This window comes from Natrinema sp. CGMCC1.2065 (assembly GCF_051225675.1).
Taxonomy (GTDB): domain Archaea; phylum Halobacteriota; class Halobacteria; order Halobacteriales; family Natrialbaceae; genus Natrinema; species Natrinema thermotolerans.
On the sequence record NZ_JBPJSJ010000011.1, the window covers coordinates 1 to 115,343 of the forward strand.

The 115,343-nt window shown below is 66.4% G+C and carries 95 protein-coding genes; 47 read left to right on the forward strand and 48 right to left on the reverse strand.

Annotated features, from left to right (window positions below):
* Together ACSBP4_RS12320 and ACSBP4_RS12325 are read left to right on the forward strand one after the other, a co-directional pair.
* Positions 1 to 1,181 (forward strand): bacterio-opsin activator domain-containing protein (locus ACSBP4_RS12320; protein WP_435552371.1); only part of this gene is annotated, 1,181 nt, incomplete at its 5' end.
* Positions 1,182 to 1,526: 345 nt separating this feature from the next.
* Positions 1,527 to 2,261, forward strand: coding sequence for a helix-turn-helix domain-containing protein (locus ACSBP4_RS12325; protein ID WP_049966318.1), 735 nt, complete (start codon positions 1,527 to 1,529; stop codon positions 2,259 to 2,261).
* A gap of 178 nt (positions 2,262 to 2,439) precedes the next feature.
* Here the strand turns inward: ACSBP4_RS12325 and ACSBP4_RS12330 are convergent, their stop codons facing one another.
* The gene (locus ACSBP4_RS12330; RefSeq protein ID WP_006179631.1) at positions 2,440 to 2,625 is read right to left on the reverse strand and encodes a DUF5786 family protein; all 186 of its coding nucleotides are present in this window, start codon (positions 2,623 to 2,625) and stop codon (positions 2,440 to 2,442) included.
* Positions 2,626 to 3,157: 532 nt separating this feature from the next.
* Here ACSBP4_RS12330 and glmS point away from each other — a divergent pair.
* Both glmS and ACSBP4_RS12340 read left to right on the forward strand, forming a co-directional pair.
* Positions 3,158 to 4,969, forward strand: coding sequence for a glutamine--fructose-6-phosphate transaminase (isomerizing) (gene glmS, locus ACSBP4_RS12335; RefSeq protein ID WP_006650331.1), 1,812 nt, complete (start codon positions 3,158 to 3,160; stop codon positions 4,967 to 4,969).
* Positions 4,970 to 5,629: 660 nt separating this feature from the next.
* On the forward strand, positions 5,630 to 5,836 hold the full coding sequence (locus tag ACSBP4_RS12340) for a DUF7563 family protein (RefSeq protein ID WP_006179629.1): 207 nt from the start codon (positions 5,630 to 5,632) through the stop codon (positions 5,834 to 5,836).
* A 90-nt stretch (positions 5,837 to 5,926) separates the two neighbouring features.
* Here the strand turns inward: ACSBP4_RS12340 and glmM are convergent, their stop codons facing one another.
* Positions 5,927 to 7,252 (reverse strand): phosphoglucosamine mutase, encoded by a 1,326-nt coding sequence (gene glmM, locus ACSBP4_RS12345; protein WP_435552372.1) that lies wholly within the window; start codon positions 7,250 to 7,252, stop codon positions 5,927 to 5,929.
* Positions 7,253 to 7,516: 264 nt separating this feature from the next.
* Between glmM and ACSBP4_RS12350 the strand changes: the two genes are divergently transcribed.
* Positions 7,517 to 7,777, forward strand: a complete 261-nt coding sequence (locus ACSBP4_RS12350; protein ID WP_435552373.1) for a MarR family transcriptional regulator — start codon at positions 7,517 to 7,519, stop codon at positions 7,775 to 7,777.
* Between the two features lie 185 nt (positions 7,778 to 7,962).
* Positions 7,963 to 9,390: a sodium-dependent transporter gene (locus tag ACSBP4_RS12355; protein WP_435552374.1), complete on the forward strand. Its 1,428-nt coding sequence runs from the start codon at positions 7,963 to 7,965 to the stop codon at positions 9,388 to 9,390.
* A gap of 68 nt (positions 9,391 to 9,458) precedes the next feature.
* Here the strand turns inward: ACSBP4_RS12355 and ACSBP4_RS12360 are convergent, their stop codons facing one another.
* Together ACSBP4_RS12360 and ACSBP4_RS12365 are read right to left on the reverse strand one after the other, a co-directional pair.
* Positions 9,459 to 10,472, reverse strand: a complete 1,014-nt coding sequence (locus tag ACSBP4_RS12360; protein ID WP_435552375.1) for a lipid II:glycine glycyltransferase FemX — start codon at positions 10,470 to 10,472, stop codon at positions 9,459 to 9,461.
* Positions 10,469 to 12,097: an alkaline phosphatase family protein gene (locus ACSBP4_RS12365; protein WP_435552376.1), complete on the reverse strand. Its 1,629-nt coding sequence runs from the start codon at positions 12,095 to 12,097 to the stop codon at positions 10,469 to 10,471. The genes ACSBP4_RS12360 and ACSBP4_RS12365 overlap by 4 nt, the downstream gene beginning before the upstream one ends.
* 229 nt (positions 12,098 to 12,326) lie before the next feature.
* Between ACSBP4_RS12365 and ACSBP4_RS12370 the strand changes: the two genes are divergently transcribed.
* Complete coding sequence (locus ACSBP4_RS12370; protein WP_435552377.1) at positions 12,327 to 13,442, forward strand: DegT/DnrJ/EryC1/StrS family aminotransferase; 1,116 nt, start codon at positions 12,327 to 12,329, stop codon at positions 13,440 to 13,442.
* A gap of 36 nt (positions 13,443 to 13,478) precedes the next feature.
* Here the strand turns inward: ACSBP4_RS12370 and ACSBP4_RS12375 are convergent, their stop codons facing one another.
* Positions 13,479 to 15,236, reverse strand: coding sequence for a helicase HerA domain-containing protein (locus ACSBP4_RS12375; RefSeq protein WP_435552378.1), 1,758 nt, complete (start codon positions 15,234 to 15,236; stop codon positions 13,479 to 13,481).
* A 114-nt stretch (positions 15,237 to 15,350) separates the two neighbouring features.
* Entirely contained in the window at positions 15,351 to 17,315 is a 1,965-nt protein-coding gene (locus tag ACSBP4_RS12380) for a DEAD/DEAH box helicase family protein (RefSeq protein ID WP_435552379.1), read from the reverse strand.
* Positions 17,316 to 17,450: 135 nt separating this feature from the next.
* Here ACSBP4_RS12380 and ACSBP4_RS12385 point away from each other — a divergent pair, with 135 nt between their 5' ends.
* The gene (locus ACSBP4_RS12385) at positions 17,451 to 17,627 is read left to right on the forward strand and encodes a hypothetical protein (RefSeq protein ID WP_373633338.1); all 177 of its coding nucleotides are present in this window, start codon (positions 17,451 to 17,453) and stop codon (positions 17,625 to 17,627) included.
* Here the strand turns inward: ACSBP4_RS12385 and ACSBP4_RS12390 are convergent.
* Positions 17,620 to 18,579, reverse strand: coding sequence for a transcription initiation factor IIB (locus ACSBP4_RS12390; RefSeq protein ID WP_006179619.1), 960 nt, complete (start codon positions 18,577 to 18,579; stop codon positions 17,620 to 17,622). The two genes, ACSBP4_RS12385 and ACSBP4_RS12390, sit on opposite strands and share 8 nt — an antisense overlap.
* 748 nt (positions 18,580 to 19,327) lie before the next feature.
* Between ACSBP4_RS12390 and ACSBP4_RS12395 the strand changes: the two genes are divergently transcribed.
* Entirely contained in the window at positions 19,328 to 19,921 is a 594-nt protein-coding gene (locus ACSBP4_RS12395) for a DUF7344 domain-containing protein (protein ID WP_006179618.1), read from the forward strand.
* A gap of 407 nt (positions 19,922 to 20,328) precedes the next feature.
* On the opposite strand, the gene ACSBP4_RS12400 is transcribed toward ACSBP4_RS12395, so the two are convergent.
* From ACSBP4_RS12400 to ACSBP4_RS12410, 3 genes are all read right to left on the reverse strand, one after another.
* Positions 20,329 to 22,140 carry a hypothetical protein gene (locus ACSBP4_RS12400; RefSeq protein WP_435552380.1) on the reverse strand — a complete coding sequence of 604 codons (1,812 nt, stop codon included), beginning with the start codon at positions 22,138 to 22,140 and terminating at the stop codon, positions 20,329 to 20,331.
* Positions 22,141 to 22,532: 392 nt separating this feature from the next.
* Positions 22,533 to 23,483, reverse strand: coding sequence for a hypothetical protein (locus tag ACSBP4_RS12405; RefSeq protein ID WP_084158308.1), 951 nt, complete (start codon positions 23,481 to 23,483; stop codon positions 22,533 to 22,535).
* A gap of 513 nt (positions 23,484 to 23,996) precedes the next feature.
* On the reverse strand, positions 23,997 to 25,784 hold the full coding sequence (locus tag ACSBP4_RS12410; protein ID WP_435552381.1) for a hypothetical protein: 1,788 nt from the start codon (positions 25,782 to 25,784) through the stop codon (positions 23,997 to 23,999).
* Between the two features lie 344 nt (positions 25,785 to 26,128).
* Here ACSBP4_RS12410 and ACSBP4_RS12415 point away from each other — a divergent pair, with 344 nt between their 5' ends.
* Entirely contained in the window at positions 26,129 to 27,436 is a 1,308-nt protein-coding gene (locus tag ACSBP4_RS12415; RefSeq protein WP_435552382.1) for a hypothetical protein, read from the forward strand.
* Between the two features lie 19 nt (positions 27,437 to 27,455).
* Here ACSBP4_RS12415 and ACSBP4_RS12420 read toward each other — a convergent pair whose 3' ends face one another.
* Together ACSBP4_RS12420 and ACSBP4_RS12425 are read right to left on the reverse strand one after the other, a co-directional pair.
* Complete coding sequence (locus ACSBP4_RS12420) at positions 27,456 to 29,069, reverse strand: alkaline phosphatase family protein (protein WP_435552383.1); 1,614 nt, start codon at positions 29,067 to 29,069, stop codon at positions 27,456 to 27,458.
* A 165-nt stretch (positions 29,070 to 29,234) separates the two neighbouring features.
* Positions 29,235 to 30,245 (reverse strand): GNAT family N-acetyltransferase, encoded by a 1,011-nt coding sequence (locus ACSBP4_RS12425; protein ID WP_435552384.1) that lies wholly within the window; start codon positions 30,243 to 30,245, stop codon positions 29,235 to 29,237.
* A 288-nt stretch (positions 30,246 to 30,533) separates the two neighbouring features.
* Here ACSBP4_RS12425 and ACSBP4_RS12430 point away from each other — a divergent pair, with 288 nt between their 5' ends.
* From ACSBP4_RS12430 to ACSBP4_RS12440, 3 genes are all read left to right on the forward strand, one after another.
* Positions 30,534 to 31,544, forward strand: coding sequence for a DUF1616 domain-containing protein (locus ACSBP4_RS12430; RefSeq protein WP_435552385.1), 1,011 nt, complete (start codon positions 30,534 to 30,536; stop codon positions 31,542 to 31,544).
* 134 nt (positions 31,545 to 31,678) lie between these two features.
* Entirely contained in the window at positions 31,679 to 33,514 is a 1,836-nt protein-coding gene (locus tag ACSBP4_RS12435; RefSeq protein ID WP_435552386.1) for an MFS transporter, read from the forward strand.
* A 752-nt stretch (positions 33,515 to 34,266) separates the two neighbouring features.
* Positions 34,267 to 36,063 (forward strand): hypothetical protein, encoded by a 1,797-nt coding sequence (locus tag ACSBP4_RS12440; RefSeq protein ID WP_435552387.1) that lies wholly within the window; start codon positions 34,267 to 34,269, stop codon positions 36,061 to 36,063.
* A gap of 65 nt (positions 36,064 to 36,128) precedes the next feature.
* Here ACSBP4_RS12440 and ACSBP4_RS12445 read toward each other — a convergent pair whose 3' ends face one another.
* Positions 36,129 to 37,961, reverse strand: a complete 1,833-nt coding sequence (locus ACSBP4_RS12445; protein WP_435552388.1) for a hypothetical protein — start codon at positions 37,959 to 37,961, stop codon at positions 36,129 to 36,131.
* Positions 37,962 to 38,279: 318 nt separating this feature from the next.
* Here ACSBP4_RS12445 and ACSBP4_RS12450 point away from each other — a divergent pair, with 318 nt between their 5' ends.
* The 3 genes from ACSBP4_RS12450 (at position 38,280) to ACSBP4_RS12460 (ending at position 43,195) form a co-directional block, all read left to right on the forward strand.
* Positions 38,280 to 39,926, forward strand: a complete 1,647-nt coding sequence (locus ACSBP4_RS12450; RefSeq protein ID WP_435552389.1) for an alkaline phosphatase family protein — start codon at positions 38,280 to 38,282, stop codon at positions 39,924 to 39,926.
* Complete coding sequence (locus ACSBP4_RS12455) at positions 39,926 to 41,479, forward strand: flippase (RefSeq protein WP_006650353.1); 1,554 nt, start codon at positions 39,926 to 39,928, stop codon at positions 41,477 to 41,479. The genes ACSBP4_RS12450 and ACSBP4_RS12455 overlap by 1 nt, the downstream gene beginning before the upstream one ends.
* A gap of 126 nt (positions 41,480 to 41,605) precedes the next feature.
* Positions 41,606 to 43,195 (forward strand): alkaline phosphatase family protein, encoded by a 1,590-nt coding sequence (locus ACSBP4_RS12460; RefSeq protein WP_049966340.1) that lies wholly within the window; start codon positions 41,606 to 41,608, stop codon positions 43,193 to 43,195.
* 147 nt (positions 43,196 to 43,342) lie between these two features.
* Here ACSBP4_RS12460 and ACSBP4_RS12465 read toward each other — a convergent pair whose 3' ends face one another.
* From ACSBP4_RS12465 to ACSBP4_RS12475, 3 genes are all read right to left on the reverse strand, one after another.
* The gene (locus ACSBP4_RS12465) at positions 43,343 to 44,359 is read right to left on the reverse strand and encodes a GNAT family N-acetyltransferase (RefSeq protein WP_435552390.1); all 1,017 of its coding nucleotides are present in this window, start codon (positions 44,357 to 44,359) and stop codon (positions 43,343 to 43,345) included.
* 114 nt (positions 44,360 to 44,473) lie between these two features.
* On the reverse strand, positions 44,474 to 45,583 hold the full coding sequence (locus ACSBP4_RS12470) for a glycosyltransferase (protein WP_435552391.1): 1,110 nt from the start codon (positions 45,581 to 45,583) through the stop codon (positions 44,474 to 44,476).
* Between the two features lie 47 nt (positions 45,584 to 45,630).
* Positions 45,631 to 46,992, reverse strand: a complete 1,362-nt coding sequence (locus ACSBP4_RS12475; RefSeq protein ID WP_435552392.1) for an antibiotic ABC transporter permease — start codon at positions 46,990 to 46,992, stop codon at positions 45,631 to 45,633.
* A 170-nt stretch (positions 46,993 to 47,162) separates the two neighbouring features.
* Here ACSBP4_RS12475 and ACSBP4_RS12480 point away from each other — a divergent pair, with 170 nt between their 5' ends.
* On the forward strand, positions 47,163 to 48,281 hold the full coding sequence (locus tag ACSBP4_RS12480) for a hypothetical protein (protein ID WP_435552393.1): 1,119 nt from the start codon (positions 47,163 to 47,165) through the stop codon (positions 48,279 to 48,281).
* A gap of 18 nt (positions 48,282 to 48,299) precedes the next feature.
* On the opposite strand, the gene ACSBP4_RS12485 is transcribed toward ACSBP4_RS12480, so the two are convergent.
* From ACSBP4_RS12485 to wecB, 5 genes are all read right to left on the reverse strand, one after another.
* Positions 48,300 to 49,250, reverse strand: a complete 951-nt coding sequence (locus tag ACSBP4_RS12485) for a lysine exporter LysO family protein (RefSeq protein WP_006650359.1) — start codon at positions 49,248 to 49,250, stop codon at positions 48,300 to 48,302.
* Between the two features lie 66 nt (positions 49,251 to 49,316).
* Entirely contained in the window at positions 49,317 to 50,414 is a 1,098-nt protein-coding gene (gene fni / locus ACSBP4_RS12490) for a type 2 isopentenyl-diphosphate Delta-isomerase (protein WP_006650360.1), read from the reverse strand.
* 274 nt (positions 50,415 to 50,688) lie between these two features.
* Positions 50,689 to 52,020 (reverse strand): hypothetical protein, encoded by a 1,332-nt coding sequence (locus ACSBP4_RS12495; RefSeq protein WP_435552394.1) that lies wholly within the window; start codon positions 52,018 to 52,020, stop codon positions 50,689 to 50,691.
* Positions 52,017 to 53,057: a polysaccharide deacetylase family protein gene (locus tag ACSBP4_RS12500; protein ID WP_435552395.1), complete on the reverse strand. Its 1,041-nt coding sequence runs from the start codon at positions 53,055 to 53,057 to the stop codon at positions 52,017 to 52,019. The genes ACSBP4_RS12495 and ACSBP4_RS12500 overlap by 4 nt, the downstream gene beginning before the upstream one ends.
* Positions 53,050 to 54,114, reverse strand: coding sequence for a non-hydrolyzing UDP-N-acetylglucosamine 2-epimerase (gene wecB / locus ACSBP4_RS12505; RefSeq protein WP_435552397.1), 1,065 nt, complete (start codon positions 54,112 to 54,114; stop codon positions 53,050 to 53,052). The genes ACSBP4_RS12500 and wecB overlap by 8 nt, the downstream gene beginning before the upstream one ends.
* A gap of 816 nt (positions 54,115 to 54,930) precedes the next feature.
* Between wecB and ACSBP4_RS12510 the strand changes: the two genes are divergently transcribed.
* Positions 54,931 to 56,319 carry a PAS domain-containing sensor histidine kinase gene (locus ACSBP4_RS12510; RefSeq protein ID WP_435552398.1) on the forward strand — a complete coding sequence of 463 codons (1,389 nt, stop codon included), beginning with the start codon at positions 54,931 to 54,933 and terminating at the stop codon, positions 56,317 to 56,319.
* A gap of 45 nt (positions 56,320 to 56,364) precedes the next feature.
* Here the strand turns inward: ACSBP4_RS12510 and ACSBP4_RS12515 are convergent, their stop codons facing one another.
* Positions 56,365 to 57,957 (reverse strand): alkaline phosphatase family protein, encoded by a 1,593-nt coding sequence (locus ACSBP4_RS12515; protein ID WP_435552399.1) that lies wholly within the window; start codon positions 57,955 to 57,957, stop codon positions 56,365 to 56,367.
* Between the two features lie 268 nt (positions 57,958 to 58,225).
* On the opposite strand from ACSBP4_RS12515, the gene ACSBP4_RS12520 reads away from it, so the two are divergent.
* From ACSBP4_RS12520 to ACSBP4_RS12535, 4 genes are all read left to right on the forward strand, one after another.
* A complete protein-coding gene (locus tag ACSBP4_RS12520) occupies positions 58,226 to 59,158 on the forward strand; it encodes a polysaccharide deacetylase family protein (protein ID WP_435552400.1) in 933 nt (310 codons plus the stop codon).
* A gap of 85 nt (positions 59,159 to 59,243) precedes the next feature.
* Positions 59,244 to 60,386, forward strand: a complete 1,143-nt coding sequence (locus tag ACSBP4_RS12525; protein ID WP_435552401.1) for a Gfo/Idh/MocA family protein — start codon at positions 59,244 to 59,246, stop codon at positions 60,384 to 60,386.
* Positions 60,383 to 61,315, forward strand: a complete 933-nt coding sequence (locus tag ACSBP4_RS12530; RefSeq protein ID WP_435552402.1) for a DUF362 domain-containing protein — start codon at positions 60,383 to 60,385, stop codon at positions 61,313 to 61,315. Before ACSBP4_RS12525 ends, ACSBP4_RS12530 begins: the two co-directional genes overlap by 4 nt.
* Positions 61,316 to 61,317: 2 nt before the next feature.
* Positions 61,318 to 62,292 (forward strand): NAD-dependent epimerase/dehydratase family protein, encoded by a 975-nt coding sequence (locus ACSBP4_RS12535; protein WP_435552403.1) that lies wholly within the window; start codon positions 61,318 to 61,320, stop codon positions 62,290 to 62,292.
* A 124-nt stretch (positions 62,293 to 62,416) separates the two neighbouring features.
* Here the strand turns inward: ACSBP4_RS12535 and ACSBP4_RS12540 are convergent, their stop codons facing one another.
* Positions 62,417 to 63,397, reverse strand: a complete 981-nt coding sequence (locus tag ACSBP4_RS12540; RefSeq protein WP_435552404.1) for a glycosyltransferase — start codon at positions 63,395 to 63,397, stop codon at positions 62,417 to 62,419.
* A gap of 165 nt (positions 63,398 to 63,562) precedes the next feature.
* On the opposite strand from ACSBP4_RS12540, the gene ACSBP4_RS12545 reads away from it, so the two are divergent.
* Positions 63,563 to 64,663 (forward strand): DUF354 domain-containing protein, encoded by a 1,101-nt coding sequence (locus ACSBP4_RS12545; protein ID WP_049966908.1) that lies wholly within the window; start codon positions 63,563 to 63,565, stop codon positions 64,661 to 64,663.
* 96 nt (positions 64,664 to 64,759) lie between these two features.
* Positions 64,760 to 64,963 (forward strand): hypothetical protein, encoded by a 204-nt coding sequence (locus tag ACSBP4_RS12550; protein WP_006650375.1) that lies wholly within the window; start codon positions 64,760 to 64,762, stop codon positions 64,961 to 64,963.
* Positions 64,964 to 65,055: 92 nt separating this feature from the next.
* On the opposite strand, the gene ACSBP4_RS12555 is transcribed toward ACSBP4_RS12550, so the two are convergent.
* Genes ACSBP4_RS12555 through ACSBP4_RS12575 form a run of 5 tightly spaced genes read right to left on the reverse strand, consistent with a single transcriptional unit; the run spans position 65,056 to position 70,426 of the window.
* Positions 65,056 to 66,135: a glycosyltransferase family 2 protein gene (locus ACSBP4_RS12555; protein ID WP_049905902.1), complete on the reverse strand. Its 1,080-nt coding sequence runs from the start codon at positions 66,133 to 66,135 to the stop codon at positions 65,056 to 65,058.
* Complete coding sequence (locus ACSBP4_RS12560) at positions 66,128 to 67,615, reverse strand: nucleotide sugar dehydrogenase (RefSeq protein ID WP_435552405.1); 1,488 nt, start codon at positions 67,613 to 67,615, stop codon at positions 66,128 to 66,130. The genes ACSBP4_RS12555 and ACSBP4_RS12560 overlap by 8 nt, the downstream gene beginning before the upstream one ends.
* Positions 67,615 to 68,640: a Gfo/Idh/MocA family oxidoreductase gene (locus ACSBP4_RS12565; RefSeq protein ID WP_435552406.1), complete on the reverse strand. Its 1,026-nt coding sequence runs from the start codon at positions 68,638 to 68,640 to the stop codon at positions 67,615 to 67,617. Before ACSBP4_RS12565 ends, ACSBP4_RS12560 begins: the two co-directional genes overlap by 1 nt.
* On the reverse strand, positions 68,637 to 69,839 hold the full coding sequence (locus ACSBP4_RS12570; protein WP_435552407.1) for a DegT/DnrJ/EryC1/StrS family aminotransferase: 1,203 nt from the start codon (positions 69,837 to 69,839) through the stop codon (positions 68,637 to 68,639). Before ACSBP4_RS12570 ends, ACSBP4_RS12565 begins: the two co-directional genes overlap by 4 nt.
* A complete protein-coding gene (locus ACSBP4_RS12575) occupies positions 69,836 to 70,426 on the reverse strand; it encodes an acyltransferase (RefSeq protein ID WP_435552408.1) in 591 nt (196 codons plus the stop codon). Before ACSBP4_RS12575 ends, ACSBP4_RS12570 begins: the two co-directional genes overlap by 4 nt.
* 453 nt (positions 70,427 to 70,879) lie before the next feature.
* Between ACSBP4_RS12575 and ACSBP4_RS12580 the strand changes: the two genes are divergently transcribed.
* Positions 70,880 to 71,416: a DUF7344 domain-containing protein gene (locus ACSBP4_RS12580; protein ID WP_435552409.1), complete on the forward strand. Its 537-nt coding sequence runs from the start codon at positions 70,880 to 70,882 to the stop codon at positions 71,414 to 71,416.
* Positions 71,417 to 71,692: 276 nt separating this feature from the next.
* Here ACSBP4_RS12580 and ACSBP4_RS12585 read toward each other — a convergent pair whose 3' ends face one another.
* From ACSBP4_RS12585 to ACSBP4_RS12595, 3 genes are all read right to left on the reverse strand, one after another.
* Positions 71,693 to 72,679, reverse strand: a complete 987-nt coding sequence (locus ACSBP4_RS12585; protein ID WP_049966365.1) for a DUF1616 domain-containing protein — start codon at positions 72,677 to 72,679, stop codon at positions 71,693 to 71,695.
* A gap of 257 nt (positions 72,680 to 72,936) precedes the next feature.
* Positions 72,937 to 73,212 (reverse strand): PadR family transcriptional regulator, encoded by a 276-nt coding sequence (locus ACSBP4_RS12590; protein ID WP_435552410.1) that lies wholly within the window; start codon positions 73,210 to 73,212, stop codon positions 72,937 to 72,939.
* 197 nt (positions 73,213 to 73,409) lie between these two features.
* Positions 73,410 to 73,763, reverse strand: coding sequence for a winged helix-turn-helix domain-containing protein (locus ACSBP4_RS12595; protein WP_006179576.1), 354 nt, complete (start codon positions 73,761 to 73,763; stop codon positions 73,410 to 73,412).
* A gap of 593 nt (positions 73,764 to 74,356) precedes the next feature.
* On the opposite strand from ACSBP4_RS12595, the gene ACSBP4_RS12600 reads away from it, so the two are divergent.
* The gene (locus ACSBP4_RS12600) at positions 74,357 to 74,518 is read left to right on the forward strand and encodes a DUF7563 family protein (RefSeq protein ID WP_162834899.1); all 162 of its coding nucleotides are present in this window, start codon (positions 74,357 to 74,359) and stop codon (positions 74,516 to 74,518) included.
* Positions 74,519 to 74,778: 260 nt separating this feature from the next.
* Positions 74,779 to 75,282: a DUF7344 domain-containing protein gene (locus ACSBP4_RS12605; RefSeq protein WP_373633828.1), complete on the forward strand. Its 504-nt coding sequence runs from the start codon at positions 74,779 to 74,781 to the stop codon at positions 75,280 to 75,282.
* 117 nt (positions 75,283 to 75,399) lie between these two features.
* Here ACSBP4_RS12605 and ACSBP4_RS12610 read toward each other — a convergent pair whose 3' ends face one another.
* The 3 genes from ACSBP4_RS12610 to ACSBP4_RS12620 all read right to left on the reverse strand — a co-directional run bounded on the left by ACSBP4_RS12610 (position 75,400) and on the right by ACSBP4_RS12620 (position 79,824).
* On the reverse strand, positions 75,400 to 77,721 hold the full coding sequence (locus ACSBP4_RS12610; RefSeq protein ID WP_435552411.1) for a DUF7282 domain-containing protein: 2,322 nt from the start codon (positions 77,719 to 77,721) through the stop codon (positions 75,400 to 75,402).
* Between the two features lie 155 nt (positions 77,722 to 77,876).
* Positions 77,877 to 78,371 carry a helix-turn-helix transcriptional regulator gene (locus tag ACSBP4_RS12615; RefSeq protein ID WP_006650384.1) on the reverse strand — a complete coding sequence of 165 codons (495 nt, stop codon included), beginning with the start codon at positions 78,369 to 78,371 and terminating at the stop codon, positions 77,877 to 77,879.
* 478 nt (positions 78,372 to 78,849) lie between these two features.
* Positions 78,850 to 79,824 (reverse strand): NAD-dependent epimerase/dehydratase family protein, encoded by a 975-nt coding sequence (locus tag ACSBP4_RS12620; protein ID WP_435552412.1) that lies wholly within the window; start codon positions 79,822 to 79,824, stop codon positions 78,850 to 78,852.
* Positions 79,825 to 80,034: 210 nt separating this feature from the next.
* Between ACSBP4_RS12620 and ACSBP4_RS12625 the strand changes: the two genes are divergently transcribed.
* The 3 genes from ACSBP4_RS12625 (at position 80,035) to ACSBP4_RS12635 (ending at position 82,027) form a co-directional block, all read left to right on the forward strand.
* Positions 80,035 to 80,205, forward strand: coding sequence for a hypothetical protein (locus tag ACSBP4_RS12625; protein WP_006650386.1), 171 nt, complete (start codon positions 80,035 to 80,037; stop codon positions 80,203 to 80,205).
* 76 nt (positions 80,206 to 80,281) lie between these two features.
* Positions 80,282 to 81,652: an allantoinase AllB gene (allB, locus tag ACSBP4_RS12630; protein ID WP_435552413.1), complete on the forward strand. Its 1,371-nt coding sequence runs from the start codon at positions 80,282 to 80,284 to the stop codon at positions 81,650 to 81,652.
* A 135-nt stretch (positions 81,653 to 81,787) separates the two neighbouring features.
* The gene (locus ACSBP4_RS12635) at positions 81,788 to 82,027 is read left to right on the forward strand and encodes a hypothetical protein (RefSeq protein WP_006650388.1); all 240 of its coding nucleotides are present in this window, start codon (positions 81,788 to 81,790) and stop codon (positions 82,025 to 82,027) included.
* Between the two features lie 7 nt (positions 82,028 to 82,034).
* Here the strand turns inward: ACSBP4_RS12635 and ACSBP4_RS12640 are convergent, their stop codons facing one another.
* Positions 82,035 to 83,105, reverse strand: coding sequence for a quinone-dependent dihydroorotate dehydrogenase (locus tag ACSBP4_RS12640; RefSeq protein ID WP_435552414.1), 1,071 nt, complete (start codon positions 83,103 to 83,105; stop codon positions 82,035 to 82,037).
* Between the two features lie 75 nt (positions 83,106 to 83,180).
* Positions 83,181 to 84,539 carry an MmgE/PrpD family protein gene (locus tag ACSBP4_RS12645; protein WP_435552415.1) on the reverse strand — a complete coding sequence of 453 codons (1,359 nt, stop codon included), beginning with the start codon at positions 84,537 to 84,539 and terminating at the stop codon, positions 83,181 to 83,183.
* A gap of 163 nt (positions 84,540 to 84,702) precedes the next feature.
* On the opposite strand from ACSBP4_RS12645, the gene ACSBP4_RS12650 reads away from it, so the two are divergent.
* Positions 84,703 to 85,086, forward strand: a complete 384-nt coding sequence (locus ACSBP4_RS12650) for a MaoC/PaaZ C-terminal domain-containing protein (RefSeq protein WP_006650391.1) — start codon at positions 84,703 to 84,705, stop codon at positions 85,084 to 85,086.
* Between the two features lie 3 nt (positions 85,087 to 85,089).
* Here the strand turns inward: ACSBP4_RS12650 and ACSBP4_RS12655 are convergent, their stop codons facing one another.
* From ACSBP4_RS12655 to ACSBP4_RS12685, 7 genes are all read right to left on the reverse strand, one after another.
* Positions 85,090 to 86,268 (reverse strand): CaiB/BaiF CoA transferase family protein, encoded by a 1,179-nt coding sequence (locus ACSBP4_RS12655; protein ID WP_435552416.1) that lies wholly within the window; start codon positions 86,266 to 86,268, stop codon positions 85,090 to 85,092.
* Positions 86,269 to 86,847 carry a MaoC family dehydratase gene (locus tag ACSBP4_RS12660; protein WP_435552417.1) on the reverse strand — a complete coding sequence of 193 codons (579 nt, stop codon included), beginning with the start codon at positions 86,845 to 86,847 and terminating at the stop codon, positions 86,269 to 86,271.
* A gap of 26 nt (positions 86,848 to 86,873) precedes the next feature.
* Positions 86,874 to 88,079, reverse strand: a complete 1,206-nt coding sequence (locus tag ACSBP4_RS12665) for an acyl-CoA dehydrogenase family protein (RefSeq protein WP_435552418.1) — start codon at positions 88,077 to 88,079, stop codon at positions 86,874 to 86,876.
* A 186-nt stretch (positions 88,080 to 88,265) separates the two neighbouring features.
* Positions 88,266 to 89,900, reverse strand: a complete 1,635-nt coding sequence (locus ACSBP4_RS12670; RefSeq protein ID WP_435552419.1) for a class I adenylate-forming enzyme family protein — start codon at positions 89,898 to 89,900, stop codon at positions 88,266 to 88,268.
* Between the two features lie 138 nt (positions 89,901 to 90,038).
* Positions 90,039 to 90,368, reverse strand: coding sequence for a (2Fe-2S) ferredoxin domain-containing protein (locus ACSBP4_RS12675; RefSeq protein WP_006650396.1), 330 nt, complete (start codon positions 90,366 to 90,368; stop codon positions 90,039 to 90,041).
* A complete protein-coding gene (locus ACSBP4_RS12680) occupies positions 90,365 to 91,138 on the reverse strand; it encodes a CbtA family protein (protein ID WP_435552420.1) in 774 nt (257 codons plus the stop codon). The genes ACSBP4_RS12675 and ACSBP4_RS12680 overlap by 4 nt, the downstream gene beginning before the upstream one ends.
* On the reverse strand, positions 91,138 to 91,323 hold the full coding sequence (locus tag ACSBP4_RS12685; protein ID WP_006179558.1) for a CbtB domain-containing protein: 186 nt from the start codon (positions 91,321 to 91,323) through the stop codon (positions 91,138 to 91,140). Before ACSBP4_RS12685 ends, ACSBP4_RS12680 begins: the two co-directional genes overlap by 1 nt.
* A gap of 243 nt (positions 91,324 to 91,566) precedes the next feature.
* On the opposite strand from ACSBP4_RS12685, the gene ACSBP4_RS12690 reads away from it, so the two are divergent.
* From ACSBP4_RS12690 to ACSBP4_RS12730, 9 genes are read left to right on the forward strand one after another with little or no spacing between them, the layout of a single operon-like run.
* Complete coding sequence (locus ACSBP4_RS12690) at positions 91,567 to 92,598, forward strand: monovalent cation/H+ antiporter subunit E (RefSeq protein WP_049966379.1); 1,032 nt, start codon at positions 91,567 to 91,569, stop codon at positions 92,596 to 92,598.
* Complete coding sequence (locus tag ACSBP4_RS12695) at positions 92,595 to 92,876, forward strand: cation:proton antiporter (protein WP_006179556.1); 282 nt, start codon at positions 92,595 to 92,597, stop codon at positions 92,874 to 92,876. Before ACSBP4_RS12690 ends, ACSBP4_RS12695 begins: the two co-directional genes overlap by 4 nt.
* Positions 92,873 to 93,256, forward strand: a complete 384-nt coding sequence (gene mnhG, locus ACSBP4_RS12700) for a monovalent cation/H(+) antiporter subunit G (protein WP_006650399.1) — start codon at positions 92,873 to 92,875, stop codon at positions 93,254 to 93,256. Before ACSBP4_RS12695 ends, mnhG begins: the two co-directional genes overlap by 4 nt.
* Positions 93,253 to 93,792, forward strand: coding sequence for a DUF4040 domain-containing protein (locus ACSBP4_RS12705; protein WP_006650400.1), 540 nt, complete (start codon positions 93,253 to 93,255; stop codon positions 93,790 to 93,792). The genes mnhG and ACSBP4_RS12705 overlap by 4 nt, the downstream gene beginning before the upstream one ends.
* Complete coding sequence (locus ACSBP4_RS12710) at positions 93,793 to 94,320, forward strand: MnhB domain-containing protein (RefSeq protein WP_006650401.1); 528 nt, start codon at positions 93,793 to 93,795, stop codon at positions 94,318 to 94,320.
* Positions 94,313 to 94,690 carry a cation:proton antiporter subunit C gene (locus ACSBP4_RS12715; protein ID WP_435552421.1) on the forward strand — a complete coding sequence of 126 codons (378 nt, stop codon included), beginning with the start codon at positions 94,313 to 94,315 and terminating at the stop codon, positions 94,688 to 94,690. The genes ACSBP4_RS12710 and ACSBP4_RS12715 overlap by 8 nt, the downstream gene beginning before the upstream one ends.
* Complete coding sequence (locus ACSBP4_RS12720; protein ID WP_435552422.1) at positions 94,683 to 96,230, forward strand: monovalent cation/H+ antiporter subunit D family protein; 1,548 nt, start codon at positions 94,683 to 94,685, stop codon at positions 96,228 to 96,230. Before ACSBP4_RS12715 ends, ACSBP4_RS12720 begins: the two co-directional genes overlap by 8 nt.
* Complete coding sequence (locus ACSBP4_RS12725) at positions 96,230 to 98,149, forward strand: proton-conducting transporter transmembrane domain-containing protein (RefSeq protein WP_435552423.1); 1,920 nt, start codon at positions 96,230 to 96,232, stop codon at positions 98,147 to 98,149. Before ACSBP4_RS12720 ends, ACSBP4_RS12725 begins: the two co-directional genes overlap by 1 nt.
* Entirely contained in the window at positions 98,149 to 100,002 is a 1,854-nt protein-coding gene (locus ACSBP4_RS12730; protein WP_435552424.1) for a Na(+)/H(+) antiporter subunit D, read from the forward strand. The genes ACSBP4_RS12725 and ACSBP4_RS12730 overlap by 1 nt, the downstream gene beginning before the upstream one ends.
* 19 nt (positions 100,003 to 100,021) lie before the next feature.
* Here the strand turns inward: ACSBP4_RS12730 and ACSBP4_RS12735 are convergent, their stop codons facing one another.
* The gene (locus ACSBP4_RS12735; protein WP_006650406.1) at positions 100,022 to 101,146 is read right to left on the reverse strand and encodes a tyrosine-type recombinase/integrase; all 1,125 of its coding nucleotides are present in this window, start codon (positions 101,144 to 101,146) and stop codon (positions 100,022 to 100,024) included.
* Between the two features lie 589 nt (positions 101,147 to 101,735).
* On the opposite strand from ACSBP4_RS12735, the gene ACSBP4_RS12740 reads away from it, so the two are divergent.
* Positions 101,736 to 103,103, forward strand: coding sequence for a hypothetical protein (locus tag ACSBP4_RS12740; RefSeq protein WP_435552425.1), 1,368 nt, complete (start codon positions 101,736 to 101,738; stop codon positions 103,101 to 103,103).
* 115 nt (positions 103,104 to 103,218) lie between these two features.
* On the opposite strand, the gene ACSBP4_RS12745 is transcribed toward ACSBP4_RS12740, so the two are convergent.
* Positions 103,219 to 103,575, reverse strand: a complete 357-nt coding sequence (locus ACSBP4_RS12745) for a hypothetical protein (protein WP_233274357.1) — start codon at positions 103,573 to 103,575, stop codon at positions 103,219 to 103,221.
* 688 nt (positions 103,576 to 104,263) lie between these two features.
* Here ACSBP4_RS12745 and ACSBP4_RS12750 point away from each other — a divergent pair.
* Genes ACSBP4_RS12750 through ACSBP4_RS12765 form a run of 4 tightly spaced genes read left to right on the forward strand, consistent with a single transcriptional unit; the run spans position 104,264 to position 109,779 of the window.
* Positions 104,264 to 105,802 (forward strand): ABC transporter substrate-binding protein, encoded by a 1,539-nt coding sequence (locus ACSBP4_RS12750; protein WP_435552426.1) that lies wholly within the window; start codon positions 104,264 to 104,266, stop codon positions 105,800 to 105,802.
* Between the two features lie 2 nt (positions 105,803 to 105,804).
* Positions 105,805 to 106,755 (forward strand): nickel ABC transporter permease, encoded by a 951-nt coding sequence (gene nikB / locus ACSBP4_RS12755; protein ID WP_049966386.1) that lies wholly within the window; start codon positions 105,805 to 105,807, stop codon positions 106,753 to 106,755.
* Entirely contained in the window at positions 106,752 to 107,660 is a 909-nt protein-coding gene (gene nikC / locus ACSBP4_RS12760; RefSeq protein ID WP_435552427.1) for a nickel transporter permease, read from the forward strand. Before nikB ends, nikC begins: the two co-directional genes overlap by 4 nt.
* Positions 107,661 to 107,667: 7 nt before the next feature.
* A complete protein-coding gene (locus ACSBP4_RS12765; RefSeq protein ID WP_435552428.1) occupies positions 107,668 to 109,779 on the forward strand; it encodes a dipeptide ABC transporter ATP-binding protein in 2,112 nt (703 codons plus the stop codon).
* Positions 109,780 to 109,888: 109 nt separating this feature from the next.
* Here ACSBP4_RS12765 and ACSBP4_RS12770 read toward each other — a convergent pair whose 3' ends face one another.
* A complete protein-coding gene (locus tag ACSBP4_RS12770; protein ID WP_162834900.1) occupies positions 109,889 to 110,053 on the reverse strand; it encodes a hypothetical protein in 165 nt (54 codons plus the stop codon).
* Positions 110,054 to 110,179: 126 nt separating this feature from the next.
* On the opposite strand from ACSBP4_RS12770, the gene ACSBP4_RS12775 reads away from it, so the two are divergent.
* Together ACSBP4_RS12775 and ACSBP4_RS12780 are read left to right on the forward strand one after the other, a co-directional pair.
* Positions 110,180 to 110,926 (forward strand): alpha/beta hydrolase family protein, encoded by a 747-nt coding sequence (locus tag ACSBP4_RS12775; protein WP_435552429.1) that lies wholly within the window; start codon positions 110,180 to 110,182, stop codon positions 110,924 to 110,926.
* 308 nt (positions 110,927 to 111,234) lie between these two features.
* Positions 111,235 to 112,485: an RNA-guided endonuclease InsQ/TnpB family protein gene (locus ACSBP4_RS12780; protein ID WP_435552430.1), complete on the forward strand. Its 1,251-nt coding sequence runs from the start codon at positions 111,235 to 111,237 to the stop codon at positions 112,483 to 112,485.
* Between the two features lie 161 nt (positions 112,486 to 112,646).
* Here ACSBP4_RS12780 and ACSBP4_RS12785 read toward each other — a convergent pair whose 3' ends face one another.
* Both ACSBP4_RS12785 and ACSBP4_RS12790 read right to left on the reverse strand, forming a co-directional pair.
* Entirely contained in the window at positions 112,647 to 113,453 is an 807-nt protein-coding gene (locus tag ACSBP4_RS12785) for a UbiA family prenyltransferase (protein ID WP_233274358.1), read from the reverse strand.
* Between the two features lie 96 nt (positions 113,454 to 113,549).
* Entirely contained in the window at positions 113,550 to 115,202 is a 1,653-nt protein-coding gene (locus tag ACSBP4_RS12790; protein ID WP_435552431.1) for a histidine kinase N-terminal 7TM domain-containing protein, read from the reverse strand.
* Between the last annotated feature and the right edge of the window lie 141 nt (positions 115,203 to 115,343).

Sequence of the window (115,343 nt, forward strand, 5' to 3'; positions counted from 1 at the left end):
TGGCGGCGGAGACCCGCGAGGCCGTCGAGGAACGGCTCTGCGAGGGAGTGGCCTCGCTCCCGCTTCCGGCCGCGGCCGACGGCGTCGCGCTCGCCTGGGTCGGCCGCGCGGACGACGGCCGCGAACGGCTCGTCCCGACGGCGTGGGCCGGTCGCGACGCCGGGTTCCTCGAGTCGGCGACGGTGGCATTAGACGGGAGCGAGGAGACGCCGGCTCACGCCGCGGCGACGACACGCGAGGCGGTCGTGATCGACGATCTCGCCGCGGATCCCGAGGCCGAACCCGTCGACCGCGCCGGCGGGGACTCGTGGCGGCGACGCCTGCGCGACCGCGGGTTCCGATCGGCGCTGAGCGTCCCCCTCACCGCCGACGAGTTCCGCTTCGGGACGCTGACCGCGTACGCGACGCGGCCGGGGGCCTTCGACGAGCGGACCCGCCGGGCCTGTGCCCACCTCGGGACGATCGCGGGCGCTGCGATCGGCGCGCTCGAGACGAAAGCGGCGCTGCTCGCCGACCGGGTAACCGAACTCGAGGTCGTCTGCCGGGACGAGACCGAGCCGTTGTCGTCGCTCGCCGCCCGGCTCGGGCGGGCGATCGACATCCGGGCCGTGATCCCGCGGTCGACGGACGGTTCGACGGTGTACTGTTCGATCTCGGACGGCGATTCGGACGCGATCCGGGACCGAGCCGCGGCCGCGCCGGCGGTCGAATCGGTTACGGTCGTCGGCGACGGCGACGACCGGACGGTCCTCAAGATCGTCTTTGCCGCGCCCACCGTCGCCGGGACGATCGCGGCCCACGGCGGCGTCCTCCGGGCGCTCGAGCCGGTCGACGACCGGACCCGGCTCACGATCGAACTCGGCGAGCCCGTCGATGTCCGCGCGTTCGTCCGCGCTCTCGAGCGGCGACATTCGGGGACGGAGCTGATCGCTCGCCGAACGCGGGAGCGACCGCCCCGGGCAGCGGGTGCGATCGACGAACTCGCCGGGCGCCTCTCGGAGCGACAGCGGCGGACGCTCGAGGCGGCCTACCACGGGGGATTCTTCGAATGGCCCCGCGACCACACCGGCGAGGAGATCGCGGCCACCCTCGGAATCTCCCAGCCGACGTTCAGTCGCCACCTCCGGCTGGCCCAGCGGAAACTGTTCGCGTTGCTGTTCGACGACGCCGGCGAGGCGTGATCGCTCGCCGGCGACCGAACCGGCGGACTCGCTCGCACCCCTCCGAGCAGCGGTGACCGGTCCGACCCAACCGGCATCGGTCACCGGTCCGACCCGGACAGCGTCGGTGACTGTCCGGACGTATGACGGTCTTACCGTACCGATCCGTCGGGTAACAAACTCTTTCCGGCTCGAGACGAACCGGACAGCGAGCTGACGGATGAATACGTATTGATGTCGGCACCCCGTCCGCTTCCGTGTATAGCGTCCACGACCATGTACTCGGCTCCTAATGAGCCATTCAATGAGTGCGTTCGAGGTAAGAACTGATTACAGCGGCCGTCCGGGCGGGCGGGGGATGGTCCTGTGAGCATCGAGATCGCCGACGGCGAGGACCGACCGGAGCCGGGAGCCGACGCCGACGGAACCGCTGCCGACGCGAGCGGCGTTCGATCGACGGCCGACGGCGGTATCGTCGCCCAGCTCCGGCTCGATCACTCGCGGCTGTTTCTGGCCCCCTCGCTCCGGCGGGCCCCGGACGTCACCCTCGAGCCCGACTACTGGACCGAGCCCGAACCCGGCCGGACCGTCGTGTTCGTCACGGCCCACGGAACCGACCTCGAGGCGTTCGAGGCCGGGCTCGAGACCGATCCTACCGTCGCCGATCCCGTCCTCGTCGACCGCTATCCGGACAGGCGAGTCTACCGGGTGGCCCTTACCGACCGCGCAGTCACGTTCACCGCCGCGACTGCCGCCGTCGGCGGTCGTCTCCTCGATTGCTCGAGCTGCCGGGCCGGCTGGCAGCTCCAGTTGCGGTTCCCCGACCGGGACCGACTCGTCGCGTTCAACGACTACTGCCGCGAGCGCGACGTGTCGATCACCGTCGATCACCTCCGGGTGTCCGACGAGGAAGACGACGGCGTCGTCGCCCTGACCGACAAACAACAGGAGTTGCTCGCCGTCGCCTACGAGGAAGGCTATTTCGAGGTCCCTCGCGGCATCTCCCAGGACGAACTCGCACAACGACTCGGCGTCTCGAAGTCGGCCGTCTCCCAGCGACTGCGACGGGCGATCGGCGAACTCTGCGCACAGACGCTCTGACCGAGCCCCAGGGCCGCCCATTCCTCCAGCGGTGTCTCGCCGTTGCAGTTCGTCCCGACGCTCTCCGATCGAGCGACGACAGTCGTACGTCCGCGCGAGAAAACCGAGATGTAAGCAGTTCGACGACCCTGCGGGCCGTCGCAAGCGATTCCGGGCGCTCCGGTCGCCTACCGACGCGTTACTCGTCGTCTTCGTCGTCTTTCATCGCGCCGAGCTGGTCGACCAGCTCGTCCGTCGATACGTCGGATTCGAACGACATCTCGCCATGATGGTCGTTTTCGTGGACGTTGACGGCTTCGACGTCCTCGTCGTCGTCGGCAGTCTGCTCTTTTTGTTCGGATTCGTCGTAGCTACCAAAACCCATACGTACACGTTCGCCGCCACTGCAAAAGGTGTGCCGGTTTTTGCCCTTTTCTGTCAACGTGGCTGCACCCCTTCGAAACCGGGTCGACCGGTCCCGTGTCCGCCCCCTACCGATCGTTTTGCCGTCCGTACTAGAGCGGCAATCCCCTGTTCGTTTGCCGTACTTTTCACCGCCGGCCGACGCCTTCGGCAAAACCGCTCGAGAGCGCGGCCGGGACCGACGGTTCGGTCGTGATAGCGACTCGATACGGCGACCCGTCCCCCGCATTCGAAACGGCCGAACCGCGACTCAGGCCTCGAGTACCCGGAGACTACGGCGTTCAGTAGTCCGTCTATAGTAATGGGTTCGGGAGGGTTGCCTTGGCTCATGGTCGCGTACCGGTTGTCATCTCGAACACTCGATTCGGATCACTGTGCTGTCAGATCGCGTCGGCCCTCGTCGTCGGGGGCGAGCCGGGCCGTCGCTGCACACGCAACTACCGTGAGCGGGCCACACGACCGTCACTACCGGCCCGACGGGGGGTGAGCCACCGATGTGTGGCATCATCGGCCGCGTCGGCGACGGCAACGCTCTCGAACCGCTGCTGACGGGCCTGGAAAACCTCGAGTATCGCGGCTACGATTCCGCGGGCGTCGCCGTCCAGAACGGCTCCGGCATCAACGTCGAGAAACGCTCCGGGAAGGTCGAGGAACTGAAATCGTCGATCGGCGAGCCGCTCCAGGGGGAGGTCGGGATCGGTCACACCCGCTGGAGTACGCACGGGCCCCCGACCGACGCCAACGCCCACCCGCATACCGACGAGAGCGAGGACGTCGCCGTCGTCCACAACGGTATCATCGAGAACTACACCGAACTCAGAGAGCGGCTCGCGGCCAACGGCTACGAGTTCACCAGCGACACCGACACCGAAGTCATCCCGCATCTCGTCCAGTACTACCTCGACGCCGGCTACGACAGCGAGCCGGCCTTCCGACAGGCCATCGACGAACTCGAGGGCAGCTACGCCGTCACCGCGATGGTCTCGGGCGAACACGTCCTCTACGCGGCCCGCCGCGGGTCGCCGCTGGTCGTCGGCATGGAGGACGGCGAGTACTTCCTCGCCAGCGACGTCCCCGCCTTCCTCGAGTACACGGACAGCGTCATCTACCTCGAGGACGGCGACGTCGTCGTCGTCGACGAGGACGGCGTCGAGTTCACCGACCTCGAGGGGGACCCGGTCGTGCGCGAACCCGAAACAGTCGAGTGGGACCCCGAACAGGCCGGCAAGGGTACGTACGACCACTTCATGCTCAAGGAGATCCACGAACAGCCCACGTCGCTGTCACAGGCGATCGAGGGCCGGATCGATCCGGCCGGTGGCCGGATCGCGCTGGCCGACTTCGAACCCGGAACCTTCGCCGACGTCGACAGCGTCCAGTTCGTCGCCTGTGGGACCTCGTATCACGCCGCGCTCTACGGCTCGCTGGCGCTGAATCAGGCGGGCGTCCAGTCGACCGCCCTGCTGGCCAACGAGTACAGCGTCTCGGCCCCGCCGATCGACGACGACACGCTGGTGATCGCGGTCACCCAGAGCGGGGAGACGGCCGATACGCTCACTGCGCTTCGGCGGGCCGCCCGCGAGGGTGCCGCTACGCTCACCCTGACGAACGTCGTCGGATCGACGGCCGCCCGCGAGGCCGACGACGCGCTGTTTATCCGGGCCGGCCCGGAGATCGGCGTCGCCGCGACGAAGACCTTCTCCTCGCAGGCGGTCATGCTCACGCTGCTGGCCCAGCGGATCGCCGCCGACCTGCGGGGCGAGCCGCCGGCCGACCTCGAGGCGCTCCTACCGGAACTGGAATCGATGCCGGCGGCCATCGACGACGTTCTCGCAGGGTCGGCCGCAAAGACCGTCGCCAGACGCTACAGCGACAGCGAGGCGTACTTCTTCATCGGTCGCGGGCTCGGCTACCCCGTCGCGCTCGAGGGGGCGCTGAAGTTCAAGGAGATCACCTACGAACACGCCGAGGGCTTCGCCTCGGGCGAACTCAAACACGGGCCGCTGGCGCTGGTGACGCCGGAGACGCCGGTGTTCGCGATCTTCACCGGACAGGAAGACGAGAAGACGTTGAAAAACGCCGAGGAGGCACAGACCCGCGGCGCGCCGGTGATCGCGGTCTGTCCCGACGACCACCCGGCCGTTGAGGTCGCCGACGACCACCTCCCGATCCCCGACACCGAGCCCGATCTGGCAGGCCTGCTCGCGAATGTTCAGCTCCAGCTCGTGTCGTATCACGCCGCCGATCTCCTCGGCCGTCCCATCGACAAACCGCGGAACCTGGCGAAAAGCGTCACCGTCGAGTAAGCGGTCCCCGGCGACCCGATTCCTCGGGTCCGCGTTCCCACTGCTGTCGTACTCTCGTTTTCGACCCGCCCGCTGCCGCTCTGGACGCTTTTCTGTCACCCCGAAAAGCCCGATCGGTCGGTTTCGAGCAGGGGTCACCGAGGCCGCAGGACCCGAGGCCACCCCCGTAGCCCGGTCCGCACGGCGTCGTCGATCGCGACCCGTACTCGAACGACATCGGAATCGAACGTGGAGGGTCACGCTGGCGATCGAGGTCGCCGGTGGCGCCCACCGGAACCTGGGTATCGATCGATACCCTCCGGTTAGCCTAGGTGTTTGCCGCTCGTATAAATGGCACACCTGATAGCTACGGCCGTCGCTTCGTCGGTCGCGATCCGCCGGGTCGCGACGAGTTGGGTGTCGGTCTCGTGACGACGGTTCACGCCTTCCTATCGAGGCCCGTCTCTCGGTTGGGTTCGTGCGAGTTCGAACGGACTTGGGCGGCGATAAAGACGTTGTTACTCGCGTTTAATATCGTATTTCCCGCGGCTCCGTGTCTCACACTCCCGATCCTCGAACAGTCTTCCGACTCGAGCCGTTCCGGGATCGCGTTGCAATCCCCTGCTGCGACCGGTATTATGCGGTCTATAGTAAATACCGTTCTGTCGCTACGGACTGTTGATGTCGACGGACCCATCCGCCAACTGGACGCCCATGACGGCCGGCCAGCAAACGACAGCCCCCCGATGTGTCAACTGTGGGAATCAGGTGACCCGCCAGTTCGCTCGCGTGTTCGGCGACAACCGCGACGTCGTCCACGCCTGTCCGGACTGTGCGACCTACCGCGAGATGAAGACTTCCGATTTCATCCCGAAAGAAGCCAGATAACCGACGTTTTCGACCGGATCGTAGTCGTCGTCGCACCGTTGTTCCGCTCACACCTCGAGTCGCACCGTTCTCCCGTCGTACTGTCGCCGCCTACGCCGACGAAGGGATGGCCTCGGCGAGCAGCGACTGGGCGGTGTCGAACAGATCGTCGGCGTCGGCCGGCGATCGTGCCTCCGCGGTGACCCGGATCAGCGGCTGGGTCCCGCTCGCACGAAGCAGGAACCAGCCCGCCTCGGTCTCGACTCTGGCGCCGTCGAGCGTATCGACCTCGTCGTATCGCTCGTCGACCCGCCGTCGAACGGCGGCCATCGCGGCCGCCTTGTCCGCGACTTCGACCGACGTTCGCCGGATCGGATACCGCTCGATTTCTCCGACGAGGTCCGACAGCGATCCCCGATCCGCGACCAGTTCGACCAATGTACAGGCCGCGAGCGGCCCGTCCGGACACCGGGTTTCTGTCGGCCAGATCCACGCGCCGCTCGGTTCGCCGCCGAAGACTACGTCCGGCTCGGTCGTCCGCTCGGCGACGTAGACGTCCCCGACCCGCGTCCGGGTCACCGATGCACCGACCGCCACGAGCGCGTCGTCGACCGCGAGGCTGGTATCGACCGGTGCGGCGACGCGGTCGCCCTCGCCGGCCGCGTCCCGGGCGAACAGTGCAAGGAGGACGTCTTTCGGAACGAACGCCCCGGTTTCGTCGACCGCCAGCATCCGATCCGCGTCGCCGTCGTGGGCCAGTCCGATCTCCGCGTCCGTTTCCGCGACCAGCGTCGACAGCGTCTCGAGGGTCTCGGCGGTCGGCTCGCTCGGTCGGCCGGGAAACGAGCCGTCCCGCTGCCCGTTGAGCGTCCGCACCTGACAGCCCAGTTCGTCGAGGACCGATGCCGTCACCCCGCCGGTACCGTTGCCGATATCGACGACAACGCTTGGCGTCCGCTCGAGGTCGACCGCCTCGCTGAGCGCGTCGGCGTGGTATTCGCGAGCGCCCTCGCGACGAACCCGGTCGCCGATTCCCTCCCAATCGGCCAGGTCGTAGTCGTCCTCGCGGACCCGCCGCTCGATCGCCTCGCGCTGGTCGGGACCGAAGGCCTTCCCCGACGGCGTCCAGAGCTTGATCCCGTTGTCCGTCGCCGGGTTGTGCGACGCCGTGATCACGACGCCAGCGTCGGCCTCGAGATGATCGATCGCGCGGGCGACCGTCGGCGTCGCCTCGACGCCCACCGTCACGACATTGGCGCCACACTCACACAGCCCCGCCGCGACGGCGTCGACGAGCATCGCCCCGCTCTCGCGAACGTCCCGTCCGACGACGACGCGGTCGTACCCCTCGGACGCGACCGCGCGACCGACCTCGAGGGCGGTCGCCGCCGTCACCTCGTCACCGACCCGGCCACGAATACCGCTCGTTCCAAACATACGATTCTCTGCGTGGGGCGAGTGCCTTACTATGTGTGGATTAACCAGCCGACGAGTGGGGTAGCACCGGCTAGGATCGCCGTTTTCGACGGGGGTCGTGGGGTGGCGTCGGCCGTCCGTGTCCGGTCGTCTGTCACGTCGATACGACCGGTTAGCATCCGCCTGTCTGGCTGAACTGTCTGGGCCGTATATATGACCGACGCGGGTAGGATCGAACAGCATGGGACCGACACAGCCAGCGGCCGTCCGATCGAGTCGAACCGTATGAGCGCGACCGAGTCCGACACCCACGGTGACGATCCCGGAACCGACGTCTCGCTCGACGACCTCCCGCCCAGTGCGAAACTCGTCTACAAGGTCCTCGAGTACGAGGAACCGCTCACACAGGAGGGCATCGCAGCCGAGTCGCGGCTCTGTCCTCGGACCGTTCGCTACGCCCTTGGGAAACTCGAGGAGCAAGAACTGGTCGCCAGTCGCGTCTGTCTCGAGGACGCGCGCCAGTCGACCTACCGGATCCGCGAGTAGTCTCGGTGCCCCCGTTTCGCCGGCGTTGCCGCGTTCCCATCGTAGCCACTGCAAGTCGGTACTGACGGGCAAGAACTGACCCGGGTACGCGTCGTATCGGAGTCCCCGCTCCCATGTCACTGCGAATGGGGGTATGGCACTGATAAACAATTCTTATGCTCGCCGAGTCGATTTCCTGAGACAGAATGGTACGTGAGAGTTGGACGAGCCGGGCCGGATTCATTTTGGCCGCGGTCGGAAGCGCGATCGGACTGGGGAACATCTGGCGATTTCCCTGGATGACCGCGGAGAACGGCGGGAGTGCCTTTCTGCTGTTGTATCTGCTCATCGTTCTCCTCGTCGGGGTACCGGGATTACTGGCCGCGTTCGTGATCGGCCGCCGGTCGAACCGGAACCCAGTGGGGGCGTTCAAATCGCTCTCCGGATCTCGCTTCTGGACGGTGTTGGGCGTCCTCTGTGTCGCCACCTCGATCATGCTGATGTCGTTCTACAGCGTCGTCGGCGGGTGGATCCTCCGGTACTTCCTCGAGAGCGCGACGGGTGCCTATTTCGCGGCCCCCGAAACCCACTTCGCGGCGATCAGCTACGGTGCCGAAGCGTTCGGCTACCAACTCGCCGTCCTCGCGGCCACGTCGCTGATCGTCGCCGCAGGGATCAGACGCGGCATCGAGGCGTCGACGAGGGTGATGATCCCCGGCGTCGTCGTGTTGCTCGTCGGACTCGCGATCTGGGCGGCCCGCCAACCCGGCGCTGCGCAGGGATACGAGTTCTACCTCGCGTTCGACGGGGCGTACCTCGCGGCGAACTTCCTCTCGGTACTGGGCGCAGCCGCCGGCCAGGCGCTGTTTACCCTCTCGATCGGCAGCGGGACGATGATCACCTACGCCTCCTACATCGACGACGACCGCTCGCTTCCACTCGACGCCTCGGCTATCGCCGTGTTCAATCTCGGTATCGGCATCCTGGCCGGACTCGTGGTGTTCCCGTTGTTGTTCTCGTTCGCGCCAGGGCCGACTGCTGGCGGCCCCGGTGCCCTGTTCATCGGGATCGCCGGCGCGTTCGCGAGCCTGCCCGGCGGGCGGCTCCTCGGCGCAGTCTTCTTCCTCGTCGTTCTCCTCGCGGCCCTGACGAGTCTGATCAGCATGCTCGAGATTCCGGTCTCGTTTCTGGTCGACGAGTTCGACCTCGAGCGGTCGACGGCGACCCGGGGACTGTTCGCGCTGGTCGTCGTCACCGGCGGCGTCAACGCGTTCAGCCCCGCGGTGTTTACGCTGTTTGCGGACCAGCTCGTCAACCTCCTCCTGATACTCGGCCTGACCGGGTTCATGACCTACACTGCCTGGGTTCTCGGCCCGGCCGCGATCGAGGAGTATCTCGCGGGTGCGGGACGGTTCTCACGCCCGCTGGTGGTCCCGTGGCGATACGCGATCGGGACCATCTTTCCGGCGTTTCTCCTCTTTACGTTCTACGCCGACGTCACGGCGCTCGTCGGACTCTCGGCGGGAACGGGACCGTTGTTAGTCGCAGCGGTGCTGACGCTGCTGGCGCTCGTCTTCGTGGCCCGCCGGTCCGTCTCCGAAAACCGACCGCAACCGAGCGAGCGCGCGGACTGACTGCGACGCGTCGCTCAGTGCGAACCGAACGGTTGCGCTGTGATCGCGGCGGCGTCACGCCCTCGGCGTTACCGGTGTTTCTGATACTGATCGACGAGGAGATCGATCCCGAACGCGCCCCGCGTGATCTCGTAGTGGGTCTCGAGGCGGGGGTTGAACTTGGCCTTGTAGCGGTTGATACTGGGGACGCCGGCCCCGACGAGGTCGTATTCGTCGATCCCCTCGCGGAGCCCGTCGCGCATGACGTGCCAGTCCAGGAGGTCGTTGATCGCGATATCGACGTCGACGTCGGGCTTGACGCCGCCTTGCCACCGGTAGCGGGTGCGGTCGGACTCGACGACGAGGATGCCGCCGAGGAACTCGCCGTTGACCCGACAGGCGTAGGGCCGGATCGCGCCCTCGGGCAGCGTCTCGTACAGCGACCGCGCGAAGCCGGGCCGCAACCGGAACGGCTGATCCTGGCTCTCGTAGCGCTGCCGGACCTTCTCGACGATGCGTTCGACGTCGTCGCCGTCGCCCTCCTCGATGACGTACGCGTCGTCGTCGGCGTTGCGGACGTTGCTGCGAGCGTCACTGCTGAACCGCTTCAACAGCTCCTCCTCGCTGCCCTCGAGGTCGACGATGTAGGTGTGACCGGGGACGACGTCGTACTCGTTCCAGCGGAACGGCCGGATGTCGTCGAACGCGGCACCGGTGACGAACTTGCTGTACAGCGGCGAGATCGTCCCCTCGATCCACTCGAGACAGCCCTCGAGGAAGCGCTTGATCCGGCGGTCGGCCTTGCGGCGTTTGAGTTTCTCGACGTTCAACAGGGCGGGCCCGAGGTAGGACGTCCACGAGTGCGGGGCCGGCGAGAACGCGCCGGTGATCGGCCCCTTCGCGTACTCGAAGACGGGAAAGACCCCGACGGGTTCCTGTCCCTTGAACCCGGCGAGGAGATGGGGTGTCGTGTCGGTTTCCTCGCCTTGCAACGCCAGTGCTTCCGCCCGGAAGAACGGGTTCGTCCCGTCGGATCGCTCGACGTAGCGGTTCCACTCGTCGGCGTCGGTTCGCGGATCGAACTGCCGTATCTCGATGCTCATAGATATCCGAGGTCCGAGAGTCGGTCTTCGACGGTTCCGTCGTCGGTCGCGGTGATCGGGTCCGGATCGTAGGCCGGATACGCTCGCCGACGACCGCCGTCGACGGCCGACAGCGGCCCGCCGTCCATGTCGTCGTCGACCGGGACGTCGAACAGCGAACAGATCGTCGGCGCGATATCGAAGATCGTCGCCCCCTCGAGGTCGGCGGCCGCGTCGAAGGCCGGGCCGGCGGCCGCGACGACGCCGGTCCGCTTGTGGTTCCACGGCTCCATCGGCTCGCCGAACCGCTCCCTGCCGAGATCGGCGGCGATGGCGTTGTCGAACCCCGCGGGGATCGTCATCACGTCCGGGGCCCGCTCGACGTGTGGTCCTTCGAAGTAGGTCTCGCGGGGTTCGACCGCCTCGAACATCGGCTCGCCATCGGGGGTTCGGACGGCCGACAGCGACGCGATGAGCTCTTCCCGAACGGTCTCGTACGCCTCGGGCGGGACCGTGCCGTCGGGCTCCCGTCCCTCGAGGTTGATGCGGACGCCGAGTTCGCTCTTCGAGCGGACGTACGCCCTCGAGTCGGGGAAATCGACCTGCTCGCTCGCCGCCCGGATGGCGTCGTTGGGAACCCGCTTGCCGATCGGTTCCTTCAGGCCGACCCGATCGAGCGCGCTCGCGATCCGCTGGGTCGTGAGTCCGACCGTCGCGGCGGCGTTGAGCGCCCGTTCGATGGCGCTCGGTTCCCGGTCGCCGGCTTCGGAACCGTAGAGGAGGTCGTTCTCCCAGGTCTTCGACCAATCGGGCATCCCCTCGCCGCCGCTGCGGGCGCTGACGTAGCCCTCGTCACGGAGGTACTCGTTGAGTCGGAACTCGTCGCCGGTCACTTTCCCCATCCCGTGGTCGCTGACGACCAGCACGTTCGCCGGCTCGGTCCGCTCGATGGTTTCGGCCACCTGTCGATCTACCTCCCGATACACGGCCTCGATCGCCCGCTTGTCGCCCGGCCGTTCGTGAAACACCGAGTCCGTCTGCTGGAACTGCAGAAAGCCGAAGTCGGGGTCGAACCGCCGGGCGAGGTAGCGAAACGCCTTCCCCCGGAGTTCGATCGTCCGCTCGTAGCCCTCGATCGATCGGTCCGGCACCGGCCCGCTCTGGGGGTAGATCCAGTATTCGCCCCCGCATGCGAGCTTGACGTCCTCGAGGATCCCCTCGGGGTGACAGGCCGGTTCCTCGGGGGCGGTCAGCCCCGGTATCAGTGCGCCGTCGAACTCCCGTGCCGGATGGGTCACGGGGACGTTGACGACGACGCTCGAGCGGCCGTGATCGCTCAGCAGTTCCCAGATCGGTCGCGCCCGGACGTGGGTCGCGTTGACAACGTCCCAGTCGTAGCCGTCGAAGGTAAGGAAGTCGTAGACGCCGTGTTTGCCCGGGTTCTTGCCGGTGTACAGCGACGGCCAGGCGCTCGCGGTCCACGGCGGGATCTGCGACTCGAGCGGTCCCGCCGTCCCCTCCGCGAACAACCCCCGTAGCGTCGGCAGCTCGCCCGACTCGAACAGCGGCTCGAGTATCGGCAGACAGCCGGCGTCGAGCCCGACGACGAGCAGCCGAAGGTCGTCTCCATCCGTCGAACCTGCCATGGTGGCGTTGTGCCGGCGGCCGGGCTTTGTTATGCAAGTACTGGGACGCTGTAAGCCGATGCTGGCAGCGACCGTCCCGGAACGCGAGCGAACTGCGCGACCGACAGCGCGGCTGTAAGTCCCGGTTTCTCACTGGCGCTAACTCTGTACCCTCCGCATCACTAAGGGCACGGACGAACCGTCTCTCGCTGATGACCCTCTCTCCTACTGACCGCCCGCGACCGCAGGCATGATCAGTGCGACCCCGTCGGTGTTCGACGCCTCGCTCTCCCGGTCTGCCGGCGAGGGGATCGACGCCTACGTCGAGCGCCACGCTCCCGGCGTCGGCTACTCCTACTACGGTGCCGGCAAGGTCGCGCTTCGGGACGGCCTCGACGGCCTCGTCGAACCCGGTGGCAACGTCCTCGTTCCCGCCTACCTCTCGCCGGCCGTCGTCGAACCGTTCCGCGAACTCGGGCTCGAGCCCCGGTTCTACGCCCTCGAGCCGTCGCTCGCACCCGATTTCGACGACCTCGAGTCCCGACTGGACGAGGACACCGTCGCCGTCACCTCGGTCAACTACTTCGGGTTCTCCCAGCCCGGTCTCGAACGGATCGCCGACCTGACCGACGAGTACGACTGCTATCACGTCGACGACAACGCCCACGGGCCGCTCAGCGTCGCGGACGGCCGGCTGCTTGGTACCCACGGCGACCTCGGGTTCACGACGCTGCGGAAGTTGCTGCCGGTCCCCGACGGTGCCGTCCTCTACCGGGCCAGCGACGAGGTGGAAGCGGCGTTCGAGCCGTCGTCGCTGGCCGGCAGGGCGGACCGGTTCGGTGCCGATGACTATCGATATCTCGCCACGTCGGTCGCCGAAACCGCACTCGACCCGCTCTATCGATCGATCGAGTCGTTCCTCGACGACGACGATGTCTCGAGCGTCGATCCGATCGCCAGATACGAGGCCGCGAAGGCACCGATGTCGAAGCTCTCGGCGGCCGTCACCGATGCCGCCGATCCGGACGCGATCCGGACCGCCCGCCGCGAGAACTTCCGGGCGTGGGACCGCGTGCTGGCCGACCGCGACGACCTCGCCCCGCTGTACGAGGAGCTACCGACCGGCATCAGCCCCTACGAATATCCCGTGTTAGCGGACGACTCGTCGTCGTTTCTCGCCGAACTCGAGGACGCTGGCGTCGCCGGTGCCCACGGCTGGCCGATCCTCCGGGAGTCGGTGCGGGGCGACGACGCCTACGAGACGGCGAACCGCTACGCCGAGTCGGTCGTCGCCCTGCCGGTCCACCAGGGAATCGAGCCGAGCGCGATCGAAACCGTCGGCGATCGACTCCGGGGCCGACGGTGACGTTCCGACGGCGATGAGATAGCGGGTCGGAGCCGATCACTCGCTGGGGGTCGCACTCCGCAACTCAGCCCGGACGTCCTCGTGTAGCGCGTAGGTCCGCTCGCCCGCCCGCTCGAGGACGCCCTCGGTTCGCAGCTCCGAGACGAGACTCTGGACCGCGACCCGCGACCGATCGACCCGGGCGGCGACGGTTTCGGTCCGGAGCGGGCCCGTCCGCGCGAACAGTTCGACGATCGCTTCGGCCGTCTCGACCGAACACTGCGACCCCTCACAGGCGCGGGCGAGTCGGTCCTCGAGGTCCGTCTCGAGTATCTCTCCGATGCGACGGTCCTCGTCCGCGATGACGACTCCCTCGTCCGACCCGGACGAATCGGTATCGGTTCCGCCGCTCGAGTCTCTCTCCCTATCGTCGTCGGACATGTACCCGAACTCGACGGCGTCGCCGCCGGCTTGGACGATTTCGGACTCGTCCCCGCCGGCCGACTCCGCCCCGGCGTTTTCGGCTCCGCGCCCGTCGCCACCCGAGTCCTCCTCGCGTCTCGCCGCGCGCTCGCGGACGACCTCCCGCAACTGCTCGTTCTCCCCGCGGAGCCGCTCGAGTTCCGCGGTCCGGTCCTCGAGGTCGGCCTCGAGCGCCGCGACGCGCTCGTCGCGGTCCGCGAGCCGCGCGCGTAACTCGTCGCGTTCGTCCTCGAGATCGGCGATCTCCTCGTGGAGTCGGCGCAGGTCCCCGCCGCCCTCCGGCAGCTGAGATTGGACCGTCTCGGTGTTTTGCAAGGCGTCGGCCATCTGTCTGGCCGCGCTCGAGACGTCCCGCGCCGAGGAAAGTTCGTCCTCTAAGGTCTCGATCTGCGTTTCCTTCTTTTCGAGTTCGGTCTCGAGTTCCTGAATCCGGTCCTGTTCGCGGTCCTTGCGCTCGGAGATCTGCTGGAGGTCCCCGACCAGCGCGTCGGAGACGGACTTGAGTTCGGGCCGCTCGACGTCCTCGAGGCCGGGGGTCGCGCCGGCGTCGAAGGTCCGCTTGCGCCGGAACTGGACCTTCCGGACGTCGGTCTCGGTCCAGTCAGTCTGGACGAACGCCTGGCCGTCGTCGAGGTCGGAGACGAGATCCGAGTACTCGGTGTCGATGATCCGGCCGACGACCTTGGTGTCGTTGTCCCAGGTCAGCCGGTGCCAGACCAGCCAGTTGGCCTGCGTGATGAAGTCCTTCTTGACGTCGGCGGGCCGCTGGCTGATCCCCAGAATGCCGAGTCCGTGTTTCCGGCCGCGCTTGCTGATCTTGATCAGCAGGTTGCCCGTCTCGCCGACGCCGCCGCCCTCGGGGATGTACTCGTGGACCTCCTCGACGACGAGCAGGAAGGGCTTTTTGAGCTTCTTCTCCTTGACGAACAGCTGTCGGGCGACCTCCCGGAGCAACTCGTCGGCCACGTCCGAATCGAGATACCCCGAGACGTCGAGGATGACGGGGACGTTCTCCTCGAGCGCGATCGTCGCCATCTGCTCGGCGTGTTCCGGTCCGATCTGGATGTCACACTCCTCGTCGGCCCCCGCGTGCAGCATCTCGTACTCCTCTTTCAGGCCGTAGTACTCGCCGTCGGTGTCGACGATGAGCAGCGGGTAGCCGGCCTCGAGCAGTTCCTCGGCGATGACCGACGCGGTGTTTGACTTTCCGGAGCCGCTCTTCCCGGTCGCGAACCCGCGGCCGGTGAGGACCTCGATCACGGGCAGTTTGAGCGGCGCTCCATCGGCCGTCTCGCCGACGCGGATCTGGCGCTGCTGGGTGTCGTCGCTCACCGACGACCCACCCCGGCCACGCGCGAGTCAGTCATATCAGTACGGTTCGAACACGGCACCTTGAAGATTGGCCTCGGCTCGAGCCGCGAGGCCGCGGCGGCGAGGCTACTGCGGTCAGTCCTCGTCCGCGCCCGCACCCGAACCGTCCTCGTCCGCACTCGAACCGTCTTCGACCCGCTGCTCGCGGACCGTGATCCCCTTGCGGCCCAGGTGCTGGAGCTGTTTCCGGGCGAAGTCCTCCTCGCGGCTGCCCCGCGTCGCGAGGACGTAGACGAGCGCGCCGCCGGCGGGCCGCATCGTCCGGCCGGCCCGCTGGGTCCCCTGCCGGCGCGAGCCGCCCAGTCCGGAGGCGACGATGGCCAGATCGGCCGTCGGCAGGTCGATCCCCTCGTCGCCGACCCGCGAGATCAGCAACAGATCGCGCTCGTCGCGTCGGAACTCCTCGAGCAGCCGCCGGCGCTCGTGATGGGGCGTCTCCCCGCTGAGGAAGGGGACGTCAAGCGCCGCGGAGAGTTCCCGGCCCTGCTCAAGGTAGTCGACGAAGACGATCGCCTTCGCCTCGGGATGGGCCGACAGCAGGTACCGCACCTCGTCGATCTTGCCCCGATTGCGGGCGGCGATGCGGTACTTCTCCTGACCCTCGGCCGACGCGTAGGCGTTTTGCTGTTCGTCGTCGCCCCACGGCACGTAGCGGATCTCGAGTTCGGGTTCGGCCACGAAGCCGGCGTCGAACAGCGCCTCCCAGTCGGTGCCGATCGGCGGGCCGACCAGCGTGAAGATCTCGGTCTGGCGGTCGTCCTCCCGAATCGGCGACGCCGACAGGCCCAGCCGGTGTTTGGACTGCAGGTGCGTACTCCGCCGGTAGACGTCCGAGGGGACGTGCTGGCACTCGTCGAAGATCACCAGCCCCCACTCGCGGTCGTCGAACAGCGAGCGGTGGCGGTCCATTCCCGCGATCTGGTAGGTCGCGATCGTCACCGGACGGACGTTCTTCTGCCCGCCGTGGTACTGGCCGATCTGATGGGGCTCGAGCGAGGTGTACTCGACGATCGTGTCGGCCCACTGCTGGGCGAGGTCGCGGCTCGGGACGAGGACGAGGGTCTCGCCCTCGACGTGGGCCATCGCGCCCATCGCCGCGACGGTCTTCCCGCTGCCGGGCGGGCCGACGAAGACGCCTTCGCCGGCCTCGGCGAAGCGGTCGACCCACGTCCGCTGGTAGTCCCGCAGCGACACCTGCAGGTCGATCGCTAGCTCCTCGCCGGACTCGAGGTCGCGGTGGTCCTGGACCGGGTAGCCGGCTTCATAGAGGATTCGCTTGATCGCCGCTTCCGCGCCCTCCCGGACCCAGTCTTCCGTCTCGGAGATCGGCGCGTGGACGTGTTCCTCGTCGAGTTTCTGGCGGGCGACGTTGCCCATGATCTCGGGGGTCTGGGCCTCGAGGACGGTGTAGCCGTCCTCGTGGGTGGTCAGCCGGAACTGGTGGGCCCGATCCCACTGGCTGTGGACCCAGTCCTCTAAGTCCTCGGAGCGCTGGCCGAGCGCCTGTCGCATCGTCCGGGCGAGGTCGTCGAAGCTGTCGTGGGGCGTACTCCAGACGTCCTCGGGCCGGACGACGTAGCGGTATCCCTGGTCGCCGTTGGCGTCGGCCAGGTGGGCGAACTGGGCCAATTGTGCGCGCGTGAACTGGTCCGGCCGGTCGACGACGATTTCCCGGCGCTTCGGAAAGACGACCACGCGTTCGCGGTCCGTGAGGTCCTCGAGTTCCGTCGGATACCAGACCACGGGGTCGGTCGACACCGAGAGCCGCTCTATGTCGCCTCCCTCGGCCAGCGCCGCGAGCCGGTCGCTGGCGTCCTCGTGGGGAATCTCGAGCGCGCGGGCGACCGCCGCGGCGGTCAGGACGGGCCGCCCCTCACGCTGGCTAGCGTCGTGGAAGTCGGCGATGGTGAACTCCTCGGAATCGGTCGCCCCCGCGTCGGCGTCGGTCGCCTCGCCGCCGGCAGTCGACCCGCTGCCGGCCGACTCGTCGGGGTCGCTTCGCTGCTCGTCGGAGGGCGTCGCAGAACGTTCGTCGGTCACTGCCCGATTTAACGGCGGTGCGGATAAACCGATTTCGTTCGCGGGTACCGGTCGCTCGAGGCCGGCGGCTCCGTCCGAGGGAACCCGGCCACGTGCCCGGATAGCTATATCTGACTGGGCACTGTCGAATGGAGCATGTACCGCGCGATCCTCCCCGAGGGACAGATCGAGTGCGACCGGTACGACCACACGGAGACGGGCGTCGAACTCTACAACGACGACGAGCAGTTCATCGCGTTCGTTCCCTACGACAACCTGCACGCGCTGGTCGACGAGGCGTTCTACGGCGAGAACGACCGCTCGGTTATGTAGCCGGCTGCTGATCGATCGCCTCGAGTTGCTCCCGGTACCGGTTCCGGACCGTGACGACGGTCGTCTGGGCGGTGTCGGCGACGGCCCGCTGCGGGATGGTCTCGTCACAGAGCAGGCCAGCGGCGTAGATGGCCGCGGCCGCGAACCCGGTCGGCGACTTCCCCGAGTGCAGGCCCTGCTCGGTCGTCCGGTCGATGATCTCGACGGCCTTGGTCTCGACGTCCGTGCCGACGTCGAGTTCCGAACAGAACCGCGGGACGAACTGGCGGGGGTTCGTCGGCTCCAAGTTGATGCCCAGTTCGTCCGCGATGTACCGGTAGGTCCGACCGATCTCCCGTTGCTCGACGCGTGACACGGCGGTTACCTCCTCGAGGCTCCGGGGGATGTCCTCCTTCCGACAGGCGGTGTACAGCGAGGCGGTCGCGACGCCCTCGATCGAGCGCCCACGAATGAGGTCCTGCTCGAGCGCCTGCCGGTAGATGACACTCGCCGTCTCCTTGACCGGCTTGGGGACGCCCAGCGCGCTGACCATTCGATCGATCTCCGAGAGGGCGTACTTGAGGTTGCGTTCCCCGGCGTTTTTCGTTCGGATCCGTTCCTGCCAGACCCGCAGTCGATGGAGCTGGCCGTGTTTGTCCGCGGACATCGAGTGCCCGTTGGCGTCCTTGTTTCGCCAGTCGATGGTCGTCGTCAGCCCCCGATCGTGCATCGACTGGGTCAAGGGCGCGCCGACCCGGGAGAGTTCGTCGTGTTCCTGTGCGTTGAACGCCCGCCATTCGGGCCCGTAATCGATGGGATCTGCGTTCAGGACGAGCCCACATTCCTCACAGACACGCTCTCCCCGATCGGGATCGTGTACGATCGTGTCGGTCTCACAGTCGGGACACAGACCAGCCTCGACCTGCTCGGATTGTGATTCGTCGCTGGCGTGATCGATGATAGACCGCGTCATCAGTAGTCGATCGAAACCGTGCCGGCACTGTAAGGGGTTCACATGGTTTCGACGGAAACACCGACTTACCGTTCCCACCCGGAGATTCGAAGCGAAAAGCAAAGAGAAAGGACCCGACCATCGACTGTCCGCGAGCGAACAGCCCCGATGGTCGAGTCGAAACCGTGTCCCATCGGTCGTGTCCGGGCGAAACGACCGACTGTCGGTCGTTTCGACCCACTATGACCAATGATCACATGTAACAAGAAACGCCCCGATCGTTTCGGCGAGTCGCCGACGTAAATCACCCCTTCATTCCGTAAACTGCTCTTTCGTGTGTGAACTGTCGCTCGATTTTATATCGGTCCCAGCGGACGTTCGGTACCAGTGCCGTGTCCCGCTCTACCCCATCACCGCACGGTCGTCGTTCCTTCCACCCCTTACTCGCCCGTACGTCGTCGATATATGCACGCAATCGCCGGATACGGTCCGGACTCGACAGCCGTCGTCGTTGCTCGTCTCGCCCTCGAGGAACCGCCGCTATCGGTCGGTCGAGAAGTCGATCCGTACCTCCTTTGCAGACGGTGCGAAACGTAGTCGTGTTTAAGAGTATCTCTGTTGGTGTTCAACCTGGTGTGTCAAACGTGATTTCGACCCGCCGTTCGAACGTACAGCGGTCGTCGTCGAGTCGATACGCCGGTGATCCGGCGTTCCGGAGTCAGGGGGCTACAAGCTCGAATGGGGCCGATACGGCTGGGGGGAGTCGGTGATGTCCTCGATCGATACGTCGTTGCCCGACGAGATCGCATCGGTCGCCGACGACGAGGGCGAACGCCTCTCGAAGGACGTCATTTTCGAACTATTAAAGAACCGCAGACGGCGGGAAGTCCTCACGTACTTGCTGGAAGCCGACGAAACGGTCACCCTCGGCGAACTCGCCGAGCAGATCGCGGCCTGGGAGAACGACACCGATATCAACGCGCTCAGCTCCGATCAGCGAAAACGGGTCTACGTCGCCCTCTATCAGACCCACCTGCCGAAGATGGACGACGCTGGCATCGTCGAGTACGATCAGGACCGCGGGTTGATCTCGCTGTCGGACAATGCCGACCTGCTGATGATGTATCTCGATACCGAGACTCATCGACAGGACCGCTGGGACCGGTGGTACGCCGCCCTCAGTGTGGTCGGTGTTGCCGTCCTCGCTGCGGCGTCTCTCGGCCTTCCCGTGCTTGCTGCCGTCCCGATGACCGCGCTCGCCGCCGTCGTCGTCGCCGCGTTCTGTTGTCTCTCCGGTGCCCACCTCGTCCGGAATCGCCATCAGGAGCGCAACGTCGACGGCAAACTCTCCCGGATCGAGTGATCCTCGATCCGCCGGTCTCGGTTCGTCAGTTTCGCCGCCCGTCACTGCGGACGTTTTCCGACCGCTTTCGCCCACCGAGCGGTGGGTCCTCGCTCCAGCGGCCGGTCCCGATCCGCGAGCGCTCCGTCGCGGTCCGATCGCCGCGCCGTCGACCGATCGTCGCCGACCGCTGAGAAGCTTTTTGGTACCGGGTCCCGTAGCCACGGCTGGCTCCCGACGACCGTCATCCAGTACCGGAGCAGTCGCGTGCCAGCAGCTGTTCCAGGCGCGGGAGCCTTCTCGATACGACGACGATCCGTACAGTTCTCACGCCGTCTCGAGAGACGGGGCCGGCCACCGCTCGCGTCCGCCGTCGCCGCGTTCTGTGGCGGATCGCGCGCTCGCGACCAGTAAGAAAACACTCGAAATTATTGGTCGCGTGCGTTGTACTGCAGGTCGACCGCTGCGTCGCCGCGCAGTCGGAAATCGTCGAGATCGCCGTCAAACCAGTAGGCGTCGAGCCAGTTGCCGACCGCGCCGCGGACGGTTCCGTTCTCGACGACGTCCTCGTCGTCGATCGAGGCGTCGCGATAGTCCGATCTGACGACCGCGCCGTCGACCTCGAACGCGTAGGTCGTCGGCCCGTCGGCGTCGGTGCCGTCGATGACCAGCGCGTGGGGAAGCATCTCGTGATCGCCGTACTCGCTGGGGTCGATCGGTTCGCCGTCGACCGTGATCGTCGCAGCCCCGTCCGAGAACGTCACGTCGGTTACCGCACCCGAGAACCGGAACGTCTGGGTGCCGTCCGTGATCGAACTCTGGACGGTCGAACCCGAGACGGTCGTGGCCTCCGCGGCCGGCTCGTCGTCGGCGACGAGTTCGATCGTCCCGTCGACGGTGATCTCGTAGCTCGTCGCCGTCCCGTCGCCGCTGACCTCGAGAACGTGGGGAAGATCCGAACCGTAGTCGTCGGGGTCGACCTGCTCGCCGTTGACCAGCACGGAGCCGGGACCGTCGACGGTCAGTTCGGTGAGATCGCCGGCAAAACGGAAGGCGTCTTTCCAGTCGGCGACGCTGCCCTGGACCGCCGAGCCGTCGATTCGGTCCTCGTCGTCGATCGACGCGCCCTCGGCGGTCGAGCGCTCGAGTTCGCCGTCGACGGTGAACTCGTAGCGCGTCGCGTCCGCCGGACTGCCGTCGACCAGCAGGAGGTTCGGTAGCCCGTCGCTGTCCGTCTCGCCGGCCGAACCGGCGGTCGGATCACTCGAGCCATCGCTATCGCCCGTCGCGGCTTCCTCGGGCGTCGTCGGGACGCCGTCGGGGACCGAGAGGTCGGGGTCGCTCGAGACGGCGCTGGCGACGTCGACCGTCGAGCCGCTGGCGCGTTGAATCTCGCCGCGGACGCCGCCGCTTTGGAAGTCGACGCTGCCGGGCGACCCGTTCGCACCGGCTACGAGCGCGTAGGGGTAGGGGCCGGCCGCGAAGTGGGAATCGCGGATCGTCACGGTCCCGCCGTTCCAGACCCAGACGGGGCGGCCGCTGGTTTCGCCGTAGCCGCCGTAACCGGGGCCGTAGTCGGTGTCGTCGTTGTACGCGACGCAGTCGACGATCTCGTCGTCGGCGCTGCCACACCGGAACGTGGTGACGCCATTGTTCTTGCCGAAACAGCGCTCGAAGCGGACGCTGCCGCCGTAGGGCGTATTCGAACAGTAAAAGCCGTTGTTCGGGAACCCCTGAACGTTGCAGTGCCGGAACGTCACGTCGGCGTCGTTTTCCGGATGCATGAAGACGCCACCGGGGCCGTGAACGAAACTCGAGCCCTCCTTGGTCGCGCCGTCGCCGAGGTAGACGTTCTCGACGAGAATGTCGCCGACACCGGCCTTGATCGAGATCATAAAGGAATCGCCCCGGTACAGTCCCTCGAACCCGACGTTTCGGATCGTCGCGTTCGCGCCCTCGACGTAGAGCAGGAAGCCTTCGCCGGTGGTCAGGTCGATCAGTTTGTTCTCGAAGGTTTCACCGCGTCCGATCCTGATCGTCTGTCCGCGGGCCTCGATGGTCTCGTACTCGTCGCCGGCGGCGGCCGCCGCTCCCGTCAGCGTCGCCGCCGCCGTCGTCGCACCGGCCAGCTTCATGTACGATCGCCGGTGTAGTAATCCGTTCTTACCGCCGTCGTCGCTCGCCTCCCCGTCCGGGGAAGGGGACGACTCGCCGTCCGATACCGAAGGGTCGCGTGCCATGCAATCGGGTAATACGAGACTACCTGTATAAACTTTCCCCATTCCTGAGCGTAAAATTAACAGACTGTAACTACATACAGCACGATTCGTAGAAGATTCGGTGATATTCCGTGTCGTATTTTACGAAGTTCGAAATTCGACGTACGAGTTCGGTAAGTAGCTATTACCGAGACGGGCAGCCGACTCCGGGCCCGCTCGAGAACAGTCTCGGTCAGTAATAGCGGATTACTCGAGTTCCAGCGGCGGAACGTGGATGGGAGGACCGAATTCGGTGTGGTAGAAACAGCGGGGACGGCGGTGGAGGTGGGGGAGAAAGCGTCAGCGGGGCGGTAATGGGGAGGGTCGGAAAGCGTCAGCGGGGCCGAGATGTGGAGACGAGAGGCGTCGGCGGCTCAGTCCGAACCGCCCGACGCGGCTTCCTCGGGCGAGGTCGGAACGCCGCTGGGAATGACTGGCTCGGGATCAGTCCCTACGCTGTCACCGAGTTTGACCGTCGAGCCGGCGTGTTCGGCGATGCCGGCCCCGTCGTCGTACTCGGAGTCCGTAACGACGACCTCGGTCGGATTGCCGTTTGCACCCGCGTCGATGGCGGTGTTCTGTCCGTTCATCTCGATCTGGCAGTCCTCGACCTCGACCGTGCCGGGTGCCCACGCCCAGATCCCGCGGCCGACGTAGCCCTCGTTGGTGTCGACGTAGACGCTCGAGTTGGTGACCTTGCTGCCCTCCGTCCCGAGCCGGAAATGCGAGACGTAACAGTTGGCGGCGAAACTGCTGTCGATGTGGATCGTGCCGCCGCCCTTGTTGCCGGGCGCGGAGCCGTAGATCGCGTTGTCCGAGAAGTTCTGGATGTTGACGTTCTCGAAGTCGATGTGACCGTTGTGGTCCGGGGCGACCCAGAAGGCCGTCTGGCCGTGGCCGTTCGGGTTGGTGTTGCCCGTACTCGCGCCATCACCGAGGTAGACGTTCTCGACGGTGCTGGTGCCGTTGCCCGTATCTGAAATCCCGAACGTGGCGGAGCCGGTGCCGGAGGTGTTCTCGCCTTTGAAGCCGACGTTCCGGATCGTCCAGTCGCTGCTGTGGGCCGTGACGACGATGTCCTGGCCGGTCGTCATGTCGATGAGTTTGTTCTCCCAGGTCTCGCCCTCCTCGAGGGAGATCGTCTGTCCCTGGGCTTCGATGACCTCGTAGTCGTCCTCGGCCGCGGCCGCGCCGACACCACCGAGTGCGGTCGTCGCGGTCGCCACCGCAGCGAGCGAGCGCACGTAGTTTCGGCGGGTTAATCCGCTGTTACGGCCTGTCGTCGGCATAGATTCCGTGTCGGACGTACGGGGGTTCTGCGCCATACACTTGCGTAACTCCGACTTACACCCATAAACTTTTCCTTGGAGGTATGGCTTAAATTTACAGACTATATTTCTAACACTGTAGAATCGCGAACAATATACCGCTGTACGCTCACGAAATTACGAACGTAATCGTGAGGAATCGGCGGTCGGTAAGCAACTCTTTTCGGCAGGAAAGACGGGAATACAGCGGCCACTGGCCGGCTCGAGCCCGATCTCTCCGATCAAACCGTGTGTCTCCGTCTGGGACGGACGCCACCGTTTCGACGACACACGGTCGCGTTTTCGGCCGTAATAGCGTATTACCGGCGCTTCAACGGTTGTCGACGGTCGGATTACCCGCCGGGAAAGCGGACGGGACGGCCTCGAGGCGACGCCGGTAGGCGCGACGGGCGATGACGAATCGATCACGACTCGCGGTCCTCGATGTCTCTCGATCGCGCGGGCGGAAAACAACTTATTAGCTTGCTTCGGCGACCCACCGGAGCGACGATCCGAGACCGACGACGGTCGTTACGCGTCTCGGACGGCGTACATCTCGAACTCGTCGTTCGAGATGACCTTGTTCGCGCCGCGATACCGATCCATCCCCTCGAGGGCCGCGCGCCGGTAGTTGAGTTGGTCGTAGATATCGATCTCCTTCGTGCGGTCCCACTCCGTGTAGACGAAGTAGTACTCGTCGGTCGGATAGGCCCCGCTGTAGTTCCCCCTCGAGAAGACGGTCGCGTTGGCCGTGCCGGTGGCGGCCGAGGCGCTGCTGAGCGTGTCGTTCCCCGCGAGGCCGTTGATCCCGTGGTCGTACCGGTAGGGATCGTACCCCATCCCCACGTGCGGCGTCCCGTTGGCACCGTGTTCGAGCCCGTCCTCGTAGCCGCTCATCATCTCGGGGGTTACGTGCTGGCCGGGATTGTAGATCAGCGGCGAGGCGAACATCGTGAGCAGCCCGAGGACGAGACAGGCGCCGAGGACGAGCGCCGCGACGGCGTTCGCACCCGGCCTCGTGATCCACTTCGAAAGCCCGCCGACCAGCTGTGCCAGCGCGATCCCGGCGAGGATCGTCAGCAACACGTAGATGAAGCCGACCTGTCGGAACGCCATCGTCGGCGTGCCAAGGAAGTAGGCCGCGAAGAGGCCGCCGAGCGGGACGAGCGCGAGCGAGACGTAGTTGACGAACGCGCGGGGCTCGTCCGCGAGACTCGAACGGCGGACCCAGACGACCAGCACGAACAGGCCCACGACGAGGCCGACGATCGCCGCGTCGAGGAACAGCTTCACGAACAGTTCGGGCAGGCTGCCGCCGATCTCCGTCAGTGACGTCCCGCGCTGGTTCACCGTGTTGCCGGCCCCGGTGTCGTCCGCGAGCAGTCCGGAGACGAGCGCGATCGCCGACGACCGGAACCGCTCGTTGCCGAGCGCCCAGAGCCCGAACAGCCCGCCGAGAAGCAGCGTCTGTGCCGCCAGGGTCGGATGCTCGAGCATCGGATGGTCGTCGAACCGCCAGCGGGCGAGGTACTGGACGGCGGTGATCGCACCGATGAGGATGACGACGTTGAACATCTGCTGGGGGTGGACCAGCAAGAGCGCGATCGCGGTGAGAGCGAGGAGGACGCTGAACGGCGAGAGTCCGAGCGGGAGCCGCTCGACGGTCGCCCGGCGGCGGAGATAGGCGACGACCGCAAAGACGACCGGTGGGACGAGAAACAGCGCGTTCGAGTTGGTGTGGACGGCCATGTGGGTCGCGATGTTGTTGACCGGCAGGACCATCCAGGAGACGATCGCGGCGAGCCCGACCGCGAGCCCGCTGTCGGCCATCTCCCGGACAGTCAGGGGGACGAAAAGCAGGAACGGGACGAACAGGACGACCATGCCGAACAGGAGCGCGCGCTCGATCGAGACGCCACCGAGGAAGTGAAAGACCGATGCGAGCGCGTGGAGGCCCGGATAGAACAGTTCGTGGGGCGCCGTCCCGCCGGCGACGATGTCCCGCGTCCACCCCAGATGGCTCATCGAGTCGCCCATTCCGAGGAAGTGGTAGTTCCGGATCACGGGGAGGCTCGCGACGGCGGTGACCGTCATCGCGCCGAGCGCGATGCCGAGCCCCTGCCGCCGGCCGCGACAGGTAAGCGCCGTCCCGACTGCGATCGCGAGCGCGAGCGCGAACCCGACCCAGACTCCCGTCGGCGAGCCGGTGTACACCGAGGACTCGTATGCCGTCGCGGGGTTGGCTCTCGCGACGAGGATCCCCGCGGCGACCGCGAGGTAGCCGACCGCGAGCGTCACGTCGAGTCGCGAGCGGTTCACGCGTTCTCACCGCGCCCGTTCGGCGGGCTCTCGACACGCATGTATTGGTCAGTCGTCGGCACTGGCCACGTTTGTTATCCGTCTCTTACGGCCGAAAACAGGTGTGTGAATCGATCCCGTCCACGATCGTTCGACCGCTACCGATACTGATATCGTCGATATCGCCGTCCGAGACCGCTCGGAGCCGGATCGAGTCGTGACCGCGTGGCGACACCCGTCCTGTATGGCAACCCTGCCGTTCCGAACGGTCGGCTACGGAACGATTTCTCGATCCCGAACTGATCAACGGTTCCGGCCCCTTTTGTAGACGGTCGTGGTCCGACCGGGACGAGAGGCGATTCCGAATGTCATCCATTCTCATCGACGACCTATCCGTCGACGAACGCACGCTCGAGTGGTCCGTCCGCCCCTCGAGCGACCTCGAGCGGTTTTTCACCGACGAACCCTTCCGAGCCAGCTACGACGTCCCGATCGCGGACGTTCCCGACGGAATCCTCGCGATCCCAGTTCTGGCCCACGTCTGCCCGGTCGCGTGGGCCAACGGGGCCGACGTCTACGTCGACGAGGTCGACGCGACGTTCGCTCGCGCCCTCGAGGACGTCGAGGCGTCGCTGTGTTCGATGTACGACTTCCTCGAGGGCGGGGACCTCTACGCCCGTCGAACCGTCGAGCCGGAGCCCGACCCGGAGGGGGACCACGGACTGCTCTTTACCGGCGGGGTCGACTCGACGTGTTCGTACGTCCGCCATCGCGACGAATCGCCGACGCTGATCGGGATCCGCGGTTGGACGATCACCCCCGACGCGGCCGACGACGACAAGTGGGCGGCGCTCCGCGAGCGCGTGTCGGGGTTCGCCGACGACCGCGGCTGTGACGCCGCGTTCGTCGAGTCGAACATGCTCTCTTTCCTCGATCACCCCATGCTGTTGGCCCACTACAAGCGCCACGTCGACGGCGGCTGGTACAGCTCCGTCGGCCACGGGCTGGGACTGCTCGGGCTCTGTGCCCCCCTCGCGTACGCCCGCGGCATGACGGATCTCTCCGTCGCCGCGACCCACTGGGACGGGATCGACCTCGAGTGGGGGTCCCGTCCCGATATCGACGAGCGAGTCCGGTGGGCCGGCACCCGATGTCACCACGACGCCTACGAACTCACCCGCCAGGAGCGACTCGACGTTATCGCCGACTACGTCCGCACCGAGAACCCGGGGCTACAGCTTCAGACCTGTAACGACCGCATGGACGGCAACTGCGGCGGGTGCGAGAAATGTTATCGGACCGCAGTCGGGCTCCGGCTGGCCGGCCTCGAGCCGACCGATCACGGCTACCCCTTCACCGACGCCGACTATCGCCGCCTCCGGCGCTCGCTCGAGCGCGGCGACTGGGTCCTCGGGCAGGACGAGCGCCACATGTGGGCCGACATACGCGAGCGCGCGCGCGAGACCGACCCGACCTCACCGGCCGAGCGGGCCTTCTTCGAGTGGCTCGAGGGCGTCGATCTGGACGACCTGATCACGACCGCGGAGCCGCCGTTGTCCGATCGACTCCTCCGGGCCGGCGCGCGGAACGCCCCCGCGCCGGTCTACAACGCGGCCTATCCGGTCTGGACGACGGCGAAGGCCGGACTTCGGCTCGTTCGCTCCGACCGGTAAGCGTCGGGACCCGTCCGAGTCACTCGAGATACCCCAGATCTGCGAGTCGCTTTTCGACCCCCTCGTCGGCGGTCTCGACCGACGGGTCCGCGTCGAACCGGGGATACGAGCGGGTCTCGGGCGGCTCGACGCAGGGGAGCGCCTCGCCATCCATTCGCTCGTCGGTCGGAACGCCCAGCGTCGCGAGGACCGTCGGCGCGATGTCGAAGAGGTGCGGCCGGCCGACCCCCGCATCGGGATCGATCGCGTCGCCGCTGGCCGCGACGGTCCCCTCGAGCTTGTGATTCCACGGCTCGCTCGGTGGGCCGAACTGCTCGTCGCGTAGCGTCGCCGAGAGGAAGTGATCGAAGTCGGCCGGCACGGTCACGACGTCGACGGCACGATCGCTCTCTGGCCCGTCGAAGAACTCCTCGCGGGGAGCGACGGTCTCGAAGACGGGCTCCCCGTCCGGCGTCGTGACCGACCGCAGTTCCCCGATGAGCCGCGACCGGACCGTTTCGTACTCCGACTGCGGGACGACGCCGTCGGGCTCGCGCCCCTCGAGGTTGATGCGGACGCCGAGTTCGATCCGCGAGCGGACGGAGGCAGTCGACGCCGCGAAATCGACCTGGGTCGCGCCCGCGTTGACCAGCCCCGCGGGGGCGTACTCGGCCACGAAGTCGTCGATCCCGAGCCGTGCGAGGACGGCACCGATCCGCTGGCTCGTGAGTCCGACGCCCGCGGCCCGCGCCATCGCGCGCTCGGCGAGGCCGGGCTCGTAGTCCGCGGCCTCGTCGCCCTGCTTGAGGTTGCTGTCCCGAACCGTCGCCCACGTGGGCATTCCCTCGCCGCCGCGTTCGGTCTCGACGACGCCGCGGTCACGGAGATAGTCGTTGACGCGGAACTCGTAGCCGTCGTAGGGCCCCATCCCGTGGTCGCTGGCGACGATCACGGTGTCCGGATCGTGGGCCGCGACGGTCTCGCGGAGCTGGCGGTCGACCTCGCGGTAGATCGATCGGATCGCCGCGTCGTCGTCGGGCCGCTCGTGGAAGATCGAGTCGGTCGCCTGGAACTCGAGGAAGCCGAACTCGGGGTCGAACCGATCGGCGAGGTACCGAAACGCCTCGCCGCGGGTCCGCACGCAGTCGGCGTAGGCGCTCCCGCGGTCGGCGGCGTCCTCGTCGGGGTAGACCCGGTACTCGCCGATCGATTCCCGCACGTCCGCGAGCAGGCCGGCGGGGTGGCAGTCGGGGTCTTCCGGCGCGGTGTACCCCGGAATGAGCGCGCCGTCGAACTCGCGGGGCGGGTGGGTCACGGGGACGTTGACGACGACGCTCGTGATCCCGTGTCGGTCGAGCAGTTCCCACAGCGTCCGCTCGCGGACGTCGGTCGCGTTGACCACGTCCCAGTCGTAGCCGTCGAAGGAGAGAAAGCCGTAGACGCCGTGTTTGCCCGGGTTCATCCCGGTGTACAGCGACGGCCAGGCGCTCGCGGTCCACGGCGGGATTTGGGACTCGAGCGGCCCGCTCGCCCCGTCCCGGTAGAGCGACTGGAGGGTCGGTACCTCGTCGTCGTCGAACAGCGGCTCGAGGACCCGATCGCAGGCCGCGTCGATACCGACGAGTAGCGTTCGAAGGGAGGATCCGTCGTCCATCGAGGGGACATCCCCCCTCTCTACCCTTCGTTATAGACGAAATTATCATGGACCGACTCGTTTTCCGGCTCTGAGCGGCTCCTCTATCGTCGACCGGTCACCGGTAACGACTCCGAATAACCGTCGAAACGACTTCATACCGGCTGCCCCCGCGGCCGCGAGGCGTTACTTGACCGAATCGTACAGCGACGCGACCTGCCTGACCCCCCAGGAGCCGTACTCGAGGCTGTAGTAGCTCCGCAATTCGGGGTTGAACTTCGCCTTGTAGCGGTTGATCCGGCGGGTGTCGGCACCGACGAGGTCGTAGGTCTCGAGGCCGCGCTCGAGACCGTCGCGCATGATCGCCCAGTCGAGGAGGTCGTTGGTCGGCAGATCGACGTCGGCGTCGGTACGGACGCCGCCGAGCCAGCGGCCGACGGTGTCGCCGTACTCCAGCGCGAGGATGCCGCCGACGAACTCGCCGTCGACCCGGAGGGTGTAGGGGCGGACGTGACCGTTGGGCGATCGGTCGGCGAGATCGAGGACGAACGCGAGCGGCACGTCGAAGTCGATCCCCTGGGACTCGTACCGGTTCCGAACCTGCTCGTGGATCAGCCGGATCTCCTCGCGGCCGCCGACGTCGATCTCGTAGGCGTCGTCGTCGGCGTTGCGAACGTTGCTCCGCGCGTCGCTGCTGAACGACATGAGGAGGTCGTCCGCGTCCCTATCAAGGTCGACCGCGTAGGTATACGACGGCGTCACGTCGTACTCGTTCCACTGGAACGGTCGCGCGTCCGCGAAGGTCGTCGCGGTGCGGACGTGGCCGTATTTGGGGTTCAGTTCGGCGTCGATCCACTCGAAGCAGCCGTCCATGAACCGCTGTCGTCGTCGCTCTCGCTTTCGCTGTTTCAGCTTCCCCATGTTCAGGAAGGCCGGCCCGAGGTAGGGGATGCGGAGCCGCGGCGGCGGCGAAAACGCCGTCGTCACGAGCCGCTTGGTGATCTCGAAGACGGGGAAGATCCCCACCGGCTCCTGTCCCTTGAACCCCACCAGCGGATGCAGCGTCGCGTCCGCGTGGTCGGCCTGTACCCGCAGCGCCTCGAGTTCGTGACAGAGCCGTCCCTGCGGCGATCGCTCGACGTACCCGTTCCACCGGTCCAGATCGTCCTCCGTCGCGACGCGGACGTCGATGCTCATGGCCGCGGTCCCTCACATGCGATCGAGGCGGTCGTCGCTCGGCGTTCCATAAGCGATGGCTCCCCGCACAGCTACTTTGTAAGCAGCCTGTTTCCGTCGTCGGAAGCGACAGCGAGCGGACACGCTCCGACGGTTCGTTACTCGAGGGAGCAGTCGCATCCCACGGTCCGCCGACGCTCCGCGATCAGTGATGGACGCCGCCGGGTCGCGTGCCGGCGGTCGGCGTCGACCACCACGGTAACCGACCAGTAACAATGGCTGACAGGATGGTGCGGTCGATAAATCACAATGAAAGGCCTGCCATTTCAGCCGGTCACGGCCCTGCGGCGGCGCAGCAAGTCCGTCCTCGCTGGCGCTCCCATCGATCTGATCGGCATCGCCGGTTTCGTCCTCGTCGCGGCCGTCCTCTTGACGATCGTCGACGCCCCGTCGACGGTCCTGCGGGCGGCGGTCGGGTTCCCGCTGTTGTTCCTCGCGCCCGGGTACGTGGTCCTGTCCGCGCTCTTCCCGCGGGAGACGCCCGCGAACGCCGACGGTCGGCCCCTGCACCGGCAAACGGTTCCCCTGTCCGACGCCGAGCGAGCGGCGCTGTCGTTCGGACTGAGCTTCGCCCTCCTCCCGCCGTTAGGGCTGGTAATCGCCGTCACGCCGTTCGGGTTCACCACCTCGACCGTCGTCAACACCGTTGCGGGAGCCACCCTGCTCGGGGCCGGCGTCGCGATCGCCCGCCGCTTGGCGGTCCCGCCCGCCGACCGCTATCGCCCCGCTCGCCGACTCGAGGCGGCTCGTGCAGCGATCTTCGACGCCCGGTCGACGCGTCACGTCGCCGTCAACGTCGTTCTCGTCATCAGTATGCTGCTGGCGGTGACGACGGTCGGCTACGCGCTCGTCGCACCCCAAGACGGCGAGCAGTACACGAGCCTCCGGCTGCTCACCGAAGACGACACGGGCGAACTCGTCGCGTCGGGCTATCCCTCGGAGATCGAAGCCGGCGAGGCCGTCCCGCTGGTCATCGCCGTCGAGAACCAGGAGGGCGAGGACGAGGACTACACGGCCGTCGTCCAGGAGCAGCGTCTCGAGGACGGCGAGATCGTCGAACGCAACGAGTTACAGCGCATCGACTACAGCGTCAACGCCGGTGGCACGGCCTACGCCGATCGCACGCTGTCCCCCGAGGCCGAGGCGGGATCGATCCGGATCACCGTTCTCCTGTACGACGGTGACGTCCCGGAGACGCCGACGACCGAGAACGCGTACCGCCACGGTTACTTCTGGGTCGACGTCACCGACGGCGAGTGAGCGCCCCTCGTGACCGCTTCCGGGCGGGCTCGCCCTCGAGCGTCGTTCGGTCCGCGGTGACGGTACGAGCGAACTTACAGTCGGCAACCGGTGAATAACAAGGCCCGCGATCGGGCAACGTCTCGGCAGTTCGAATGTCTTCCCAGTCAGCCGTCGACGACGATCCGATCCGGAAGCTGGTACTCGCGATCGGCTTTCTCGCGGTCAGCGCCAGCGCGTTCGTCGCGCACACGAACCCTGCGACCGGCTACGAGCTATCGATCTACACGATGACGCCGTGGGCGGTCTGGGCGGGGCTGCTGGTCGCGCTGAGCGTCTCGCTTGCCGTCGCGTTCGTCCCGTTCTCGCGGGCACACCGGCACCAGTGGAGCCGTTCGATAGCGCTCGTTCTCGGCGGGCTCGTGATGGTCGTCTTCGTCGGGCTTCCGATCGTTCGCGGCTACCGGTTCTACGGCCACTACGACGCGTTGACCCATCTGGGGTGGGCCCGCGGTATCAGCGAGGGGACGTTCCTCCCCTTCGAGCTGTTCTATCCCGGTATCCACACGGTGACGGTCCTGATCAACGCGACGGTCGGGATCGCGCTCTCGCGGTCGATGCTGTTCGTCGTGTTCTTCGCCGTCCTGCTGTTCTGTCTGTTCGTCCCCCTGTGTGTCGGCGTGATCGTCCGCGACTGGAACGCAGTGGCGATCGCCGCCTTCTCGGCGTTTCTGCTGTTGCCGATCACGACGATCTCGATGAACCTGTCGGCACACGCGATGTCGCAGGCGGTGTTGTTCTCGTCGGTCCTCCTGTACCTGTTCGCGAAGTATCTCCGCACCGATCGGGACGGACGCTCGTTCTCCGCCGTCGGCGTCACGTTCGCGCTCGGGTCGGCCGCGGTCGTCCTCTATCACCCGCAACTCGCGGCGCATCTGCTCGTCGCCTTCGTCGCGATCGGGCTCGTTCAGTTCCTCGCCAGGCGGGCCGATCACGACCGCGCCTCCGAACACCCCGCCCTCTACGGACAGGTGCTGTTCCTCGCCGTCGTCTTTCTGGTGTGGAGTTCGAACTACGGGTTCTTCGCCGGCACGGCCGAGTACTTCCTCGGTTCGGTGATCGAGTTCGTCCTCGGCACGGGCGGCGGCGCGGGCGACACGGTCGCGACCCAGGGCACCTCGTTGGCGTCGATCGGGGGGAGCCTCTCGGAGATCTTCTTCAAACTGTTCTTCCCCTCGCTCGTCTTCTCGCTGCTCGCCGGCGGCCTCGTCTTCGCCGTCGCGGGACGGCTGAGTTCGCAGTGGCTCGATCGCTTCCGCCTCGAGACGACGTATCTCGCCGCCGGCCTGGTCGCGCTCGGCCCCGTCTTCGTGGCGTACTTCCTCGCCAGCGGGTCGAAGATGTACTTTCGCGTCTTCGGACTGATGATGGTGTTCGTGACCGTCCTCGGGGCGATCGCGATCCACGGGCTGTTGACGCTGCTCTCGGCGCGACGATCGGGGGGTCGCGGACCGCCCGTCGGGCGACCGCTGATGGCCGTCGCCGTCGCCGTCTTACTCGTCCTGTCGCTGCTGGCCGTCTTTCCCTCGCCGTACATCTACAAAGCGTCCCCTCACGTGAGCGAACAGGAGTTGCACGGCTACGAGTCCGCCTTCGCCACTCAGCAGTCCGATCTCGCGTTCGTCGGGCTGCGAAACGGACCGAACCGGTACGACGACGTGATCAACGGCAACGAACAGCGGATGCACGCCCACGACGGTCTCCCTCCGTCCGTGATCGAGGACGGGGTTTCTAACGAGTACGAGGGCGATCGGTACCTCGCGCTCACGCGATCGGATTACGAACGCGAGGTGATAGCGTACCAGGGGCTGCGATATTCCGAGCGCGAACTCGATCGAATAACGGCCTCCCCCAACGTGAACCGGGTTCAGTCCAACGGGGAGTTCACGCTGTACTACGTTACCAGTAGCGGGGAGTCCGAGGCGGCGTAACGGACTGCATTCGGACCCGCGGTCAATTCCGCGGAACGGTCAATCGCCTCGGACCGGCGCTGCTCTCGTCACTGTTTTCGACACCGGGAACGCGATCCCGTCGTTTCGGTCCCGAACCGGACACGGTCGGAAACCGACTCCGCCGGCGTGATCGCAATCGAACCCGTCGCCGGCATCCCTTCGCCGTCTCGGTAGCCGCCTCCAGCGGCGGCCCCGCCTCGGTTTCTTGCTGCCGTCTCGAGTCGAGTTAGGACGCGACCGTCTCGCTCGTTGGCGGTCCGTTCGGCGATCTGCTCCAGCGACCGGTCGGTTTCTCGGTTCCGGTGCCGCCCGATCGCCGTCGGCGGGGTTGAAGCGATCACACTGTATCCTTCGACCGAAGGTCCAGCCGTCCGCGTTGAGTTGATCGGTGGCGATTCGAGCGCCGCGTTTCGATCGCGGTCGCCTCGAGCGACCCGCCGTGTGATCGGTCGGTCTCCGTCGGTGTCCTGACTGGACCGCGTCCGACAGTCGACACCGCTACGGTAATATGGTGTTACCGGCTCCCTGAGCCGGCCGGAGAAGCGCGTTTCGGCCGGTAATACCTATTTACTGCTCTTCAGATTAGACCTTCCTCGAGCCGAGACATACATAACAAACATACAAATAATTCAAAATATTTTGAATTTATATTCGTCGAAATAGTGTTTTGGTATGAGAATGTGCAGAAATTAGGAAAGGCTTATGAGGGTATAATACTCGATTTCGGTCGCATGGCACGCGACACTTCGGTACCGGACGATGACGCTTCGTCCGAGACGAACGGCGACGACCGACGGAACGGCGGTAACGAGTCATTACTTGGCCGACGATCGTACCTGACGATGGCCGGCGCCACCACGGCGGCGACTCTCGGCGCGGCGACCGCGACGGGACAGAGCGTCAGCGGGGACTACGACGTGATCGAAGTCAGCGCCGGCGAGCGGTTCACCAAACGCCTCGAGGAGGGCGAGACCTGGGGGAACAAGCTGATCGACATCACCGCCAGCGGGGCGGAGTACCTCATTCACACGCAGGGCAACTCCTGTACGATCCGCAACGTCGGGATTCGGGGCGTCTGGGACGGTCACGACGGCTCCCCGCTCGTCGCCTACGCTACCGATCCGAACGGCGAGGTTCTCGTCGAAAACGTCTATCTCGGCGACGGCTCGACCGCTGAGAACTACCCCGCCGGGAACCCCGGCGTGTTCGTCCCGCCCTCGCACGCAGGGACGGTCACGGTCCGGAACCTCAACTACCAGGACAACCCGAGCAACGCCGTCTACGGCTCCTCCCCGGGCAACCCACAGGAGCATCCCAGCCCCGGTGCGGGCGGTACGGTGATCATCGAGGACTCCTACTCGTCGAACCACTCGTCCTCGGGCTTCCGCGTCGGGACCGACGACTCCCGCGTCGAGAACTGCGTGGCCGTCGGCGGGAACCGCGGCGGTTGGGCGTATTTCAACAACCCGACGTACCGCAACTGCGACTTCTCCGGGGCCAACATCGGCGATATCTACGGCGGCAACGGCGCGTGGTCGCTCGACGGCGTCGCCACCATCGAAGAGGTCTACGGCTCCAACCCGGGCGGCAACGTGGACGGCTCGTTCGCCGGCTCCGCCCGGCGGACCCGGCCCGAGGAGGTCGACGGCGTCCCGACCACGCCCGAGGAGGCCGCGTCCGGCGGTTCGAGCGATAGCTCGAGCAGCGGTTCGAACGAGGATACCGCCGAGTCCCAGCTCTCGAACCTCCTGCTGGTCAACGGCAGTTCCTCGGATGTGACCCGCTACGAGTTCACGGTCGGCGGCGACGTCGAGCGCTCGACCGCCGAGGGCGCGTCGATCGACGACGAGGACCGAATCGACGGCTCGACGGTGAACGGAACCGTCGCCGACTGGAAGGACGCCTTCCGCTTTAGCGGCGACCTCGCCGAGCTGACCGTCGACGGCCCCGGCACCGTACTGGTCAACGGCGAGGAAGTCGATCCCGCCGACTACGGCGAACAGCTCCCCCACGTCCTCGAAGTCAGCGGCGAGGGGACGACGATGAGCTACGAGATCACCGTCGACGGATCGATCGAACTCGTCGCCGACGACGAGCCGGCCGCGGAGGCGACGACCGTCTCGGGCTCGACCGCCCAGAGTTCGATCACGGACGGCACCCAGACCTACCGCTTCTCGGGCGCGCTGACCGACGTGACGTTCACGGACGGCACCGCGATGATCACCGTCGACGGCGAACGGATCGATCCCCGCGAGTACGGCGCGTACGAGATGTTCCCCCACGCGCTGGTCATCGACGGCACCGACGCCGACGGGCCGACGACCTACGCGTTCGAGATCGACGGCGCGGTCGTCCAGTCCGACTACCAGAACGCCTCCATCGACGAGGAAGACGTCGTCGAGAACGGGACGGTTCGGGGCGGCGTCGGCAACTGGCTCGACGCCTACTGGTTCGACGGCGATATCGCCGATTTCCGACTGCGCGGCGACGCGGCCGTCGATCTCCAGTACAACGCGCGCGACCGGTGACCCTGGGAGAACCCGATCCCGAAAACTCGACAGTCGTCGGTGAGATCGAGAGCGACGCTCGCGGCTCAGGAGAGCGCACTGGCATCGAGCGGTAACTCGCGACCGGCAAACGGGGACCGTCGCTCCGCCAGCAGGATCGCGGCAGTGACCGTTAGCAGCAGATATATTTGGTGGTTATCACAGGACGTGGTATCGTCCGTGAACCGGCGGACGACGTCCGTGTCGAGATAGGTCTCGAGCGACTGCGACCGGGCAACCGAGTCACTGAGGAGTCGCGCGACGTTCGGGTGGTACTGGGAGTTGACTTCCCCGCGGTACACGACGCGAGCGATGTCCTCGAGGGAGGGATGGCGACCGAGCAGCGAGAGCCCGTACTGGACGAGTTTGTATCGCGGCGAGGCCATCGGCGTGCCGAAGTCGGCGTCGTCGAACTCGATCGCTCGGGGCCACAGTTCTCGGAGGAACTCCCGATAGAGGCGGTTGTGTGCCTTCTGCTCGTCCGGGACGTTCATCGCGTACGTGAAAAACGGTGCCGAATAGAACGGGGAGGTACTCCAGAAGTAGTACCGATTCCGGTCTTCGCCCTCGAACAGCCAACTGAACCCGCGCTCGTGCGTGAGGAAGTGGACGTACTTGTTCGCCAACTTCGACTCCGGATAGGACGATAACGTCGCCGCCACTTCACCGACGATTTGATCCCGATCGAGGCCGGTGATCGCCGCCACGTCCTCGAGCGGGAACACGCTGTTTCGAGCGATGGTGTAGGAGACGAGTTCTTCGGACGAGGACAGTGACTTGGCGGGACTGAGGTCCGGCAGCGTCTTGTCTCCGCCGTCGCCGGTGAAGTACGTGAGGTCGGACCCGTGAACGGCCTGTAGCTGCTCGAAGAAGTCGATCAGGAACGCGAGTCCGAGGTGGTTGAGTCCCCGTTTGATCGTCAGGAGCGTGTCCGCGTTCGACGCCTGCACGGGGTCGACGGTGAACAGTTCCCAGTCGACGTCCAGGCTCCGGCTGATTTTGCGTGCGATCTCGACGTCCGAACTCGTCTCCTGGGTCGACTTGACGAACGTCGCCGCGGAGCAGGGCACGTCCGACGCGTGGAACGCGGCCGCGATCGATCTCGAGTCGTGACCGCCGCTGAGCGAGAGGAGGTTCGTTCGATCCGGATCGCTTCGGTCCTCGCAGGCCGCCCGGAAGCGCTTCGCGAGGTTTTTGGCGTTCTCTTCGACGCTCTTGTCGGCGTGGCGTTTCTCGTCGAAGTCGAACTCCGCGACGGAACTGAACGAGGCGGTTCCGTCCGCTTCGACGACGACCTGGGTTCCCGGCGGGATCGTCGTGACGTCCTCCCAGAGGGTGCGGTCCCGGAGCGTGTACCCGAAGAGGAGAGTCTGTGCGAGTCCGTGCCGATCGAACGCCGGATTATCGAGGGGCGACTCGAAGAAGTACCCGATCTCGCGCGTGAAGACGGGGCTGCCGTCCCGGTCCGCATAGTATACCGGGAGCCGCCCGAACACGTCGTTGAGAACGGCGAGTCTCCCGGTCTCCTTCTCGAGGGCGTACAGGACGAACTCCCCGTCGGTCGTCCGGAGCCAGTCCCGGACCGACGAGCGCGATTTGTCGTCCGAAAAGAGGGTCGTCACGATTCGCTCGAGCGTCTCTCTCCGGGACGACGCCGCGTCGTCGTCGTAGATTTGACCTTCGAGACAGATCCAGAACTCGTCGGTTTCGAACTCGTCGATCGGGTAGGACGAGTACTCGGTGACGCCGATCGTCCACGGCTCCGCCTCTCGGACGACGCGACTCGTGTAGTTCTCGAAGTAGCATAACTCCTCGAGCGTTCGTCGTATCGAAGCCGAACGCCCTCGGGATCGTGAGTGCTGGAGGCTGACTCCGGGCATGCTAACATCACGCTTCGTGAATACCTTCGTTATGGACGTACTAGACGAATCGGCGGTTCCGACGGGCGTTCGCTCGCCGTTGCTCGTCGATCGACCGACAGCGGTAGTCTCCGTCCGCCCGTCAGGCGATGCGTCGGCCGGGAACCGACCGCCGCGTCGCGGTGAACGCGGCGTCCGGCCCAACCGGCAGTTAGGGTGAGAAACCGAGGGATAACAAAGGGAGACTGTAGTCTCGAGCGAAACGATGAATCGAACGGTTCGCGTTCCTCTGGAGCCGCGAGAGACCGACCGCCGTCCCCGCCGACGGAGGAACTCACGATGAAGACCGTCGTCCTCGGGTTCGACGCTCTCGACTTCCGCTATCTCGATCGGTTCGAGTCCTCGCTGCCGAACCTCCGGCGACTCCGCGATCGAGGGCTCGAGGCACCGTTGGCCTCGACCCATCCCCCGTGGACCGGCAGCGCGTGGCCGTCGATGTACACCGGAACGGACCCGAGCCACCACGGCGTCTACGGGTTCTTTGATTACGACGGCTATCCCGACGACGGAACCCTCGTGTCGCGAAGCGACGTCCGTCGGCCGGCGCTGTGGAACTACGTCACAAGCGACGGCGGCCGCTCGGTCGTGCTGAACGTCCCGATCACCCATCCCGCGGAGTCGATCGACGGGGCGTTGGTCCCGGGCTATCTCGCCGCGGAGGACGAGCCGGGCCACCCCGAGGGGATCCGGGACGAGCTGGCGGACGCGATGGGCGAAGAGTACACGATCTACTCGCGGGGCGAACTCAGCGACGATCCCGACGAGAAGTTCGAGGGGTATCTGGATCTGGTCGAGAACCGGCGTCGGGCCGCCGTCGCCCTGCTCGAGCGCGAGGAGTGGGAACTGGCCGTGATACAGGTCCAAAAGACCGACGCGGTGTTTCACAACTTCGACGATCCGGACCGGCATCGGGCGATCTACGTGGCCGCGGACCGGCTCGCCGGCGACGTCCTCGAGACCGTCGGCGACGACGTCAACGTCGTCCTCTGTTCCGACCATGGGATGGGGCCGGTCACCGGCTACGGCATCCACGTCAACGAGATCCTCAGGGAACACGGCTTCGTCGCGGCGACCGACGAGGGCGAGGCGATGTCGATGAAAGCCGAGAAGGCGTCGCTGATCGGGGCCGAAGAGGGTCCCGCAGGCGACGCCGCGGACGGGACCGGGGGGACCGCGACCGTCCTCGAACGGACGCTGCACGCCGGCCGGCGCGCGGCCTCGCGGGTGGGGATCGAACCGGCCGATGTCTACGCCGCCGCGGAACGCGTCGGACTCGAGGAGGCGCTGCTCCGAGTCGTCCCGGACGGGGCCCGGTCCGCCGCGAGCGAGAGCATCGACTGGCGAGCGTCGAAGGCGTACTGCCCCGACGGGATGCGGATGGGCGTCCGGATCAACCTCGAGGGGCGTGAGCCCGACGGCGTCGTCCCGCCCGCCGAGTACGAGCGCGTTCGCGACGAGATCATCGAGCTGCTGTCGGGGCTCGAGACGCCCGACGGCGAGCCGGCGTTCGAGTTCGTCCGCCGCCGGGAGGAGCTGTTCGGCGGGCCCTACCGCGAGAACGCACCGGACGTCTGCTTCCTGCCGACCGACATGAACCACACCGTCTCGAGCGGGCTCTACGGCCGCCGGTTCGTGCCCGTCGAGACGCACAACCACAAACGCGACGGGGTCTTCGTCGGTGCCGGTCCCGGCTTCGCCGACGCGACACCGGAGCGGCTCTCGCTCCCCGACGTCGGCCCGATCGTGATGGGGCTGCTCGACCGACCGATACCGGCGGTGATGACCGGCTCCGTCCCCGAGGGGCTCCTCGTCGACGAGCCCCCGCGAACGGAGTACGGAGACGTGCCGTACGGCGATTCGGCGGCCGACCGATCGACCGACGACGAGCGAGTCACCGAACGGCTCGAGGACCTCGGTTACCTCTGATGGTCGCTCGCGAACGCGAACTGTCCGCGCTCCTCTCGAGTGCGGCGATCGTGATGGTCGGCGGGATCATCGGGTCCGGTGCGACGCTTGCCGAGCGGGTCGTCATCGGCCGACTGCTGTCGCCCGACGCGTACGGCGAGATCAGCGTCGGACTGGCACTATTGAACGTTGGCGTGACCGTCGCGCTCGTGGGCTGTACGCAGGGCGTCTCCCGGTACATTCCGCGGTACGACGCCGTCGAGGACCGCCGCGGCGTCTGGATCAGTGGGCTCCTGGTCACAACGGTGTCTTCGGTCTGTCTCAGTGCGGTCCTGTTCCTGTTCGCCGACCCCATCGTCTCGGGGCTGTTCGAGACCGAAGCGGCGGTGCCGTTGGTCAGGCTGCTCGCCGTCGCGATCCCGTTCGTCGCGTGCTTTCGAATCGCCGTGGCGGGGATTCGCGGCCACGAGAACACGATTTACCGGACGCTGACCCGCAACCTCCTCGATCCGCTCTTGCGAATCGGGTTGCTCACCGTCCTGTTGCTCTCGGGCGTCGGCATCGTCGCGGCGGGCGTCGCGTACCTCGGCGGCGCGATCGTGACGCTCGTCGTCGCTCACGCCTTTCTGAGCCGTCTCATGCCGCTTCGCGGCCGGTACCGGACGCACGTCCCCGAACTCCTCAGGTTCTCCGCCCCGCTCGTGGTCTCGACCGTGATCAGTATCTTACTGACGCGAACGGACACGCTGATGCTGGGCTACTTTCGAAGCTCCTACGAAGTCGGCATGTACGACGCCGCCTATCCGATCGCCGGCGGGTTACTCGTCGTCCTCTCCGCGTTCGGGTTCCTCTATCTCCCGCTGGTCTCTCGGTTGGACGACGACGGCGATCGGGACGCGGTCGACGAGATCTACGCGACGACGACGAAGTGGGTCTACGTGGTCACGTTCCCGGCGTTTCTCCTGCTTGTGGTCTTTCCGCTGGACGTGATCCACCTCGTCTTCGGGACCGCGTATACGGACGCGGCCCGCGTCCTGCCGATCCTCGCGACCGGCTTCTTCCTCAGCGCCGCCGCCGGTCGGAACCGAGAGACCCTCTCGGCGCTGGGTTCGACGACGTGGATCGCCGTCGGCAACGTCGTCGGGCTCCTGCTCAACATCGGGATCAACGTCGCCCTCATTCCACGGTACGGGGCCGTCGGGGCGGCCGTCGCGTCCGTCACCTCGCTGGTCGCCGTCCACACGGTCATCTGTAGCGTCCTGGCGGTCCGCTACGATATCACCCCGATCTCCCCGGAGGCGCTGCGCTGTTACGTCGCCCTGCCGGCCGTCCTGCTCCCGCTCGCGTTCGCCCTCTCGCCGTGGCTCTCGATCACGGTCGTGACGATCGGGCCGGTCCTCGTCGGCGTCGGGCTCGCCTCGCTCGTCGTCGCCGGCCTCGTCGGGGGCCTCGAGTCGAACGACGTCGTCGTCCTCGATCTGCTCGAGGACGCCGCCGGCGTCTCGGTCCCGATGCTTCGCCGGTGGATCCCGTCGTCGGGCGACGAGGACCTGGACGCGAAATCGCCGAACTGATCGCCCCGACGGCACCGCGTTGGCGGGGACGGCGGCGGGCGATCGGCCCCGAAATCCGAGTCGCGCTCGTAATTCGATCCATAACAATTGGTGGGGCCGGGGTCAACGCGAACGAGACACTGGTTCATGACTACCGACTCGACCACTACCGACCGCGCGTTCGTTCTGGGTATCGACGGCGTGCCGTGGGACCTCATCTCGGACTGGATCGCGGCCGGCGAACTGCCGAACTTCGCGACGCTCGTCGAGGACGGCGTGGGTGCGCCCCTCGAGAGTACGGACCCGCCGACGACGCCGGCGGCGTGGCCCTCGATCGCGACCGGCGTCTGGCCGGACAAACACGGGATCTACGGCTTCAAACGGCTCGAGCGCGACTACACGCAGGAGATGAACACGAGCGCGAGTCTGGGGCGGCCGCCGCTGTGGGAGCTGCTGTCGCCGGCGGTCGTCGGCAACGTCCCGATGACCTATCCCGCGAGCGAGATCGACGGCACGATGGTCTCCGGCATGATCTCGCCGTCGATGAGCGACCGGTTCACGCATCCGTCCGGGTTCGTCGACGAGATCGATGACCGGATCCCGGAGTACCGGATCGCGCTGGACTGGAACGACTACACCGACGACGAGACGGCGTTCACGGACGACCTCGAATCGCTCGTGAGCGCGCGCCGGGAGCTGATGGACGAACTCATGGCGATCGACGACTGGCGGCTGTTCTTCTTCGTGTACACGGCCCCGGACCGGCTCCAGCATCTCATCTGGGAGGAGGACGTCATTCTCGACCACTACAAGCGGCTCGACGATATCGTCGGCGACGCCCTCGAGTACGCCGATCGGCGGGACGCCACCCTGTTCGTCGTCTCCGATCACGGGTTCGGGCCGATCTCGACGTTCGTCAACCTGAACACCGTGCTGGCGGAGGGCGGCTATCTCACGGAGCAGACCGACGGGACCACGCGGAACTCGCTCGCCCGGTTCGGGATCACGAAGTCCACGCTCCACGGAACCTTGGACCGCCTCGGGGTCGACGACAAGCGGCTCGTCAAGCACCTGCCGAAGCGCCTCGTCGACGGGATCGCGGAGCAGGTGCCGGGCGATCACAGCCTGTACGACGTCGACTTCACCGAAACCGTCGCGTTCGCACACGGCCCGAGCTACGTCTACATCAACGACACCGAGCGGTTCGCGGAGGGGATCGTCGCCCCGACCGACGTGCCGTCGATCAAGGCGGAACTGCGTGAGCGGTTCTCGAACGTGACCGATCCGGACACTGGCGAGCCGGCGCTGAGGGTCCGCGACGGGGACGAGGTGTTCCCGTCGGACGAGGCCGGGCCCGATCTGGTCGTCGTCGGGCGGGACGGCTACGAGGAGAAGACGAGACTCGCCGATACCGTGTTCGAACCCGCGGACGACAAAGCCGCCAACCACCGAAAGCAGGGCGTGTTCTTCGCACACGGTCCCGACATCGACCCGCACGCGTCCGCCGACGGACTGTCCGTCGTCGACGTCGCACCGACGGTCCTCCACAGCGTCGGCGAACCGATCCCCGACGACGTCGACGGCCGGGTCAGGACCGACGTCCTCTCGGCCGACGCGGAGCCGACCGTCCGCGAGGCCGTTCCGGACGCGACCGCCGGCTCGAGCGGGGCCGCAGACGCCGACGAGGACTTCGACGACGTGGAGGACAGGCTCCGTGGACTCGGGTACATGGAGTGAGACGGCCGGCGGTCGAACCGCGCTGCTGGCGCTCTTCTCGCTGCTGTCGTTTCTCGCTGAAACGAAGCCGCTTCCGTCTCGCTGCGGTGACCGCCCCACGCTGTTACGGCCGGTCGCGTTCGGCTCGCTGTCCGCCGGCTTTTCCCGTTACTTCAACGCGCTGGAAAACGTCTGGTACGCCGATTTGGCCAACGACATCTCGAGGCCCGACGACTCGACGACGTAGTACTGGCGCAGGTCGCTGTTGAACTTGGCCTTGTACTCACAGAGCCGCTCGGTGTTCGCACCGACGAGGTCGTAGCCAGTCACTGACTCAAGGGTCGGATCGGAACAAATGTCCTCGAGGATCGCTCGATGGAGGAGGCTGTTGACGCTGACGCCCTCGTAGGTGGCCGTCACGCCGCCCTGCCAGAAGTACGCGAGATCGGGCGAGTAGAGGGTCACGACGCCGCTTTGGTACTCGCCGTCGGGCGACCGGGCGACGTAGACCCGCCACAGCTCGTCGTCCAGGGACGTGAGGAGATCGCGAAGGAACGGGCGGGAGATCGGCGGCGGATCGTCGTGAGCGCGGTACTGCTCGACCACGTCCTCGTAGACCCGCAGGGCCGACTCGATTCCCTCCCGTTCGATCGAGAGATCCAGCTCGTCTTGCTTCCGCATCTCCCGGCGCAGGCTCTTGCTGAAGCCTTTCATGAGTCCCTCGATCGTCTCGCCCTCGCAGTCGAGGACGTAGGTGAACTTCGGCTCGAGCGAGAAGTCGTTCCACTCGTAGGGGCGGGGATCGACGTACTCGATCGGACACCGCATCCGGAAGAGCGTCGTCCGATCGCCGACGCCGACGGCGTCGATCACGCCCGCCGTCAGCTCCCGGTTGATCCGTTCGCGCTTGTGTCGCTTCGGGCTGGCCGGATCCAGGATCGGGCCCAGCCGCGGCACGCTGAACGAGACCGGCGGCGAGAGGACCGTCCGGCCGATCGAGCGGTCGCCGACGAACACCGGCAACAGGCCGACCGGCTGCTGGCCCTTGAACGCGCCGTACAGCTGTAGCTCCGCGTCGGTGTGGTCGTCGAGGACGCGCAATGCGTCCGGCTCGTGAAACACCTCGTAGCCCGTCGCCGGCAAGGCGTTGCCCCACTCCTCGAGGGTCAGCCGTTCGATATCCATGTAGGTCTCCCTGCGGTGAGTATTCGCTTTGTTATCGCGTCGCTACCGGCGGTAATCGAGGTCCTTCCGGTCGCCGGCAGCCGTTCGAGCGACGAGTCGCAACCGGCACCCGGCTCACCGCTCGAGGGTCGCCAGGATCCGCCGCCAGTCCTCGCTCGCCTGCTCGAGCGAGACGTCGTCCCGGACCGCCGTCGCGGCGGTTCCAAGCGAGCGCCGGAACGCCGGCTCGTCCAGACAGCGCTCCATCGCCGCGGCGACGGTCGCGGGCTCGCGATCGGCGACGACGATCCCGTTCTCGCCGTCGGTCACGACGTCCGGGATCGACCCCACCGGCGGGACGATCGCGGGCAGGCCGGTCGCCATCGCCTCGAGCATGACCAGCGGCAAGGCGTCCCGCTCGGAGGTCAGGACGAACGCCGCCGATCGGCGGTAGTACTCGAGCGGCTCGTCCACCCAGCCGGGGCAGTCGACCCGGTCCGACAGTCCGCGGGCGGCGAGTTCCTCGACGACGACCGACCGGAGGGGGCCGTCGCCGACCATGACCGCCCGGAACTCCCGGTCGGCGGCCTCGAGTTCGGCGACGGCGTCGACGAACCGCAGCGGATCCTTCTCGGCGCTGAACCGGCCGACCCAGACGAACTCGTAGTCGCTCTCGACCGCCCGCTCCGGCGGCCGGTAGGTGTCGACGTCGATCGCGTTCGTCAGGCGTTCGATCCGGTCGGGCGGGACGCCGAACCGGACGAGCCGCTCGGCGTGTGAAGAGCCGGGGACCGACACCGCGTCGAATCGCCTGAACAGCCACTGCGGGACGGCACCGTACCACTGCTCGGCGTGATGATCGAGATCGATCCCGATGATCCCGAGGTGGGCGGGGTAGCCGTAGATCGCTTTCAGCGCGAGTGCATAGCAGCCGTAGGGAACGAGCGAGATCGATGCGACCCCGTCGTAGTCGTTGCGATACCCCTCGTACAGCGCGAGGAAAAAGAGACAGAGGACGCGGACGATCCGCGGGCCGATATCGGGGACGCGGACGGTCCGTGCGGACTCGATGTCGCCGGTCGGATCGAGACAGACCATCGTCGTCTCCCCGGCGACGTCGGCGAGCGGTCCGTAGTGGCGCTCGTTTTTGTGTGACAGCCCCGTCACGACGAGGACCCGGCGGTCGTCGACCGCGTTCGCATCGCCGGACGTCTCGGATTCCGTCGCCGACCCGGATTTCGTCACGGGCGGTTCCCTCGAGCGCTCCGGACGGGTCGACGAGTCGGACCGACTCATCGGGCGCCGACCACCGATGGATCGGCCGCCCCCCGATGCTCTGGCACCCGATCGGGGTCGGCCCGGTTCGCGCTCGCAAGCAGGAACTCCGAGAGCGCGTAGGACATCCACCCCTGACACCAACGCATCAGCGTCACCCGCTTCGTGTGGTAGCGGTACTTCCGATAGTAGAAGCGCCCCTGTTCGGGCTGGAGGTTCGCCAGTACCCACCGGAGGATCCGTTCGGCGAACGCCAGTTCGCCCTCGCGGGTAAACACCAGAATCCCCTGCGTGCTGGCGTGAATGTCGCGAGGATAAGCGTTTTCCTCGTCGAAGTTGGGTGCGCCGTCCAGTTCGAACAACTCCGTTCGGTAGAACTCGAGGGCGGTCTCCAGCGCGTCGGCGTACCGGTCCGCGTCGACGACGTCGCGATAGCGTTGGAGACACTCGATGATGAAGCCGTTGTGGTGGCTGTCCATCGAGAGGTGGGAGGCAGAGGCCGGCAGCCGGTAGGGCCATCCGCCGCGGTCGGTCTGGTTGGCGACGACGTGATCGAGGATCTTCGTCGCCCGCTCGCGGTACTCCTCGTCGCCGAAGTAGTCGTAGAGTTCGACGAGCATCCGCGCGCCCAGCGCCGCGGAGTTGAGCGTGTAGGAGTCGTCCGGGTGGTTCATGTGGTAGTCGATCTTCGCGCCCTCCGGCACCTCCCGGTAGTTCAGGTCCTCGACGAGGAAGTCGCGTGCGGTCCGGGCAATCTCCGCGTATCGCTCGTCGATTCGGGCAGCGCGCAACAGCGCGGTCACCGCGTAGGCGGTCGAGACGATGTCGGGATCGCTCGGTTCGCCCTTCGTGTGGAGATGCTGGATCTCGTGTCGATGCCCCCCGCAAAACCCGCTGTACCCCTCACATCGTTCGGCGACGAGCCAGTCGGCGAGCCGTTCGGCCTCCGCGAGCGGGTCGAACCCCGGCTCGCTCGCCGGGTCCCACTCGGTTCCGAGGTCGTGATAGTTCAGATTCGCCATCGCGAACAGGCCGCCGCCCTTGAAGTTGCGCCGGAGTTCGACGCGAAACAGCGGCCTGACGTCGACCGGCGTCCGTTTGACGGTCTCCTGAACGGCGAGGTTGAGCCACCTGTTCTCGACCGGCAGCGCCTGCAGGAGTTCGCTGCTCATCCCGTCGCCGTAATCCGGCCCGACGTAGTCCCGCTCCCGGGCGTACGCGAGCGTCGACTCGAGGACGGGCCCGTATCGCTCGAGCGCTCGAGCGGCCGTCCCCGATCTGTTTTCCCCCGTCGAATCGCCCGCTGGGTCGGCGGACCGGGAGGAGACGGTACTCGAGAGTCGCCGGACGCCGATCCGCGGAATGTACTCGGACTGCATCTGTCTCCGCCCTCCCGCCGGCAGGCCATTATTATACGGCGGCTACCCTTTCGAGCGGCCGTGCCGGCGATCGATCGGTTCGGTGAACGCTCCCGGTGAAACTGGTATGAGCGAGATAACAATTGCAGTGACGGTCCCACGTACGGATATGGATCCGGGTGGTCCGTGACATGAGATACCTGTTCTTTACGAATACGCCAGCACACGTGCACCTGTACAAACACGCCGTCGCGACGTTGCGCGAGCGGGGCCACGACGTCCTCGTCCTCGCGCGGGACTACACCTGTACACTCGACCTGCTCGAGTGGTACGACCTGCCCTACGAGGTCTACGGCTACTGTGATACGTCGAAGGGGTCGCTGCTGAGCCGGCTGCCGGCCCATTACCTCCGGGCGATCCGGCGGGCCAGACGGTTCGATCCCGATCTCGTCTTCGGGATGGGGGGCTACGCGGCTCACACGGGGGCCCTGCTCCGGACGCCGACGGTATTGCTCATCGACTCCGAGCCGGCGTCGTTCGACCACACTGTCTCGACGCCGTTCGCACGGGCGATCCTCACGCCGAACACCTTCCGCAAGGACCTCGGGGAGGATCACTACGTGTTCCCGGGGCTCAAGGAGTGTGCGTACCTCCATCCCGAGGTCTACGAACCGAACCCCTCGGTCCGCGACCGACTCGGCGTCGGCGAGGCGGAGCCGTACGTCCTCCTCCGGCTCAACGCCTTCGGCTCCCAGCACGACGTCGGCAAGGACGGCATCTCGAGCGAGCAGTGTCGCCGCCTCGTCGAGCGACTGAGCGACGACGCGACGGTCCTCGTCTCCGACGAGGGGAACGACGTCGACCTTACGGGCCTGCCGGCACGGTCGTTCGATCTCCATCCCGCCCTGATGCACGACGCGCTCGCCGAGGCGACGCTGCTGGTCGCCGACACCCAGACGATGGTCACCGAGGCCGCCCTGCTCGGTACGCCGGCGGTCCGATCGAACTCCTTCGTCGGCGACGCCGACATGGGCAACTTCGTCGCGCTCGAGAACCGAGGGCTGATCCACAACGTCGCCCGTTTCGACGCCCTCTGCGATCGGGCAACGGCGGTCCTTCGCGACGAGGGCGTCGACGAGGCGTGGCAACGGCGTCGCCACGATTACCTGGCCGAGACGATCAACCTCACGGACCTGCTCGTCGACGTCGCGACGGCCCGCGGTCGCGTCGACGACATCGATACCGTCCGGCAGTTCGACCAGCCGGCGACCGACGATCCGAACGCACCCGTCGGCGTCGGCAGCGACTGAGCCTCGATGTAACGGCGTCTAGATCCCCAGAATGGCCGGGACGAGAACGGTCGCAGCGACCGACAGGACGAGCCCGTTGATGAGCGCTGGAATCACGAACCGCTCACCCGAAACACGCTGAATCAACGGGAGCGTGACGTCCATCGTCGTTGCGCCACCTGGTGCGATACTCGTTACCCCACCGAGATACTTGGCGACGGCTGGTAGCACCAGGAAGGTAACGATCTCCCGAAAGAGATTCGCGAGAAACGCGATCGTCCCCAGTTCAACCCCGCCGAGATCGAAGACGACGACACCCGCGTAACTGTACCATCCGAACCCTGCTGCGACCGCTGCGGCGTGGGTGACTGGCATGCCGATAACCGCCCCGAGCAACACGCCACCGAGAATACTCCCGACGGCCACGGCCACCGGAATCAGGAGGACACCCCAGCCAATCCGGACGATATGACTCACGGCCTCGGTATCGCCGCCAACAGTAATACCGACGCCGAACAGCAGCGCCAGGAGCGCGTAATCGGAGATCGAGACGATACGTGTGATGACGTGTTCCGGAAGCCCGACGGCCGAGAGTCCGAGCCCGACGGTAAGCGAGACGACGATGAGGCCCGTGACCTTCCAATCGAAGCCACCAGCGTCTAGTTCCGACGGTGTGTCCGGCCGAGTGACGGTCCCATCGGCCGAGGCGGATTCCGGATCGCCGATCGACGTGGCCGTGATGAGGAGGTAGACACAGCCGACACTTCCAATGATACTGCCCAGACACAACACGAGGGCGGAGCCGCCGATCGTATTCAAATCCTGTAGAATCTGCTCGTCACCGCCGAGTTGTGTCCCGATCGAAACGAGCAAGACGGCGAGACCGCTGAAGATAATGGCATCACCGATCTCCTGAATCCGGTGCAGAGCGGTGTAGTATCCGACCAGACTACCGACTACCAGTGCGAGCAGGAGCGTTCCGATACTCATGGTGCTTCCCGAGCCAATACGGCATACCGGGATTTCATCGATGGTCGTTGCATCGTTTGCTCGTGGTCACGAATACAATTGCTTCTCGCTACTGGTTCGTTGTTCGACGTATTCTCGCGTTTCGCCCTGTAACACGTATTCCGTTCGTTGAAGCGCGTCGATCGACCCCGAACCGGTCACGAACATCGCCGTCCGTAACTCGGCGATCAGGTCCTCGACGCGCTCGATAACGGCGTCCGGGCCGTTCGTGGCCGGTTTCAGGAACGGTTTCGCCAGCCCGCCGGCACGGGCACCTACCGCGATCGCTTTGGCCACGTCTAACCCCGTCCGTACACCGCCACTCGCGATCACGCAGTCGTGTTCGGCGACACACTCGAGCGTACTTGCAGCGGTCGGGATGCCCCAGTCACGGAACAGGGTCCCGATCCGTTGCTGGCGTGGTTCGTTCGCGGTAGCCGCACGGTAGGCTTCGATCCCGGACCACGTCGTACCGCCTTTGCCGGCGACATCGATCGCGTGTACACCTGCCGCTGACAGCTTTCGGGCAGTCTCCCCGGAAATCCCGTTGCCGGTCTCTTTGACGATGATCGGAACCGAGAGATCCGCGGCGACGCGTTCGATCGCAGCCAGACAGTCCCGCCCGTCGACGTCGCCTTCGGGTTGGACGGCTTCTTGGAGGAAGTTCAGGTGGACCGCGAGCGCGTCCGCCTCGATCATCGCCACTGCGCGCTCGACGGTTTCGATGTCGTACTCTCGAAGCTGTGCGGCACCGAGATTCCCGTAGATGAACGCGTCGGGTGCGACATCGCGGACGACGGTATACGACTCGAGGACGCCGTCGTCGTCGAGTTCGAGGCCAGCCCGCTGGCTTCCAAGCCCCATAGCGATGCCCGTCTCGCTGGCAGCACGGGCCAGTGCCCGATTGATGGCCGTGGTGTTGCGGTGCCCGCCAGTCATGCTCTCGATGAAGATCGGGGCCGACAACTCGTGTCCCAGAAATTCGATGGCGGGGTCGATCGCGTCGTAATCGAGTTCCGGCAGCGCGTCGTGGACGAGGTGTACGTCTTCGAAGCCCGTTCCCGTGGTTTCGACGTCTCGCTCCTGTACGATCCGGATATGATCGTCTTTTCTATCTTCAGTCTCCGACGAGCCCTGCTCCGTCATTAGTCGAACTTGCAAAAGGGATGGCAAAAGGGTACTGTTATTCTGATTCACCCTGACCCGGCTAACTCTGGAATGACGTGTCCCTTCCCGCGGTGTCCGCTGTATGCAGTACAACCTTCAGCTCGATTTCTGACTCGACGGACGGGTGGTACGCGGGACTCCATCGAGAGGAGAGTAGCCGCTGAACGTCATGCTCCCCTGATCGCGCGACGCCATCGCGATCAGTGCGTACACCGTCTTGGAAACCGGTCTTCCGCGGCCGCGGATGCCGCCGCTATCGGTCGCGTAGTCTGGTCGTCGCCAGCCAGCCAAGGCCGATGACTGCCCCCGCGGCGAGGCCCGCCCCGAGTCCGAGCAGGCCGAGCGAATCCGACCCACTGCCGGGTGCCGGCGCGACCGCGACGGCCGAAAGCGCGGTTACGTCCGCCTCGAGCCGGTACGCACCGTCGGACTCCGCGAGGACCGTGGTGTCGGCCTCAGTCCACCCGTCAGCGGTCTGCTCGTAGAGGACGACTTCTTCGGGCTCGAGGCCCAACTCCTCGAGTCGGTCCTTCTGGACGGTAACGGCAACCGTCCCGGAAGCGTCGGCGGCGCCCGACTCGTTCGTGATGGTTAGATACGACAGCGCCTCGACGCCGTCGGGGCCGCTCCCGGAGAGTTCGGAGAACCGGCTCTCGAAGCCGATCGACGCCTCGCCCTCGAGGCCGGTCAGCTCGACGCCGTCGAACCGGACGCCGTCGTCGGTCCCGCGGGTCGGCTGCAGGAAGACGCGATCCTCGGGCGCGGCGTCGGTCACCCTCGCGGTGATTCCGCCGTCGGTTCGCTCGTACGTGACCGACGGATCGTCGCAGGTGCCGGTCCGGATCGTCACCGGCTCCTCGAGGGAGGGCAGTTCCGTCCGCCGGTTGCCGTCGCCGGCCGCGCCGGAGAGGACGTCCCACTGTTCGATCTCGCCGTCGCCGTCGAAGTCGGGGTCATACAGTTCGCTGCGCCGGTCGGCGAACGCCGAGTCCTCGTTGAAGCCCGGCCGGATAGTCACGGCGAACTGGCCGTCGAGCCCGCCCCGGATCGCGCCGCCGTCGGTCCGCCCCTCCTGAAAGATCCAGGATGCGGACGTCCAGCCGTCGCCGCGGTCGAACTCGTCCATCCGCGTTTCGGCCGTGTAGTTGTCGTCCTGGACGACCCACTCGCTCTCGGCGGGCAGGCCGGCGATCTCGTAGGTGACCAGTCCACCGGGCGTCTCGCTATCGAGGCGGCCGTGGACGGTCACGAGACTCAGCCCCTCGGGGCCCTCGTGGAGGAACAGGGCGGACGTGTTGTCCCGCTGGAGGTGGGTCGTCCCGTAGGAGCTGTAGAAGCGGTCAGTTCCTTCCGGATGGGTCTCGTGGCTGCGATACTCGTAGAACGATTCGACCGATTCGCCCGAGGACAGCGGCTCGATCGGCTGACAGAACGAGCCCTGTTCGACGACGTAGCCGTCGGCCTGCTGCGTGTCCGCCTGTGCGATCGGCGAGCCGGACTGGCCGGCGACGCCGCCGATGCTGCCGACGAGCAGTAGCACGGTGACGACGACCGCTGCCGCGCCCGTGGGGAGTCGTAAACTCATGATTTTACCTGTGTGAATCGAAATTCGGCGGGGTCGGTTTCGGCGCGATGCGATCCGTCGGAGTCGCCCTCGAGTGCCGCCTGTAGCGCCCGCGGTGGGCCGATCCAGGCCCCCAACTCCCGCGCTCGCTCGATCAGCCAGCGATACAGCGTCCGGTAGCCGGGAAACTCCCGTTCGCTGAAATAGCGTGGATGCCAGAGAACGGTCATGACAGCCCCGTTTTCCGCCGCCTCCGTCAACAGCCGCTCGCAGGTTTGACGGGCCCCACAGGGCTGGCTGTCGGGATCCGGAAGCGCCTGCTCCATGATCGTCAACGGAAAGACGAGGAAGCCGTCACCGAACGGCCGGATCGGGTCGTAGCCCGCGTGAAACCCACACTCGGTACTCGAGCCGAGGCTCGCGTCGTACTCGAGGCCGATCGCTCGGTGGTAGCGCCACGTCTCGGGGACCGACAGCCGCAGGTAGTGTTGGCGACCGCCGGCGACGGGGCCGTCGAGGACGTCCTCGAGGGTCGCTTTCTCCTCGCGCAGCCGCTTGGGCTCGTCCGCGGAGTGATAGGAGCCATGGAGGCCGACCTCCCAGCCGCCCGAATCGAGGTCACGGATGACGCCGGCGATCCCGTCGCCGGTCACGTCGTAGCGGCCGAGGTGCTGGACCCAGTTGGCCGGCGAGAGCCACTCCCGGGCCGGCCGGTCGGCCAGCAGGTGCTGTTCGTTCAGGAAGTAAAACGCCGAGCGTACCCCTAACTGGTCCTCGAGGGCCATGATCTCCTCGAACTGCCAGTAGGGGTTGTCCCCGGAGACGGCGGTCCGGAGGTGATGTGTCGGTCGCTCCTGGAGGGCATAGTACAGCGACCGGATCCCCTTGAACGGCCGGTCGACGTCGTGGGTCAGACAGAGGGCGAACGAGGCGTCGCCGGGAGGATCGACCCGCGCCCGCGGGAGGTCAGCTACCCGGTCGAACGTCGCGTCCGACGAGGGGTCGTCGTCGGTCGCTACCTCCGTCTCGGCTTGCCCTCGAGTGGGTGTCTCAGCCATTGTCGACGTGTCGCTCGAGCGTCGTGACGATTCGCGCCGCTGCGTTGCCGTTCCCGTAGAGGTCGGGCTTGGCGGGCGGGTTCTCGGCGGCCCGGACGGCGTCGACGATCCGGTCGGCGTTCGCCCCGACGAGGTCGTTCCAGCCGGCGTCGACCGTCGCCGTCCACTCCGTCCGATCCCGGAGGGTGACACACGGCGTGTCCAGGTAGAACGCCTCCTTCTGGACGCCGCCCGAGTCGGTCGCGACGCAGGTCGCGCCTTCGACCAGCCCGATGAACCGGGCGTAGCCGACGGGATCGACGACGCGAACGGCCGCGGTCAGTCGCTCCCAGATGCCGTAGTCGTGGAGCGCGTCGACGGTCCGCGGGTGTGCCGGGAACACGACCGGTCGCTCGAGTCGCGTCAACCCGTCGACGATCGCCTCGAGACGATCGGGGTCATCGGTGTTTTTCGCCCGGTGGACCGTCGCGAGGACGTACTCGTCGGGAACCGACGGCTCGTCGCCGCCCAGCGTCTCGAGGCGATCGCGGATCGCCAGCAGCGTGTCGTACATCACATCCCCCGGTACGGAGACGCCCTCGGTGATTCCCTCCCGCTCGAGGGTTCGCTTTGCGTCCGGGCCGGGCGCGAACAGGAGGTCGGCGGCGTGGTCGGTCAGTCGGCGGTTGACCTCCTCGGGCATCGACCGGTCATGTGAGCGCAGGCCGGCCTCGACGTGTGCGAGCGTCGCCGACGACTTGGCGGCCACGAGTGCGCCCGCCAGCGTCGAGTTCGTGTCCCCGTAGACGAGGACGACGTCGGGTGATTCGTCTTCGACGACCCCCTCGAGTGCCGTCATCATCTCCGCGGTCTGCGTCGCGTGGGGGGCCGACCCGACGCCGAGGTGGTACGCCGGCTCGGGGAGGGCGAGTTCGTCGAAAAACACCGCGGAGAGTTCGGGATCGTAGTGCTGGCCGGTGTGGACGAGGCGTTCGTCGTGGGCGTCCCGAAGCCGTCGCGAGACGGCCGCAGCCTTGACGAACTGCGGTCTGGCACCGACGACCGACACCACCTTCATTCGCCGTTCACCTCCGCGGTCCGCTCGCGGCCGGCGGACGGGCGATCGTCGGCTCGCGGGCGCGTCTCGAGTCCGTCAGCGGGCCGTCGGCGGGTCCCGACGGGGAGCGGGCCGCTCCGAGTCTGACCTCTATTCATTGTCTGTTTGACCGATTACGTCTCAGCACAGACACGGTGTTAGTAAATAGTCGCATACCGGAGAGTCCCGATCGACGACGGGTCGCGGCCGACGGAACCGAAACCGGCCGATCAGGAGCTGAAACCCCGATGTCGGCCCGTCACGGCTGTCGGAATACGGGCTCGAGGGAGGCGGACACGCGCCGACCGAACCGACGTTCCGACCCGCTCGAGGCGTCTCGCGGGACAGTCGTCTCGGTATCGGCCGGCTCCGATCCGTCGGCCCGGCGGGCGATCGATGCGAGTCGATCGGATCCGATGAGCGTTAGCGCGCCGACCACCGCGGTTGCGATCGCGATCAGTAGCTTCTGCCGTCTCATCGTCTCACTCGAGACACACGCGTTCGACCCGCCGACTGCGCTGACGACGATGCCGACTACGGGTGCGTGCCTACGAACGGTCACCGGTGCCGACACTAGTAATTATATATGTGTTTCTCCGCGGACGGGGCTCCTTGTCGCCCCGTAGTACTCACCTACCGACGATAGGATCCTGCTACCGCTCGCGTCTCGATGTCGACTGCCCCATCGACGACGAACTCGTTCGGTCTGCCCGGTCGTCCGGCCCCGATAGTGTCGTCGTGACAACAGCACCCATACCCTTTTCGGGTTCTAACACTAACGCATACCAGAACAGTCGTATGGAGATGGGTGATCTCTCGTCCGTGTTGCTCGAGCATGCTCGGGAAAAGCTCGTAGTCGTCGACGCGGCTGGCACGTACGTCTACGTCAACGAAGCCAGTACCGAGATCGTCGGCTACGAGCCGAGTCAACTCGTCGGTGACCGTGCCATCGAGTATGTTCATCCCGACGACAGAACGGCCGTTCTCGAGCAGTTCGAGGCCGTGATCGAAGCGACGGGGTCGTCGGCGACGGTTCGCTACCGACACGCGGCCGCGGACGGCGGGTGGGTGTGGCTCGAGAGTCGGTTCACGAACCCCCCAGACGAGGGCATCGAGGGCTGTGTCGTGAGTTCGCGCGACATCTCCGAGCAGGTGGCTGCGGAGCAGGAACGCCGCGACGCGGAGAGCCGCTTGCGGACGATCGCCGGTACGGTCGGCGACGTTCTCTGGATGTTCGACGGGGACTGGGAAGAGGTCCTGTTCGTCAACCCCGCGTACGAGGCCGTCTTCGGCCAGCCAGTGTCGACCCTCGAGGCCGACCCACAGGCGTTTCTCGACGTCGTCCACCCCGACGACACTCCCTGTGTCAGGGAGGCGATGAAACGGGCAGCGAGCGGCGAATCGGTCGATATCGAGTACCGGGTCAACCCCGCGGCCGACTACGGCCGCTGGGTCTGGGTCCGCTCGGAACCGATCCTCGAGGACGGCGACGTCGACCGGATCGTCGGCTTCTCCCGGGACATCACCGACCGACGACGGCGCGAACGTCAACTCGCGGTCATGGACAACCTCCTGCGACATAACCTCCGCAACGACATGTCCGTCATCCTCGGCAACGCCGAGTGCATCGCCAGCGAGGCATCGGAACCTTCCCGCGGGCGCGCGGAGATCATCCGAACGCAGGGACAGGAACTCTTAGAGAGCGCGGACAAACAGCGCGAGATCATCGAGTTGCTGACCGAGCGGTCGGTCCCGGAACCCATCGACCTCGTCCCGGTCGTCACCGACGCGGTCGACCGGATCCACGACTCGTATCCCGACGCGACGATCGAGACGAACCTGCCGGACGCGGCGACCGCCCGCGCTCTACACGAGGTCGAACTGGCAGTGATGGAACTGCTCGAGAACGCCGTTCGCCACGGCTCCGACGGGTCGACGGAGCTGTCGGTGACCGTCCGTACCCGGTCGGACGGGGTCGATATCGTGATCCGCGACGACTGCCCGCCGATTCCGGAGGTGGAGTTTCGCGTCCTGACCGGCGACTGGAAGATGGACGACGTCTATCACACCTCGGGGCTGGGGCTGTGGCTCGTTCACTGGGTCGTCGACCTCTCGGACGGCCACATCGCCTTCGAACGCGCCGAGGGGGGAAACACGGTCACCGTGTCGCTGCCGCGGGACTCATAACGGCCGACCGTCACCCCGAGTCGTGCCTGCGGTTCGCGACCGGAATCACTCCATGTAACCCAATCCTTTCAGCCGGTCTTCGACGTCGTCGAAGTCCTCGTCGACGTCGTCACCAGTATCGATCTCGGTGACCGCCGTCCGTTCGACACGGCTCGTCGCCGGCGTACTCGTCTCCGCGAAGGCGTCGAACAGGACCCGCCCGTCCGCGTTCTTCGGGACCGGCTCACCGATCCCGTGTAGCAGGGTCGGCGCGATGTCGACGACGCGAGCCCCGCGCAGGGTCGCGCCGGGGTCGATCGACGGCCCCCGACAGAGGACGATCCCCTCGCTGCGGTGACTCGCGTCGTAGGTCCCGGTGTCGCCCCGCACCTCGTCGGCCATCCCGCTGCGGGACTCGTAGACGCCCCGCCCGCCGACCACCAGGTCCGGCGAGTCGTCGTCGGTCGGGAACAGTTCGTCCCCGTCGCGGACCTCGAGCAGCGGCTCACCCGCCTCGTCGGTCACCGACTCGAGGGCGGCCCTGACGTCGGCTTTCACCTCGGGAACCTCCGCCGGCGAGACGGCGCCGCCGTCGAAGCGATCGGTGTCGTTGATATAACAGTTGCCGGTGTCGTGGACGAACGCGACGGTCCGATCGAAGTCGACGTCGTAGAGGGCGTGATCGCCGGGGATCTGCTCGGCGACGGAGTCGACCAGCCGCCGGGGCAGCGACTGGACCAGCGTCTCCTCGGTGATCCCGACGCGGCTGAGCGCCCCCGTGATGGTGTCCCGCGAGATACCGAGACTGGCGAGCGCACCGCGGGTCCCGTCGTCCTCGCGCCTGGCCAGATACCCCTCCTGCTCGAGGATCCGGTTGGCGTAGACGAGTTCCTCGATCGGGCCGAAGCCGTGGTCGGAGACGACGTAGAGATCGGCGTCGTGATCGTCGGTGTAGGCCATCATTTCCCCGAGAATTTCGTCTAACTGCTTGTAGTGTGCCAGCAGCCGATCCATCTCCCAGACGAGATGCTGGAAGCGGTCCGGTGCGGTAAAGACGAAGAAAAACAGCTGCCAGTCGTCGCCGGCCCGTTCGAGTTGTAACTCGAGGAGTTCGCGCCGATTTGTGAGCATCTCCTCGACGGCAACCTCGAACTCGTCGGGGCGGTTGGCGTACTCGGGGTAATCGAGGCTGATCTCGTAATCGGGGATCCGCGACTCGATCTCCGCGCTCAGTTCGGGCGGGTGTGTGAACTCTCGGTCCGTCGCGGGCGTCATCATCCCGGTCACCATCGAGCCGTCGATCTCGCGGGCCGGATACGTCATCGGGACGTTGCCGACGTGGGCCGGGCCGAGCTGGTCCCACAGGGCCGGCTGTGCCAGGTCCCGGCTCGTGTACATCTCGTGGCTGTACTCCGACGAGAGGTTCTGAAAACCGTATATCCCGTGTTTGTCCGGCCAGACGCCGGTCGCGATCGACGGCCACGCAAGCGGCGTCGTCGGCGGCTGGGTACTCTCGAGTGGGCCGGCGGCGCCCTCCTCGCGCATCCGGGCGAAGTTCGGGAGTTCGCCCTCGTCGCTCCATCGCTCGATGAGTCGCCACGGGACGCCGTCGAGTCCGAGTACGAACGCTCGCTCGGAAGGGGGTATAGATCCGCTCATGATTGGGTTTTGAAGTGTCTGCGACGCCTGCTATCCCGGGAATCGCTCGATGAGCGTTTTGTTATAGAGCGTGTTCAGGCAGTGTCGCGTCGACCCGGTCCCTGTTCGGTTCGGTTAACCCGGTGGCGACCGCGGCTCGTCTCGCCGTTGCGGGCTCGTCGACGGGCAACGACGCCGGTCCCGATTCCGTCGCCGGCAAGAGATCCATAACAAAGTCATCCCGTCGGAACCGTCCAGATATGAAACGCGTCCAACCGTGGTGGGATCCGTGGGCAGCGTCGTAATCTCGCTCGATGCGGAACTCGGCTGGGGGTTTCACGATCTCGTGACGCCGCCGGCCGAACGGGTCGAGGCCGGCCGTCGCGGCTGGTCGGTCATGCTCGAGTTACTCGAGGAGTTCGAAGTGCCGGCGACCTGGGCCGTCGTCGGCCATCTCATGCTGGATAGCTGTGACGGGATCCACGACGACCATCCGGCCCCGGAGGGGTGGTTCGCCCGCGAACGGGGCGAGTGGGCCGACCGCGAGGACCTGCGATACGGCCCTGACCTCGTTGCCGACGTCCTTGCGGCCGACGCCGATCACGAGTTCGCCAGCCACACCTTTTCGCACGTGTTGTTCGGTCGCCCCGAAACCGACCGGGAACTCGCGGTGGCCGAACTCGAGCGCAGTCGCGAGATCGCGGCCGACTGGAACCTATCGATCGACACCCTGGTCTATCCCCGCAACGACGTCGGCCACCGCGACGTCCTGGCCGAGCAGGGGATTACGGCCTATCGCGGGCGGTCCCCGACCCGGGACGGCGTTCGCGGCCTGTTCGACTCGACGGTCCGGGATCGATCGATGCTCGTGGAACCGGTCGTCGACGAGTACGGGCTGGTCAACGTTCCGGCCTCGCTGTTCCTGTTCGGGTTCGAAGGGGCTGCCCGTACCGTCGCCGAATCGATCTGGGCGGACCCGATGGTCGAACTGGCTCGCCGCGGTATCGACGAGGCCGCCCGCACCGACGGGCTCTTTCACATGTGGCTGCACCCGAACAACCTGACCGACGAGCGCGACGACCGACGCATGCGGGCGATCCTGTCGTATCTCGACCGCCAACGGGCCGCGACGGACCTCCGGGTCGAGACGATGGCCGACGTCGCCGATCGGGTCGCGCCCGAGTCGGGGTTTAGCGAACGGGCAACGGCGAGCTGGCAGTGAGCGGCTGAAAGGGAGCGCTACACGAAAGCTCGACGAAACGTACGACGGCGATAACAAAGCCCGCTGGCGGCCCCGTTTCGGGCAGATGACTCCACCGCTTCTGAATCGCTGGACGGACTCGAGTACGCTCTCGCTCGGTATCCTCGGCGTCGGCAACATCGGCATGGTACACCTGAAATCGGCGGCGGCGATGCCATCGGTCGAGGTCGTCGCGGCCGCCGACGCCGTCCCGGGGAACCGCGAGCGGGCGGAACGGGCCGGCGTCCCGCGGACCTACGACGATTATACGACGCTGCTCTCGGCCGAGGACGTCGACGCGGCGGTCGTCGCCCTCCCGCCCTTTCTCCACGCCGACGCCGTCGAGCGGGCCGCCGAGGCCGGCGTCGACGTCTTCGTCGAGAAGCCGCTGGCCCGCTCGACCGACGAAGCGGACCGGCTCCTCGAGACGGCACGCGAGGCCGACGTCGCCGTCGGCGTCGACCACACGCTGCGCTACCAGCCGGACATGCAGGGGGTCAAAGCGGCCTACGACGAGGGCAGCGTCGGTCACGTCCCCTACGCCTCGATCACCCGGCTCAACGACGGCCCGCTCGGCCGGCCGCCCGCCGAGGACGCCCCCGCGTCCTGGCCGCTCGACGCCGACGCGGCCGGCGGCGGCTCGCTGTTCGAACTCGGCGTCCACTGTTTCGACGTCCTCGAGTGGCTGTTCGGCGACCTCGAGGTGCGGGACGCGTCGGTGGGACGAAGCCTCGAGACCGACGTCGAGGACGCGGCAACGGTCCTCATGGCCGCCCCCGAGACGGAGACGACGATCACGCTCCACTGTGGCTCCTACCAGTGGGAGCAACTCCCCGAGGTCAACACCCGGCTGCGCCTCGAGGGCGTGACGGGGACGATCAGCAACGCCGACTACCTGCCGGCGAACTTCTACGCCGACGCGGCCAAGTCGGCGCTCTCGAACGTCGCGAGCCGATTCACGAGCGACGAACCCGACGTCTTCGGGCCGACGTTCTACCTGCAGGCCCACTACGACGCGCTGGCGGACTTCTGTGACGCGATCCGCGAGGGCGAGCGCCCGCCCGTCGACGGCGAGGCCGGCAGACGGACGCTCGCGCTGGCCGAACGGGCCTACGAACTCGCGGCCGCCGAAGCGGGCGAGACGGACGGTGAAGCGAACGAGACGGACGCAGGCGCGGACGACCGCGGGACTCCGGAGGTGACGCGATGAAAAACGAGACGGTCCGTGCGGCCCGAATCGACGACGCCGATCGCCGCGGCGGCTGGGATCCCGACGTCGACGCCCGGCTGGCCGCCCTCGAGTCGCCCGTCCGGGACGTCCTCGGCCCCGCGCTCGAGGACCTGGGCGACGCCGACCGGATCACGATCGTCCCCGACGCCCACTATCCGTTTCATCCCTCGTCGGGGACGGTGACCGACCCCGCCGTCGTCGGCGCGATCGTCGCCCGCCTCGAGGAGCGAACCGACGCCGAGATCGCCGTCGCGGGCGCGACCGACGACCGGATCGACTTCGATCGGACCGCGGCGTATCTGGGGTATCCGGCCCTGCTCGAGCGGTTCGATGCCGATCTCGTCGACCTGGCCGCTGAGTCCCGAACCGGCGGCCTCAGCGGGGTCGAGGACGAACCGGTCGCGCTCTCGATCCCGGCCCGACTCGCCGAGGACGCGGTCGTCGTCGTCCCGTCGCTGCGGCCAACCGCCGATGGGCCGGTCGCGGGCGCGATGCGGACCCTCGCCGCGCTGGTCGACTGCGACGCGGGTGCGGACCGGGCACCGGTTGCGGTCACCCGGTCGGTCGAACCGACTCTCGCCGTCCTCGACGCGACGGTCGCCTACGGCGGCGATCCGATCGCCGCGGACGCGCTGTTCGCCGGCTCGGCTCCCGCCGTCGATGCCGTCGCTACCTCCTTGCTCGGCCGCTCGCTCGAGGCCGATCCGGTGCTTTCGGCCACCCGTCGCACCGACGACCCGGTCACCGTCGACGGGGCGGGCGTCGACGTCGATCGCCTACGAGGTCGGATCAGCGACGGTGCCCTCCCGCCGTCCGACGACCCCCACCCGGCCGTCACGACCGCGTACCGACTCTACGCGGCAGTAGCCGGCGACGCCGTCCCGCCACAGCTCGAGGGGGGTCGATAACCGTGTCCGCCGACGCCCCCACTGCGGCAGTCACCGGCGCGACGGGATTTCTCGGCTCGCACCTCTGCGAGCGGCTGCTGGCGGATGGCTGGACCGTTCGTGGCCTCTGCCGGCCGACGTCGGAGCGGGGCGACCTCGCAGGCATCGACTGGCACGTCGGCGATCTCGCCAACGGGGAGACGCTGCGCGAACTCGTCGACGGCGCGGACGTGGTCTTTCACCTCGCGGGGATCGGACTCTGGAGCGCCGGCCCGGCGACGATCTGGGCGGTCAACCGCGACGGCACCGAGCGGCTCCTCGCGGCCTGTCGCGACGGTGACGTGGGTCGCGTCGTGTTCACCAGCACGGCCGGCACTCGCCGCCCGCAGGGCGACGACGAGTTCGCCGACGAGACCGACGTGGCCGAGCCGGTCGGGGCCTACCAGGCCTCGAAGGCCGCCGCGGAGGAACTGGTCGACGACTACGCCGCCGACGGCGGCGACGCCGTCACCGTCCACCCCACCTCGATCTTCGGCCCCGGCGACGGGGAGTTCACCGCACAACTGCTCGCGATGGGCGTCGAGCCGACCATGCCGGCTCACCTCCCCGGCGGGCTCAGCATCGTCGGCGTCGCCGACGTCGTCGACGGGCTGCTGGCGGCCGCGGAGCGCGGCGCGAGCGGCGACCACTACATCCTCGGCGGCGAGAACCTCACCTACGACCGCGCCGTTTCCCGGATCGCCGACGCCGTCGACGGCTCCCCCGCGCGGATCCGCGTCCCCGCGACCGCGATCCGCGCCGCCGGCCCCGTCGCCGAGGTCGTCGACGCCGTCGCCGATCGCCGGGTGTTCCCCTTCGATCGCGACATGGCCGAGATGGCGACCCAGCGGCTGTTCTACACGTCGCGCAAGGCCAGCGAGGAACTGGGCTACGAGTACCGCCCGCTCGAGGCTCACGTCCCCGAGGCGATGGAGTGGTACCGGGCGGAAGTGCAGTAGTCGTCGGAGCGATCGCGGGCCCACTGAGAAGGGGCGGCTCTCTCCCGGTTTCGATTTCTCGAAGCGCCGTTCGAACAGTTGAACCCGCAACGATCGCTCGAAGAAAGACGCGGAGCCGTCGCGGTCACTCGAGCCGGTCTGCCGCGACGCGTCGCCGCTCGCGTTCGGCCTCGGTTTCGGTCACCGTGCCCGCGACCCGCTCGTAGACCTCGAGCAGTCGGTCCGCGGTTCGATCGATGCTGACCTCGCGGGCGGCCGCGCGGCCGTTCGATCGCTCGTCGCGCTCGAGGACCGCGAGCAGTCCCTCGACGAGTTCCTCGTCGGTCGTCGCGACGACGGCGGGATCGACGCCGGCCAGCCGTTCGCGAACGTCGCCGACGTCCGTGGCGACGACGGGGAGGTTGCAGGCCAGCGCCTCCTTGACGGAGTTGGGCGAGCCCTCGCTGGCGGAGGTCAACAGGAGCGCGTCGGCGGCGTTCATGTAGTCGGCGACGGCATCGTGATCGACGCCGTGGACGGTCCGGAGCCGCACCGGTTCCTCGCGGAGGTTGTCGACCACCGACACGATCCGCTCGGCCCGCGGGTGGTTCTTGACCCCGCGAGCGGGCGGGTACGGAAAGAGAACGTCCTGTCCCTCGTCGTCCCACCCCACCCGTTCTTTCGCCCGCGCCCGCGGCTCGGGCCGGAACCGCTCGAGGTCGACCCCGTCGGGGATCACCGTACACTCCCGCCCGAGCGCCTCGCGCATGCGCTCGGACATGACGACGACCGCGTCACAGAACGGCGCGGCCGCCTTGCTGATGGGGGCGACGGGGCCATGGACGTCCGATCCCCACAGCGAGAGGACGATGGGCGTGCGAAGCCCCGCGAGCGCCAGCGGTGCCGTCAGCCCGTAGTGGGCGTGGATCAGGTCGTAGCCGGTCGCCGCCTCCCGGACGACCCGCGGGACGGTCCGGACGTAGTCGACGGGCCGCCGATCGGTGTCGGCGGCGACCTCCCCGGCCACCGACAGCGTCGTGAAGGAGACGCCGCGCTCCTCGAGTGCGGCCTGTTGCTGGGTCATGAACGGGGCGTCGGCGTACGTCGTGAGCGTGAGGACCTCCATCTCGACTGCGGGGGACGACGGTCCGGTGTCGCTTTGTTATCCGGGGCGCTCGAGCGCGTTTTCCTTCACGTACAGCGGGACGTGACGATCGCCTCCCGACCGTTCGTCTCACGCCCGTCTGTAGTAATGCGATTACAAAGCCTCGAGGGCGGCTACCCCCCGACGATGCGGATCCTCGTCCTGGCGAACACGCCGGCACACGTTCACTTGTATCGACACGCGGTCGACCGCCTCGAGCGGGCGGGCCACGACGTCCTCGTCCTCACCCGGGAGTACGCCTGTACGACCGACCTACTCGAGTTCTTCGGGATGCCCTATCGGGTCTACGGCGGCCACGAGACGGACGGCTACTCGCGGCTCGGGTTCGCCCGCGAACTGGGCGGGCAGTTCCTGACGATCGGGCTCGAGGCGCTGCGGTTCGATCCGGACGTGATCTTCGGCCGGGGGCCCTACGCGGCCTACGCCGGCACGCTCTCGCGAGCGCCGGTCGTCCTCGTCCTCGACGACGAACCCGGCGACTTCAACCATACCGTCTCACGGCCCTTCGCCGACTGCATCATCTCGCCCGCCGTGACCCGCCGCGACCTCGGCGACGCTCACTACACGTTCGACGGCTTCAAGGAATGTGCCTATCTCCACCCGGAGGTGTTCGAACCGACCGGCGACGTCCGGGAGTACCTCGATGTCGACCCCGACGAACCCTACGTCATCGTCCGGTTCAACGCGCTCGACGCGCTCCACGATACCGACCTCGAGGGGTTCCGGCCCGAGCAGCGCCGGGACCTGATCGAGCGGCTGAGCGAGTCGGCGACGGTCTTCGTCTCCGACGAGGGCGGCGAGTTGGACCTGCGGGACCTTCCAGCGCGACCGTACGACCTCCATCCCGCCCTGATCCACGACGCGATGGCCGAGGCCGAGCTGCTGGTGGCCGACACCGGGACGATGGCGACCGAGGCCGCGCTGCTTGGGACCCCGGCGTTCCGATATCGGGGCACCGACGACCACGAGTACGGCGAGTTCCGGGCACTCGAGCGGGCCGGGCTAGCCGAACAGTTCGACGCCTACGACGCGGTCCGGGACCGCTCGCTCGAGATCCTCGCCGATGACGGGGCGAGCGACCGCTGGGAGCGCCGGCGGCGGGAGTACGTCGGCAGCCTGGTGAACCTGACCGACCTGCTGGTTGCGGTCGCGGAATCCCGGGGCTCGATCGCCCGGCTTGAGGGCGAGGCAAAGCGGGCGCTCCGCCCTCGATCGCACTCCCTGTGAGGTTCCGGACACTCGTTCAGTAATAATAATGTCGTACCGACAGTCGCGAAACACTTATGACTCGCTCTGGAATAGGAGCGATCACCACCCCGTTCTATGAGCCTCTCCACCCTCCTCGGTGACCTGTTCTCCGACGCGGAGTCGGGGACGGACGCCCCCGAACCCGCTACGGAGAGCGGGGAAGACGGGTCGGTCACCGTCCTCCACGAGTGTCGAAACTGTGGAACCAACGTCTCGGCCGAGACGAGCCGTTGTCCCGCCTGTGAGAGCCAGGAGATCGTCACCTACTCCATCGAGTAGCCCTGGCTCTCCCGGCGTCGACGACGCCGCTCGAGCCGCTGCTGTTGCTCTCGACTCCCTCTCACTCCCCTTTCTCCCTCGGCGCCGCGTCGCTACGGGTCCTGCCGTGCCGGCGCTCGATTCTCGCGGCTGACAGGCTCCGCATCGCCCTCGCGGTCGGCACACGGGCGCTCGAGGTCCTCGCTCGCCGCGGCGTCGAGTCTGATCGCGGAGCCGAGCGAGACGAGGCCGAGCATGGTGGCGACGAACGACGCGAGTCCGGCGGTGAACCCGTCCCCCTCGCGAGTCGCTCGGGCGGCCGATCCGGCTAGTCCGATCAGCCCGCCGGCCAGGCCCAGTGAGCCGACGGCGTAGTGGACGACGGCCGGGTTGAACGATCGGGCGACGTACTTGGTCTTCAGCCGCCAGCAGAAACTACGCAGCAACAGCAGGGAGACGAACCGGACGAACGGCACGTAGCGGATGCTACTCTCCTCGTCGCCGTAGACGGCCGACATGGGGACGTCCGCGACCCGGCGATCGGCGACGTTGAGGTGGGTCAGGATGTGGTTGAGAAAGCCGTACCGGTCGGTGATCGCCTCGAGGTCGAGGTCCTCGATCGTCTCCCGCGAGATGGCGGTGTAGCCGTTCTGGGGGTCCCCGATCGACCAGTAGCCCGACGCGAACTTCGAGAGGCCGGTGAGGACGGCGTTGCCGAACAGGCGGAACCGCGACATCTCCGCGCGGTCCGCGGGGCTGCGCAGCCGGTTGCCCTTCGCGTAGTCGGCCTCGCCCGTGGCGACCGGGTCGACGATCCGATCGAGGATCGCGGGGTCCATCTGGCCGTCGCCGTTCATCACGGCGACGACGTCCATCCCGTCCGCGGCGGCCCGCCGGTAGCCGGTCTTGACGGCCGCCCCGTAGCCGCGGTTTGCCTCGTGGCGGATCGGGACGACCCGGCGATCGTCGCCCCCGTCGGCCACGGCGACGGCCGGATCGGCACCCTCACTCGCCGCCCGCTCGTTGAGCCGCTCGGCGACCCGCTGAATCACGCTCCAACTCTCGTCCGGCGAGGCGTCGTCGACGGCGTAGATCCGATCGACGAAGTCGGGGACGGTCTCGATGACTCGCCCGACGAACGCCGCCTCGTCGTAGGCCGTGACGACGACGCCGATCCGCTTTCCCTTATACATCGGTTCCTCCGTCGGTCGTCGCCGGCGTCGTTTCGGCGTCGCCGCCGTTCGGGTCGCCGCTCTCACGTCGCCGACCTCGAGGCGGTCGCCCGTCGCTCGAGCCCGCGAGGTCGTACTCCCGATGGTGCGTCCCCGAGAGGTCGACCGCGTCCCGGCCGTCGACGACGACCATCGGCTCGAGGGCCTCCCACGCGATTCGGTCGAACGCGGCGTGGGGCGTGACGACCACCGCGGCGTCGAACCCCTCGCCACGTAGTTCGTCGATCTCGACGGGCCGCGCGCCGTAGTCGACCGGATCGACGAGCGGGTCGACGCCCGCGACGTCGGTCCCGAACTCGTCCAGCGCGTCGATGACTCCCAGCGCGGGCGAGGCGCGGGTCTCCTCGACGCCGGGCCGATACGTGATCCCGAGGACGACGACCGACGCGTCCGCGAGATCGATGCCGTCGCGGGCGAGTTCCCGCTCGAGGCGCTCGACGACGGTCGCGGGCATCCCGTCGTTGACCCGGCGGGCCGTCTCCGTCACGGCCATGGACTCGTCGGTCCGACCGAGCAGGAAGTGCGGGTAGTAGGGGATGCAGTGGCCGCCGACGCCCGGCCCGGGGTCGTGGAGCTGGCACATCGGCAGGTCGTTGGCGGTGTCGATCGCCTCGCGCACCGAGATCTCGAGTTCGTCCGCGAGCAGGCCGAGTTCGTTGGCCAGCCCGATGTTGACGTCGCGGTAGATCCCCTCGAAGACCTTGACCGCCTCCGCGGTCGTCGCGTCGGAGACGGGGTGGACCGCGTTCTCCGAGAGTTCGTCGTAGACGACGGTCGCGGCCCGCGTGCTCTCGGCGTCGACCCCGCCGACGACCTTGGGATACTGGCCGCGGATGTCCCGCAGGGCGGTCCCCGATGACGTCCGCTCCGGACAGAACGCCAGTCCGAACTCGTCGGGCGCGAGGCCGCTTTCGTTCGCGAGATGGGGCCGGAGGACGTCGCGGCAGGTCCCCGGCGGCAGCGTCGACTCGGCGATCACGAGATCGCCGGGGGCCAGTCCGGCCGCGATGTCGTCGGCGACCGACTCGACGGTCGTCAGGTCGGGCTCGTTCTCCGCGTCCAGCAGCGTCGGCACGATGATCACGTGGATCCGCGCCGCCGCGGCCGCCGCCTCGCCGTCGGTCGTCGCCGCGAGCCGCCCGGCCGCGACCTGCTCGGCCACCAGCTCGTCGAGGCCGGGCTCGCCGACGACGTGGCTCTCGCCGTCGACGACCGACTCGACCACGTCGGGATCGACGTCGACGCCGGTGACGTTCCCCGTCGTCTCGGCGTAAACCCCCGCCAGCGGCAGCCCCATTTTGCCCAGCCCGTAGACGGCGACGGGAACCTCGCCGTCCGTCAACCGTTCGCGCTGACGGTCCGGGGACAGCTGCGAACCGTAGAGCCCCTCGACGGTCGCCCCGGCTCCATCGTCGCGTTCGTCGTTCGATCCCGCGACCATCAGGCTTCCACCTCCCGGTCCTGGGGGAGCTCGTCGTCGGATTCGTCGGACGGCCCCGCAGCGAGCCGGTCGATCAACTGGACCGTCTCGAGGGCCGCGATCCCGTCGTCGGCGGTGACTTCCGGCACCGATCCGGTCCGGACGGCGTCGAGAAACGACTCGAGTTCGTACCGGAGCGGCTCGCCGTTGTCGACGTGGGGCCGTTCGACGACGCTCTCGTGGCGGTAGCGGGGCTGGCCGTCGTCGGCGAGGTACTCGGGGTAGGAGTCGCGATGGATCAACACCGACTGCTCGAGGTAGTCGACCTCGACGAGACACTCGCGGGCGGTGACGGTCAGTTTCCGCACCTTCTTCTGGGTGACGCGGCTCGCGGTCACGGTGGCGATGGCGTCGCCGTACTCGAGCGTCGCGGTGGCGTAGCGGCCGTTCTCGGTCCCCATCGCGGCGACCGATCGGGGCCGTTCGCCAAGCAGCGCGCCGACGATGTCGACGTCGTGGACCATCAGATCGAAGACGACGTTGTCCGTCGCCGTCCGGTCGATCGGTGGCCCGAGCCGCTCGGCCTCGACGCTGATCACGTCCAGATCGTCGATCAGGTCCGAAAGCGTCCGGACGGCCGGGTTGAACCGCTCGATGTGGCCCACCTGGAGGACCAGCCCGGCCTCGCGAGCCTGCTCGGCGAGGCGCTGGCCCTGCTCGACGGTCTCGGCGATCGGCTTCTCGACGAGGACGTCGACCCCGGCCTCGAGACACGTCGAGACCGTCTCGTAATGCACGTGGGTCGGCACCGCCACCGTCACGGCGTCACAGCGCTCGCAAAGCGTCTCGAGGTCGACCGCCTCCGTTCCGTACTCGGCGGCGACGCGGCGGGCGACCTCGTCGTCGTGATCGGTGACGCCGGCCAGTTCGACGCCCGGGAGTTCGTCGTAGACCCGTGCGTGGTTCTCGCCCATGGAGCCGACGCCGACGACGCCGGCGCGGAGCTGTTCCTCGGTCGTCGCGTTCGCTCGATCGTCTGTACTCATTGGGTCGTGAAATGGTCGCGGACTGCTTCGACGACGGTCCGCCTGTCGCGTTCCGAGAGGGTCGGGTGGACGGGCAGGGACAGCACCTCGTCGGCCGCCCGTTCGGCCACCGGGAACTTGGCCGCGGCCGAACTCACCGTCTCGTAGGCCGGCTGGCGGTGGATCGGCGTCTCGTAATAGATCCCCGTTCCCACGTCGCGGTCCTCGAGGGTCGCCGCGAGGGCGTCCCGGTCGTGGGTCCGGACGGTGTACTGGTGGTAGACGTGGCGGTAGCCGGCCGGCTCCGTCGGCGTTTCGACCGGCAGCTCGGCCAGTGCCTCGTCGTAGACGGCGGCGTTCTCGCGGCGCGCTCGATTGCGTTCGGCGAGCCGATCGAGTTGCGCGCGGCCGATCGCCGCCTCGAGGCTGGTCATCCGGTAGTTGTGTCCCAGTTCGACGTGATCGTAGCCACCGGTCCCACCGACGTCGCGCCCGTGGTTGACGTAGCTCGCGGCGCGCTCGGCGACGTCGTCGCGGTCGGTGACGATCATCCCGCCTTCGGCAGTGGTCATGTTCTTGGTGGGATAAAACGAGAAGCAGGCGGCGTCGCCGAAGCCGCCGACTCGGGTGCCATCGACGGCCGCGCCGTGGGCCTGACAGGCGTCCTCGAGGACGAACAGGTCGTGGTCGTTAGCGATCTCACAGAGAGCCGCCATGTCGGCGGGCAGCCCGTAGAGGTGGACCGGCAGGAGGCCAACGACGTCGTCGCGCTCCCGGAGGACGCGCCGCACGTCGGCCGGGTCCAGCGTGTACGTCTCGGGATCGATGTCGGCGAAGACCGGTTTGCCGCCGGCCAACCGGACGGCGTTTGCACTCGCGACGAAGGAAAACGGCGAGGTGATCACCGCCTCGCCATCCGCGAGACCGATCGCCTCGAGGGCGGCGTGCAGCGCGGTCGTGCCGTTCGAGGTCGCGACTCCGGCATCGGTCCCACAGTAGGCGGCGAACTCGTCCTCGAAGGCCCTGACCTCCGGTCCGTCGGCGAGGCGGCCGTCCGCGAGGAGCGACTCGACCCGCTCGAGGGCCGCCTCACTCAGTTCCGGATCGGCGATCGGGACGGGGCCGGCACCGGGGTCGACCTCGGTTGCCGCGGTCTCGTCCGACCCGGCCGTTCCCTCGAGGCCGCCGTCGGGCTCGGCGTTCGTTTCGGTGTCGGTCATGCGAGCCGGTTCTCCCCCTCGAGCGGGTCCGGTAGCGGTCGCACCGTCGCCGGCGATCCGACGGCCAGTCGCCCGGCCGGTACGTCCTCCGTGACGACGGCCCCGGCCGCGACGAAGGCGTTCTCGCCGATCGTCACGCCGGGCAGGACGGTCGCGTTCGCGCCGACCGACGCGCCGTCCTCGATCGTCGGCCCCTCGAGCCCGTCGTCGGTCCGGATCGGGTACTCGTCGTTGGTGAGGACGGCACCCGGCCCGACGAAGACGTTGGAGCCGATCGTCGTCTCGGTCGGGACGTAGACGTTCGTCTGGAGGCTGACGTGGGAGCCGATCGTCGTCTCGCCGTCGATGACGGTCTTGGTCCCGACGAGGACGTCGTCGCCGATCGTCGTCCCCTCGCGGACCAGCACGTCGTGGCCCGTCGCGAACCCGTCGCCGACCCGAACGTCGCCGTAGACGATCGAGCCGGCCCTGATCGTCGCGTCGTCGCCGAGCCGGGTCGGCTCGTCGAACTCGCCGTAGCCGACCGTCGCGTCGTCGTCGATCGTACAGCTGTCGCCGCGGACGACCTCGCGTACCGTCTCGCTCATCGTCCACCTCGAGTGCGGTCGGGCGCGGGCCGACGCTCGCTTGTGCGAGCGCGGTCACGCGCGGTCCGCGTTCGAGCCGCCGTTCGTCGTCGGTCGTGTAGTCGTTCCATAGTGAATCGATACCCGCGTGGGCAGTCGTGCTGACACACCCGGTAACGAGGCTTTGTTATCCCTGCCTTGAGCGGCCCGTAGCCGGGAACTACAGCGTCGCTGTCGGTCGCTTCCGTCGCTCGCTGGGGCTGCCGTCGTGACCGTGATCCGAGGGTACGGCCTCCGCTGAATCGACGAAACGTCGGTATTAGCGTCTGTCACGGACGCTAACTGGTATAATTCGCTTTCGGACGGGTAGCCCGGCGATAGTAAAGTGTCAATCGCTGTCACTCGAGGCTGTGAGCTATCCGAATACACCCGTCGGATCGGAACGGGACCCACTGGGACACGACGAGGGCACACATGGCTGAGAGCAACCTCACGCAGGCCGAACTGTTCGACGTCTTCAGCAACGCACGCAGACGACACGCAGTCCAGTATCTCAAACGCACCGGCGGCGCCTGCGACCTCGCACCGCTCGTCGAACAGGTCGCCGCCTGGGAGAACGATACCGACCCCGACGACGTCACCCGGACCCAGCGCCGCCGGGTCTACATCTCGCTGTATCAGACCCACCTCCCCATGCTCGAGGACCACGGTATCGTCGACTGGGATCCCGACGGCCACCGGATCGAACTGCTGCCAAGCGAAGAACGGTTCGACCCGTATCTGGATCGCCACCTCGAGGACGAGCGGCCGTGGCAGTACTGCTACGGGGCCGTGACGGCCGTCGGCGCGATCGGCATCGTCCTGTCGGCACTCGCCGTCGGCCCGCTGACGACGGCCGTCGCGCCGGTCGTCGCGGCGGGGCTCTGTCTCGTCGTTCTCGCGCTCGCAGCGGCACAGCACGTGTCACACCGGTCCGATCTCCGCCGTTCGATCGGGTTGGCGGGCCGGTAATTCGGCCGCCGTGTCTCCAGTCGCAGCCCGAACGCGATCGCTCCTCACCGGAGTAACTCCTCTCGGCTCCCGCGCCACTGATACGATTCACACACCGATCACGAGGTCGTCGTGTAATCTGGTGGACAGTGATTCAGTGGCGACGGGATCGGTCGACGAGCCGTCCAACGCGAACAGTTCCGCCCGTCGTGAGCGATCGCATCCCTGGGCACGGCTTCCCAGCTCCGATCTCACGGTAGCAACAGTGGGTTGAGACGGGCTCGAGCGAGGGCCGAGTTATCCGCCGGTGACCGTCACCCAGAAGTGCGTACTCTCGGCCGCGTTTTCGTTCGTCGGCGTCGACGGTGGGTCGTCCTCGTAGAGCAACACGCTGATCCGAACCGTCTCACCGGCGTCTGCCGTCGGCGCGATCGCTCGCTCGCCGCTTTCCGTCTCCCCCGCCGGGACGGTCGTCTCGATCCGCCGTAGCTCCGTCCGCTCGACGACCTCACCGTCCTCGAGGACCTGTTGTTGGACGACCGCCGTGTACGTCCGGTCCTCGCCCTCCCGGTTCTCGATCTCGACGACGACCGGGACCGACTCGCCCGCCTCGACCTCGCTCGGGAGATCCGCCACGATCTCCCCGTCCGCGGTTTCGTTGTACAGCGCGAGTTCGGTGAAGCCGCCGCCCGAGACGGGAAACAGGAAACCGACGAGCAACGCACCGACGGCCGTTCCGATCGCCACGACCAACACCACCGTCGACACCGTCGCCGCTGCCCGGCCGTTCCGACGGAGCCGCTCGAGGCCGGCCAACGGCGACACGGTAAACCGCTGTGGTGCCGGCGTCCGAAGCCGTCGAACCACGCCGAGTTGGGCCAGGCAGACGGCGATGCCGGCCAGCCCCACCGCCACGGAGGTCGTGGTCAACCCCCACGACGTGACCGCCAACACCAGCACGACAAGCGGCGCGATCGTCAGCGACAGGACGAACGCCAGCCCGAGCCGTTCTATGGCATCGATCCCGCGGGGGCGAGCGTCGGCGGCCGTCGCCGCCGTCTCGCGGTCCTCGCGCTTGTCGGCCGGGAACAGAACCGCTCCCAGCCCGTAGCCCGGCAGGAACAGGGCGAGCGGCAGCGTCGCCAGTAGTCGAAGGCCCTCGTTCCCGCTTTCGCCCGTTACGAGCAGGTACGCGACGACCGCGCCGATCGAGACGGCGGCGAGATCGAACGGGTAGCGGCGAACGAACCCGAACCGCGTCCAGCTACTCGTTCGATGACTCATCGGTCCACCGCCGTCGGCGCGTTCGGTCTCCGTTCGGACGATCCGGATGCCATGCTCCTCCGATCGGTATACGCTGTCGTTCTTTGTTATGACCGTATTATCGAAGAAAATGTGTGCCGTACAACGCGGATCGAGGCCGCTACTGGCCGTCCTCGAGCGATCGGCCTGTCCATGTGCAGTCGGTGTCGGGTACACGGCGGTCGGCGACCACGAACGACGGGCGACGGCCGCGGACCGACGATCGGATTGGCGGCCGTTCAGAAATCGACGTACTGCGATTCCCACTCCCGACGCTCTTGGATCTGCTCTCGACCGGCCTCGGTGATCGCATAATAGTTCGTTCGTCTGTCGAGCTGTCCCTTCTCGACCAACTCCTTGTTGACGAGCGTGTCCAGGTTCGGATACAGCCGCCCGTGATTGATCTCCGAACTGTAGTACTTCTCGACTTCGTCCTTGACGGTCTGGCCCGACGGACGGTCGGCACCTGCGATCACGTACAGCAGGTCGCGCTGGAAGCCGGTCAGATCGTGCATTGCTCAATCACACTGACCGTTCCAGTGAACGGATATTTGTTATCCGTATCATACAGCCACCGTTCTCCGACTTCACCCCGTATTACCGGCAGAAACGATAGTATCACTTAACTATCAATCGCTCCTGATGGTGTGTTCGACCGACCGCTCGCACCCACGCTCGCTCGAGTCGGTCGGTCCCGATCGCGGCCGCGGCGTCACTCTCGGTCCGACAGGTCCGGCTCGTTCGGTTCCGAAACCGCGACCTCGATCCCGTCGGCGTCGATCCGAACCCGAAGGCTGTCGACGGTCGCCTCGTAGGCGGTGGTATGGGAGCCGTCGTCCTCGAACCGCACACACTCCGCGATGAGGTCGCTCTCGAGGAGGTTGTTGATCCGGCGATAGACGGTCGCCGACGAGCTGTCGGTCCGCTCGGTCAGTTCCTTGGCCGTCTTCGGCCCCTCGCTGGTCGCGACGAGGATCGTCCGGGCACAGTCGTCCCCGAGGACGTCCAGCTGGGTCGCAGGGTTGGTCGTCGATTCAGTTCGCGTGTCACTTGCTTGTGTTGACATAGTGGGAGTCACCGAATGGGATGGATCTGGTCCGTTCGCTCTTCGTGAGAGGTGGCGATTCGAGAGAGGTCACAGGGGGGCAGCCACTGTCGGGGGGTCCACCGATACATTCCGGCACGAGGATCGGTAAGCCATAGTGGTATTTTATAACGATGTACCTTATGCGCGTTTGGCACGTCCTTCGACAACGTAAGATCGTATTTCGGCCCGGAAACGACTTGTTTCGAGCGGCGACCGGCCGGCACAATCTCTCGTTTGAAAGCCGACACAGCGCCAAGACGACTGAATTCGGGTTGAGGTCGGTCGACCGGATAGTTCCGGAACGGCGAATTTGAGCCGCTGCAGCCGTTTTGGCGGGCAGCAATCGGCTATTTCCCGCGTTCGGGGGTCGCGTCATCGGTGAACGGTCGGCGTCCTTTATTCTCGTTTGCCCCCCTCGATACGATGATGCCCGGACGGGTATCGCGGGACATCGGCGGTGTTACCGTTGCTTTCGGTCCGGCCCGAACTCGGTTCCGCACGACGGTCCCACGCCCGTCCGAGTACACCCCCCCCCACCACCCATGAACGCCCACAAACACGACTGGAAGCCCATGGAATCGTCGACAGCCGGCGCTCGCTGTCGAAACTGCGGGACACACGTCACACAGCAGTTCGCTCGCGTCTTCGGCGATAACGGCGACGTCGTCCACGGCTGTCCGTCCTGTACGACCTATCGCGAGATGCAGTCCGGCGGCCACCTCCCTGGCGACTGACCCTGGCTGGTCCGAGTCGACCGACGACACTGACAGCCGTTTCAGCTTCTCCGAGACGAACCGCTGACCGCCAGCGTCGGCCGACGCGATCCACTGTTGTACCCGCTCCCTACCCCGGCACCCGATCCTCGCCGGCTCGCGGCTCTGGCCGGCGACCCCCGTAACCTGCAAAAGTTAAAGTCGCTGGTGTCGGAACTAGCGGGATATGGTCACTGGTGGTGGATCGCCCCTCGAGAATCGGCTCCCCTTCTCCCTGATCGATGTCAGTTCAAACGAACCGAGCTGACCCGTTGGCGGAGAGCGAAGTGTTTCACATCCTCGGCAACGACAGGCGACGAGCGATCGTCCAGTTGCTCGCCGAGGACGGCGGACAGATCGACGTCTCCGATGTCGCGACCGAAATCGCCGCGACCGAATCCGACACGACCCCGGTCCCGAACAACCTCTACAAGAGCGTCTACGTCTCCCTCCAACAGACCCATCTCCCCCAACTCGAGGAAGACGACGTGATCGAGTACGACTCCGACGCGAAGACGATCCAGCCCGGCCGGCACTTCGCCGAGGTCCTGCAGTACGTCGACGGTCACGCCGACGACCACTCTCGAGTCCTGCAGTTACACCTCGGCTGTTGTCTCCTCGGGCTCGCGATCATCGCGCTGGTCGGGCTCGGCCTTCCGGTGGTTTCGGCCCTCGATCCGGTCCTCTCGAGCGTGCTGGTGTTGCTCGTCGTCGGCGCGAGCAGTCTCTATCAACTGCTCGCCTGAGGACGATTGACGCCGCTCTCCGGTTCGAGTACTGTCACAGGCGACCGCCCTGACCGGCCGGTCACTCGAGCCGTCGGTTCAAAATGAGAAAGCGCGCTGTCCGTTGGGGAACTCTCCTTACGCGCCGACGAGTGCGGTTTCTTCGTCGGTGTCGTTCTCGAGACCGTCGTCGGTCCCGTTGTCCGCAGTTTCGTTGTCGACGGTGTCGTTCTCGAGACCGTCGTCGGTCCCGTTGTCCGCAGTTTCGTTGTCGACGGTGTCGTTCTCGAGGCCGTCGTCGCCATCCTCGAGTTCGGTGTCGTCGGTCGCCTCGGTCAGCTCGAGGGTCGCGACTTCACCGGCCTCATCGGTCAGAATCATGTGGATGTAATCGCCGGCCGCGAGGTCGCTCGTGTCGACCTCGAACTCGACGTCGTCGCTCTCGTCGCCCTCGAGCGTGACGTTCTGCTCGTCGACGAGGTCACCGTCGAGACGGAACTGTGCCGTCTCGGTGCGTTCCTCGTCGCTCGGGTTCTCGATCGTCGCCGTCACGGTGATCGTCTCACCGACTTCGGCGCTCGCGGGCGCATCGAGGTTGCTGACCTCGAAGGACTCCGCCGGTTCCGTCTCGTTGTCTATCGGCTCCTCTTCGGTTTCGTTGTCGGTCGGCTCGTCCTCGATCGGCTCGAGGCCGTCGTCAGTTTCGTTGTCCTCGGTTTCGTTGTCCTCAGTCGGCTCGTCTTCGATCGGCTCAAGGCCGTCGTCAGTTTCGTTGTCCTCGGTTTCGTTGTCCTCAGTCGGCTCGTCCTCGATCGGCTCGAGGCCGTCGTCGGTTTCGTTGTCCTCGGTTTCGTTATCGACCGGTTCGTCCTCGATCGGCTCGAGGTCGTCGTCGGTTTCGTTGTCCTCAGTCGGTTCCTCTTCGACCGGTTCCTCGTCCTCAACCGGTTCTTCCTCGACGGGCTGTTCGTCCATGCCGCCGAGGTTGACGTACACGGTGGCCTCTTCGATGGTCACCTGGATCTGGTCGCCCTGCTGGTCACCATCGTCCGCGACGGCCCCATCGTCACCGTTATCGACACCGTCCGCAGCGTCGTCGGTGCCGGCTTCGGTGTCGTCAGTCTCGGTGTCGAGATCATCGTCGGCTCCGTCGCCCTGCGAGGGGGCTTCGGACGCGCTCTGGATCTCGATGTTCTCGACGTCGACGATGATCGTCACCTGCTCGAGGGAGATGTCGCCGTCACCGAGCAGTCCGGCGACGTCCGCAACAGTTCCGTCGTCCGTCGCGTCCGACTCGGTTTCGTCGTCGACGCCGTCATCGGTCTCGAGAGCGTCGTCGTCAGTGTCCGTCTCGTTTTCGTCGACGGTCGCTCCGTCGTCGGCCTGCTCGTCTCCGGCGTCCGTCTCGCCGTTCATCTCGAGACCGTCACCGTTCTCGCTGACGATGACGGTGAGCTGTTCGATCACGACGTTGATCGTTAGCCCGTCGTCCATCGCCGGTTCGTCTACGACGTCCTCGTCTTCGTCAGCCGGTTCATCGACGACGGTTTCGTTATCTTCTTCGGCTGGTTCGTCGTCAACGACGGTTTCGTTATCTTCTTCGGCTGGTTCGTCGTCAACGACGGTTTCGTTATCCTCTTCGACCGGTTCATCGTCGACGACAGTTTCGTTGTCCTCTTCGACCGGTTCGCCATCGCCGACGGTTTCGTTGTCCTCTTCGACCGGTTCATCGTCGACGACAGTTTCGTTGTCCTCTTCGACCGGTTCGTCGTCGACGACGGTTTCGTTGTCCTCTTCAGCCGGTTCCTCGGCAACGGGCTCCTCGTCGGCCGCGCCGACGGAGACCACTGCGTCGTCGGTCACCGGCTCGTCGTCGGCCGTGAGGTACGGCCCGTCGGCCGCACCCTCACTCTCGACGAAATCGTATCCCTCGTTGTCGTTCGTATCCCGATGCGGCATCGCGATCAGGGTCTCGTCCTCCTCGAGCGGTTCGTCGAGGGTGACTTCGACCTGTTCGTGGGTCCCCGCCTCGAGATACGCGGAGGTGCCGATGACGCTCTCGAAGACGTCTCCGACCAGCAGGCTGCTGTCGTGGATCGTCACGAAGCCGCCGCTCGCGAGCGTGACGTTCTCGACCACGACCGTCTGCCCGTCGGTCTCCTGGTCTTCAAACGTCACGTACGCGGACTGTTGGCCGGCCGCGTCTTCCTCGAGGCCGGTTTCGTTGTCCGCCATCTCTCCATCGTCGTCACCGACTGCCGTCTCGTCTTCGTCGGCAACTGTCTCGTCTGTCGTTGATTCGTCGCCATCTGTCTCGTTCGCCGAGTCGTATTCGCCGTCGCTGGCAGTGTCACCCGAATCGACGGCCCCAGAGCCCGAAGCTGCTGTGACCATCGCCCCGCCGGAGCAAACTACCATCAGCGCGGTGAGTACGACCAGTACCTGTTTGCGTGCGTTCATGGTTGCCGTAATGGCATCCGTCACGTCGTGGCTTCGGCGGATAAACCGGCAGAACCATTACGCTGAGAAATCGGAAACTACGGCCCAACAGTGGCGAATTCAGTCTCTCGTTCTGATTCCGAAATCAACGATTGCTGATAGGAACGGTGGCCGCGCTAGTCATCGCCGGCCTGTTCGGGCGATTTCGACGCGGTCGGTTCGTGTCCGGGAAGACAAACGAGGTTCTCCCGACCGAGGCGCAGTTTCGTGATCTGGCCGTCCTCCTCGAGATCGGCGAGCAGCCGACTGACCTTCGCTTTCGACCAGTCGACGGAGTCGACGATGTTCGATTGCTTCATTCGACCCCCATTGTCCCGGAGCAACTGTCGGACCCGCTCTCGGTCGGTGACGAACTCCTCCCGATCGGGCTCCGTCTCGTGACCGGTCTCTGGACCGTCGTATCGGTTCCGAGCGACGAGTACGCCACCGAGCAGTGCGAGTGCAACCATCCCGACGAGAGCCGCAAGGTGTGCGTTTCCCTCTAGTTGGAGCGGTTCAGCGGCTCGCGAAACCTCGGGTCGGAACCCGAACCCGACCGTCGTCGCAACCGCCCCGTTGGTCGACGATTCGAACGCATCGACGACCGCGGACGCCCGTCGTCGGATAGTCATGCCCCCCGAGATGCTGTATTTCGATGGTTCATGTCCGATACCCTCGTGACCGTCTCACAAGTCGTTTTTTATAACCCATATGCTGTTAGTCGCGTCGGTGTCTCTCATGTCGACCGAACGGTCCGTGCGTTCGACCGGTTCCGGTCGGACGTCTCATCGGTGATCGGCTTCTCCCGGTGGCTGGCGGGCGTCAGTCCTGTCGGTGCCGGGTTCCGGTTGACACTCCCTAGTCATGATATGGCCACTCGTTGCTCGACGGGAGGAATAAACCGGCCCGGACGTTTCGATCGGTTAGCCCGGATTCGCTCCGGATTCAGACGGTAATCCGATACTGGCGTGACTCTCCGTGGAACGAACACGGTCGGTAGTCACTCGAGATCGCCGGCAAGACGACGCCACATCGGTCAGTTCGGACGGCCGCGTTCTCCCGCGAGCGGCCCGTCGATGGCATCGCCAGGGAGAGCTATCGAACACCGGGTCACTCGCCGGGTAGTTCGACCGCCTTCTCGGGATCTCCGCGGGTCGGGACGCCCGTATCGCGTTCGACCAGCGATCGGATCCCCGACTCGAGGCCCACTCGTGCCTCGAACCCGAGTTCGCGGGCTGTTTTCGTGGTGTCGGCACCGCTGTGTCTGATATCGCCGGGGCGGGGCTCGCGGTGGACGATCGACGAGGACGAGCCGGTGGCGTCCCGAACGGTTTCGGCGAGTTCCCGGATCGTCGTCCGCTCGCCCGTGCCGATATTGTAGGCCTCGCCGACGGCGTCGGTTACAGCCGCTCGCAGGTTCGCGCGAACGATGTCGCTGACGTGGACGAAATCGCGGCTCTGCTGGCCGTCGCCCTCGATCGTAATCGGCTCGTCGGCGCGGGCCTGCTCGAGGAACGTCGAAATGACGCCGCTGTAAGGGCCCTGCTGGCGCGGCCCGTAGACGTTGAAGTACCGCAGGGCGACGGTCGGGAGGTCGTACAGCTCCGCGTAGAGGCGGGCGTACTCGTCGAGCGCGAGTTTCTGGACGCCATAGGGAGAAGTCGGATCGGTCGGTGCCGCCTCCGAGACGGGCAACTCCGCTGGGTGGCCGTACACCGCGGCGCTCGAGGCGACGACGACCCGCGCGTCCTCCTGGCGAGCCTGCTCTAAGACCAGCAGTCCGGCCTCGAGGTTCGTCCGGTTGCTCTGTCGGGGGTTATCGACGCTCTGGGTGACGCTAACGACGGCGGCGTGGTGGAAGATGACGTCGACGCCGCGGGCGGCCTCCTGTAGGGCGATCGGATCCCCCACGTCGCCCACGATCACCGTCGCGTCGTCGGGCAGGTGGGCCGGATCGCCGGTCGAGAAGTCGTCGAGGACTCGTACCTCGTTGTGTGGCACCAGAGCGTCGACGAGGTGGCTGCCGATGAAGCCGGCACCGCCGGTCACGAGTACCGTGCTGTCGCGGATCGCTGGGGAGTCCATCCCCTGAAGCGACCGGATCCTCGCTGTTTAGTATCGCGCTCGTACCCCTGCCGATTCGGCGACCGCTCGAGCGGAAGGCAGTGCTTACGGGACCCGATCGATGGTTTCCGTGGACGATCTGCCGGCACTCGAGCGGAGACACAGCGCGGTTCCGGCAGAAGAAGTGACGGATGGGATACACTTTTGGCCAACAGGTACCTCGGTTCGGGTATGCTCCGAACTGCCCTGTCGCGGCTCCGCGAGTGGATCGCCGTCGACGACCCCGAAGAGCGCATCGAGGGGTCGGGCGAGGCGATCGTCTCGCCCCAGCACAGGCGATGCCGGGACGCCGAACAGGCGCTCGAGGAACTGCCCGACGACGCCCGGGACGAAAACCGCTAACTCGACCGCTCAGTCGCTCCGACTCGACGACCCGTTTGGGGAAGCTATATGCGCCGCCCTCGGCAACCCCCGGGCAATGACCGTCGATCTCGTCGTGCGCAACTGTACCGTCGTCACGCCCGCCGGGCGGACGCCCGACGCGGGCGTCGCCGTCGAGGACGGAGAGATCGTCGCCGTCGGGCGAAGCGACCGGCTCCCCGACGCCGACCGCGTCCTCGACGCCGAGGGCAACGTCCTCGTGCCGGGTATCGTCGACGGCCACATCCACAACCGCGAGCCCGGCCTCGAGTACAAGGAAGACTGGGAGTCCGCGACGCGGGCCGCGGCCGCCGGCGGCGTGACGACCGTCGTCGGGATGCCCAATACGGACCCGGTCATCGACCGACCCGACCACCTCGAGTTGAAGTTCGAACGCGGCGAGGCCTCGGCTCACGTCGACTTCCAGAGCTACGCGGTCGTCACGTCGGAAAACCTCGATCTCATCCCCGACATCGACGAGGCCGGCGCGCTCGGGTTCAAGATCTTCCTCGGCTCGACGGTCGGGGACGTCCCGCCGCCGAACGACGGCGAGATCATAGAGGCGATGGAGAAGATCCAGGAGACCGGCAAGCGCCTGGGCTTTCACGAGGAGAACGGCGAGATCATCGACCACTACACCGAGAAGTTCCAGGCCGAGGGCCGAAACGAGCCGATCGATCACTCCCACTCCCGGCCCGTGATCGCCGAACGCGAGGCCGTCGAGCGGATGATCACCTTCGCCGAGGAGACGGGCGCGAAGATCCACATGTTCCACGTTTCCTCCGGGTCGGCCGCCGAGGCCGTCGCCCGCGGCAAGGACCGCGGCGTCGACGTCACCGCCGAGACGACGCCACACTACCTCTGGTTCACCGAGGACGTCATGCGCGAGAAGGGCAACCCGGCCCGCATCCAGCCGCCGATCCGAAACGCCGCGGAACGCGAGCAACTCTGGCGGGTCGGGATCGACGACGGCGCGATCGACTCCATCGCCACCGACCACGCGCCCCATACCCCCGAGGAGAAGAAGGTCGACGATCCGTTCGGCAATACGTGGGAGGCGATCTCGGGCTTCGTCGGCCTCGAGACCGAAATCCCGGTCATGCTCACGTTCGTCGATCAGGGCCGACTCACGATGGAGGAGTGGGTCCGCCGCCACTCGACCCGGCCCGCTCAGATCTGGGGGATGTACCCCCGGAAGGGGTCGCTGCAGGTCGGCACCGACGCCGACTTCACGATCGTCGATCCCGACCGGGAATGGACGCTCGAGGACGCCGACGAACTCCACTCCAAAAACTGCGTCACGCCGTTTATCGGCGAGTCCTTCACCGGGAAAGCGGTCGCGACGGTCGTCCGCGGCGAGATCGTCGCCGAGGACGGCAACGTCGTCGGTGAGTCGGGGTACGGCACCCGTGTCGACGTCGATACCTGAGTGAGGCGGCGTCCTCTGTCCCTCGACGATCGTCGAAGTCGAATTGGCCGTTTCCCGTGACAATTCTCAGTGCCTGAAAGTAGCAACCTGTTTATATTCCCGTTTCGGCCTTCCGATGCCGACAGGGACCCCGCTATGACCGATTCAGACTCTCAGACGGACGCAGGCGACGAAACGGATGGTACGGACAAGACGGAACAGCTTCGGTCGCTGTATCTCTCCGTGACCGACGGCGACGCCGAGCCGGTCGTCGAGACACAACGGGAGGGCTCCGACCGCCGAGAAATCGACGAAGCGCGGGCCGACGAAGCCGTCGGACCGGCCGAACTCCACGGGCTCGACGACGCGATCGACGACCCCGAACCCGCCGACTGACTCTCCCTTACTCGAGGTCCGCACCGACCGCGTCCTCGACCGACGAGAAGCCGTCGCGCTCGAGCAACGCGGCCAGGCCGCGGTTGATCCGCTTTGCGGTCGAGGGGCCCTGATAGACGAAGCCGGTATACAACTGGACCAGCGAGGCACCGGCCCGGATCTTCTCGTAGGCGCTCTCGGCGGAATCGACGCCGCCGACGCCGACGATCGGCAGGTCGCCGTCGGTGTACTCGGCGAGCGACCGAATGACGGCCGTCGAGCGGTCCGTGATCGGCTTGCCGCTGAGCCCGCCCCACTCCTCCTGCCGGGGCGACTCGAGTCCCTCGCGGCTCGTCGAGGTGTTGGTCGCGACGATGCCGTCGAGGCCGAACTCCTGAACGATGTCGACGAGATCGAGGATCGACTCCTCGGGCTCGTCGGGACCGATCTTCACCAGTATCGGGACGTCGCGGCCGTTCTCGGCCTCGAGGGTCTCGAAGATCGCCCGCAGATGCTCGGGCGATCCCTCGTCGAACTCGTCGGGCGTGTTCGGACAGGAGACGTTGACCACGACGTAGTCGGCAAAGGGCGAGAGCCGGTCGAAGACCCGGCGGTAGTCCTCGATCGCCTCGCGCTCGCTCGAGGAGTTCATTTTGCCGACGTTCACGCCGAGCGGAATCCCGGGCGTGCCGTCTGCCTCGAGCCGCGATTTGACCCGTTCCATCCCCTGGCCGTTGAAGCCCATCCGGTTGATCATCCCCTCGTCCTCGCGCAGGCGGAAGAGCCGGGGCCGGTCGTTGCCCGACTGCGGATACGGCGTGACGGTACCGATCTCGACGAAACCGAAGCCAAGCGCTGCGAGCGCGTGGGTCACTTCGGCGTTCTTGTCGAAGCCGGCGGCGACGCCGACCGGGTTCGGGAACGTGGTATCGAAGAGATCGACCTCGAGGGCCGGATCGTCGTACCGATACGCATACGAGAGCGCCGCCCGCGTCGGTCGCGTCGACTGGGCCGCCCGGAGCGTCCGTTTGCCCAGGTCGTGGGCCGTCTCGGCCGGCAGTTTGAACGCGAGGGGGCGGACCCGCGAGTACAGCGTCATTGCCGGGACGTGGGGGCGGCCGACAGGTAAACGTCCCGAAGCGGCGCGCCCGGTCGCTCGAGGGGCCGTCCGCAATCAAAGCGACTCGAGGACGTCGCTCACGTCCGCGACCGATCGCAGGTCCGAAAGCGCTGCCAGCGTATCGTCGGTGGCGACCGCAGCCGGCGCGCGGTCGGCACACATCCGGAACTTCTCGCGCAGTTCGTCCATCGAGAGCGGGTCGTCGTGGGTGCCCGGCGGCCGCTCTCGGGTGCGTTCGTACGTCTCGCCGCCGCGGGTCGTCACCGCGACGCGGGCGGCGTTGGAGTCGTAGGCCAGCTCGTCGTCGACGGTCAACGTGACCCGCCTGCGGACGGTCTGGACCGCCGGCTCGTCGATATTGGCCGCGTCGAAGGCGGCGAGTCCGACGTCCCGGCGGGCGATCGCGCGCCCGATCAGGTACGGCATCGAGAACTTCGCCTCGAGCCCCGTCTCCGGATCGTCGTGGGCCAGCGCGTCGGCCGCGCCCTGCGAGGCCGTCACGGTCACGTCGTCGATCGCGTCGGGTTCGAGGTCGTACTCGTCGGCGAGCCCGATCGCCGCGTAGATGGCGGCGTGGGTGTAGTAACAGCACGGATACTTCTTGACGTCGATGCCGTCCTCGAGGATCGACCAGCGGTCGCCGAGGGCGGGCAGGGCCCCCAGGTCGGGCTCGCCGTCGCCGCGATAGAGGTCGAAGAAGCCGCGCTCGCCGTCGATCGCCGTCGAATCAGCGGTCGCGCCCTCGGCGGCGAGCAGGGCTGCGGTCGTCCCGGAGCGGGCGGCCTGGCCCGCGTGGACCGGCTTGGTCGTCGAGCCGAAGTTGCGCTTCAGACCGGCCGGCATCGAGGCGGCGATCGAGAGCGCGTGTGCGGTCCGTTCGGCCGAGAGATCGAGCAAGTTCGCTACCGCCGCCGTGGCACCGAACAGGCCGATGGTCGAGGTGGCGTGCCAGCCCCCCTCGTAGTGTCCGGGGCTGATGGGAGCTGAGAGGTAGTGTTGGGTCTCGAAGCCGGCGACGAAGGCCGTCAGCAGGTCCCGGCCGCTCGCGCCCTCGCGCTCGCCGACCGCTAGCAGCGGGGCGACCATCGGTACGCTGGGGTGGCCGTCCATCGCGGCCAGCGCGACGTCGTCGAAGTCGAGCGCGTGGCCGGCGGTCGCGTTCACGAAGACGGCGTCGGAAAGCGGCAGTCGGTCGTCGCGACCGAGAACCGTCGTCTCGCCGTGGCCGTCGCTTGCCGTGGCCGCAGCGATACTGCCGGCCTCGGCGTCCGCGCCCGCGAGGGTCACGCCGACGGTGTCGAGAATCGCCCGTTCGGTGAGTCGAAACGCGTCCTCGGGAACGTCGGCGGCGGCAAGCGAACTCACGAACGTCGCGAGGTCGGTCGCGACCCCGCCTGCGTCTGCGTCCGTCATGTCGTATCCGTCTCTCGGGCAGCGGCATAATCGTGGCCCCGCCGGTCGGGTTTTTGACCGGTCGCCGCCTCGAGGCCGGCCCGACGCGACGCCGCGACGGAGTCTCGCACGCACCGCCGCGTCCACAGGCAGTTTTAGTATCGTGGCCACACGGGACAGTCGTATGCACGAGCCGACCGAAGGCGACCGCCATTCCTTCGAACGGGCGTTTACGACCGACGACGTCCGCCGGTTCGCCGACCTCTCACAGGACACCCAACCCCGTCACACCGAGCCCGACGCGGACGGCCGGCTGCTGGTCCACGGCCTGCTGACCGCGACGCTGCCGACCAAGATCGGCGGCGACCTCGAGGTGCTGGCCAGGACGATGACCTTCGAGTTCGTCCGGCCGGTCTACACCGGCGAGACGATCGCCTGTACGCTGACGATCACGGCCGTCACGGAACGGGACGACCGCTACGACATCGAGGGGGAGGTCGTCTGCGAAAACGAGGACGGCGAGGCCGTCCTGACCGCGAGCCTCGAGGGACTCGTCGAGAAGGCGTAGGTTTCAGATCACGTCCGCGTCGCGCAACTCCGCGATCTCCGCGCTCGAGTAGCCCAGCGCCGCGAGGACGTCGTCGGTGTCCTCGCCCAGGTCGGGCATCGGTTCGGCCGCGAACTCGAGTTCGCTCGAGTCGATCGGGGTGTCGACGTAGGGAACGGGGCCGTCCGCGGTCTCGAACTCCTTGACGAGATCGAGGTGGTCGGCCTGTGGATGCTCGAGGACCTCGTCGAGTCGGTTGACGTCGCCCCACGGGATGCCCGCCTCGGCCAGCCGTTCGGCCCAGTAATCGCGGGGGTGGTCGGCGATCAGGTCCTCGATCAGCGGCTCGAGGGTCTCGCGGTTTTCGACGCGTTGCTCGTTGGTCGCGAATCGCCCGTCCTCGAGCAGGTCGGGGCGCTCGAGGACGTCCGTACAGAGCAGTTCCCAATGGGCCTCGCTGAGGATGGCGAAGTTGACGGCCCGGTCGTCGGCCGTCTCGTGGGGACCGTAGGGGGTCAGCAGGTGATGGCGCATCCCGATCCGTTCGGGAATCTCGTCGTTGTGCCAGTACTTGTGGGGGAAGTAGCCGAGCCACGAGAGGATACCGCCGAACATCGTGACGTCGAGTTCCTGGCCCTCGCCGGTGCGCTCGCGGTGAAAGAGCGCGAGCAGCGTCGAGATCGTGCCGTAGGTCGCGGCGTTGATGTCACAGATGCTCAGCGGGATCTTGGCCGGGGCGTCGGGCGAGCCGTTCATCGGAATGAGGCCGGTCTCGCCCTGCATGACCATATCGTAGGCCTTGCGGTCCTCGTAGGGGCCGTCGCGGCCGTAGCCCGAGATATTGAGGTAGATCACGTCGTCGTTGTACTCGGTCACGTCTTCGTAGCCGACGCCGAGCCGTTCGACCACGCCCGGCGAGTAGTTCTGGACGATCACGTCGGCCTCGGCGGCCAGTTCGTGAAAGACCGCGCGGCCCTCGTCGGCTTTCAGGTTCAACTCGACACTGAGCTTGTTCCGGTCGACCCAGACGTGGGCCGACGAGTCGCCGTAGACGGCCGTGTCCCAGTGGCGGTTGACGTCGCCGACGCCCGGGCGCTCGACCTTGATCACCTCCGCGCCGAAGTCCCCCAGCAGCCGCGTACACAGCGGCGCGCTGATCCCGCTCTCCAGACTGACGACCGTGACGTCCTCGAGCGCGAGCATCTACAGCTCCTCCGGCTGCGTGCCGATTCCTTCGGGCCAGCCCGGCGGCTCCGCCGCGGAGGGCTCGGCGTGTTCCCGTTTCAGCACCATCGGGGTCCGCTCGAGCGAGAGGACGAGGTCGTCGTGCTGGTTGTACGCCCGGAGTTCGGTCTCGACGATGCCGACGTGGTCGCGGGACTCGAGTTCGCGCTTCGAGCGGACCTCGCTCTCGGCGAAGAGGGTGTCGCCATGAAAGACGGGGTTGTGGTGGCGAACGTCGTCGTAGCCGAGATTGGCCGTCGCGTTGACCGAGACGTCGACGACGCTCATCCCGACGGCCGTCGCAATGACGACGAGTCCGTTGACGAGGCGCTCGCCGAACTCCGTCTCCGCCGCGTAGGCCTCGTTGAAGTGCATCGGGTTGCAGTTCATCGTCACGTTGGTCAGCCAGACGTTGTCCGTCTCGGTGACGGTCCGGCCGAAGGGGTGCTTGTAGATGTCGCCGACCGCGAAGTCCTCGTAGTAGCGGCCGTGCCAGCCCTCGACGAGGCGTTTGTCGGTCGATTCGTCCGCGTCGTCGGTGTCGCTGTCGTCGGTCATTGTTTTGGGTAGCGAGCAGTCGTCGATCAGTACGAGCGGGGCAGCCCCAGCACGTTCTCGCCGATGTAGTTCAGTGCGAGCTGCTGGGTGATCGGCACCAGCCGGGTCAGTCGGGCCTCGCGGAAGTAGCGCTCGACGTCGTACTCCGTCGCGATGCCGAACCCGCCGTGGGTCTGGACCGCCGCGTCGGCCGCCTCGTAGGCCGCGTCGGCCGCGAGGAACTTCGCCGCGTTCGCGTACGCGCCCAGATCCACCTCCTCGTCCGAGGCCGCCCGGTCGGCCGCGTTGTAGGTCAGTTGCTTCGCCGCCTGCAGGCGCGCGTAGGCCTCCGCCAGCGGGTGCTGGATCGCCTGATTCGAGCCGATCGCGCGGTCGAAGACCTCGCGGTTGGTGGCGTACTCGACGGCCCGCTCGAGCGCCAGCCGGCCCAGCCCGATGCACTCGGCGGCGATGACGAGCCGCTCCTCGTTGAGGCCATCAAGCACCTGATAGAACCCGTCGCCCTTGACGCCGATCAGGTTCGATTCCGGGACTCGCAGGTCGTCGAACCAGAGTTCGAACGAGTGGACGAAGTCGCTCGCGGACTTCGGGATCGGCTCCATCTCGAGCGCGCCCTGCTCGTGGGCGTCCGCGAGGTCGACGAGAAACATCGAGATGCCGCGGGTGCGCTTGTCGACGTCAGCGAGGGGCGTCGTCCGCGCGACGAGGACGATGTAGTCGGAGACGTCGACGCGGGAGGTCCAGATCTTCTGGCCGTTGATGACGTATTGGTCACCGTCTTTTTCCGCGCGCGTCTCGATCGCCGTCGAGTCCGAGCCGGCGTTGGGCTCCGTGAGGCCGAACGCCTGGATCGACGTCTCACCGGCCGCGACGTCGGGGAGGAGGTCGTCTTTGATCTCCTCGCTGGCGTATTCGACGATCGGCACGGAGTTGTACACGCCGCCGTGGACCGCCTGTGCGGCGCTGAAGCCGCCCCCGTTGGCGGCGATCTCCTCCATCATGACGACCGTCTCTCGAGTGCCCATCCCGGCACCCCCGTACTCCTCGGGGAGCAGGATCCCCATCCACCCATGATCCGCCAGCGCGTCGACGAACTCCTTGGGGTATGCCCCCTCGTCGGCCCGCCGACGCCAGTACTCGCGGTCGAAGTCCGCGCAGATCTCCCGGATGTTGGACCGAACCAACTGCTGGCGTTCCGTCAGTGCCACCGCGTCGCTGAGGAGTCGGGCCATTGGGGGATGATCTCTCGGTCGGAAGAAAAGCGTTATGTGATACCGTGGCTCGGAGGCACACTCGCCGACCGTAACGGCCGCATCTGTTCCTCACCGACGCGTCGATCCGCTTTCCGACAGCGGGGTTCGGACGGCGATCCGACCGCTCGAGGCGACGCCCCGACTCGCGGCTGTGCAACCGCGTGGTCAGTTCTCGAACCGGTCGCGGACCCGATCCCTGAGGGCCGTCTTCCGGACCTTCTCCCCGTTCGGCCCCTCGGTCGTCGGGAACTCGTCGACGACCTCGAGCGCCTCGGGCACCTTGTAGTCGGCGACGCGGGCCTCGAGGAACGCCTCGAGGTCGTCGGTCGGGACCTCGCCATCGGCGGGGACGACGAACGCGACCGGGACCTCGCCATGGCGCGGATGGGGCGCGCCGACGACCTCGCAGGCGCGGACGGCGGGGTGGTCCTCGACAGCGGCCCCGATCTCGCGGGGCGCGACGAGAAAGCCCCGGACCCGCAGGGCGTCGTCGAGTCTCGAGCGGTAGTAGACGTAGCCGTCGGCGTCGATCTCGGCCAGATCGCCAGTATAGAACCATCCCGCTTCGTCGAAGGCCGCGGCCGTCGCCTCGGGCTTGTCGAGGTAGCCGTCGGCCAGCGGGTAGCCCCGGATCGCGAGTTCGCCCTCCTCGCCGGCCGGCAGTTCCGCGCGCGTTTCGGGGTCGACGATTTTCGCGTCGATCGCCGGATAGATCGGCGGGCCGCCGACCCGTTTGCGCCGCTCGGCGGGGTCGACCGGGTCGCCGACGAAGAGCTGGCTGTTGGCCTCCGAGAGGCCGTAGGGCTGGACGACCGGGAAGCCGAACGTCGACTCGATGCGCTCGAACAGCGTCTCGTCGAACCCCTTGCTGATGAACCCCACCACGCCTTTGTCGATCGTCTCGACCCGCGTGGCGTCGAAGGCGTCGGCCTCGAGCATCCGTTCGAACATCACGCCCAGCCCGGTGAGATAGGTGGCGTCGTACGTGTCGACCAGCCGGATCGTCTCACCGGGGTCGAAGTGAGTCTGTGCGACGAGCGTGCCGCCGGTCGCGAGAACGCTGAACAGCGTGTTGTAGCCCCAGATCCCGCAGAACGGCAGCGTCGCGACGCCGACGTCGCCCCCATCCACGCCGAGGTGATCCGCGACGTGTGCGGAGTGGTTCAACAGCGACCGGCTCGACTGGAGACAACCCTTCGGATCGCTCGTGGTCCCGCTCGTGTAGAAGATCGCCGCCGGGGCCGCGGGATCGGACGCGGGCTCTACGTCGTCGCTCCCCCGCGCTCGCCCCGTCGCCACCACGTCGTCGTAGTCACGCAGCGCCGGGCGTTCGGCCGCCGACTCGAGGCTGACGACCGCCTCGAGGGCCGGAAACGAATCGGGATCGAACGCCTCGGGTGGTCCCGCGGTGATCTCGGGAACCGCCGCTTCGAGCATCTCGTGGTAGTCCCGCCCGAGCAGAGCGTCCTCGGTGACCAGCACCGACGCACTCGAGTCGGCGAGCATGTACTCGAGTTCGTGGCTCCGGTAGCGGGTGTTGACCGCGACGGTCGCCGCGCCCAGCATCGAGGTCGCCAGTTGGCAGGCGATCCACTCGGGGCGGTTCCCGAGCCAGACGGCGACGACATCGCCGTCCGAGACGCCCAGTTCGGCGAGGCCGGCCGCGAGCGCGCGGCTCTCGGCGAGCAGGTCGTCGTACGTCCACGTTTCGCCCTCGAAGACGATGGCCCGCTGTTCCGGCCGCTCGGCCGCGACCGTCGCGATCCCCTCGTAGATGGTTTCGTCTGGCCACGTGAGCATTAGGCGTGCTATCACAAACCACGGATAAAACGGTTGCGTGCCCGGCCGTCTTCGGTTCCCGACTCGGGCGGCCGTCGCAGTTTCGGTGTTACCGCAGGACAGTCGCGTCGTTCCGCGAAATCCGGATGGCGGACCGGCTCAGGCCTCGCCGACTCGTTCGGCGTCCGGCCCGAAGACCGACTCGAGCAACGTGGGGACGTCCTCGGGGGAGACGTCCGAGTACCAGCGGTTTCGCGGCTGGATCGTGATCGCGGTCCCGTCCTCGCTACAGAGGCCGAGACACGAGGTTTCGCTGACCGAGACGGCGGTCCAGAAGGCATCTCGCTCGCGCAGCCACTCCTTGACCGCCGCGGCGGTCTCGTCGGCACCGACCGCACCACAGCTTGCGTGTTCGCCGTCCCGGTCGTTCGTACAGACGAAGACGTGGGCATCGAGCCGTTCGGTGTGTTGCTCGGTCCGGTCGTTCATGGACTCATCAGCAGGTCGTCGTGGCGCTCGGCTGCCGGCTGCGCGCCGGCCCGCGTCTGGAGCCAGCCGAAGCAGGCGGCCACCAGCGCCCAGAGCGCGGCCTGACTCAGGACGGTCAGTCCGCGGAACGCGGTCACCAGTTCGGCCGACAGCGCGCCGGTCTCGACGATCGTCGGTGCCGCCACCGTCGCGACGGCGACGAGCGCGACGATCGGGACCGCGGCCACACCGACCCCAAGTGGCCGGTTCTCGGGAGACAGGCGACCGTAGCCATAGACCGACGCCGCGGCGACGACGGCCCCGACGGCCATCATCCCGGCGTAGATCGCGCTTCGCAGCGTCGGGTCGAACGCCAGTTCGGCCCCGGGCGTCGTCGGCGGCAGCACCAGCCACGGGGCGACCGAGACGGTCAGGAAGCCGGCCGCGGCCAGCACGTAGGCCTTGACACGTCCGCGGCCGGGCAGCGCCGGCTCGAGGAAGTAGAAGGCGAGCGCGAATGCGCCGCCGAGCAGGATCCCCCAGAGAACGCCGCTGCCGATGCTGACGGCGGCGGTCGTCGCCTCGCTGACCGTGTGGGCGTGTTCGCCGGCGGCCTGAGCGTGTTCACCCGCCTCGTGTGCGTGTTCACCGGCGTGGGTGTGGTCGCCGCCCTCGGCGCGCGTCTCCATGTAGCCGACGAGGGGGTTCGCGACCAGCGCCACGTAGGCTCCGTAGGCGATCCCCGCGATCGCCCCGGCGAGGACGCCCCGCTTGAGGTAGTCGGCGAGCATCAGTGACAGATGACGCCGGCCGCGTGCCGGAAGTTATGCATCGCGTCGTGAGCCAACGGCTCCTGCAGGAACAGCAAGGCGAACGTCGCTGCCGCGACGAACGCGAAGACGGCGAGCAGTTGTCCGGTCGTGAGGTCGTCACGCGCGGTCCCGATACGATCGTGGACGGTGTCGGTCGTCGTCATGCAAGTCAGTTTTCCCTACTGAAACTCCGATTGTAAAACTACCGATCGTCCGACGCCGGCACCGTATTTCCCCATCGTCGACCGTACGACCGAACGGAACTCGAACCGTCACGAACGATCCGAATGAATTCGACGGATCGGGCGACTGCTGGGGAATAACGAAATCGTTTTCCTACGGCTGACGCTTGACTCGACCAACGAGAGTCATGCATATCCAACGACGGTCACCCGGAGGGAACGGCCGTGGCGGTTGAACGCCTGCTCGTCCCGCTGTCGGACACGGTGACCGTCCGACAGACGGTCGGTTACGCCGTCCAGTCGGGCCTCGAGCGCGCCGACTCGCTCGAGTGTCACCTGGTCGTTGCCCTTCCCTACGACGACGACGTCCCCGAGAGCGCGCGCCAGCACGAGGACGCCGACGACCTGCTGTCGCGGGCACGCAACTGGGTCGAGGAGGACGCCGGCGAGGCCGACGTGACGATCGAGACGGCGACGCTGGGCGCCGACGAATACCTCTTCGGTCCCCGTGACTACGCGGAGATCTTCGACGCCTACGCCGCCGAGAACGACCTCGACCGAGTCGTCCTCGATCCCGAATACGAGCCCGGCGTCACCGCTCGCATCCTCCAGCCCCTCGAGCGGGAACTCGACCGGATCGGACTGGCCTACGACGAGGCACCGGTCGAGCGCTCGACCCGCCGCGGCCGACTCACGGGGAGCGAGGACTTCGACCGGCTGTTCGCGACGTTCATGATCTCCTACGGCTTCTATCTCGTCCTGGGCGATCCCACCTACTGGTTCGATCTGGTTACCGGCGCGGCGGTCGCGGGCATCGTCGCCATCTCGCTTGCGCGGGTGACGTTTTCGGTGCCGCTGGACCGTGTCCAGTCGCCGATCCGGGTCGTCCGCTTTGCCCTCTATATCCCTTACCTACTCTGGGAGATCGTCAAGGCGAACATCGCGGTCTCGGCCGTGATACTCCGGCCGTCGATGCCCATCGAGCCGACGCTGACGCAGGTCGACTCCCGAGTCAGAAGCGGGCTACCCCTGACCGCACTGGCAAACAGCATCACCCTCACCCCGGGCACGCTGACCGTCCGGGCCACCGACCAGCGGCTGCTGGTCCATACGCTGATTCCCGCCGCCCGTGAGGACCTCTTCGACGGCGGCTTGGAGCGAGGGATCAGATTCGTCTTCTACGGCCGCGAGTCGGCCGCGATCCCCTCGCCGCGCGAACGCGACGACGCCGAGATCGTCGGAGGTGACGAGCTGTGACGCCGGTCCCGCTCGAGGACGTCTTCCTCGCCGCGGCCGGCCTGTTCGTCGTGCTGGCGATCGCGATGTTCTACCGGGCGGTCGTCGGGCCGACCACGCAGGACCGACTGCTTGCGGTCAACGTCCTCGGGACGAACACGGTCGTCATCCTCGCCCTGCTGGCAGCGGGACTCGACCAGCGGTGGTTTCTCGACGTGGCGTTGATCTACGCCCTGCTGAACTTCCTGATGTCGGTCGCCATCTCGAAGTTCACCGTCGAGCGGGGTGGTGTGCTGTGATCGAACCGACCCCGCTGCAGGTAACCCTCGAGACGGTCCGGTTCTGGGCGATCGTCGCCCTGCTTGGACTGGGCGTGTTCTTCACGCTCGTCTCGACGATCGGCGTCCTCCGACTGCCGGACATCTACGCGCGGGCCCACACCGCCTCCCAGACGGACACGCTCGGGGCGGGCTTTGCGCTGGCCGGCGTCGCCCTGGCGTTCGGTTGGCAGCACGCGGCGGTCTATACCGTCTTGCTGCTGTTTTTCGTATTCATCACGAACCCGACGGCCGCCCACGCGATCGCGCGATCGGCGGCCGAGACCGGCGTCGAGCCGATCCTCGCCGAGGAGGGCGAACCGGACGATTCGACCGCCGAAACGGAGGGCGAGACTCGATGAGCCTCTTCGTCTACTCGCTCGTCGCGTTCGTCCTCGCGACGGCGGTGGCGACGGCACTGTTTCGCGACGTGTTATCCACGATCATCGTCTTCGGGGCCTACAGCCTCGGGATGGCGATCATCTATACGTTCCTGCTTGCCCCGGACGTGGCGATGACCGAGGCCGCGATCGGTGCCGGCGTCACGACGCTGTTGCTCTTGCTGACGATCGCGCGCACGACCCGGCCCACGACCGACCGGCTCAGAGAGCGGATCCACGTCCCGGCGGTCGTCGTCGTCGGCGCGTTCGTCCTCCTGCTGTGTGCCGCGGTCCTGCCGGAGATGTACGCGGTCGGAAGCACGGAGACACCCGTCTGGTCGAACCCCGACGTAACCCAACACTACATCACGGAGACGTACCACCAGACCGGCGTCGAGAACGCCGTCACCGCCGTCCTCGCCGCCTACCGTGGGTTCGACACCTTCGGCGAGGCGGTCGTCGTCTTCGCCGCCGGCGTCTCGACGCTGCTGGTTCTGAAACGAGAGGTGTTCGCCTGAATGACCGACTACGACGATACCTACACCGAGAGTCAGGTGATCATGACCGCCGTCAAGATCATCGCACCGTTTACCCTCACCTACGGGCTGTTCATGACCTTCCACGGCGGCGACGCCCCCGGCGGCGGGTTCCAGGGTGGGACCATCGTCGGCGTCACCGTCCTCATGCTCGCCTTTGCCTTCGGGATCGACCCGACCCGCCAGTGGCTCCGCAACTCCGTTATCACCGGCCTCGTCACTGGCGGCGTCGTCATCTTCGGCGCGATCGGGCTGGGGATGATCGCGCTGGGCGGGGAGTTCCTCGAGTTTTACAAGCTCAAGGCGGTCTTCGATATCAAGCCCAAGTGGGGGCTCGAGGCCGTCGAGATCGGCGGCATCTCGCTGATCGTCTCGGGGGTCATCATCAGCCTCTTCTTCACGATGGCAGCGGGCTTTACGTCCGACCGGCCCAGCGGCACCGGCGGCGTCAGCGGCGTCGACGACGACGCGCCGGACGCGGCCGAGCCGGAGGTGAGCGACGATGATTGACCTGCTGACGAGCCACTACCTCTACGTCCTGACGTTCGTACTGCTCGGACTGGGGATCTACATGGTGATCGCCAGCGAAAACCTCGTGAAGAAGCTGATCGGGGTGAACCTGTTCCAGACGGCCATCTTCCTGTTTTTCGTCGCAATGGCCTACATCGACGTCGACGGTGCCTCGGCACCGATCGTTCCCCACGAGGGCACGCCGGGCGAGGTCATGGTCGCGAGCCCGCTGCCGCAGGTCATCGTCCTGACCGCCATCGTCGTCGGCATCGCACTGACCGCGGTCGGGCTGGCGCTGATTATCCGGATCTACTCGGAGTACGGCACCCTCCGCGAGGACACCCTTCGGGAGGTGCGTGCCGATGAGTAGTATCGACCTGCTCCCGCCGCTGTTGATCGCCGCCCCCATTCTGGCGGCGACGCTGCCGATCGCACTCGGGCTGTGGTTCGACCGGGCCGGCTGGTCCGTCGCCGCGGCGACGACCAGCGGCCTGTTCGTCGGAGCCGTCGCCCTCGCGAACGCCGTCTACACCGACGGGAACGTGATCCACCGGCTCGGGGGCTACCCCCGCGAGTACGGGATCGAACTCGTCGCCGACGAGTTCTCGATGCTGATCGTCCTGCTCGTGACCGCCGTCGCCGCCGGCGTCCTCGCGTTCACGCGCCGGGGCGGCCCGCGCGGGAACACGTTCTACACCGCCTACCTGCTGCTGGTCGCCGGTCTGCTGGGCATCTCGCTGACCGGCGACGTGTTCAACCTCTTCGTCTTCCTCGAGATCTCGAGCATCGCGACCTACGCCTTGGTCGCCAGCGGCGACGGCCCCGAGGCGGCGGTCGCGGCCCTGAAGTACCTGATCCTGGGGACCGTCGCCGCCTCGATGTACCTGATCGGGGTCGCGTTCGTTTTCATGGCGACGGGGACGCTCAACATGGTCGAACTCGCCGGCGCCATCCCCGAGGCCAACACCACCCTGATCCGGGCCGGCATCGCGTTCATGATCGTCGGCTTCGCCGTCAAGGTCGCCCAGTGGCCGCTGCACACGTGGCAGCCAAGCGCCTACCAGCGGGCCCCCGACGGAGTGACGCCGCTGATAGCGGCGCTCGTCTCGACGGCCTCCGCGTACGCGTTCGGCCGCATCATCGTCACCGTCCTCGGGGTCGAGTACCTCGCGGGCACGCCGAACGTGGCTCCGATCGTCCTGACGATCGGTTGCGTGAGCGTCCTCGCCGGCACCGTTCTGGCGGTGATCCAGACCGAGGTCAAGCGGATGCTCGCCTACTCGTCGGTCTCGCAGTTCGGACTGGTAATCGCCGCCTACGGCGTCGTCATCGCCGGCGAGTCCGAAACCGCGCTGATCGGTGCCGCCATCCATCTCATCGGACACGGCGTGTTGAAAGCCGGCCTCTTCCTTGCGGCCGCGCTCGTCGCGACGAGCTACGGCGCACGCACTGTCGACGAATACGCCGGTCTCGCCAAACGGCGGCCGTTCGTCGCCGGCTCCATGGCCGTCCTCCTGCTGGCGCTGGTCGGCGTCCCGCCGGGCGTCGGCTTCGTCGGCAAGTGGTACATCGCCGTCGGTGCCGTCGAATCGCAGCTCTGGCCCGTCGCAGCCGTGATCTTCCTCAGCACCATGCTCACCCTCGCCTACGCCGCTCGCCTGCTCGAGAAGATGTACTTCACGCCGTCGGCACCCGCCGACGCGAGTCGTCCGGGGCCGGCCGCGACCGACGGCGGAACGGCCGACACCGACGCCGCGGCCGCGATCCGCGGCGCGGGGGCGGCTGATCCCGTTTCGATCGGCATGATCGCCGTCGTCGTGGTCGCTGCCGTCGTCGCCGTCGCGCTCGGCTTCGCCGGCGGCACGATCGCCGACCTGCTCGAGCCGTTCCTCACGGAGGTGTTCAACTGATGGTCGCAGACATCCGCCCGCTCGCGGCCGTCCTCGTCTCGGCGGTCGCGATCGTCCTGATCGTTGCGTCGCATCGCCGGCCGAACCTCCGTGAAGGGTGGTCCGTCCTGGCCGCCCTCGGGAAGTTCGCCATCGTCGCGAGCATGCTGCCGGCCGTCATGGACGGGACCGTCTTCAGATGGAGCCTCGCCGACTCGACTGGCGTCGAGTTCCTCGCGGGACTGGACTTCGCCCTGCGGGCCGACCCGCTGGGGATCTTCTTCGCCCTGCTCGCGAGTTTCCTGTGGATCTTCACGTCGTTCTACGCGGCGGGCTACATGCGCGGGCTCGACGAACACTCCCAGACGCGCTTCTTCGCTTCCTTCGCCGCCAGCCTCTCGGCGGCGGTCGGCATCGCGTTCGCCGCGAACCTGGTGACCATCTTCGTCTTCTACGAACTCCTGTCGCTGGTGACCTACCCGCTGGTCGCCCACAACGAGGACAGCGAGGCCCGCATCGCCGGCCGGAAGTACCTCACCTACACGTTCTTCGGCGGCGGGGTCTTCCTGCTCGCCGGCACCGTCATGATCTACTGGCTGACGAGCCTCGTCGGCGATCCGACGCTGGCCTTCGAGGCCGGCGGGATGGAGGCGCTGGCCGCCGCGGCACAGGCGGAACCGGTCTACGCACAGGCCGCCTTCTTCCTGCTGATCGCCGGCTTCGGCGTCAAGGCCGCGCTGATGCCGCTTCACTCCTGGCTCGCGGATGCGATGGTCGCGCCGACGCCCGTCTCCGGGCTGCTCCACGCCGTCGCGGTCGTCAAATCCGGCGCGTTCGGCATCGCTCGAGTGATCCTCGAGGTCTACGGGCCGGGACTCATTTACGATCTCCCGCTCGATGTGCCGGGAATCGGCGAAATCGGGCTCAACATCCCCGTCGCCATCGTCGCCGCGTTCACGCTGACTGCGGCCAGCATCATCGCGATGCGGAAAGACCACCTCAAGCGCCGGCTGGCCTACTCGACGACGGCCCAGCTCTCCTACATCGTCCTCGGACTCTCCTTGCTGCACCCCTATACCGTGGTCGGGGCCCTGTTCCACATCCCTGCCCACGCGTTCGCGAAGTTGACGCTGTTCTTCTGTGCCGGGGCGATCCACGTCGAGACCCACACGGACTACATCAGCGAGATGGCCGGCATCGGCAAACGGATGCCGCTGACGATGGCGGCGTTCACGATCGGCGCGGCCGGCATGGCCGGGCTCCCGCCGGTCGCCGGCTTCGTCAGCAAGTTCTACATGTTGATCGGCAGCGCGGACGTCGGCGGCAGCTACTGGCTCTTTGCCGGCGCACTGTTGCTCTCGGCGGTGCTTAACGTCGGCTACTTCTGGCCGGTCGTCTACACCGCCTTCTTCGAGAGCGAGGACGGCCACGACGCCAAACCGCTGCTCGAGTTCCCGGCCGGCGGGCTGGTTCAGTCCTACCGCACCGAGGCGGACGACGTCGCCGCCGACGGCGGTCGGCCGACCGACGGCGAGGCCGATGCGCCTGCCGGCGACGCGGACGCGACCGAGCCGGAACGCGCCGCCGCAGCCGACGACGGCGACTACGAGTACGCCGTCGACGAGTACCCGAGCGACGCCGACGTCCCCGTGGGCGAGCAAGTCAGTGCCGTCGACCACCACGGCAACCACGACGACCACCTCACCGGCGGCCCGCCGGCCGACGTCTGGCAGCGCCGCTCGCCGTTTACCGAAAGCACGTGGCTCATGCTCGCGCCCATCGCCGTCATCGCGACGGGCGCGGTCGTCCTCGGAGTCGGCCCCGACTACGCGGTCTTCCTCGAGCTGGCGACGCGGATCGCCGAGGAGGTCTTCGGAATGCCCTTCGAGGAACTGGGGACCGTCCCCTTTGACGAACTCATGACGGAGGTGAACAACTGATGGAACTCGAAGTCCTGTCGCTTGCGTACCCGCCGCTTTTGATCTTTGCGGCGGCACTGCTCGTCCTCGTCCTGCCCCGGATCGCCGGCTTCACCGTCGGCGCGCTCAGTCTGGCGGCCGTCCTCGCGATCTCGCTGGTCGCGCCGGAAGGCCAGCACCTGGCCGGGACCTTCCTCGGGTTCGAGGTCGTCCCCTACTACATCGACGACTTCTCCCGAATGGTCGGGCTCGGGCTGGGCTTCCTCGGGGTCTGTAGCGTCATCTACGCCTACTCGAGCGAGGCCAGTACAACGCTGGTCGCGTTCGCGCTCGTCTACGTGGCCTCGTCGGTCGGCGCGGCCTTCGCCGGCGACTGGCTCGTCTTGTTGTTCATGTGGGAGCTGATGGCCGTGACCAGCACGCTCGTGGTCTGGCATTACGGCGGCGACGCGGTCCGGGCCGGCTTCCGGTATGCCCTCTTCCACGGCACCGGCGGCGTCCTCGTGATGTTGGCAGTCGCCGCCCACTACGTCCAGACGGGCACCTTCATCTACGACGGGACCGGGATCGCGGACGGAATCCCGGCCCTGCTCGCGGTACTCGGAATGGGCGTCAACGTCGCCTTCATCGGCGTTCACACGTGGCTGCCCGACACCTACCCGCGGCCCCATATCGCCGCCTCGGTGTTCCTCTCGGTCTACACGACCAAGACCAGCGCGTTCGTCCTCTACCGGGCGTTCCCGATCGGTGCCGAGAGCGACCTCGGTATCTACATCGCGTACATGGGCGGCCTGATGTCCGTCTACGGCGCGACCTTCGCGCTCCTCCAACACGACATGCGGGCGCTGCTCTCCTATCACATCCAAGCCCAACTCGGCTACATCGTCGCCGGGATCGGCATGGGTGCCTGGATGATCGAGAGCGAAATCGCCGTCGCTGGCGCGATGAGTCACCTCTTCAACAATATCCTGTTCAAGAGCTTGCTGTTCATGGCCGTCGGCGTCGTCATCTATCGGACCGGCGAGGAGGATCTGTACGAGCTGGGCGGGCTCTGGCGCGAGATGCCCCTGACCGCGATCGGGTTCGGCCTCGGCGCGCTCTCGATCACCGCGATTCCCGGCTTCAACGGGTACGTTAGCAAGGGGATGCTCTTCGACGCAGCTGATCCCCACTACTACGGAATCGAGGCCTCCGAGCCGCTGTACTGGCTGCTCTGGCTCGGCGCGATCGGCACGCTACTCTCCTTTATCAAGCTCGGGTACTACGTCTTTTTCCACGGCGAGAGCGACGTCTCGGTTCCCGACGCCAAGCCCGGCCAGACCGTCGCGATGCTCGGCCTCGGCGCAGCCTGCGTCCTCTTCGGGGTCTGGTGGGAAGGGCTGGCCGACCTCGCGCCGACGCTGCACGCCCACGGCGGCGGTGAGTTCACGTTCGCCTACCCGAACGACGAAGGCCACATGCATCCCTACAGCACGAGCCACCTCCAGACGGCGGGCATTCTGACTGCCGTCGCCGCGGTCACGTTCGTCGTCGTTCGCAAGCCCCTCTCGAAACTCGATCTCGGGGATCCGGCGATGATCGTCTACCCCGTAACCTACCACGTCAGCCGATGGACGATGCTCGCGGTGACCGAGATCTACGCTGCCGTCGACCGAGTCGTCGTCGGCGGCGTCAAGCGCTGCTACTGGATCGGAAACAATCCCGTCCTCGCGGTCGACGCGGCCGCACGGCGGCTCCCGCTGGTCGACGTCGAGGAACGGCAGCCGACGGACGGCGGCCGGCCGTCGACGATCCACCTCCGAACGAGCATCGGAACGACCGTCCTCCTACTGACGCTCGTCCTGACGGTGGTCCTCTGGCTGCTCGTCGTCTGATCGTTCGACGACCGCTTTCTCAGCCGGAATCGCTTGACTCCTCGCCCTCGACCGGCTCGGCATCGACGACCAGCGGCTCCTCCGGCGGGACGGCGATCGACTGCTCTAACACCGAGGCCCGCAGCGTCGGCTTCGAGGCCGTCGCCTCCTGTCGGTAGTCGTCGTCGATCCGGTCCCCGCGGACCCCGCGTGGCGTCAAGTAGTCGCCGTCGACCTCGAGCCCGGCCGCCTCACAGAGCCGGCGCAGGACCGACCGCGCCCCCTCGGTGGTGATGGCCGGCGGTGCGATCGCGCGCTCGCGGGCGAGTTCCCGGGCCGTCGAGGTCTCGAGCAGCGACTCGATCTCTGCTTCGTCGTGGCCACGCTCAGCGAGGACCGTCCGCACGCGGCGGGCGATCGACGGGGCGTGGCCGGTCGGGAACAGCGGCCAGTCGTTCGCGGGCGGGTCCAGTACGATCCGATACCGACGCAGCGGCGTCCGCGCTCGGGCCGGGAGAGGGACGTCTTCGAGGCGCTGGGACTTGCCAAGCACGCGGATCGTCCCCGTGTAGAAGTCGACGTCATCCCACGTCGCGCCGGTGCGGCGGTCGTCGTCGGGGACCCGGAACAGCTCCGATCCCCGGACCGTCGAATGGGCGAGGACCGCCACCATCGCGTACTCGCGCAGGCGGGTGCGGCGCTCGCTCGTCGACCGGGTCCCCGATTCGAGCGCTCGCTCGCGGACGTGGCGCTCGAGTTCGCGGCGCTGGTCGGCCGTCCACGAGTCGCTTGTGGGCCGGGCGTCGGCGGCCGGCAGCGCCGCCTCGGCCCGGTCGGTCGCGGCGGGATTGGTCTCGAGGATGCCGCCGCGAACGCACCACGAGAGGAACGCCCGGACCACGGCGTAGTAGGTGCCGGCGGTCGAGGCGGTGTACTGTCCACGCTCCGTCCGGCGGCGAAGTTCCGCTGCGTAGGCGCGCATGTGATCGACTGCAAGGGCGTCGATCGATCGGATCCCGTGGTCGGTCTCGAGCCACTCGGCCCACCGCCGCAGGATCGACTCGGCGTTGGAGGCGTAAGCACCCGCGCCGGAGCCGTCGGGATCGCCCACCGCCTTGCGCTGGATGTAGGTGTCGACCGCATCGGTGATCGCGACGCCGGTCACGGCGCGATCACCCGCCCGACGCCCGCGTCTCTCGCCCCGGATCGCCGTCGCCCAGTCCGATCCCGCCGGTCGGCACGACTCTCGAGGGTGACGCCAGTGGTCATCGGTTCGTGTCTTCCTGTTCCACGGTCCTAAATCTGTGTTTCGAATCCACACCGGTCGAAAAAACTGCGATCACACGCGAGCGCGGGCCGGCGACGGAATCCGGCCCGTCCGCAACCGTCGGGGACCTACCCGCTCGTCCTTGGCGGCCGGCTCGACATCCAGAATTAAGTACACTGGCTGATAATTTTTCGATAGTGGGTGGTGAATGACACGACTGATCACTGTACGAATGCGTCAGGCTCTCCAAATCGTACGAATTGAGCGGCGGCGCGCCCGACGGCGGCTCGGTCGATCATCGGCGTGGCGCACGATCCTCGTCGTGGCACTCGGTTCGGCCGCCGTACTCTTCGGGGTTGGTGCGTACGAGGTCAGCCGATCGTTACGGCAGGGAACCGCCGCTCTCCCCCTCGAGACGATACACGTCGCCACGGTCTCGGGGTTTCTCACGCTGGTTTGGGTATTCGATCGACGCACGTCGACGGTAATGGAGCGCATCGAACCCGCGTTGCTTCTTACAAGCGTTCCGACTCGAACGGTCGCGCTCGGCACCGTCGGCACGGTCGTCGCCGGGATCGCCGTTCCGCTGTCGCTGCCCGCCGTCTGTTTCGCGGCCGGGCTCGCTGTCGGACACCAATCCCTGTTAGGATTGATTACCGTCTTGCTCGCCGGTTTCGGCGGCGTCGCGCTCGCAGCGCTGGTCGGTGTAACGCTGAGCCTCGGTCGGGAACTCGCTGCCCTCCGATCGCCCCGAATCCGCCGATACAGAACGCTTCTGTACGCGGCGGGATTCGCGGCCCTCGTGACCGCGTGGTTCGTACTGGCCAGTGGTGCCGTCGGTTTGGACCGTCTCGTCTCGTGGCTTCCGGTCGTTCCGATCACCTGGATCGCCGATCTCGGTCTACTCGGACTGACGGGGTCCGAGCCGGTCGGCCGCCGTCCTATCGGCGCGCTCTGTCTGTTCGGCGTTGGACTCCCGCTCTGTACAGCCGTGGCGATCAGGCTCGCTGACCGAATCTGGCATACCGATCCGGTCGGGTCCGGAACGGTCCACCGCTCGCGGTCGCTTCTCGGACCCGGGCTCGCAACGTGGTTGTTCGGTCGCTGGGTTTCCCGGCCCGTTCTTGCCGTCGCCCGAAAGCGATGGCTTCAGGAACGGCGTGTCCCCCGGGGCCTGTTGACGGCGGGATACATGCTGCTCATCCTGCCGATCGTCTATCTACCGCTTCTCGCTGCCGGCGAGATACTGGCGGTCACACCGATTCTCCTCGCGTTCGTCCTCGCCGTCGGGACGGGCCTTGCGTTCGGACTCGAGTTACTCAGCGTCGAGTATCCCGCGCTCCCCCTGACGCTTTCCGCCGCCTCGAGCCGCCAGTTCGTCCGCGGGACCGTCCTTGCCGGAACCGCGGTCGGCGCGCCGGTGACGGTAGCGATAACCGCCGTTGCCGGGGTGGGAAGCCCCCTCGGCAGCCTCGAAGTGATCTTGACCGCCCTCGCGACCGTCCCCCTCTGTCTCTGTGGCGTCACCGTCGCTGCAGCGATCGGCATGGACGTGTCATATCGCGACTTTCGCCCGGTCCCGATCCCGTTCGTCGCCACGACCGTCTACTCGGAGACCGGTCGACGGTCGTTTCTCAAGCTTGCTGTCGTGATGACACTCGTCGGGCTCGTCTGCCTGCCGGCGCTCACGGGGTATCTCTCGCCTGTGAACGAGCCGCTGTCGACGGGACTCGGGGTCTCGATACCAACCGTTCGCCTGCTGTCGCTCGTCGGAACGGTCGCACTCGCGATCGCGGTCTCGGCGGTCTCTTACCGACGAGCGGTGAGGACGTTCGAGGAGTATACGATTCCATGAATCTCAGTCTCGGGCCTCTCGATCGGAACGGTACCAACGATCGGTCGTTACGCCGTCGCTCGAAAAATGGGCTTTGAGTATCGATTCGGGCGAATTCGTCGTCTCGCTTCGGTAGTTACCAGAACTGTTCGATACCACACTTGGCTGCACAGCCGGCCGCGGTACCACCGATACAGACCGCACAGGGGGCACAGCTGACTCGAGTCGGGTCGGCGACACACACCTGACACGGGGTCGCACAGAAGGTACCCCACGTGATACAGTTCACCCAGCAGTCGATCGCCGATTCCTGCGTGGTGATCCCGTCGGACTGTCCGGCCAGACTGTACACGGATTCCAGTTCGGCCCCGTCGATTTCGGCGATGAGAAGGGTATCGGCACCGCTTTCCAGCGTCGCGGAAACGAACACCCTCGAGACTCCCGACTCGAGGTCGCGATGGGCGGCCGCGTCGGCCGTATCGACCGTCGCCACCTCGCCGTTCTCGAGGGCTTCGGTCCAGTCGTCACTGGCTTGCAGCGTCTCCAGCGCCTCGGTCGTGACCGCGTCGCCGAGAACGAGGTTTTCGACGCGGATCTCGCCATCGTCACGTCGCGCTCTGACGAGGGTGTTTTCGCCCGTCTTGATTTCGGCGACGTCCGCTTCGTCGTTGTACGCGAAATGCTCGGCATCGCCCTTGATGGGGATTCACCGAACGAGGGATCGCTGGACTCATCGTTACCGACACCCCGCTGCCCTTACCTGGGCCGAACAGCGCTACGAGTCCGTCAAACAGGCCGCAGAACCCGTTTCACTCCCCGACGAGGACCTCTAGCACTGTTCCGGTCTCGCGAGCGTTGCTCCTGCCCGACACGGGCCCAGGACAGTATGGTCAGCAACGCGTCTCTCGAGCGGCGCTCGCCGCGGTGTAGCGACGTACTCGAGTTCTCGGTTCGCTCGGCGATCGGACCGAAATCGAAGCAGAATATTTACAAGTATAGTTTCAGTACTGAAATTCAGGTTTCACAATGGTTGGAAACGAAACATCGATGCGGAGTGATGGCCACGGTGGCCGTGACGTATCGACACCGGCGACGGCCCGGTCGTTCCGCGGCGGGAGGCGGTGTCGACGGCGTCGCTCGAACGACAACTCCCGAACCCGAGGTTCAGTGAGGGGACACTGATGGACGAGTCACGTCGACGGGTACTCGCCGGCATCGCCGGTGGGGGACTCGCCTCTCTTGCCGGGTGTGCAACCGGCGACACGGCCGACGAGACCGCATTTACGATCGGGCTGGCGGCGGATCCGACCGACACCAGTCGATACGACAACTGGGGCGGCATGGCTCCCTATTGGACACGCGTCATCGAGCCGCTGGTCTGGGGCACTGATGATATGCAACCGAAACCGTGGCTCGCGACCGACTGGACCGCTACCGATGACACCACCTGGGAGTTCGAACTCCGCAAGGGCGTCCGCTTTCACAACGGTGCGGAACTGACTGCCGACGACGTCGTCCACACCTTCGAGGAGAACATCCTCTCCGAGCGCGGCGACTTCGTCTACGGGTGGCTCCACCTCGAACCGGGCAGCGTCACGAAACGCGACGAATACACCGTCGCGTTCGAGACGACGGACCCGTTCCCCGGCTTCCCCGGAACGATCGCCCACAACATGATCGACATCCAGCCGCCCGCAGCCGATCGGCAGGCGGGCGAGATCATCGGTACCGGGCCGTTTACCCTCGAGGAAATCCGGCGCGGGCAGTACGTCCGCGTCGAACGGTTCGCGGACTACTGGGGCGGCGAACCGGCCCCGACGGAACTCACGTTCCGGGCGGCCGAAGACGAGACGACTCGGACCGATCTCCTCGAGAGCGGCGAGGTCGATCTGATCTATATGCCGGCCAAAAGTCGTCTCTCGTCGTTTCGCGATCGCGACGACGTTCGCGTCGACTCCCAGCAGTCCGCGGGGGCGGTTTCGGTCTGGCTCAACATCTATCGCGAGCCGACCGACGACGTGGCTCTGCGGCGCGCGCTCAACTACGCGGTCTCCCAGACGGAACTCGTCGAGACGGTACTCGAGGGGGTCGGCGAGCCTGCCCGCGGCCCGATATCGACGGTCATCGACTGGGTCGACGAGGACGAACTGCCGACCTACGAACGCGATCGGGACGCCGCGCGTGACCTCGTCGATCAGTCGGCCTACGACGGCTCGGAACTGACCTGTCTCGTGGACACCGATATGGACGACGGGAGGACGATCGGACAAGTTCTCCAGTCGTCGTTCGAAGAAATCGGCGTCGACGTCAGTCTCGAAGTCCGCGAGCGCGCAGCGATAAACGACCTGACGGACCGCGGCGAGTTCCACCTCCAGATCGGGAGTACGGGATCGAACAGCCCCGGCGCGGACTACCTCATGTGGGAGAGTTTCCACACGATGGGCGTCGACAACAAGGACCGCTACGAGGCCGAGGGGACCGGGCTGTACAACCTCGGCGGCGAGGTCGATGACCTCATCGAGACCGGCTATCAGGCGCGTGACCCGGCCGCGAAACGCGACGCCTACATCGAGGCACAGCGGAAAATCATGGCGGCGGCCGTCGTCGTCCCGCTGTTCTACCAGGAGTACGTCGTCGCCGCCGACGCCGCGCTCGAGGGACTCGAACTCCCTCCGATCGAGAAGTTCGCCGAGTGGAGCGATCTGACACGAACGGCCTGACGATGACTGCCTACGATTACCTCGCGTCCCGACTCACGACGTCGCTTGCCGTTACGGTCGGCGTCTCGCTCGTCACGTACGGGCTGGTATTTCTCACGCCCGGCGAGCCGGCCGAGATCATTCTCTCCCAGCAGCTCGGCCGCCAGCCCTCTGCGGCCGAAATCGAGGCATTCCGGGCGGAAAACGGCCTGAACGAGCCGATCCCGGTCCAGTACCTGAACTGGCTGCTGGACGTCTGCCGGGGCGATCTCGGCACGTCGTACTACAGCGACACGCCGGTCTCGACGCTGATCGTGGAGGCGCTACCGGTGACACTCGAGTTGGCCCTTGCCGCAATGGTCGTCGCGCTCGTGATCTCGATCCCCGCTGGCGTCGCCAGCGCCGTCCACCAAGGCTCCTCGATCGACTATGCAAGCCAACTGGGCGCGCTACTCGGCGTTTCGATGCCGAACTTCTGGCTCGCGTACCTGCTGATCCTGCTGTTCCCGCTGACGCTCGGCGTCTTCCCGGTCGCCGGTGCCGGCAGCGTCGGCCACCTCGTGTTGCCAGCGATCACACTGGGTACCGGCATGGCCGCCGTCGTCACGCGACTCGTCCGGAGTTCCATGCTCGAGGTCCTCGACGAAGCGTACGTCGATACCGCCCGCTCGACGGGACTCCGTGAGCGGATCGTCGTCTACAAACACGCGCTCCGAAACGCGCTCGTCCCGGTCGTAACGGTTCTCGGCCTCCAGTTGGGGACATTGCTGAACGGCGCAGTCGTCGTCGAGATAATCTTCCAGCGGCCGGGGCTTGGTACGTTGCTCGTCGATGCGGTGTTCGAACGCAACTACCCGGTCGTACAGGGGGTCACCCTCGTTACCGCGGTCGTCTTCGTCGTAACGAACCTGGTCGTCGATCTCACGTACCGGTATCTCGATCCCCGCGTCCGGCTCGGGGGTGAGACGGCGTGATCGGCCGTTTCGAGGCCCTCGTGGCGGGCCTTCGACGACGGTACCGTGCGGTTCGGACGTCCCGGGCGACCGCGGCGTTTTTTGCGAACCCGCTCAACGTTGTCGGGCTGGTGATCGTCGCCACCCTGACGATCGCCGCCGTGTTCGGTCCCGTCATCGCACCCTACGACCCGACGAGTCAGGACCTCGTGAACCGGTTACAGCCACCGACGCTGGCCCATCCGATGGGAACCGATCAGCTCGGACGGGACGTCTTCTCGCGACTTCTGTACGGTGCCCGGCTCTCGCTCGGTATCGCCGTCGCCGTCACCGTGATCAGGCTCGTCCTCGGGACGGCGATCGGCCTGCTCGCGGGCTATGCCGGCGGCCTGATCGACGAACTCCTGATGCGACTCGTCGACGTCCAACTCGCGTTCCCGGGGCTGGTACTCGCACTCGTGGTCGCCGGCATTCTCGGCCCCAGCCTCCGAAACGTGATGCTCGCACTCGCGGTCGTCGGCTGGGCGTCCTACGCCCGTCTCGTCCGCAGCAGTGTTCTTTCGACGAAAGAACGCGAGTTCGTCCAGGCGGCCCGGCTGATGGGCGTCTCCCGGCATCGCATCGCCATCCGTCATCTCCTCCCGAACACCATCGGCCCGATCATCGTTCTCGCGACGATGAACCTCGGAACGGTGATACTGGGAACGGCCGGTCTCTCGTTTATCGGCCTCGGCGCACAGCCACCGACGCCCGAATGGGGAACGATGCTTTCGACCGGCCGCCACCACCTCCGGGGGGCGTGGTGGCTCGCGAACGCTCCGGGCGCAGCGATCATGCTCACCGTCCTTGGATTCAACCTGCTCGGTGACGGGCTCCGTGACGTCCTCGATCCGAACCACGATACACCCCTCGAGAAACCGACGTGATCACGACATGACTGGACAATCGATGGATTCCACGTTGCTTTCGATCGACAACCTCCACACGCAGTTTCAGACTCGCAATGGCCCCGTCAGCGCAGTTGAGGGCGTCTCGATGACCGTCGACCAGGGCGAAATCGTCGGCCTCGTCGGCGAGAGCGGGAGCGGCAAATCCGTGACCGCACGCTCGATCGTCGGTCTACAGGACCCGGGCGAGATCGTCCGGGGATCGATCCACCTCGACGACGTGGCTGTGACCGATGCGACCGACCGACAGCTCCGCCGGCTCCGGGGAGACACCGTCTCGATGGTGTTTCAGGACCCGACTGAGACGCTGAACCCCGTTTTCGACGTCGGCGAGCAGATCGCCGAATCGATCAAGGTCCACGAGGAACCCGGTCCCCAGCGCCTGCTCGAGTACCTCCATCTCCCGCCGTTTAGCAGCCGGTCGGAGTGGCGCGAGTACCGCGAACGGGCGATCGACCTCATGGAACAGGTCGGAATCGCCAGCCCGGCCGACCGGGTTGACGCATACCCCCACGAACTCTCCGGCGGACAACGCCAGCGGGCCGGCGTCGCGATCGCGCTCGCATCCGACCCGGACCTGTTGATCGCCGACGAACCGACGACCGCGCTCGACGCGACCACGCAGGCACAGCTCCTCGAGCGGTTCCGTCAGTACAACGCCGAGCGCGGGACGGCGATCCTGCTGATCACGCACGATCTGGGCGTTGTCGCCGAAATCTGCGACCGCGTCGTCGTGATGTACGCCGGCGAGGTGATGGAAACCGGCCCGACCGAACGCATCCTCGAGGACCCTCGCCACCCGTACACGAAGGCGCTGCTCGAGTGTCTCCCCCAGCGCGTCGACCGGGAAAGCCGACTCCCGACGATCGACGGATCGGTTCCCGAACCGACCGCCGATCGGGCGGGCTGTCCGTTTGCCCCCCGGTGTGAGTACGCGACTGCCGCCTGTCGGGACGAGGAGGTCCCGACCGTTGCTCTCGCCGACGACCGCGGAAGCGTCACCTGCGTCGAGTCGAACTGGTCCGAGTCGGATACCCCGCCCTCGAGGACGGGCGCTCCCGGTGCCAGATCCGAATCGACCGCGGCTCCCGAATCGGCCCCCGCCGACTCGGACCGACCGTCCCCGATCGTCGAACTCGAGGGCGTTTCCAGACACTACTCGCTCGCGAGCGGGCCGATCGAACGCCTCTTCGGAGCCGACGACACGCTCCGGGCCGTCGACGGGGTCGACCTCGAGATCCGGGCCGGAGAGACGCTCGCGCTGGTCGGCGAGAGCGGCTGTGGCAAGTCCACGCTTGCATCGCTGATTACCGGCCTCGAGAGACCAACGACCGGGACGGTCCGAATCGACGGGACGCCGGTCGGCAGCGTCGCCGACCGCGATGCCGCTACCCTCACCGACGTCGGCGTCGTCTTTCAGGACCCGCACTCGAGTCTCAACCCCCGACTGACGGTCGAGCGAACGATCGGTGAACCGCTCCGGAGTGTCGGCTGGAACCGGCCTCGTCGCACGGACCGCGTCCGCGAGTTGCTCGATCGCGTCGGGCTCTCGGAACAGCAGGCGACGAGCTACCCCCACGAACTCTCGGGCGGACAGATCCAGCGCGTCGCGATCGCGCGTGCGATCGCACTCGACCCCTCGCTCGTCGTCCTCGACGAGCCGGTCTCCGCGCTCGACGCCTCCGTTCAAGCCCGCCTCCTCAACGTCCTCGCGGACCTTCAGGCCGATCTCGATCTCGCCTATCTGTTCATCTCTCACGACCTGACCGTCGTCGAACACGTCGCGGACCGCGTGGCAGTGATGTATCTCGGGGAACTGATGGAGGTCGGCCCCGCCGACAGGGTGTTCGATCGGCCGACACATCCGTACACGACGGCACTGCTCGAGGCGATTCCGTCGCTCGAACCAGACAGTTCGACCGGCACGTCGCTCGAGGGCACCCGTCCGAGCCCGGTCGAGCCGCCGAGCGGGTGTGTCTTCCGGGACCGCTGTCCGATGGCCGAGCCGGAATGTGCAGAAACCGACCCCGACCAGCGCCGACTCGGGCCGGGCCGCGCGAAGTGTCACTTCGCCACCACCGACGCATCCGATCCGTGACTCGCCGGGTCATCCTCGAGTCGCGCTCGACCGGGACCGTCCGAATCCGTATATCTGAATGTGGTTTATACTCCGGGGCACGAGACGAACGCATCGATCGAGTCGCGACTCAGGACGGATGCTGGTGCCGGATCTTCTCGGCCGTCATCCCCGGTACCGGCGTCCCACAGTCCTTGCATTTCCACTTGGGCGTCGGCGTCCCGCGTTCCTTCCGCAGGTCCTGTTTGAACTCGAGGCGGGCACCACACGGACACCGGTAGGTCGTGCGGGTCATAGTCGGACCAACCCCGTCGGGAGCGATAAACGATTCGCCGGCCGGGGCTCGGGCGCTCGAGTCGGCACCCGCACTTTCTCTCGGGGAGCGTCGGGATCAAGACGCTGCCGCCCGTCGTCCGGGACGATGCCGAAATCACACAGGATCCCGATCGAAACGGCGACGGCGACGGGGTCGCCCCCCGAGGTCGCCGCGGTTCATCACCAGGCCGACTCGGACGACTGGATCGTGTTTTGTCACGGCCTCCGCAGCGACAAGTCCGGCAGCTACGAGGGCCGGTGTCGGCGGGCCGTCAGGGAGGGGTACAACGCCGTCCGGTTCGACTGCCGGGGCTGTGGCGAGTCCGACGGTGCGTTCGTCGACGCCACCCTCGAGGCTCGACTGGCCGATCTCCGTGCCGTGACCGAGTACTTCGACCCGGATTCGTACGTCCTCTTTGGCTCGAGTTTCGGCGGGAAAATGGCTGTCCACGCCGCTGCGACGGACGACCGGGTGCGGGCGGTCGCGACGCGTGCGCCCGTGACGACTACCGATACGTTCGACGAGTATCGGTCGACCATCGACCGCGATGGGGCGGTGCAGTTCGAGACCGGCGAACGGATCGACCGTCGGTTTCTCGAGGCGCTGGATCGCTACCCCTTCGACGACGTCGTCGAATCGCTCTCGGTCCCGGTCGCGATCTTTCACGGCGGGGACGACGACGTCGTCGATCCCGCCGACAGCTTCGCGGCCGCTCGGCGACTCGAGACCGACGTCCTCCTCGAGCGGTTCGCTGGCGAAGGCCATCGCTTCTCGCGGGTGGCCGAGGACCGATTGCGGAAGCGATTGTTCGATTGGCTCGAGTGGGCCGGCGGCGAGAGCGGGCGGTGCTGATCCGCTGTGTAGTGGATAAATCAGATATTGCTATACACAATTCGTGTGTCGGCTCGACGACCGACAACCCGCGACACGCCGAAGCGAGTACAGCAAGCGGCGAACGCAACCAGGACCCGGATCCGTCACCGGCTTGGGGCCGGACACGTCTCCGACTCGGAGTATCTATCTTTAAGCAGCGAGAGAATCCCGGCGTTTACGCCGGGCGTGAATCGCGTCACTCAACCCCACAATCCACCGCTCGGTGGCAGACCGGATATTCCACGCTAATCCACACCATTACGTAGAATTATCTACATAGGCTATGCATGGCGATTGAGGTCACGCGCACCTACATTGGTTCCATCCAGAACCAGCGACAGGTCAGCGATGGCCTCGATTCGCTCGGAGACTCTGCCTCCAAAATTTGGAACGTCGCACGCTGGACAGCCGACCGTATCTGGAACGCAACCGGCGAAATCCCAGCTGAAGGGGTACTGAAGGCGTATATGAAGAACCAGCCGTGCTGGAAAGACTTGAACGCCCAATCTAGTCAGAAAGTCATCGAAGAACTTTCCGACGCTTTCCAGTCGTGGTTCGATCTGCGACAGACAGACTCTGAGGCAAATCCGCCCGGCTACCGCAAATACGGCGACACCCGACCACGTTCCACAATCACGTTCAAAGCAGACGGGTTCAAACACGACCCCGAGAACAACCGTGTCCGACTCAGCAAAGGCTCGAACCTCAAAGAAAACTGGTCTGACTTCATCCTCTGTGAGTATCAGACGCGCCCAGACGTTGACCTTTCGAAGGTCAACAAGGTACAGAACGTTCGGGCGGTCTGGAACGGCGACGAGTGGGAATTGCACCTCGTCTGCAAGATCGAACTCGAAAGGAACGACACCACAGGCGACGAAGTGGCAGGTATCGACCTTGGCATCACGAATATGGCCACGGTCGCATTCCCCGACGAATACGTCCTGTACCCGGGGAACTCGCTCAAACAGGACAAGCACTACTTCACTCGTAGAGAGTACGACACCGAAGGTGAGAACGGCCCGTCAGAAAAGTCGATGTGGGCGCGTCGGAAACTCGCAGACCGCGAGACGCATTTTTACCACGTTCTCACGGACACCATCATTACCGAGTGTGTCGAACGTGGTGTCGGCACGCTCGCGGTGAGTTGGCCTGAAGACGTACGAGAATCAGACTGGGGCAAGACGGGAAACAAGAAGTTGCACTCATGGGCGTTTGACCGCATCTACCAGTACCTCAAATACAAAGGCAAGATTCGTGGCGTTGAAGTGCTGAAGGAGAACGAGTGGAACACCAGTAAGACCTGCTCACGGTGTGGTGACGACACGCCGTCGAACCGTGTCGAACGTGGCCTATACGTTTGCTCGTCGTGTGAGTTAGTAGCCAACGCGGATTGTAACGGGGCGGAAAACATGCGACAGAAGATAACTCCGAGTCCTCACGGTGAGGATAGGAGTAACGGCTGTGTGGCACAGCCATCGGTACACCTGTTCGACCGCGAGAGCGGGACGTTCACCACGAGAGAACAGGTCGTATCGTAGACCGGCAAATAGCCCAACCTGCGGTACGGGAAGCCTCGCCGTTTACGGCGAGGAGGGTGTCACCGAGACGTCTACCCGGTGGACAGACCTGACTCGAGACGATCCTCGCGTGTTGTAGACGATGTTTGGCCCGGGTTTCTCTCCGGCAGTAGTACCCCTTTTCACCACGTCCCGTTCGACGGCTCTCCGGGTCGGTACTCCGGTGGCGGGGTGATATTCCGTGTCAGTTTACGAAACAGGGAGAGATACAGCAGGTATACTACCGTGAGGAGTGCCGGAATCACTCCGCCAAACCCGTAGATCGTACCGAGTCCGGCTGTTTTCAATGACAACACGAGGTATTTCGTCCGGTGCGGGCCGAGAATAGAGGCAACAGTCGCGCGGTTCACTTCGTCGTCTCCGGTGATATCGTTTACGTTCCTCGACTCGACACCTGCAAAAATAATGGCGAACCAGGCCATGAACACCGCCACCGTTGGCATCGTAACACGCAGCGTCGTACTGAGAAATATCGGGAGGAAAATCAGCACTGCCCAGACCACTGCGACGTATGCAGAATCAATGAAGGGATAGCGCTTCGAGTCGTCGTACGTATAGATGAATACGAGCGGCAATTGTGCGATGAGTAGTGCGAGCCCCGTTCGTGACGTCGATGCGAGGTCGATCGCAAAGAAGAGCGTGATGGCCTGATAGATGACGATACTGGCGAGGCTCGTATAGAGCAGTGGCGTATCGAAGCGTTCGACGAGCGCCGTCCTGTACGCGTTATTGATGCGGTCTTCCGGACTGATGTTGCGCCGGTCCTCGACGTAAATGACGTATACGCCCAGTGCAGGGAGGAGTATCCCAACACCGATTGCTGAAAGTGGGATATCGAGCGTGATTGCGGTTATGCATACCATAAGCACAGCGCCGATGCAAAGCCAGAGATTCAACAGGAAGGGGGTATGAACGGTCCGTGTATCCACAGTACTCGTACCGAGGCACCATGCTGAGTTAAAATTTCCTGAGGGAATGGAATCAAAACGCCGTCGAATGGCTCCGTTCGAAGAACATGTGAACACTTACCTATCCGAAACGGTCCGGGCTGGCTCATCCTCGGACTCCGCAGGAACGGGAAGCGTAATACGGACCTGTGCACCGCCGCTGTGCTGATTTCTACACTCGAAGACACCGCCCGCCTTTTCGGTCAGATACTTCACGATCCAGAGTCCGATCCCGCTAAGATGACTCATTTGGGTCTCTCCTTCCTCTCTTAGCACCTCGAGTTCGGTTTCGGGGATACCCTGGCCGTCGTCTTCGACGAATAACGTTACAGCGTGCTCCTCTATTTCGCTCCGAAGCACCACGGTAGCTTGATCGGGCTGGCCACGGTGTTCGACCGCGTTCTCGATTAGTTCCTGAACGGCGAAAGCGAATTTCGAATGACACTGCACGTCGACATCGTGGATTGACACCTCGAGAACGGTATCCGAGGGAATTTCGGCCTTCGTTATACCGTCTTCGACCATTTCCGGGAGGCTAGCAACCACGTTCCGGTCCTCACCGATCACACTATCGATAAGCCTAATTTTGTGGGCTTTGTTCACGATGTCTTCCGATGTATCCACAATATCTGTCAAATTATCGTCACCCCCATCGGGAAGGTCCTTTTGGAGACTTTCCGATTGACCGAGAATAATCTGCATCGACGTACGGATATCGTGTCGAAAGAACCTGATTAGAACGTCTTTTATCCGCTCGAGTTCTTTCTCCCGCTGTTTGAGTTCCGTTATTTCTCCGACGACGATTAATTTCCCGGCCAACCCACGACCGTACGCAAACGGTTGCGTCTGCGTTGTATAGTACTTGAGTTCGCCACGCTCCGTCCGAGAGAACGCCCCTTCGATTTCGCCTGTCGAAGAACGGGTCGGCAAGACGTCCTCGATACGTTCTCGGGAGTCCAAGTTCACATCGAACGTTTCAGCAGCGGTACTGTTCCCGTCGATGATTTCGTCTTCGGCGTTAAGAATGAAGACCGCTTCGTTGATGGCATTGAACGCTTGGTTTCGAGCGACGGGTGAGAACTCCAGAAACCCATGCCGGTTCACGGAGTGAGCGAAGTAGATTCCCGCGAACCCGTACAGTAGCGCGGTTCCATCGTAGTATGGGGGAAGGTAATCGACGATCGTGAGTGTCGTGGCGACCAGTACGCCGATGAAGAATATCGCGAGTGTCACCGCTCGTCTGCGATGCTTTCCGTCCGAGTGGATGGCTTCTGCGAAGAAAAGCGCAGTACTGGCGATCGTCATCAGATAGCCGTACCCCTGAACGATACCGACGAACAGGATTCCTTGTGGAAATCCGACTTGAAGCACGCCGTCGGTCCCAACAGTGTACTCGGCAGTGTAGACGATATCACCCGGATTGATCCAACTAAGGGCGAAGAATACGATCGCAGGCAGAAAAAAGAGGATGGCAGCTCTGTTCGATAGCGGTTGTTTGTAGGCAAACTCATACGCGAACAGGAAGAACGCGCCACCTGTTGCAGTAACGACTGTCCAGAAGACGTTCGCGATCGCATACGTAAGGCCAGCGGCTGGGACTAGATTCATCGTCGCGTAAAGAAATGCCCAGGCGGCCGCCAGAACCATGAAGAGAATAAACCATTGGATTGCCGGTTTCCGCCGCTTGTCGTACACCGTATAGGCGCTGTATAGTGCTGGGAGAGCGCTCATGTATAACAAAAATGTTATAGTTATATAATTTAGCATACTCATTCTTCTATCTCAATAGAAGATACGGCTCCGATCTATTAAAAAATTCTATAGCTTGGAAAAATATTGGTGGTGATATAGAAAACGTCTGACATTCGTGTC

Coding starts and splice junctions, on each gene's coding strand:
- ACSBP4_RS12370 (WP_435552377.1), top strand. CDS start 12,327: ATGATCAGTGCGACCCCGTCGGTGTTCGACGCCTCGCTCTCCCGGTCT.
- ACSBP4_RS12355 (WP_435552374.1), top strand. CDS start 7,963: ATGGTACGTGAGAGTTGGACGAGCCGGGCCGGATTCATTTTGGCCGCG.
- ACSBP4_RS12560 (WP_435552405.1), bottom strand. CDS start 67,615: ATGGTCGCGGGATCGAACGACGAACGCGACGATGGAGCCGGGGCGACC.
- ACSBP4_RS12665 (WP_435552418.1), bottom strand. CDS start 88,079: ATGGCCCGACTCCTCAGCGACGCGGTGGCACTGACGGAACGCCAGCAG.
- ACSBP4_RS12545 (WP_049966908.1), top strand. CDS start 63,563: ATGCGGATCCTCGTCCTGGCGAACACGCCGGCACACGTTCACTTGTAT.
- ACSBP4_RS12495 (WP_435552394.1), bottom strand. CDS start 52,020: ATGAGTTTACGACTCCCCACGGGCGCGGCAGCGGTCGTCGTCACCGTG.
- ACSBP4_RS12670 (WP_435552419.1), bottom strand. CDS start 89,900: ATGCTCACGTGGCCAGACGAAACCATCTACGAGGGGATCGCGACGGTC.
- ACSBP4_RS12400 (WP_435552380.1), bottom strand. CDS start 22,140: ATGGCACGCGACCCTTCGGTATCGGACGGCGAGTCGTCCCCTTCCCCG.
- ACSBP4_RS12710 (WP_006650401.1), top strand. CDS start 93,793: ATGACCGACTACGACGATACCTACACCGAGAGTCAGGTGATCATGACC.
- ACSBP4_RS12770 (WP_162834900.1), bottom strand. CDS start 110,053: ATGACCCGCACGACCTACCGGTGTCCGTGTGGTGCCCGCCTCGAGTTC.
- ACSBP4_RS12750 (WP_435552426.1), top strand. CDS start 104,264: ATGGACGAGTCACGTCGACGGGTACTCGCCGGCATCGCCGGTGGGGGA.
- ACSBP4_RS12365 (WP_435552376.1), bottom strand. CDS start 12,097: ATGGCAGGTTCGACGGATGGAGACGACCTTCGGCTGCTCGTCGTCGGG.
- ACSBP4_RS12595 (WP_006179576.1), bottom strand. CDS start 73,763: ATGTCAACACAAGCAAGTGACACGCGAACTGAATCGACGACCAACCCT.
- ACSBP4_RS12780 (WP_435552430.1), top strand. CDS start 111,235: ATGGCGATTGAGGTCACGCGCACCTACATTGGTTCCATCCAGAACCAG.
- ACSBP4_RS12650 (WP_006650391.1), top strand. CDS start 84,703: ATGCACGAGCCGACCGAAGGCGACCGCCATTCCTTCGAACGGGCGTTT.
- ACSBP4_RS12330 (WP_006179631.1), bottom strand. CDS start 2,625: ATGGGTTTTGGTAGCTACGACGAATCCGAACAAAAAGAGCAGACTGCC.
- ACSBP4_RS12615 (WP_006650384.1), bottom strand. CDS start 78,371: ATGACTATCCGACGACGGGCGTCCGCGGTCGTCGATGCGTTCGAATCG.
- ACSBP4_RS12715 (WP_435552421.1), top strand. CDS start 94,313: ATGATTGACCTGCTGACGAGCCACTACCTCTACGTCCTGACGTTCGTA.
- ACSBP4_RS12540 (WP_435552404.1), bottom strand. CDS start 63,397: ATGGAGGTCCTCACGCTCACGACGTACGCCGACGCCCCGTTCATGACC.
- glmS (WP_006650331.1), top strand. CDS start 3,158: ATGTGTGGCATCATCGGCCGCGTCGGCGACGGCAACGCTCTCGAACCG.
- ACSBP4_RS12730 (WP_435552424.1), top strand. CDS start 98,149: ATGGAACTCGAAGTCCTGTCGCTTGCGTACCCGCCGCTTTTGATCTTT.
- ACSBP4_RS12660 (WP_435552417.1), bottom strand. CDS start 86,847: ATGACCGACGACAGCGACACCGACGACGCGGACGAATCGACCGACAAA.
- ACSBP4_RS12610 (WP_435552411.1), bottom strand. CDS start 77,721: ATGAACGCACGCAAACAGGTACTGGTCGTACTCACCGCGCTGATGGTA.
- ACSBP4_RS12680 (WP_435552420.1), bottom strand. CDS start 91,138: ATGCTCGCCGACTACCTCAAGCGGGGCGTCCTCGCCGGGGCGATCGCG.
- ACSBP4_RS12390 (WP_006179619.1), bottom strand. CDS start 18,579: ATGACGCGGTCTATCATCGATCACGCCAGCGACGAATCACAATCCGAG.
- ACSBP4_RS12350 (WP_435552373.1), top strand. CDS start 7,517: ATGAGCGCGACCGAGTCCGACACCCACGGTGACGATCCCGGAACCGAC.
- ACSBP4_RS12655 (WP_435552416.1), bottom strand. CDS start 86,268: ATGCTCGCGCTCGAGGACGTCACGGTCGTCAGTCTGGAGAGCGGGATC.
- ACSBP4_RS12415 (WP_435552382.1), top strand. CDS start 26,129: ATGTCATCCATTCTCATCGACGACCTATCCGTCGACGAACGCACGCTC.
- ACSBP4_RS12600 (WP_162834899.1), top strand. CDS start 74,357: ATGGAATCGTCGACAGCCGGCGCTCGCTGTCGAAACTGCGGGACACAC.
- ACSBP4_RS12515 (WP_435552399.1), bottom strand. CDS start 57,957: ATGAGCGGATCTATACCCCCTTCCGAGCGAGCGTTCGTACTCGGACTC.
- fni (WP_006650360.1), bottom strand. CDS start 50,414: ATGACGGAGCAGGGCTCGTCGGAGACTGAAGATAGAAAAGACGATCAT.
- ACSBP4_RS12565 (WP_435552406.1), bottom strand. CDS start 68,640: ATGAGTACAGACGATCGAGCGAACGCGACGACCGAGGAACAGCTCCGC.
- ACSBP4_RS12385 (WP_373633338.1), top strand. CDS start 17,451: ATGTACCGCGCGATCCTCCCCGAGGGACAGATCGAGTGCGACCGGTAC.
- ACSBP4_RS12420 (WP_435552383.1), bottom strand. CDS start 29,069: ATGGACGACGGATCCTCCCTTCGAACGCTACTCGTCGGTATCGACGCG.
- ACSBP4_RS12555 (WP_049905902.1), bottom strand. CDS start 66,135: ATGTATAAGGGAAAGCGGATCGGCGTCGTCGTCACGGCCTACGACGAG.
- ACSBP4_RS12455 (WP_006650353.1), top strand. CDS start 39,926: ATGGTCGCTCGCGAACGCGAACTGTCCGCGCTCCTCTCGAGTGCGGCG.
- ACSBP4_RS12510 (WP_435552398.1), top strand. CDS start 54,931: ATGGAGATGGGTGATCTCTCGTCCGTGTTGCTCGAGCATGCTCGGGAA.
- ACSBP4_RS12525 (WP_435552401.1), top strand. CDS start 59,244: ATGACTCCACCGCTTCTGAATCGCTGGACGGACTCGAGTACGCTCTCG.
- ACSBP4_RS12765 (WP_435552428.1), top strand. CDS start 107,668: ATGACTGGACAATCGATGGATTCCACGTTGCTTTCGATCGACAACCTC.
- ACSBP4_RS12635 (WP_006650388.1), top strand. CDS start 81,788: ATGACCGATTCAGACTCTCAGACGGACGCAGGCGACGAAACGGATGGT.
- ACSBP4_RS12590 (WP_435552410.1), bottom strand. CDS start 73,212: ATGCACGATCTGACCGGCTTCCAGCGCGACCTGCTGTACGTGATCGCA.
- ACSBP4_RS12645 (WP_435552415.1), bottom strand. CDS start 84,539: ATGACGGACGCAGACGCAGGCGGGGTCGCGACCGACCTCGCGACGTTC.
- ACSBP4_RS12620 (WP_435552412.1), bottom strand. CDS start 79,824: ATGGACTCCCCAGCGATCCGCGACAGCACGGTACTCGTGACCGGCGGT.
- ACSBP4_RS12405 (WP_084158308.1), bottom strand. CDS start 23,483: ATGGCGCAGAACCCCCGTACGTCCGACACGGAATCTATGCCGACGACA.
- ACSBP4_RS12570 (WP_435552407.1), bottom strand. CDS start 69,839: ATGACCGACACCGAAACGAACGCCGAGCCCGACGGCGGCCTCGAGGGA.
- ACSBP4_RS12465 (WP_435552390.1), bottom strand. CDS start 44,359: ATGGATATCGAACGGCTGACCCTCGAGGAGTGGGGCAACGCCTTGCCG.
- ACSBP4_RS12445 (WP_435552388.1), bottom strand. CDS start 37,961: ATGCCCGGAGTCAGCCTCCAGCACTCACGATCCCGAGGGCGTTCGGCT.
- ACSBP4_RS12550 (WP_006650375.1), top strand. CDS start 64,760: ATGAGCCTCTCCACCCTCCTCGGTGACCTGTTCTCCGACGCGGAGTCG.
- ACSBP4_RS12705 (WP_006650400.1), top strand. CDS start 93,253: ATGAGCCTCTTCGTCTACTCGCTCGTCGCGTTCGTCCTCGCGACGGCG.
- allB (WP_435552413.1), top strand. CDS start 80,282: ATGACCGTCGATCTCGTCGTGCGCAACTGTACCGTCGTCACGCCCGCC.
- ACSBP4_RS12425 (WP_435552384.1), bottom strand. CDS start 30,245: ATGAGCATCGACGTCCGCGTCGCGACGGAGGACGATCTGGACCGGTGG.
- ACSBP4_RS12530 (WP_435552402.1), top strand. CDS start 60,383: ATGAAAAACGAGACGGTCCGTGCGGCCCGAATCGACGACGCCGATCGC.
- ACSBP4_RS12720 (WP_435552422.1), top strand. CDS start 94,683: ATGAGTAGTATCGACCTGCTCCCGCCGCTGTTGATCGCCGCCCCCATT.
- ACSBP4_RS12585 (WP_049966365.1), bottom strand. CDS start 72,679: ATGAGTCATCGAACGAGTAGCTGGACGCGGTTCGGGTTCGTTCGCCGC.
- ACSBP4_RS12605 (WP_373633828.1), top strand. CDS start 74,779: ATGTCAGTTCAAACGAACCGAGCTGACCCGTTGGCGGAGAGCGAAGTG.
- ACSBP4_RS12485 (WP_006650359.1), bottom strand. CDS start 49,250: ATGAGTATCGGAACGCTCCTGCTCGCACTGGTAGTCGGTAGTCTGGTC.
- ACSBP4_RS12440 (WP_435552387.1), top strand. CDS start 34,267: ATGGCACGCGACACTTCGGTACCGGACGATGACGCTTCGTCCGAGACG.
- ACSBP4_RS12575 (WP_435552408.1), bottom strand. CDS start 70,426: ATGAGCGAGACGGTACGCGAGGTCGTCCGCGGCGACAGCTGTACGATC.
- nikB (WP_049966386.1), top strand. CDS start 105,805: ATGACTGCCTACGATTACCTCGCGTCCCGACTCACGACGTCGCTTGCC.
- ACSBP4_RS12460 (WP_049966340.1), top strand. CDS start 41,606: ATGACTACCGACTCGACCACTACCGACCGCGCGTTCGTTCTGGGTATC.
- ACSBP4_RS12450 (WP_435552389.1), top strand. CDS start 38,280: ATGAAGACCGTCGTCCTCGGGTTCGACGCTCTCGACTTCCGCTATCTC.
- ACSBP4_RS12675 (WP_006650396.1), bottom strand. CDS start 90,368: ATGAACGACCGGACCGAGCAACACACCGAACGGCTCGATGCCCACGTC.
- ACSBP4_RS12395 (WP_006179618.1), top strand. CDS start 19,328: ATGTCCTCGATCGATACGTCGTTGCCCGACGAGATCGCATCGGTCGCC.
- ACSBP4_RS12625 (WP_006650386.1), top strand. CDS start 80,035: ATGCTCCGAACTGCCCTGTCGCGGCTCCGCGAGTGGATCGCCGTCGAC.
- ACSBP4_RS12360 (WP_435552375.1), bottom strand. CDS start 10,472: ATGAGCATCGAGATACGGCAGTTCGATCCGCGAACCGACGCCGACGAG.
- ACSBP4_RS12775 (WP_435552429.1), top strand. CDS start 110,180: ATGCCGAAATCACACAGGATCCCGATCGAAACGGCGACGGCGACGGGG.
- ACSBP4_RS12475 (WP_435552392.1), bottom strand. CDS start 46,992: ATGCAGTCCGAGTACATTCCGCGGATCGGCGTCCGGCGACTCTCGAGT.
- glmM (WP_435552372.1), bottom strand. CDS start 7,252: ATGTTTGGAACGAGCGGTATTCGTGGCCGGGTCGGTGACGAGGTGACG.
- ACSBP4_RS12640 (WP_435552414.1), bottom strand. CDS start 83,105: ATGACGCTGTACTCGCGGGTCCGCCCCCTCGCGTTCAAACTGCCGGCC.
- ACSBP4_RS12435 (WP_435552386.1), top strand. CDS start 31,679: ATGTCTTCCCAGTCAGCCGTCGACGACGATCCGATCCGGAAGCTGGTA.
- ACSBP4_RS12790 (WP_435552431.1), bottom strand. CDS start 115,202: ATGAGCGCTCTCCCAGCACTATACAGCGCCTATACGGTGTACGACAAG.
- ACSBP4_RS12340 (WP_006179629.1), top strand. CDS start 5,630: ATGTCGACGGACCCATCCGCCAACTGGACGCCCATGACGGCCGGCCAG.
- wecB (WP_435552397.1), bottom strand. CDS start 54,114: ATGAAGGTGGTGTCGGTCGTCGGTGCCAGACCGCAGTTCGTCAAGGCT.
- ACSBP4_RS12430 (WP_435552385.1), top strand. CDS start 30,534: ATGAAAGGCCTGCCATTTCAGCCGGTCACGGCCCTGCGGCGGCGCAGC.
- ACSBP4_RS12740 (WP_435552425.1), top strand. CDS start 101,736: ATGGAGCGCATCGAACCCGCGTTGCTTCTTACAAGCGTTCCGACTCGA.
- ACSBP4_RS12580 (WP_435552409.1), top strand. CDS start 70,880: ATGGCTGAGAGCAACCTCACGCAGGCCGAACTGTTCGACGTCTTCAGC.
- ACSBP4_RS12685 (WP_006179558.1), bottom strand. CDS start 91,323: ATGACGACGACCGACACCGTCCACGATCGTATCGGGACCGCGCGTGAC.
- ACSBP4_RS12500 (WP_435552395.1), bottom strand. CDS start 53,057: ATGGCTGAGACACCCACTCGAGGGCAAGCCGAGACGGAGGTAGCGACC.
- ACSBP4_RS12725 (WP_435552423.1), top strand. CDS start 96,230: ATGGTCGCAGACATCCGCCCGCTCGCGGCCGTCCTCGTCTCGGCGGTC.
- ACSBP4_RS12480 (WP_435552393.1), top strand. CDS start 47,163: ATGAGATACCTGTTCTTTACGAATACGCCAGCACACGTGCACCTGTAC.